81 protein-coding genes and 1 pseudogene are annotated in these 115,343 nt (G+C 73.2%); 47 read left to right on the top strand and 35 right to left on the bottom strand.

What is annotated here, in order from left to right:
* The first annotated feature begins 65 nt into the window (after positions 1–65).
* Positions 66–863 (top strand): glutamate racemase, encoded by a 798-nt coding sequence (locus AC07FT_RS28315; RefSeq protein WP_479178720.1) that lies wholly within the window; start codon positions 66–68, stop codon positions 861–863.
* Between the two features lie 75 nt (positions 864–938).
* On the top strand, positions 939–1,499 hold the full coding sequence (locus AC07FT_RS28310) for a hypothetical protein (protein ID WP_254747380.1): 561 nt from the start codon (positions 939–941) through the stop codon (positions 1,497–1,499).
* A gap of 66 nt (positions 1,500–1,565) precedes the next feature.
* Here AC07FT_RS28310 and AC07FT_RS28305 read toward each other — a convergent pair whose 3' ends face one another.
* Positions 1,566–2,663 carry an O-antigen ligase family protein gene (locus tag AC07FT_RS28305; RefSeq protein WP_479178719.1) on the bottom strand — a complete coding sequence of 366 codons (1,098 nt, stop codon included), beginning with the start codon at positions 2,661–2,663 and terminating at the stop codon, positions 1,566–1,568.
* Between the two features lie 138 nt (positions 2,664–2,801).
* Between AC07FT_RS28305 and AC07FT_RS28300 the strand changes: the two genes are divergently transcribed.
* The 3 genes from AC07FT_RS28300 to AC07FT_RS28290 all read left to right on the top strand — a co-directional run bounded on the left by AC07FT_RS28300 (position 2,802) and on the right by AC07FT_RS28290 (position 6,235).
* Positions 2,802–3,281 carry an NUDIX hydrolase gene (locus AC07FT_RS28300; RefSeq protein WP_479178717.1) on the top strand — a complete coding sequence of 160 codons (480 nt, stop codon included), beginning with the start codon at positions 2,802–2,804 and terminating at the stop codon, positions 3,279–3,281.
* A 105-nt stretch (positions 3,282–3,386) separates the two neighbouring features.
* Positions 3,387–4,184, top strand: a complete 798-nt coding sequence (locus AC07FT_RS28295) for a 3-hydroxybutyrate dehydrogenase (protein WP_479178716.1) — start codon at positions 3,387–3,389, stop codon at positions 4,182–4,184.
* 107 nt (positions 4,185–4,291) lie between these two features.
* Positions 4,292–6,235, top strand: a complete 1,944-nt coding sequence (locus AC07FT_RS28290) for a helix-turn-helix domain-containing protein (RefSeq protein ID WP_479178714.1) — start codon at positions 4,292–4,294, stop codon at positions 6,233–6,235.
* An 82-nt stretch (positions 6,236–6,317) separates the two neighbouring features.
* Here the strand turns inward: AC07FT_RS28290 and AC07FT_RS28285 are convergent, their stop codons facing one another.
* From AC07FT_RS28285 to dhaK, 8 genes are all read right to left on the bottom strand, one after another.
* A complete protein-coding gene (locus AC07FT_RS28285; RefSeq protein WP_479178713.1) occupies positions 6,318–7,733 on the bottom strand; it encodes an MFS transporter in 1,416 nt (471 codons plus the stop codon).
* 148 nt (positions 7,734–7,881) lie between these two features.
* Positions 7,882–8,565, bottom strand: a complete 684-nt coding sequence (locus AC07FT_RS28280; RefSeq protein WP_471204839.1) for a TetR/AcrR family transcriptional regulator — start codon at positions 8,563–8,565, stop codon at positions 7,882–7,884.
* Positions 8,566–8,727: 162 nt separating this feature from the next.
* Entirely contained in the window at positions 8,728–10,086 is a 1,359-nt protein-coding gene (locus AC07FT_RS28275) for a cytochrome P450 (RefSeq protein ID WP_479178711.1), read from the bottom strand.
* A gap of 26 nt (positions 10,087–10,112) precedes the next feature.
* Positions 10,113–11,036 carry a terpene synthase family protein gene (locus tag AC07FT_RS28270; RefSeq protein ID WP_479178709.1) on the bottom strand — a complete coding sequence of 308 codons (924 nt, stop codon included), beginning with the start codon at positions 11,034–11,036 and terminating at the stop codon, positions 10,113–10,115.
* Entirely contained in the window at positions 11,033–12,112 is a 1,080-nt protein-coding gene (locus tag AC07FT_RS28265; protein WP_479178708.1) for a polyprenyl synthetase family protein, read from the bottom strand. The genes AC07FT_RS28270 and AC07FT_RS28265 overlap by 4 nt, the downstream gene beginning before the upstream one ends.
* A gap of 512 nt (positions 12,113–12,624) precedes the next feature.
* A complete protein-coding gene (dhaM, locus tag AC07FT_RS28260; RefSeq protein ID WP_471204831.1) occupies positions 12,625–13,041 on the bottom strand; it encodes a dihydroxyacetone kinase phosphoryl donor subunit DhaM in 417 nt (138 codons plus the stop codon).
* Positions 13,038–13,670, bottom strand: coding sequence for a dihydroxyacetone kinase subunit DhaL (dhaL, locus tag AC07FT_RS28255; RefSeq protein ID WP_479178706.1), 633 nt, complete (start codon positions 13,668–13,670; stop codon positions 13,038–13,040). Before dhaL ends, dhaM begins: the two co-directional genes overlap by 4 nt.
* A 60-nt stretch (positions 13,671–13,730) precedes the next feature.
* Positions 13,731–14,723, bottom strand: coding sequence for a dihydroxyacetone kinase subunit DhaK (gene dhaK / locus AC07FT_RS28250; RefSeq protein WP_479178704.1), 993 nt, complete (start codon positions 14,721–14,723; stop codon positions 13,731–13,733).
* Positions 14,724–14,865: 142 nt separating this feature from the next.
* On the opposite strand from dhaK, the gene AC07FT_RS28245 reads away from it, so the two are divergent.
* On the top strand, positions 14,866–17,232 hold the full coding sequence (locus tag AC07FT_RS28245) for a pyridoxamine 5'-phosphate oxidase family protein (protein WP_479178702.1): 2,367 nt from the start codon (positions 14,866–14,868) through the stop codon (positions 17,230–17,232).
* 333 nt (positions 17,233–17,565) lie between these two features.
* Positions 17,566–18,744: an acyl-CoA dehydrogenase family protein gene (locus AC07FT_RS28240; RefSeq protein WP_479178700.1), complete on the top strand. Its 1,179-nt coding sequence runs from the start codon at positions 17,566–17,568 to the stop codon at positions 18,742–18,744.
* A 25-nt stretch (positions 18,745–18,769) separates the two neighbouring features.
* Here AC07FT_RS28240 and AC07FT_RS28235 read toward each other — a convergent pair whose 3' ends face one another.
* Positions 18,770–19,621 (bottom strand): LysR family transcriptional regulator, encoded by an 852-nt coding sequence (locus AC07FT_RS28235; RefSeq protein WP_479178698.1) that lies wholly within the window; start codon positions 19,619–19,621, stop codon positions 18,770–18,772.
* A gap of 95 nt (positions 19,622–19,716) precedes the next feature.
* On the opposite strand from AC07FT_RS28235, the gene AC07FT_RS28230 reads away from it, so the two are divergent.
* The 10 genes from AC07FT_RS28230 (at position 19,717) to aroQ (ending at position 32,153) form a co-directional block, all read left to right on the top strand.
* A complete protein-coding gene (locus AC07FT_RS28230; RefSeq protein ID WP_479178697.1) occupies positions 19,717–20,448 on the top strand; it encodes an SDR family oxidoreductase in 732 nt (243 codons plus the stop codon).
* A gap of 149 nt (positions 20,449–20,597) precedes the next feature.
* Complete coding sequence (locus AC07FT_RS28225) at positions 20,598–21,440, top strand: alpha/beta fold hydrolase (RefSeq protein WP_479178695.1); 843 nt, start codon at positions 20,598–20,600, stop codon at positions 21,438–21,440.
* Between the two features lie 9 nt (positions 21,441–21,449).
* Entirely contained in the window at positions 21,450–22,331 is an 882-nt protein-coding gene (locus tag AC07FT_RS28220; RefSeq protein ID WP_479178694.1) for an AraC family transcriptional regulator, read from the top strand.
* Between the two features lie 289 nt (positions 22,332–22,620).
* Positions 22,621–23,622 carry an oxygenase MpaB family protein gene (locus tag AC07FT_RS28215; RefSeq protein ID WP_479178693.1) on the top strand — a complete coding sequence of 334 codons (1,002 nt, stop codon included), beginning with the start codon at positions 22,621–22,623 and terminating at the stop codon, positions 23,620–23,622.
* Entirely contained in the window at positions 23,604–25,853 is a 2,250-nt protein-coding gene (locus AC07FT_RS28210; protein WP_479178692.1) for a serine/threonine-protein kinase, read from the top strand. Before AC07FT_RS28215 ends, AC07FT_RS28210 begins: the two co-directional genes overlap by 19 nt.
* A gap of 593 nt (positions 25,854–26,446) precedes the next feature.
* Positions 26,447–28,003, top strand: a complete 1,557-nt coding sequence (locus AC07FT_RS28205) for a phytoene desaturase family protein (protein ID WP_479178690.1) — start codon at positions 26,447–26,449, stop codon at positions 28,001–28,003.
* A 77-nt stretch (positions 28,004–28,080) separates the two neighbouring features.
* Complete coding sequence (locus AC07FT_RS28200) at positions 28,081–29,184, top strand: NAD(P)H-dependent flavin oxidoreductase (protein WP_479178688.1); 1,104 nt, start codon at positions 28,081–28,083, stop codon at positions 29,182–29,184.
* Positions 29,185–29,214: 30 nt separating this feature from the next.
* Positions 29,215–30,774, top strand: a complete 1,560-nt coding sequence (locus tag AC07FT_RS28195; protein ID WP_479178686.1) for an acyl-CoA synthetase — start codon at positions 29,215–29,217, stop codon at positions 30,772–30,774.
* Positions 30,775–30,805: 31 nt separating this feature from the next.
* Positions 30,806–31,495: an alpha/beta fold hydrolase gene (locus AC07FT_RS28190; protein ID WP_479178685.1), complete on the top strand. Its 690-nt coding sequence runs from the start codon at positions 30,806–30,808 to the stop codon at positions 31,493–31,495.
* Between the two features lie 145 nt (positions 31,496–31,640).
* Positions 31,641–32,153 (top strand): gamma subclass chorismate mutase AroQ, encoded by a 513-nt coding sequence (aroQ, locus tag AC07FT_RS28185; RefSeq protein ID WP_479178684.1) that lies wholly within the window; start codon positions 31,641–31,643, stop codon positions 32,151–32,153.
* Positions 32,154–32,290: 137 nt separating this feature from the next.
* On the opposite strand, the gene AC07FT_RS28180 is transcribed toward aroQ, so the two are convergent.
* Positions 32,291–33,913, bottom strand: coding sequence for an acyl-CoA synthetase (locus AC07FT_RS28180; protein ID WP_479178683.1), 1,623 nt, complete (start codon positions 33,911–33,913; stop codon positions 32,291–32,293).
* Positions 33,914–34,076: 163 nt separating this feature from the next.
* Between AC07FT_RS28180 and AC07FT_RS28175 the strand changes: the two genes are divergently transcribed.
* From AC07FT_RS28175 to AC07FT_RS28155, 5 genes are all read left to right on the top strand, one after another.
* Positions 34,077–34,883: a crotonase/enoyl-CoA hydratase family protein gene (locus AC07FT_RS28175; RefSeq protein ID WP_471204810.1), complete on the top strand. Its 807-nt coding sequence runs from the start codon at positions 34,077–34,079 to the stop codon at positions 34,881–34,883.
* Positions 34,884–34,970: 87 nt separating this feature from the next.
* Entirely contained in the window at positions 34,971–35,939 is a 969-nt protein-coding gene (locus tag AC07FT_RS28170; protein ID WP_479178682.1) for a Zn-ribbon domain-containing OB-fold protein, read from the top strand.
* Complete coding sequence (locus AC07FT_RS28165) at positions 35,940–37,001, top strand: thiolase domain-containing protein (protein ID WP_479178681.1); 1,062 nt, start codon at positions 35,940–35,942, stop codon at positions 36,999–37,001.
* Positions 36,998–38,164 (top strand): thiolase domain-containing protein, encoded by a 1,167-nt coding sequence (locus AC07FT_RS28160; RefSeq protein WP_479178680.1) that lies wholly within the window; start codon positions 36,998–37,000, stop codon positions 38,162–38,164. The genes AC07FT_RS28165 and AC07FT_RS28160 overlap by 4 nt, the downstream gene beginning before the upstream one ends.
* 82 nt (positions 38,165–38,246) lie before the next feature.
* Positions 38,247–38,492, top strand: coding sequence for a DUF397 domain-containing protein (locus tag AC07FT_RS28155; RefSeq protein WP_479178678.1), 246 nt, complete (start codon positions 38,247–38,249; stop codon positions 38,490–38,492).
* 99 nt (positions 38,493–38,591) lie between these two features.
* Here AC07FT_RS28155 and AC07FT_RS28150 read toward each other — a convergent pair whose 3' ends face one another.
* Positions 38,592–39,743, bottom strand: coding sequence for an isoafricanol synthase (locus AC07FT_RS28150; protein ID WP_479178676.1), 1,152 nt, complete (start codon positions 39,741–39,743; stop codon positions 38,592–38,594).
* A 251-nt stretch (positions 39,744–39,994) separates the two neighbouring features.
* Here AC07FT_RS28150 and AC07FT_RS28145 point away from each other — a divergent pair, with 251 nt between their 5' ends.
* Both AC07FT_RS28145 and AC07FT_RS28140 read left to right on the top strand, forming a co-directional pair.
* Positions 39,995–42,922 carry an ATP-binding protein gene (locus AC07FT_RS28145; RefSeq protein WP_479178675.1) on the top strand — a complete coding sequence of 976 codons (2,928 nt, stop codon included), beginning with the start codon at positions 39,995–39,997 and terminating at the stop codon, positions 42,920–42,922.
* 59 nt (positions 42,923–42,981) lie between these two features.
* Positions 42,982–43,482, top strand: a complete 501-nt coding sequence (locus AC07FT_RS28140) for a hypothetical protein (RefSeq protein WP_479178674.1) — start codon at positions 42,982–42,984, stop codon at positions 43,480–43,482.
* 63 nt (positions 43,483–43,545) lie between these two features.
* Here the strand turns inward: AC07FT_RS28140 and AC07FT_RS28135 are convergent, their stop codons facing one another.
* Positions 43,546–45,567, bottom strand: a complete 2,022-nt coding sequence (locus AC07FT_RS28135; protein WP_479178672.1) for an N-acetylmuramoyl-L-alanine amidase — start codon at positions 45,565–45,567, stop codon at positions 43,546–43,548.
* 151 nt (positions 45,568–45,718) lie between these two features.
* Positions 45,719–46,822, bottom strand: coding sequence for an aminoglycoside phosphotransferase family protein (locus AC07FT_RS28130; protein ID WP_471204791.1), 1,104 nt, complete (start codon positions 46,820–46,822; stop codon positions 45,719–45,721).
* Between the two features lie 245 nt (positions 46,823–47,067).
* On the opposite strand from AC07FT_RS28130, the gene AC07FT_RS28125 reads away from it, so the two are divergent.
* Positions 47,068–48,591: a DNA-binding protein NsdB gene (locus tag AC07FT_RS28125; protein WP_479178671.1), complete on the top strand. Its 1,524-nt coding sequence runs from the start codon at positions 47,068–47,070 to the stop codon at positions 48,589–48,591.
* 100 nt (positions 48,592–48,691) lie between these two features.
* On the opposite strand, the gene AC07FT_RS28120 is transcribed toward AC07FT_RS28125, so the two are convergent.
* Entirely contained in the window at positions 48,692–50,197 is a 1,506-nt protein-coding gene (locus AC07FT_RS28120) for a PP2C family protein-serine/threonine phosphatase (RefSeq protein WP_479178669.1), read from the bottom strand.
* A gap of 310 nt (positions 50,198–50,507) precedes the next feature.
* On the opposite strand from AC07FT_RS28120, the gene AC07FT_RS28115 reads away from it, so the two are divergent.
* From AC07FT_RS28115 to AC07FT_RS28095, 5 genes are all read left to right on the top strand, one after another.
* Positions 50,508–51,932 (top strand): HEAT repeat domain-containing protein, encoded by a 1,425-nt coding sequence (locus tag AC07FT_RS28115; protein ID WP_479178668.1) that lies wholly within the window; start codon positions 50,508–50,510, stop codon positions 51,930–51,932.
* 198 nt (positions 51,933–52,130) lie between these two features.
* Entirely contained in the window at positions 52,131–53,285 is a 1,155-nt protein-coding gene (locus AC07FT_RS28110; RefSeq protein WP_479178666.1) for a glycosyltransferase family 4 protein, read from the top strand.
* On the top strand, positions 53,282–54,565 hold the full coding sequence (locus AC07FT_RS28105; RefSeq protein WP_479178664.1) for a glycosyltransferase: 1,284 nt from the start codon (positions 53,282–53,284) through the stop codon (positions 54,563–54,565). The genes AC07FT_RS28110 and AC07FT_RS28105 overlap by 4 nt, the downstream gene beginning before the upstream one ends.
* Before the next feature lie 70 nt (positions 54,566–54,635).
* On the top strand, positions 54,636–58,250 hold the full coding sequence (locus tag AC07FT_RS28100) for a hydantoinase B/oxoprolinase family protein (protein WP_479178663.1): 3,615 nt from the start codon (positions 54,636–54,638) through the stop codon (positions 58,248–58,250).
* Between the two features lie 266 nt (positions 58,251–58,516).
* The gene (locus tag AC07FT_RS28095; protein WP_479178662.1) at positions 58,517–58,819 is read left to right on the top strand and encodes a WhiB family transcriptional regulator; all 303 of its coding nucleotides are present in this window, start codon (positions 58,517–58,519) and stop codon (positions 58,817–58,819) included.
* A 23-nt stretch (positions 58,820–58,842) separates the two neighbouring features.
* On the opposite strand, the gene AC07FT_RS28090 is transcribed toward AC07FT_RS28095, so the two are convergent.
* The 3 genes from AC07FT_RS28090 to AC07FT_RS28080 are packed head-to-tail and all read right to left on the bottom strand — an operon-like array spanning position 58,843 to position 61,237.
* Entirely contained in the window at positions 58,843–59,763 is a 921-nt protein-coding gene (locus tag AC07FT_RS28090; protein WP_479178661.1) for a 5-oxoprolinase subunit C family protein, read from the bottom strand.
* Positions 59,760–60,461 (bottom strand): 5-oxoprolinase subunit PxpB, encoded by a 702-nt coding sequence (pxpB, locus tag AC07FT_RS28085; RefSeq protein WP_479178660.1) that lies wholly within the window; start codon positions 60,459–60,461, stop codon positions 59,760–59,762. The genes AC07FT_RS28090 and pxpB overlap by 4 nt, the downstream gene beginning before the upstream one ends.
* The gene (locus tag AC07FT_RS28080; protein ID WP_479178658.1) at positions 60,458–61,237 is read right to left on the bottom strand and encodes a LamB/YcsF family protein; all 780 of its coding nucleotides are present in this window, start codon (positions 61,235–61,237) and stop codon (positions 60,458–60,460) included. Before AC07FT_RS28080 ends, pxpB begins: the two co-directional genes overlap by 4 nt.
* Positions 61,238–61,532: 295 nt before the next feature.
* On the opposite strand from AC07FT_RS28080, the gene AC07FT_RS28075 reads away from it, so the two are divergent.
* From AC07FT_RS28075 to AC07FT_RS28040, 8 genes are all read left to right on the top strand, one after another.
* Positions 61,533–62,204 (top strand): GntR family transcriptional regulator, encoded by a 672-nt coding sequence (locus AC07FT_RS28075; RefSeq protein ID WP_479178738.1) that lies wholly within the window; start codon positions 61,533–61,535, stop codon positions 62,202–62,204.
* 157 nt (positions 62,205–62,361) lie between these two features.
* The gene (locus AC07FT_RS28070; RefSeq protein ID WP_471204772.1) at positions 62,362–63,084 is read left to right on the top strand and encodes a DUF969 domain-containing protein; all 723 of its coding nucleotides are present in this window, start codon (positions 62,362–62,364) and stop codon (positions 63,082–63,084) included.
* On the top strand, positions 63,081–64,049 hold the full coding sequence (locus tag AC07FT_RS28065; protein WP_479178657.1) for a DUF979 domain-containing protein: 969 nt from the start codon (positions 63,081–63,083) through the stop codon (positions 64,047–64,049). Before AC07FT_RS28070 ends, AC07FT_RS28065 begins: the two co-directional genes overlap by 4 nt.
* A 23-nt stretch (positions 64,050–64,072) precedes the next feature.
* Positions 64,073–64,720: a pyroglutamyl-peptidase I gene (gene pcp / locus AC07FT_RS28060; protein ID WP_479178656.1), complete on the top strand. Its 648-nt coding sequence runs from the start codon at positions 64,073–64,075 to the stop codon at positions 64,718–64,720.
* The gene (locus AC07FT_RS28055; RefSeq protein ID WP_479178655.1) at positions 64,717–65,778 is read left to right on the top strand and encodes a DUF2891 domain-containing protein; all 1,062 of its coding nucleotides are present in this window, start codon (positions 64,717–64,719) and stop codon (positions 65,776–65,778) included. The genes pcp and AC07FT_RS28055 overlap by 4 nt, the downstream gene beginning before the upstream one ends.
* Positions 65,779–65,910: 132 nt before the next feature.
* The gene (locus AC07FT_RS28050) at positions 65,911–67,443 is read left to right on the top strand and encodes a hypothetical protein (RefSeq protein WP_479178654.1); all 1,533 of its coding nucleotides are present in this window, start codon (positions 65,911–65,913) and stop codon (positions 67,441–67,443) included.
* 73 nt (positions 67,444–67,516) lie between these two features.
* Positions 67,517–68,410, top strand: coding sequence for a hypothetical protein (locus AC07FT_RS28045; RefSeq protein ID WP_479178652.1), 894 nt, complete (start codon positions 67,517–67,519; stop codon positions 68,408–68,410).
* Positions 68,411–68,458: 48 nt separating this feature from the next.
* Entirely contained in the window at positions 68,459–74,116 is a 5,658-nt protein-coding gene (locus tag AC07FT_RS28040) for a hypothetical protein (protein ID WP_479178650.1), read from the top strand.
* On the opposite strand, the gene AC07FT_RS28035 is transcribed toward AC07FT_RS28040, so the two are convergent.
* From AC07FT_RS28035 to AC07FT_RS28000, 8 genes are all read right to left on the bottom strand, one after another.
* Positions 74,113–83,754: an Ig-like domain repeat protein gene (locus AC07FT_RS28035; RefSeq protein ID WP_479178649.1), complete on the bottom strand. Its 9,642-nt coding sequence runs from the start codon at positions 83,752–83,754 to the stop codon at positions 74,113–74,115. The two genes, AC07FT_RS28040 and AC07FT_RS28035, sit on opposite strands and share 4 nt — an antisense overlap.
* 350 nt (positions 83,755–84,104) lie before the next feature.
* A complete protein-coding gene (locus tag AC07FT_RS28030; protein WP_479178648.1) occupies positions 84,105–85,652 on the bottom strand; it encodes a GMC family oxidoreductase in 1,548 nt (515 codons plus the stop codon).
* Positions 85,653–85,675: 23 nt separating this feature from the next.
* Positions 85,676–87,220 (bottom strand): APC family permease, encoded by a 1,545-nt coding sequence (locus tag AC07FT_RS28025; RefSeq protein WP_471204751.1) that lies wholly within the window; start codon positions 87,218–87,220, stop codon positions 85,676–85,678.
* A gap of 16 nt (positions 87,221–87,236) precedes the next feature.
* Positions 87,237–88,703, bottom strand: coding sequence for an aldehyde dehydrogenase family protein (locus AC07FT_RS28020; RefSeq protein ID WP_479178646.1), 1,467 nt, complete (start codon positions 88,701–88,703; stop codon positions 87,237–87,239).
* Entirely contained in the window at positions 88,700–89,857 is a 1,158-nt protein-coding gene (locus AC07FT_RS28015; protein WP_479178644.1) for an aromatic ring-hydroxylating oxygenase subunit alpha, read from the bottom strand. The genes AC07FT_RS28020 and AC07FT_RS28015 overlap by 4 nt, the downstream gene beginning before the upstream one ends.
* Positions 89,858–89,933: 76 nt before the next feature.
* Positions 89,934–92,393, bottom strand: a complete 2,460-nt coding sequence (locus AC07FT_RS28010) for a GcvT family protein (protein ID WP_479178643.1) — start codon at positions 92,391–92,393, stop codon at positions 89,934–89,936.
* A complete protein-coding gene (locus tag AC07FT_RS28005) occupies positions 92,390–93,475 on the bottom strand; it encodes an S-(hydroxymethyl)mycothiol dehydrogenase (RefSeq protein ID WP_479178641.1) in 1,086 nt (361 codons plus the stop codon). Before AC07FT_RS28005 ends, AC07FT_RS28010 begins: the two co-directional genes overlap by 4 nt.
* Positions 93,476–93,801: 326 nt before the next feature.
* Positions 93,802–94,599, bottom strand: a complete 798-nt coding sequence (locus AC07FT_RS28000; RefSeq protein ID WP_471204741.1) for an IclR family transcriptional regulator — start codon at positions 94,597–94,599, stop codon at positions 93,802–93,804.
* 149 nt (positions 94,600–94,748) lie between these two features.
* Here AC07FT_RS28000 and AC07FT_RS27995 point away from each other — a divergent pair, with 149 nt between their 5' ends.
* Both AC07FT_RS27995 and AC07FT_RS27990 read left to right on the top strand, forming a co-directional pair.
* Positions 94,749–95,111 (top strand): bifunctional 3-phenylpropionate/cinnamic acid dioxygenase ferredoxin subunit, encoded by a 363-nt coding sequence (locus AC07FT_RS27995; protein WP_471204739.1) that lies wholly within the window; start codon positions 94,749–94,751, stop codon positions 95,109–95,111.
* The gene (locus AC07FT_RS27990) at positions 95,108–96,304 is read left to right on the top strand and encodes an NAD(P)/FAD-dependent oxidoreductase (protein ID WP_479178639.1); all 1,197 of its coding nucleotides are present in this window, start codon (positions 95,108–95,110) and stop codon (positions 96,302–96,304) included. Before AC07FT_RS27995 ends, AC07FT_RS27990 begins: the two co-directional genes overlap by 4 nt.
* Here the strand turns inward: AC07FT_RS27990 and AC07FT_RS27985 are convergent.
* Positions 96,252–96,683: a hypothetical protein gene (locus tag AC07FT_RS27985; protein WP_471204735.1), complete on the bottom strand. Its 432-nt coding sequence runs from the start codon at positions 96,681–96,683 to the stop codon at positions 96,252–96,254. The two genes, AC07FT_RS27990 and AC07FT_RS27985, sit on opposite strands and share 53 nt — an antisense overlap.
* 374 nt (positions 96,684–97,057) lie before the next feature.
* Between AC07FT_RS27985 and AC07FT_RS27980 the strand changes: the two genes are divergently transcribed.
* The 4 genes from AC07FT_RS27980 to AC07FT_RS27965 are packed head-to-tail and all read left to right on the top strand — an operon-like array spanning position 97,058 to position 101,233.
* On the top strand, positions 97,058–99,823 hold the full coding sequence (locus tag AC07FT_RS27980; RefSeq protein WP_479178637.1) for a nitrate- and nitrite sensing domain-containing protein: 2,766 nt from the start codon (positions 97,058–97,060) through the stop codon (positions 99,821–99,823).
* Positions 99,820–100,248, top strand: a complete 429-nt coding sequence (locus AC07FT_RS27975; RefSeq protein WP_254747528.1) for a roadblock/LC7 domain-containing protein — start codon at positions 99,820–99,822, stop codon at positions 100,246–100,248. The genes AC07FT_RS27980 and AC07FT_RS27975 overlap by 4 nt, the downstream gene beginning before the upstream one ends.
* A gap of 15 nt (positions 100,249–100,263) precedes the next feature.
* Positions 100,264–100,659 carry a DUF742 domain-containing protein gene (locus AC07FT_RS27970; RefSeq protein WP_254747530.1) on the top strand — a complete coding sequence of 132 codons (396 nt, stop codon included), beginning with the start codon at positions 100,264–100,266 and terminating at the stop codon, positions 100,657–100,659.
* On the top strand, positions 100,640–101,233 hold the full coding sequence (locus AC07FT_RS27965; RefSeq protein WP_471204731.1) for a GTP-binding protein: 594 nt from the start codon (positions 100,640–100,642) through the stop codon (positions 101,231–101,233). Before AC07FT_RS27970 ends, AC07FT_RS27965 begins: the two co-directional genes overlap by 20 nt.
* Positions 101,234–101,322: 89 nt before the next feature.
* Here the strand turns inward: AC07FT_RS27965 and glpK are convergent, their stop codons facing one another.
* From glpK to AC07FT_RS27935, 6 genes are all read right to left on the bottom strand, one after another.
* A complete protein-coding gene (gene glpK, locus AC07FT_RS27960; RefSeq protein ID WP_479178635.1) occupies positions 101,323–102,873 on the bottom strand; it encodes a glycerol kinase GlpK in 1,551 nt (516 codons plus the stop codon).
* Between the two features lie 14 nt (positions 102,874–102,887).
* Complete coding sequence (locus tag AC07FT_RS27955) at positions 102,888–103,658, bottom strand: MIP/aquaporin family protein (protein WP_471204727.1); 771 nt, start codon at positions 103,656–103,658, stop codon at positions 102,888–102,890.
* A 233-nt stretch (positions 103,659–103,891) separates the two neighbouring features.
* Positions 103,892–105,082 (bottom strand): lipid-transfer protein, encoded by a 1,191-nt coding sequence (locus tag AC07FT_RS27950; protein WP_479178633.1) that lies wholly within the window; start codon positions 105,080–105,082, stop codon positions 103,892–103,894.
* Positions 105,079–105,531 carry a Zn-ribbon domain-containing OB-fold protein gene (locus tag AC07FT_RS27945; RefSeq protein WP_479178632.1) on the bottom strand — a complete coding sequence of 151 codons (453 nt, stop codon included), beginning with the start codon at positions 105,529–105,531 and terminating at the stop codon, positions 105,079–105,081. Before AC07FT_RS27945 ends, AC07FT_RS27950 begins: the two co-directional genes overlap by 4 nt.
* 151 nt (positions 105,532–105,682) lie before the next feature.
* The gene (locus tag AC07FT_RS27940; RefSeq protein ID WP_479178630.1) at positions 105,683–106,486 is read right to left on the bottom strand and encodes a M15 family metallopeptidase; all 804 of its coding nucleotides are present in this window, start codon (positions 106,484–106,486) and stop codon (positions 105,683–105,685) included.
* Positions 106,487–106,662: 176 nt separating this feature from the next.
* Positions 106,663–109,107: a glycoside hydrolase family 31 protein gene (locus AC07FT_RS27935; protein WP_479178629.1), complete on the bottom strand. Its 2,445-nt coding sequence runs from the start codon at positions 109,105–109,107 to the stop codon at positions 106,663–106,665.
* A gap of 283 nt (positions 109,108–109,390) precedes the next feature.
* Here AC07FT_RS27935 and AC07FT_RS27930 point away from each other — a divergent pair, with 283 nt between their 5' ends.
* On the top strand, positions 109,391–111,409 hold the full coding sequence (locus AC07FT_RS27930) for an acetoacetate--CoA ligase (protein WP_479178628.1): 2,019 nt from the start codon (positions 109,391–109,393) through the stop codon (positions 111,407–111,409).
* A gap of 42 nt (positions 111,410–111,451) precedes the next feature.
* On the opposite strand, the gene AC07FT_RS27925 is transcribed toward AC07FT_RS27930, so the two are convergent.
* Entirely contained in the window at positions 111,452–112,771 is a 1,320-nt protein-coding gene (locus tag AC07FT_RS27925; protein WP_479178627.1) for an aminotransferase class I/II-fold pyridoxal phosphate-dependent enzyme, read from the bottom strand.
* Between the two features lie 57 nt (positions 112,772–112,828).
* Here AC07FT_RS27925 and AC07FT_RS27920 point away from each other — a divergent pair, with 57 nt between their 5' ends.
* Both AC07FT_RS27920 and AC07FT_RS27915 read left to right on the top strand, forming a co-directional pair.
* Positions 112,829–114,151 carry an MFS transporter gene (locus tag AC07FT_RS27920; protein ID WP_479178625.1) on the top strand — a complete coding sequence of 441 codons (1,323 nt, stop codon included), beginning with the start codon at positions 112,829–112,831 and terminating at the stop codon, positions 114,149–114,151.
* Positions 114,152–114,174: 23 nt separating this feature from the next.
* Entirely contained in the window at positions 114,175–115,128 is a 954-nt protein-coding gene (locus AC07FT_RS27915; protein ID WP_479178624.1) for a hypothetical protein, read from the top strand.
* A gap of 80 nt (positions 115,129–115,208) precedes the next feature.
* On the opposite strand, the pseudogene AC07FT_RS27910 reads toward AC07FT_RS27915, so the two are convergent.
* Positions 115,209–115,343: pseudogene (locus AC07FT_RS27910) on the bottom strand (putative PEP-binding protein); the annotation flags it as partial.

Below are 115,343 nucleotides of genomic sequence, written 5' to 3'. Positions count from 1 at the left end.
CCGCAGTCTGCCCCAAGCGGTGCCCGGACGGCGGGCCGACGGGACCGATCCATTAAAGTGACCGGGTGAAGATCGCGCTCATCGACTCCGGACTCGGCCTGTTGGCCACCGCCGCCGCGGTGCACCGTCTGCGGCCCGACGCGGATCTCGTTCTCTCCTCCGACCCCGACGGTATGCCGTGGGGGCCGCGCACTCCCGAGGACGTCACCGAGCACGCGCTGGCCTGCGCCCGCGCCGCCGCGGCCCACCGCCCCGACGTGCTGATCGTCGCCTGCAACACCGCCACCGTCCACGCCCTGCCCGCGCTCCGCGCCGAACTGGAGCCCGCGCTGCCGGTGATCGGCACGGTGCCCGCGATCAAGCCCGCGGCGGCCGGGGGCGGTCCGGTGGCCATCTGGGCCACCCCCGCGACCACCGGCAGTCCGTATCAGGACAACCTGATCCGGGAGTTCGCGGCCGGTGTCGAGGTGACACCGGTGGCCTGCCCGGGGCTCGCGGACGCCGTCCAGTACGCCGACGACACCGCCATCGACGAGGCGGTGGCCGTCGCCGCGGAGCGCACCCCGCGCGATGTGACGACCGTCGTCCTCGGCTGCACCCACTACGAGCTGGTCACCGACCGCATCCGGACCGCCGTGCAGCAGCCGGGCGCCCCCTCCCTCGTCCTCCTCGGCTCCGCCGGGGCCGTCGCCGCCCAGGCGCTGCGCAGGATCGGCGTGGATCCGCTGCCGACCGACCGGCCCGCCCCGGCACGCGGCGCGCTCACCGTACTGCTCAGCGGCCGCGAGGAGGAGCTCCCGCACGAGGCCCTGGCGTACCCCGAGGGCACGCTGCTGGCGCCCGTCGGGGCCGTGCGCGGCTGACCAAAAACCCGCTCTCACCAGCGGAAACGAGATGATCTGGTGCCGCGGTAGCGGAACGTGAGTACCCTGCCAACTATGAGGCACCACCACCAGCACGGGAAGCAGACCCCGTCCGGGGAGCCCCCCGCGGTCTGGACCGGGCGTGCGCACAACCGTGTGCAGTGGGTGCTGGCCGCCGCGGGTGCCGCGTGTCTGGCGCTCGGCGTCGACCTCGCCGTCGAGTCCCCCTGGGGCTCCGGTATCGCCCCGCTCCTGATGTCGGTCATCGGCTGTGTCGCCGCCGGCCTGCTGATGCTCTTCGGCACCCTCGCCTTCGTCCACGTGGCGGTCCGGATCGACGCCGAGACCCTGGAGATCCGCTGCGGTCACATGGGGCTGCCACGGCGCCGCATCCCGCTGAGCGATGTGGTCGACGTCGATGTCGCCTCCCGGGTCACCCCCTGCCAGTGGGGCGGCTGGGGCTACCGCTGGCGCCCCGAGAAGGGCACGGCGGTGGTGGTGCGGCGCGGTGAGGGGCTGGTGGTCCGCCTCGGGGACGGACGCGTCTTCACGGTCACGGTGGACGACGCGGAGGCCGCGGTGTGGGTGATCCGGCAGCGGCTGCGCACGATCGCCAAGCCCACCACCCAGGTCTGACCGCCCTGTTCATCCGCCCGGCCCGCCTCGGCCCCGCGCGCCCACCGCCCGGTCGGCGCCGTCGGGTCATGTCTCGGCCGCCCGTGGGGACGGCGCCGGGGCATCGTCGGAGCGGCTGGCCGTGGCCAGTCCGGCGAGCAGTCCCGCCCCCGCCGTGATCTGCGGAAAGCTCAGCGCGTTGCCCAGACACGCCTCGACGGCCAGGGCCGTCAGCATCGCTGCGGCGGTCAGCACGACCGGGGTGGACCGGGGTGAGCGCCACAGCGCGAAGAGCATCCAGCAGAAGGCCGCGCCCAGCAGGGCCACCCCCGGCACCCCCTCGCCCGCGGCCTGCTGCAGCGGGGCCGAATGCGGGGTGGTCCGCGGATCCGGGGCCTCCATCACGGTGGGGCTCAGCTCGGTGAAGCGGTCCGGACCCGCCCCGCGCACCGGGTTCTCCCCCGCGATCCGGGCGGCGTCCTGCCACAGCCGGACCCGGTGCTCGGTCAGCTGCGCCCGCAAGCCGGGCGGCAGTCCGCCCGGTACGGCGTTCGCCGCCACCGCCCAGCAGCCACCGACGGTGACCGCGGTGACCAGGGCCAGCGCCGCCAGGCCCAGCAGCCGCTGCCGCAGCCGGGCAGCGGTGAAGGAGCACACCAGGACGGCGCCGGCGGCGGTCGCGCCCGCCGTCTCCCCGCCCACCGCCGCCGTGACCGTGATCGTCACGGCCAGCAGCCACAGCGCGGACCGCAGCGGGACCGGCCGGGCCGCCCAGGCGGCACAGCATGCCGCCCCGGTGGCCAGCGTCCACTGCGCGGTGTTCACGCCCTCATGGCCGGGCAGTCCGTCCAGTGTGGTCAGGGCCAGGCCGAACCCCGCGAGCGCGGCGGCCGCGGTGGCGGCGACCGGCAACAGCGATCCGGCGATCCGGCCGCAGGCGTATCCGGCGGCCACCGCCAGCACCGCGAGCAGCACCCCTTCGGGGCGGGCCATCCGTCCCAGGGACGCGATGAGTGCCCACAGCGCGCAGCTCCCCAGGACCGTCGCGCCCGCGATGTCGGGTGTGATGCCGCGGGCCGGTCTCTCCTGGCCCTGCACGACCGGTCTCACCACTGATGACGCCATACCGTCGACCCCCCGTCGCATCGGCACCGCGACCGCGGCCGGAGACCGGGTACGGGCCATGACACCGGGAACGGTAGCGCTTGTGCTGAGGTATGTGTATATGGTGCGCAGAAACCATGCGTCAGTGGTGAAACGGACAGCGTTTGCGGGGGTATGACCGCCGGGGCGGCGCCCGGGCCCGCCCGATACCCTCGGCCCATGGCGATCCCCGACTTCATCCGTGACCTCCGGGCCACCGCGGGCCGGCAGCTGCTCTATCTGCCGGGTGTGAGCGCGGTGGTCTTCGACGACGAGGGCCGGGTGCTGCTGGGCCGCCGCGCGGACACCGGCCGTTGGGTGATCATCTGCGGGATCCCCGAGCCCGGTGAGCAGCCCGCCGAGGCCGTGGTGCGCGAGGTGGAGGAGGAGACCGCGGTGCGCTGTGTGCCCGAGCGGATCGTCCTCGTCCGCACCCTGGCACCGGTGACCTATCCCAACGGCGACCAGTGCCAGTTCGTGGACGTCTGCTTCCGCTGCCGGGCGGTGGGCGGTGAGGCGCGGGTGAACGACGACGAGTCGCTGGAGGTCGGCTGGTTCTCGCTCGACGCGCTGCCGCAGCTGGAGGACTTCTCGCTGACGCGGATCAAGCAGGCGCTGGGTGACGGACCCACCTGGTTCGAGCCGGTCGCGGGGGACTGACCCACGGGGTCGGCCCCGTCGCGGGGGACCGACCCACCACCCCGCGCCGAAGTGTGTGGTCCGGCCACATCGGTCCGGCCGCGGCCGCTGCCTAGTCTGCCGCTCATGAGCGCCGCCACCCCCTCGGGTCCCGTCCCCTCCGTCACCGATCTGACCGGCCGCACCGCCCTGGTCACCGGCGCCGCCGGGGGGATCGGCCGGGCGTGCGCGCTCCGGCTGGCCGCCGCGGGCGCCACCGTCCGCGCCGTCGATCTGGACGCCGAGGGGCTGGCCGGGCTGGTGGCCGGCGTCCCCGCCGGGCCCGGCACCGTCGAGGCGTGGGCCCTGGACCTCACCGGCCTCGACGCCGCCGAGCAGGCCGCCGCGGGCACCGACATCCTGGTCAACAACGCCGGACTCCAGCTCGTCCGCCCGCTGGAGGAGTTCCCGCCCGAGGTCTTCTCCCGGGTGCTCACGGTGATGCTGGAGGCGCCGTTCCGGCTGCTGCGGGGCGCGCTGCCGCATATGTACGCACAGGGCTGGGGCCGCGTCGTCAACATCTCCTCCGTGCACGGTCTGCGCGCCTCCCCGTACAAGGCGGCGTATGTGGCCGCCAAGCACGGGCTCGAGGGGCTGTCCAAGGTGGCCGCCCTGGAGGGCGCCGCCCACGGGGTGACCTCCAACTGCGTCAGCCCCGGATATGTGCGCACCCCACTGGTCGAGCGGCAGATCGCCGATCAGGCCGAGGCCCACGGGATCTCGCCCGAGCGTGTGGTCGGCGAGGTGATGCTCGCGGACACGGCGGTCAAACGGCTCGTCGAACCGGAGGAGGTCGCCGAGGCCGTCGCCTATCTGTGCGGTCCGCACGCCTCCTTCATCACCGGCGCCTCGCTCACCATGGACGGCGGATGGACCGCCCACTGAACGCAGGCCCATCCGGCGGGCGCCCGCTCCCGTCCCGGCCGCAGGACCGGCTGCCCGCACGTCCCGCGGCTGGCGCGGGCGCACCCGGCGGGAGTATCCCTGGGACCATGGCCGACGATCAGCCGGAGAACCCGTACCTGGAACTGCTGGCGCGCGGCGCGCCCGCCGAGGCGTACGAGCGCCCGGTGCTGCGCGCCCGCGCCGACGGGGCTCCGGCCGACCGGCTCGCCGCCCTGGAGCGCGCCAAGCTGCTGGCCCTGCGGGTCCGGGGTGAGCTGGAGGGACGGCGGCGGCGCGAGGCCGAGCTGTCCGCGCTCTTCGAGACCGCGCACGACCTCGCCGGACTGCGAGACCTGGACGCGGTGCTCCAGGCCATCGTCCAGCGCGCCCGCTCACTGCTGGGCACCGAGGTGGCCTATCTGACGCTGCACGACCCGACCGCCGGCGACACCTATATGCGGGTCACCGACGGTTCGGTCTCGGCCCGCTTCCAGCAGCTGCGGCTCGGCATGGGGGAGGGGCTCGGCGGACTGGTGGCCCAGACCGCCCGCCCCTATGTGACCGACAGCTACTTCGACGACCCCCGCTTCCAGCACACCCACACCATCGACGCGGGCGTCCAGGACGAGGGTCTCGTCGCCATCCTCGGGGTGCCGCTGCTGCTCGGCAGCGGGGTCATCGGGGTGCTCTTCGCCGCCGACCGCCGGGCCCGGGTCTTCGAACGCGAGCAGATCTCGCTGCTGGCCTCGTTCGCCGCCCACGCGGCCGTCGCCATCGACACGGCCAACCTGCTCGCCGAGACCCGTACGGCACTGGCCGAACTGGAGGCCGCCAACGAGATCATCCAGGACCGCAGCGGGGTCATCGAGCGCGCCTCCGATGTCCACGACCGGCTGACCGAACTGGTGCTGCGCGGCGGCGGGGTGCACGACGTCGCCGACGCGGTGGCCGAAGTGCTCAGCGGCTCGGTGGAGTTCGTCGAGGCCGACCGGGCGCCCGCGGCGGCCGTGGACCGCTCCCGGACCGACGGTCACGCGGTCCGGCACGGCGAGGACTGGATCGCCGCCGTCGCCGCGGGCGGTGAACTGCTCGGCGCGCTGGTGCTGCGCGGTCACCCCGGTCTCGACCCGGTGGACCAGCGCACCCTGGAACGCGCCGCGGTGGTCACCTCGTTGCTCCAGCTCGCCCGGCGCTCGGCGGGCGAGGCCGAACAGCGGGTGCGCGGCGAGCTGCTGGACGACCTCCTCGACGCCCCCGACCGCGCGCCACGGCTGCTGCGCGAGCGCGCCGCCCGGCTGCGGGCGGACCTGGACGTGCCCCATGTCGTCCTCGCCGCGGAACTGGACGCGCCCGTCACGGCCGGTGCGCCCGGCCCGGACGCCGGCTCCGGCGCGCCCGCCGAGGAGGCCGCCGACCGGCAGCGGCTGTGGTCCGCCGCCTCCCATCTGGCCGCCACCGGCCACGGCTTGGCCGCCGCCCGCGACGGCGGCACCGTACTGCTGCTGCCGCTGGCCGAGGGCCGCACCGCTGACGCACTGGCCCGGCGGACCGCGCGTCAGCTGGGCACCGCGCTGCACGCGCCGGTCACCGTCGGCGCCTCCGCGCCGGTCCCCGGACCCGCCGCCCACCCCGCCGAGGTCGCCTCCGCCTATGCCGAGGCCCGCCGCTGTCTGGCCGCGCTGCGGGTGCTCGGCCGGGCCGGGGAGGGCGCCGCCGCCGAGGACTTCGGCTTCCTGGGGCTGCTGCTGGGCGGCACCCGCGACGGCGCCCCGGACGGTGCCCGGGTGCGGGACTTCGTCCACCGCACCATCGGTGCGGTCCTCGACTACGACACCCGCCGCGGCACCGACCTGGTGCGCACCATGGACGCGTACTTCGCGAGCGGGATGAGCCCGGCCCGTACCAAGGACGAACTCCACGTCCACGTCAACACGGTCGCCCAGCGGCTGGAGCGGGTCGGGCGACTGCTGGGCCCGGACTGGCAGTCGCCGTCCCGCGCCCTGGAGATCCAGCTCGCGCTGCGGCTGCACCGGCTGGCCTCGGTCCGCTGAACGCCGCCGCCGACCGCGGCGCACCACCGCGTACGGACACGGGCCCCGGAGATGTCCGGGACCCGCGTCCATGGCCCGCTCGCTAGGACGCCGGGGCTGAGCGGGGTGCGCGCTCCGCCGCGTCCTGCGTCCCCGTGGCCCGCTCCCCGCCGGGCGTGCTCGGCTCGATCCGCGCCAGATCGCGGTCCCGTGTCTCCGCGGCCGTGCCCACCGCCACCAGCGTGATCAGCGCGGCGGCGATGACGTACAGGGCGATCGGGGTGGCGCTGTCGTAGTCGGCCAGCAGCGCGGTGGCGATCAGCGGGGCCGGGGCACCGGCCGCGACCGAGGAGAACTGCGCCCCGATCGACGCCCCCGAGTAGCGCATCCGGGTCGCGAACATCTCGGAGAAGAAGGCCGCCTGGGGCGCGTACATCGCGCCGTGGAAGACCAGCCCGACGGTCACCGCGAGCAGCAGTGCCCCGAAGTCCCGGGTGTCGATGAGGAGGAAGAACGGGAAGGCCCACGCCCCCACCCCCGCCGCCCCCAGCAGGTACACCGGACGCCGGCCGATCCGGTCCGACAGCGCGCCCCAGGCCGGGATCACCGCGAAGTGCACGGCGGAGGCGATCAGCACGGCGTTGAGCGCGGTCTGTTTGCCCAGGCCCACATGGTCGGAGGTGGCGTAGACGAGGACGAACGCGGTGATCACGTAGTAGCTGATGTTCTCGGCCATCCGGGCGCCCATGGCGATCAGCACATCCCGCCAGTGGTGGCGCACCACGTCGAACAGCGGGGTCTTCGCGGCCGCGGCCGGCTGCCGTCCCGCCTCCTCCTTACGAGCCTCGGCCTGGGCCAACGCCGCCCGGAACACCGGCGATTCATCGACAGAGAGACGAATCCACAAGCCGATCAGCACCAGGACACCCGACAGCAGGAACGGCACCCGCCAGCCCCAGGACTCGAACGCGGCGTCCGACAGCAGCGCGGTCAGTGCCGAGAGCACACCGGTGGCCAGCAACTGCCCGGCGGGCGCGCCGGTCTGCGGCCAGGACGCCCAGAACCCGCGCCGCCGCGCGTCCCCGTGCTCGGACACCAGCAGCACCGCACCGCCCCACTCCCCGCCGAGTGCGAATCCCTGCACCAGCCGCAGCGCGGTCAGCAGGACCGGCGCGGCCGAGCCGACCGTGGCGTGGGTCGGCAGCAGTCCGATGGCACAGGTGGCGCCGCCCATCAGCAGCAGACTGAGGACCAGCAGCTTCTTCCGCCCCAGCCGGTCCCCGTAGTGCCCGAACACCAGCGCGCCCACGGGGCGTGCGGCGAAGCCGACCGCGTAGGTCAGGAACGACAGCAGGGTGCCGACGAGCGGATCGGAGTCGGGGAAGAAGAGCTTGTTGAAGACGAGCGCGGCGGCCGACCCGTAGAGGAAGAAGTCGTACCACTCGATGGTGGTACCGATCAGGCTGGCGGCGACGATACGCCTCAGACGGGCGGGGGCTGGCGGGGCGGGCGCGGCCATGGACACCACTTCCGTAACGGTGGGCGGGGACGTTGATGTGTCGCCACACCGTAGGAAGGCGCAGGTCAGGGGCGTATGTGGTGGGACACCACAGTTCCGGGCCCCGGTGTGCGCCCGACGGCCATGACCGGGGCCCGTCGGCGGCCGTTCAGTGTTCGCCGCGCCCTTGGCGGGCGCGGCGGGGTCTGCCCAGGTGGCCGACCGCGATCCCGAACTGCTCCGGGGTGAGCGCCGGGGCCGGGAGCGGAGCCGCCGCCTCGGGACGCAGACCGTCGAGGAGCATGGCCAGATAACGACGCCAGGCCGAGGGCGCCGCGACCGCCGCGCCGGGAATCGTACGGCCCAGCATGACCGTGAGGAAGAGGAAGTCCTCGGCGGTGATGTCGTCCCGGACCGCTCCCTCCTTCTGGGCGCGCCGGAGCAGGACGTCGATGGTCTTGCGGTGTTCCGTCCGGAGGCTGTCGAGTGAGGGGACGCCCTGGATGGCGGTGGTCATCAGGTCGTTGGTGCCCCGGTCGGTGGTGAGCAGGGTGAAGATGCGGTCGAGGTACGCGGTGAGCCCGCCCCAGGCGTCCACGCTCTGCCGCGCCTCCAGTGAGGCCCGCAGGATGTCCTTGAGGGAATCGCCGAAGACGGCTTCGATGAGTTCGGCCCGTCCGGCGAACCGGCGGTAGAGGGTGGCGCTGCCGACTCCGGCGCGCCGGGCTATGTCGTCGAGCGGTGCGTCCACGCCCTGGTCGGCGTAGATCTCCCGGGCCGCTGCGATCAGCATCTCGCGGTTGCGTTGCGCATCCCTGCGCAACGGAGTCGCCTTGTTCACACGGTCGCCCATGAGCGGAAACCCTAACACTAAGCGGGGAATTCTCTCCGGTTCATGTTTGAAATCGCGAGAATGGGGAACAGCCCCCATTTCCCGTGGTCGGAGAGGGATCGGGAAGGAAGCCGGGCCACGGCGGGGTGCCGCCGCGGCCCGTGATGTGGTGTCAGCGGTCCGTCATCGCGGCTCCGGGACCATCGCGAGGGGGCCGGGGGTGAGGCTCATCTGCGGCCGGGGGCGGACCCGGGCGCCGGGCACGGGCCGCAGCCGCCAGCGGCCGGCCACGGTGGCCAGCGCGAGGACGGCCTCCGTCATACCGAAGACATCACCGAGGCACTTCCGGCTCCCGGCGCCGAAGGGCAGATAGGAGCCGCGCGTCATCTCCCCGGCCCGTTCCGGCAGCCAGCGGTCCGGGTCGAAGGTCTCCGGCCGGGGGAACGCCCTGGCGTCGCGGTGCAGTACATAGGGGCTGATCAGTATGTCGGACCCGGGCGGCAGCCACCGCCCGGCCAGCTCCGTGCCCTCGGTGGTGGTGCGGGTGATGATCCAGGCGGGCGGGAACAGCCGGAGCGCCTCGGTGAACACCCGCTGGGTGTGGACCAGCCGGGGCACATCGGCGAAGGCCGGGGTCCGTCCGCCCGCCACCGCGTCCACCTCGGCGTGCAGCGCGGCCTCGGCCGCCGGATCGCGGCCCAGCAGGAACCAGGTCCAGGTCAGCGCGGCGGCCGTGGTCTCGATCCCGGCCAGCAGCAGGGTCAGCACCTGGTCGTGGATCTCCCGCTCCGACAGCCGCTCCCCGGTCTCCTCGTCCCGGGCGGCGAACAGCGCGGAGAGCAGGTCGCCGCGGTCGCCGCCGGTGGCCCGGTAGTCGGCGATCAGACGGTCGATCCGCCGGTGGAGCCGGGTCAGGGCCGTCATGAAGGCGCGGTTGGCCGCGAGCGGCAGCCGGGCGACGAGCCCGGTGGGGTCGATCGCCCGGTGGTACGCGCCCCGGACCACGGTCCGCAGACAGTGCTGGACCTCGGCCACGGCATGCGGCGCCATATCGGTGGTGAACAGCGCGCGGGCGGTGATCCGGGTGGTGAGCGTCTGCATCTCCCGGCCGACGTCGACCGCCCGCCCCGCGCTCCACGATCCGGCCACCGCCGCGCACTCGTGCCGCGCCACCTCGGCGTACCCCTCGATCCGGGCGGGGTGGAACGCGGGCTGCACCAGCCGCCGCTGCCTCCGGTGGTCCGCGCGCCCGGCGGTGATCAGGCCGTTGCCGAGGATCTGCCGGGCCTTGTCCTTCACCGGGCCGCCGCTGTCGTAGACGCGGCCGTTGAGCAGCACCTGCTGGACCAGCTCCGGGTGGAGCGGGAGGTGGACGCGCCGGGGGCCGAGCCGGAGCTCCAGGAGATCGCCGTGGGCGGGCAGGGACGCCAGGAACGCCAGCGGCCGGCGGGCCAGTTGCGGGGCGTGGCCGACCAGCGGGAGCCCACCGGGGGCGGTGGCGATCCGCCAGTCGCGGGTGACCGTGTGCTGCGCGGTCCTCATACGGGGGAGTCCTTCCTGTGCGGGCCTCACCGGATGCGCGAGTTGACGTGGTTCACGGCCGCCCGGTAGCGCTCGCTGCCGATGGTCCAGATGAAGTTGCCGTACAGCAGGTCCAGCAGGATGTCCCGGCTGACCTCGTCGAACGCCTTGATGCACCGGATGTCCTCGGATATGTCGTCCAGCCGGTCCTGGAAGAACTCCTCGAAGGCGGACCGGTCGGAGACGTCGCACAGCCGGAAGCAGTTGGTGATCTGCCCCAGGGAGGCCTCACGGTCGAAGGAGTAGAAGTCATTGACGATCGCGAGTCCACGGGTGGTCATCCGGGCGGCAAGTCCCGTCTTGGCGTGCTCGGTGAACTCCCGGTGCCGGTAGACCGGATAGGACATCCTCATCCAGAAGTCGACGCCGACGTCCGTCACCCGGAAGCGGAAGTACTGCTCCGGGGAGGTGCCGCACAGCGCCGCCTTGAGCGGGGAGCCACGGAACATGTGGTCGCTGGTGACGAAGGCGCGGGCGGCCTCGTACGCGAACCAGGCGTCCTCCCCGCCGTAGTAGCGCTCGCAGATCGCGCGCAGCCGGGGCAGGAACAGCTCGAAGTCGTGCAGGGCCGGATCCATGTCGTCCCAGACGAACGTGACGCAGTTGAGGACGCAGACGGCCTTGAACGCCTCCATGTCCCGTAGGTGGCGCGCGCTCTGGGAGCAGCACACCACCTCCAGATAGGAGATCCAGCGCTCGTCCGAGACGGTCGCGCCCAAGGGGGCCACGGCGGCGTTGCACGCGGCGATGACCTCGCGCAGCTCGTCGAGGGCGAGCCTGCGGGGGACCGGCCGGTGGCCGATGGCCTGTGCGAACAGCTTGGTGAACCGGCGGGTGCACTCCTCCCGGTACGGGAGCAGACTGGGCGTGTCGAGCCCCGCGGACGCGGGCCCCAGGAGATCGGCGGTCATGAGGTCCTCACCGTGGCGAGCCGGGCCAGTCGCCGCAGCGCCGCGACCGCGTCCGGGGTGAACGGGGCGGTGTCCAGGGCGTGCAGCGCCCGTTGTCTGCGGTCGTCGATCATCTGCTCCACCGTCTCCCGGGCGCCGGTGGCGTCGAAGACCTCCCGGACGATGGCGGCCTGCTTCTCGTCCAGCAGGGGGTCGCCGAGCAACTCGCGCAGCTGGGCGTCCTGGACGCCGTCGGCGGCGCGCAGGGCCAGGGCGGTGAGGGTGGTGTTCTTGCCCGCGCGCAGATCGTCCAGCGGGGACTTACCGGTCGACTCCGCCGTTCCGTACACCCCGAGCAGATCGTCCCGGAGCTGGAACGCCTCGCCGAGCGGCAGGGCGTAGCGGCTGAGGGCGTCCAGGGCCGCGGGTCCGGCACCCGCGACGGCGGCGCCGATGTGCAGCGGGCGCTCCACGGTGTAGGTGGCGGTCTTGTAGCGGTTGACCGTGAGGGTGGCCTCGACGTCGTCGGTGAGCGCGCCGGTGGCCTGGAGGTCGAGGAACTGACCGAGCATCACCTCGGTGCGCATCGTGGACAGCGGAGGCAGGACGGCGGCCAGCTGCGCGGGGGTGAGGCCCGCGGTGTGCAGGAGCTCGTCCGACCACAGCAGGGCGAGATCGCCGAGCAGGACCGCGCCGTTGACCCCGGCCCGTTCGATCCGCTCCGGGGCCAGCCGGGCGGCGCCCAGCGCGGCCAGGGTGCGGTGCATCGTCGGACGGCCACGGCGGACCGGACTGTCGTCCATGACATCGTCGTGCAGGAGCGCGAAGGCGTGGAACAACTCCAGACCGGCGGCGACGCGTAACACCGGACCGGGGTCGCCGGTGCCGCCGACGGCCCGCCAGCCGGTGACGCACAGCAGCGGCCGAATGCGTTTTCCGCCCGACAGGAAATCCGCGAGCAGTCCGGAGAGCGTGGGCGGTCCGGGAGGCGCCGGACTACCGGACTTGGTGTCGAGAAAGTCGTCGAGAACGCGTTCCACCGCGGTGCGCACGGCATCGGTGTCCAAGAAGTCGGGGCTGAGCGTGGGTGTGGTCACGAGGCCAGGCTCCTCCACGTCTGCATAGGAAATGGGTTGGGTGCGGCAAGGAAAAGAAGACAGGTGTGAGCCCGGTAATCCACGAATGGCGGATGCCTGTCGGGCCGGTACCGGACACCGTTACGGACGCGCTGTTACCCGAGGCGTTCCGCTGGATGGCCGACCGACGGCCGGAATACCGAGCGCAGTTCATAGCCGCAGGTCAGGCGCACGATGCAACAGATGGGCCACCGCGGTCTCGACCGTGCGGTGCGCGGTGAAGGGGCCCACTGATATGCGCCCATATTTCCCCTTGAGTGCCGCCAAACTACCCACTCGGACGTGCGCATTCTAGTCACATCTTCGACAGAACCGGAAGAGTGTTCTTCCGGTAACAGTATGTCGGCGGCCAAAGCGGAGAGAAGTCTCCGGGTATGGGGAGTGTGAAAAGAGACCGGCACACAAAAAGTGTGCCGGTCTTTGCCGCCCCGCGGCCCTTTGCTGACGCATGGGTCAATAAGGGGCCCGTGGTCTCAGACCTTGCGGTAGTCGTACGCCTCCGAGGCCGCCTGTAGGACCGCGTCCACATCCGCCCCCGTGGAGGCGGTGACCACCGCGGCGACCGCGCCCTCGACCAGCGGCGCGTCCACCAGCCGGGCACCGTCGGGCAGTTCGTCGCCCTCGGCCAGCAGCGATTTCACGGTCAGCACCGCGCTGCCCAGATCGACCAGAACAGCGACGCCCGCGCCCTGGTCCACCGCGTGGGCCGCCTCGGTGATCAGTTCCGGGCTGGTGCCCAGTCCGCCGTCCGGGTTGCCCCCGGCGGCGCGTATCGGGGTGTCGGAGCCGCCCGCGAGCCCGGCCGCCATCTCCGCTATCGACGCGGCGACCGCCGCGCTGTGCGAGACCAGCACGATGCCGACCCGCTTCTCCTGGGTCTCCCCGCTCATCGGGCGGCCTCCGTGAGAGCCGCGACGATCAGCGCCGACGAGGCGGCGCCCGGGTCCTGGTGGCCGATGCTGCGCTCACCGAGATAGCTGGCCCGGCCCTTGCGCGCGAGCATCGGGGTGGTGGCCAGCGCGCCCTGCTCGGCGGCCTCGGCCGCCGCGGTGAACGAACCGCCACCGGCCAGCTCCTCCACCGCGGGGAGCAGCGCGTCCAGCATCGTCTTGTCGCCGGGTGCGGCACCGCCCAGCTGCGCCACCGCGTCCACCCCGGCCCGCAGGGCGTCCGTGAGCTGCTGGGGGGTGATCTCCTCGGCGTCACCGAGGGCCTTGCCCGCGCGGCGCAGCAGGGTGCCGTACAGCGGGCCGGAGGCACCGCCGACCTTGGAGATCAGCTGGCGTCCTGCCAGGACGAGGGCGGCCCCGGGGGAGCCTGGCCGCTCCTTGTCCAGTGCCTCGGCCACGGCGGCGAAACCGCGCTGCATATTGGTGCCGTGGTCGGCGTCGCCGATCGCGGAGTCCAGCTCGGTGAGCCGGGCGGCGTCACGGGTCACGGACGCGGCCGCGGCGGTGAGCCAGCGGTGGAAGAAAGGGGTGTCGAGCACGTGTTCGACGGCGGGTTCACTGCTGGACACAGACGCCTCCTCGGTCGATAGCGAACGGCGACAGCGTACGTACGGGGGTCGGCCGGTCCGTCAGCAGCCCCACCGCAGCCCGGCGGTCCGTACGGGCGCGTCCCACAGTCGCAGCAGTTCCTCGTCGACCTGGCAGAGCGTGACCGAAGCCCCCGCCATGTCGAGTGAGGTGACGTAGTTGCCGACGAGCGTACGTGCCACCGCCACCCGGCGCTCGCCGAGCACCCGGTGCACCTCGGCGGCGAAGCCGTACAGCTCCAGCTGCGGGGTTGCGCCCATTCCGTTGACCAGGACCAGGACCGGGTTCTCCGGGGGCAGGTCCTCCAGCACCACGTTCACCGCGTAGTCGGCGATCTCGCGGGAGGTCATCATGGCCCTGCGCTCACGGCCCGGTTCGCCGTGGATGCCCACGCCCAACTCCAGTTCCCCGGCCGGGAGGTCGAAGGTGGGGCCGCCCTTGGCGGGGGTGGAACAGGCGGTCAGCGCCACCCCGAAGCTGCGGGAGAGCTCGTTCACCCGGCGGGCGATGGCCTCCACCCGCTCCAGCGGCATGCCCTCCTCGGCGGCGGCGCCCGCGATCTTCTCCACGAACAGGGTGGCGCCGGTGCCGCGGCGGCCGGCTGTGTAGAGGCTGTCGGTCACCGCCACGTCATCGTTGACCAGTACCTTGGCCACCTGGACGCCCTCGTCCTCGGCCAGTTCGGCGGCCATGTCGAAGTTGAGGACGTCACCGGTGTAGTTCTTCACGATGAACAGCACGCCCTTGCCGCTGTCCACGGCGGCCGCGGCGCGCACCATCTGGTCGGGCACGGGTGAGGTGAAGACCTCCCCGGCACAGGCGGCGTCGAGCATGCCGCGCCCCACGAAACCGCCGTGCAGCGGTTCGTGTCCGGAACCGCCGCCGGACACCAGGGCCACCTTGTCGGCGACCGGGGCGTCCTTCCGGACGATCACGCGATTCTCGACGTCCACCGTCAGCTCGGGGTGGGAGGCGGCCATTCCGCGCAAGGCGTCGGAGACCACGGATTCGGCGACGTTGATGAGCATCTTCATGGGTGTGTCCGTCCTCCGCCGGGTGGGGGCTGTTCACCGCTCAAACAGCCTACGGATCCGGCGCTGACATGGCACCCCTTGGACATGGAGCCGAACGGCCTAATAGGCCGAAAAAGGTACATAGGCATCATATGGTGCGCGCATGGAGAATACTGCCGCATCGGCGACCGCTGTCGCGCGCCCACGCCCGCATCCGCCTGAGCTGCCGCGGCACCGGCGCCGGGTGCCCTGGCTGGGCCTGGTGGCCGCCGGGTATGCCGTGGTCCAGCTCGCCGTGGTCGTCCCGCACACCGGACACGCGCTGGGCTGGGACGAGTCCGTCTACGTCTCCCAGGTGGACCCGCGCAATCCGCCCGCGTTCTTCAGCGCCCCGCGCTCGCGCGGCATCAGCCTGCTGGTCGCCCCCGTCGTGGCCGCGACCTCCTCCGTTCCGGCGCTCCGGCTGCTCCTGACGGTGCTTTCCGCGCTCGCGCTCTACGCCTCCTTCCGGGTCTGGACCCGGCTGCTGCCCCGGACCACGGTCGCGCTGGCCGCGCTGCTGTTCTCCGGCCTGTGGATCACGGTGATCAGCGGGCCCGCGGTGATGCCGAACCTGTGGGTCGCGCTGGGCGCCGTGGCCGCCGTCGGGTGGTTCCTGCGGGTTCCGGCCGACCGCAACGCCCGCTGGTGGCTGGCCGCCGTCCTGGCGGGTGTCACCCTCGTCCGCACCCCCGACGGCGGCTGGCTCGGGCTGCCCCTGCTCATCGGCGCCGTCGCCGTCCGCGCCTGGCGGCCCGCACTGCCCGCCGTGGTCGGCGGACTGCTGCTCGGCGCGGCCCAGTGGATCGGCGAGGCGTACGACCGGTTCGGCGGTATCAGCCAGCGGCTGGACGTCTCCAGTGATGTCGAGGGCGGGATGGGGCTGCACTTCGCCGTCAGCGCCGCGCTCCGCAGCCTCAACGGGCCGCAGCTCTGCCGGCCCTGCGAAGTGCCGCTGCGCCACCCGGAGCTGACCGTCTGGTGGCTCGCGCTGCCGCTGCTCACCGCCGCGGCGGTGGTCGCGGCCCTGCGCGACCGCCAGCAGCGGCGCACCCGGATCCGGGTCGGCCTGGGGCGGCCCGACCCGCGCCGGACCCCGGGTCTGCCGACCACCGTGCTGCCCGTCGTCTGCGCGGCCGCGCTCTCCGTGCCCTATCTGCTGCTCATCGACTACTCCGCGCCGCGCTTCCTGATGCCCTCCTACGCGCTGCTCGCGCTGCCCATCGCCGGGCTGGTGTTCCGCGCGGTGCGCGCGGCGAAGTCACCCCGGCACATGGCCGTCGCGCTCGGGGTCGTCGTCGCCCTCCAGCTCATCAGTCAGTACGCGGTCCTCAGCCATGCCGCGGGCCAGTCCGACACGGTCACCGGGCGGTACCGCACGGCGGCCGACGCGCTCGCCCGGCTGGGGCTGCGGCCGCCCTGCCTGGTGATCGGTGACCGTGCGCTGCCCGTCGCGTACCACGCGGGCTGCTCCTCCGCGCAGACCAGCGGCAACAACAAGTCCACCACCCCCGCGGCGCTGCTGCGCCGGTCCGCCCATGAGCCCACCGCCGTGCTCACCAAGCGCAAGGGCGGGCATCCGCCGTCCTACGCCCGCGACTGGGTCGCGTATCCGCTGGCGGGCACCGAGTGGAACGCCCATCTGCCGGTCGAGCAGGCGCGGGAGCTGGAGGCGCGGAGATCCGGGCAGGGGACGTCCGGCAAGCCGGGGACCATGGGCGCCATGACGGCCGAACCCGCCGTGGGCTGGTCCCGGTTCGCGTCGGAGGAGCCCGGACTCGCCGGCGCCGTGCGGGACCGCTTCGGCCAGTACCGCCACCATGTGCTCGCCACCGTGCGCAAGGACGGCTCGCCGCGGCTGACCCCGCTCGACGTCACCTTCGGCGCCGGGGAGCTGTGGCTCGCGCTGACCCCCGCGTCGTACAAGGAGCTGGACCCGCGTCGTGATCCGCGGTTCTCGCTCCAGGCCAACCCCGGCCCGCGGGACGTGATGGCCGAGGGTGACGCGCGCGTCAGCGGCCGGGTGGTCGAGGTGACCGACCCCGAGGTGATCGACCGCTATGTCGAGGCGGTCCGGCCGTCACAGCCGTTCCACCTCTTCCGCGCCGAGGTGTCCGAGGTGGCTCACACCTCGGTGGAGGAGTCCGGCACGGTGCTGCGCACCTGGCGTCCGGGGCAGCCGGTGCGGACCGTACGCCCGGACGGTGACACCGCCCCGCCGCGGGGGGAGGTCCTGCCGGGTGACACCGCCTCGCCGGGGAGGGAGACTCAGCCGGGCGGCGAGGCCCCGCCGAGCGAGACCCCGACGGAGGAGACCGCGCCGGATGGGGCCATGCCGGAGGGGGCGCTGCCGGACGAGACCTCACCGGAGGGGAGTTCACCGGATGAGACCCCGCCGGCCGAGGTTCCGCCGGGCGGGTCCGGGGGCCGCACGCCGGTCGAACCCCCGCCCAGCGTCACCGTCGAACCGTCCGTCACGGGCCGGGACTGACCGCCCGCCACCGACACTTCACGGACGAGGTGAGATCGATCCGGCGTGCCACCACCCCTCGGGCGGACCGCTGGAGCGGGCGCCGGAGCTGAAGGCGACCGGGGTCAGCCCAGGCTGACCCCGGAGCTGGTGGCCCGCTTCCACCGTGGCGGACTGCGGTGACCACCGACCACCCGGCCCCGATCGACAGCTGGCCGACAGCGAACTGACGGATCGTCGGATACCTGTCGCACGGACCCTTCCGCATTGGTGGAACACGTTCTACCGTGCCCCTCGATCCCAGGACGCTCCCATCACCGCCGTCGCGGCACACGTGAGACTCCAGGAGGGGCCGTGGACCTCGAATTCACCCCTGAGCAGCGGCGGTTGCGCGCCGAACTGCGGACCTACTTCACCGAGCTGGTCCCCGACAACGCCTACGCCCGCTACGCGGATCCCGCCGGGCAGAAGCGGTTCTACCGCGAGACCATCCGGAGGCTGGGCGCCGACCGCTGGCTGGGCGTCGGCTGGCCCCAGGAGTACGGCGGACGCGGCCTCGGCCCCGTCGAGCAGTTCATCTTCTTCGACGAGGCCGCCCAGGCGGGCGTACCGCTGCCCCTCATGGCCCTCAACACCGTCGGGCCCACCCTGATGCGGTACGGCACCGAGGAGCAGAAGGCGTACTTCCTGCCGAAGATCCTCTCCGGCGAGATCGACTTCGCCATCGGCTACAGCGAACCCGACGCCGGGACCGACCTCGCCTCACTGAAGACCCGCGCGGTGCGCGAGGGCGACACCTACGTCGTCAACGGACAGAAGACCTGGACCACCAACGGCGACACCGCCGACTGGGTCTGGCTCGCCGTCCGCACCGACCTCGACGCCCGGCCCCACAAGGGCATCAGCATCCTGCTGGTGCCGACCCGCGACCCCGGCTACTCCTGCACCCCCATCACCACCCTGGCCTCGCACGACACCACGTCCAGCTACTACGAGGACATCCGGGTGCCGGTGAACCGCCGGGTCGGCGAGGAGAACGAGGGCTGGCGCATGATCACCACCCAGCTCAACTACGAACGCGTCACCCTCGCCGCGCACGGCACCATGGCCATCCGCGCCCTGCGCGGCGTCCGGCAGTGGGCCGCCGACACCAAACTCGCCGACGGCCGCCGGGTGATCGACCTCGGCTGGGTACGCGCCCGGCTGGCCCGCACCCACGCCCGGCTGGACGCCATGAAACTGCTCAACTGGCAGATGGTGGACGCCCTCCAGCGCGAGACCCTCACCCCGCAGGACGCCTCCGCCGTCAAGGTGTACGGCTCCGAGGCCCGCCGCGACGCCTACGCCTGGCTGATGGAGATCGTCGGCACGGCGGGCCCGCTCAAGGAGGGCTCGGCGGGCGCGGTGCTCCACGGCGAACTGGAACGCGGCTACCGCAGCAGCGTGGTCTTCACCTTCGGCGGCGGCAACAACGAGGTCCAGCGGGAGATCATCTCCTGGATCGGACTGGGGATGCCGCGGGTGCGGCGCTGAGCCGATGTGACCACGGGTCTGAGAACTACCGGAGACGTGTCGCAGTGCGGACAAGGTCGGCGACGGCTCTGGACCGACTGTGCGGTGGCCAGGCGATCACGGTGGTGACGTTCGGCGCGTCCACCACGGGCACGGCGGCGAGGTCACCGGGCAGTTGGGCTCGGCACGACTCCGGTGAGACCGCGCAAGCCCGGCCGAGCGCGACGAGCTGCAACAACTGCGCGAAGTCACGGACCCGCGGGCCGGGGCCGGGCGGGTAGGCGCCGTCCGGGCCAGGCCAACGTGGCAGCGGAAGGTCCGGCAGCCCGGTGATGTCGGCCATGTGCACATGGGTCCGGGCAGTGAGCGGATGCCCGGCCGGCAGGACCACGACCTGGCCCTCCGTGCTGAGCTCTTCGGTGTCGAACCCGGCCGTCGAGTCGAACGGCCGGTGCAGCAGCGCCACATCGGCCCGGCCCTCGCGCAGAAGTCGTTCCTGCTCGGCCGGGCCGCACAGGATGACGTCGACGGCGACCGCGCCGGGTTCGGCGGCGTACGCGTCGAGCAGTTCCGCCAGCAGTTCGCGGGACGCGCTGGCCTTCGTCACCAGGACCAGGCCGGGACGCCCGGTCGCGGAAAGGGCGGCGTGGCGGGTCCGGCGCTCAGCAGCGTCGACCGCGCCGAGGGCCGCCCGGCCCTCGGTCATCAGTACCGAACCGGCCTCGGTCAGCGTGACGGTGCGGCTGGTCCGGTCCAGCAGCGTTACCCCGAGCCGGCGTTCGAGCTGCTGGATCGCCCGTGACAGGGGCGGCTGCGCGATCCCGAGCCGCTGCGCGGCGCGCCCGAAGTGCAGCTCTTCAGCGACAGCGACGAAATAGCGCAGTTCCCGGGTTTCCACCCGGCCACGCTACCCCGGATCAATACCCGGACGGTATCGTTGCCCACCCTTTCGGTCTTGGCCCCCCGCCGGAGTCCGAGGGCAGCATGGTCCCCATGAGCGAACGAACGATTGCGCTGGTCACCGGCGCGAACAAGGGAATCGGCTACGAGATCGCCGCGGGCCTTGGAGCCCTCGGCTGGAGCGTCGGAGTCGGCGCCCGCGACGATCAGCGCCGAAAGGCCGCAGTGGAGAGCCTGCGCACGGCCGGCGTCGACGCGTTCGGCGTACCACTGGACGTGACCGACGACGCGAGCGTCATCGCCGCCGCACGGCTGATCGAGGAACAGGCCGGACGCCTCGACGTGCTCGTCAACAACGCCGGCATCGCCGGCCGCATGCCGCAGGAGCCCACCCGGGTCGATCCGGCCACCGTCCGGACGGTCGTGGAGACCAACGTGATCGGCGTCATCCGTGTCACCAACGCGATGATGCCGCTGCTGCGCCGCTCTGCTTCACCTCGGGTCGTGAACATGTCCAGCAGTGTCGGCTCCCTCACCCTGCAGTCAGGAACCACTGCTGAGCAGAGGACGGGGCCGGTGGCCGTGGCGTACGCGCCGTCGAAGACGTTCCTGAACGCCGTCACCCTGCAGTACGCCCGGGACCTGAGCGGCACGAACATCCTGATCAACGCCGGCTGCCCCGGCTACGTCGCGACCGACCTCAACGGCTTCCACGGTGTACGCACCCCCGAACAGGGCGCGGCGATCGCCATCAAACTCGCGACCCTGCCCGACGACGGCCCGACCGGCCGGTTCTTCGACGACGCGGGTGTAGTGCCCTGGTGATGCGCACAGCGGTCATCACCCGGTGAGAGGGGACAGCCGGCCTGGTGTGGCGCGCCGCCGGGGTGGGGCGGACGCGGGGCCGCACCCGCCGCCGGCCGTTCGCGACATTCGTACAAGACCGGCAGCCGCCGCCCCCGCACCATCGCCCTATGACCGACCACGACGCACAGCGAGCGCAGCCGATGCATGTGGACCGCGACGGACCGCGGGACGCGCCGCCACTGCTGCTCATCCACGGGTCCGGAGCCTCGGGCGCCTCCTGGGGGCCGGTGGTCCCCGCCCTCGCCGCCCGTCATCATGTCGTCCGGATCGACCTCCCCGGCTGCGGCCAGTCCCCGCCCGCCAGGTCCTACGACGTTGCGGCCCAGGCGGGCCGCGTGGCGGCGCTGCTCGACGAACTCGGGCTGCGCGCGGTCACCGTGGCCGGCCACTCCAGCGGTGGATACCTCGCCACCGCGCTCGCGGAGCAGCGCCACGACCTGGTGGGTTCACTGGCGATGATCAGCACCGGCCCGCGCCTCGACGCGCTCCTGCCACAGCCGGCCATCCTCCGCGCCCTGCTGGCACCGCCCTTCGGGCCGCTGCTGTGGCGGCGGCGTTCGGACGCGATGATCCGCAAGAGCATCGTTGCCATGCTCGCCGGCCCTGCGGCCATCCCGCCCGGCATGGTCGCCGACCTGCGGAGCACCACGTACCGCGCCTTCCGTGAAGTGCTGCGCGAGAACTCCGCGTACCTCGCCGAGCAGTCCGTGCCCGAGCGGCTCACCGCCCTCGGGCTCCCGGTGCTCGTGGTCTTCGGCGCTGCCGATCCCCGGTGGGATCCGGCGTCGGCGCGCCGGTACGACGTCGTGCCGGACGTGCGGGTCGAGATGCTGCCGGGCGTTGGTCACATGCCCATGCTGGAAGCGCCCGAGGCGGTGGGTCGGCTGCTTCTCGACTTCGTGTCCCCCTACTCCGGCTGCTCCGGAGCCGCGTCGGCAGGCCCGGCCTAGAGTGGTGCCGTGTCGTCGCGGTGCGTACCACCCGTGTGGTCGGGCGTCGAGATCGCGGTACCGGTGCCCTCGGACCGGCTGCCCGGCATCAGCATGGCCGGATTCCGCCAGCGTGTCGCCGCGCCCGTCGATATCGCGATGGTCGCGCATCCGTCCGTCACCCTGCTCATCGATCTGAGTGACGATCACGGCCTGGTCTGCGACGCCCAGGGGCGCCGCGGACGCGGCAGTGTCGTGATCGGGCTGGCCCCCGGGGAGCTACGGGCGTCCGGCCTGGTGGGCGAGTGCCTGCAGATCCGGCTGCAGCCGGGTGTGGCGGCCGTGGTGCTCGGCCCGTCGGCCGTGGCCGGCGGAAGCGTGGAGTCCTTGGCGGACGTCTGGGGCCGCGATGCCGTGCGCATCGAGGAGCGGCTGCGTACCGCCGGGTCGTGGGGCGAGCGGTTCGCGATGGTGGCGGACGTCGTCCGCCGGCGGACCGGGGACGGTCTGCGGGTCGATCCGGAGGTCGCCCACGTCTGGAGGCGGACGGTCGCCGACGGTGGCCGGGTGCGTATCGACGGTCTGGCGGACGAGGTCGGCTGGAGCCACAAGCGTCTGTGGGCGCGTTTCCGGGGGCAGCTCGGCATCACCCCCAAGCGGGCCGCCCAGCTGGTGCGGTTCGACCATGCGGCCCATCTGCTCGCGGCGGGTCTTCCTCCCGCCGGTGTCGCGGCCGAGAGCGGTTACGTCGACCAGCCCCATCTGCACCGCGACGTAAAGGCGTTCACGGGGCTTACGCCGACCGCCGTCGCCGCCGCGCCGTGGCTGGCGATCGACGACGTCGCGTGGCCGGACTCCTGGCGGGCAGGGAGGCCCGTGACCGGTGGCGTACTCGCTTCCGGCCAGCGCTGAGACGCCCGGCCCGGACCTTCCTGTGTTCCCGGCCGACACCCGCACGGGGCTCTTCGCCATGCCTGGTGCCCGAAAGCGCCACGGCCCCGCCGAGGTGAGGGCCGATCAGCCGTACCCCGGAGCCGACCGCGGGTTCCGTTCCGAGTGTCCAGGAAGCTGCGCCTGCCTCACCCGGAACGCTCTCGCGCAGCGCGCGATCCTCGCCCGCAGCACCATCGCCAAGGTCGAGCGGGGGCCCGGATCCGGCTCGCCGGGCCGGGGATAGCCTGGCCCGCAGGAGGTGGTGGTCATGGCGGCCCCGTTGTCCGGCTCCCACGGCGTCCACGGCACCGACGCGGGGCTGTACGGCCCGCGCTCCGTGACATGGCAGCTCCATGGTGATCCGGTGATGTGGATCGCGGGGGTGCGCGCCCTGTACCTCCAGGCGCTGCATCCGCTCGCGGTCCGCGGGGTCACCCAGAACTCCGACTTCCGCGAGGACGCCTGGGGGCGGCTGCTCCGTACCGCGCGGTTCGTCGCCACCACCACCTACGGCACCACCGAGGCCGCCGAGCGCGCCGGGGCCCGGGTCCGCGGTATCCACCGCAGGCTCTCCCTGACCGATCCCGCCACCGGTGCCCGGCTCGGTGTCGACGAGCCCGAACTGCTGCTGTGGGTGCACTGCGCCGCGATCGACTCCTATCTCCAGGTGACCCGGCGCTCCGGCTATCCGCTCACCGACGCCCAGGCGGACGCCTACGTCGCCGAGAACACCGAGGCGGCCCGGCTGGTCGGTCTCGATCCGGCGGCGGTTCCCGGCAGCACCGGGGAGTTGGCCGCCTACTTCCGCGCGGTGCGCCCCCGGCTCGCCGCCACGCCCGAGGCGCGCGAGGTGGACGCCTTTCTGCGCCGGCCTCCGGTTCACGCCCTGCTGGTCCCGGCGCGCGAGGCGATCTGGGGGCGCTTCGCGGCGCTGGCCTATGCCTCCCTGCCCTCGTACGCCCACGCCCTGTACGGCCGTTCCGCACCCGCTCCCGCCGTCGTCACCCGGCGGCTGAGGGTGGCCGGCAGGGCGCTGCGCTGCATTCCGCCCAGGGTGCGCTGGCAGCTCCCGCCCAAACACATCCTGCGCGCCATGGAGCGGCTCGGTCCCGGTACGCGCCCCTCGCCCTACAAACTCCGCAGAAACGCGGCCATACTGGACAGCGGGGACGGGCCGGCCGCGGCGAGAGGCGCGACCGGCATCCACGGGGGCGGTGGAAGGGAGCACCTTCCGCCGAAGGCAGGAGAAGAATGGCGGACACCAGGCTGATCAAGGGCCGGTACCGACTGCTCGACCTGATCGGGCGCGGGGGAATGGGCGAGGTGTGGCGGGCGCGGGACGAGGCGCTCGGCCGTCGCGTCGCCGTCAAGTGCCTCAAACCGCTGGGGCCGCGGCACGACGAGGCGATCGGCGATGTACTGCGGGAGCGGTTCCGGCGCGAGGCGCGGGTCGCCGCGGCGCTCCAGCACCGCGGGGTGACCGTGGTCCATGACTTCGGCGAGGACGAGGGCGTGCTCTTCCTCGTCATGGAACTGCTGGAGGGGCGCGACCTCGGTCAGCTGCTGGAGGACAACGACCACCGTCCGCTGCCGGTGCCGGACGTCCTGGACATCGCCGGCCAGGTCGCCGCCGCCCTCGCGTACACCCATCAACAGGGCATCGTGCACCGCGATCTGAAACCGGCCAACATCATGCGGCTCGCCGACGGCGGGGTGAAGCTCTGCGACTTCGGTATCGCCCGCCCCGGCCACGGCATCGGTCCCACGTCCCGGCTCACCGGCACCGGTGTGGCCATGGGGACCCCGCACTACATGTCGCCCGAGCAGATCGTGGGCGGTGCCGTCGACCACCGCAGCGATCTGTACTCACTGGGCTGTGTGCTGTACGAACTGGCCACCGGAGCACCGCCGTTCGACCTCGGGGACGCCTGGGCGATCCTGGTCGGCCACCGGGACACCGTGCCCGTCCCGCTCCGGCGCCACCGCCCCGAACTGCCCGACCGGTTCGAGCGGGTGGTGCTCGATCTGCTCGCCAAGGACCCGGAGTGCCGTCCGCGCGACGCCACCGACCTCGCCGAGCGGATCGCGGTGGCGCGGACCGTCCGGTTCCCGGTGGCCGGGGAGCGGGCCGTCCGGCTGCCGGGGCCCCGGCTTCCGGTCTGGGCCGAGCGGATGACCACCGGCTCCCCGGCGGGCGGCACGGCCGCGGGACGGTCCACCCCGCCGGACCCGCCCGCGGTGCTCACGGGCGCCTGGACCGGCCCCCGTTCCGTACTGTCGCCCGCTCCGCCGGCGGACCTCACGGCGGCTGCCCCGTCAGGGGCCGTGGCGGCGCATCCACCCGTGGCGCCGCTCCACACCCCGGCACCGGAGGCCGTCCTGCGGCTCGGTGAGCGTCACCAGGCCGGACTGCGCCTGGGGCGGCTCGGCCGCTGGCGGGAGGCGGCCCGGCTGCACCGCGCGGTGGCCACCGAGCGCGAACGGCTGCTCGGCCCCGACCACCCCGACACCCTCGCCAGCCGCTACGAGATCGCCTTCGCCCTGGGCCGTCTGGACCACCCCGGCCAGGCGCTGCGCGGGTACGCCGAGGTCGCGGCGGCCCGTGAACGGGTGCTGGGCCCCGGCCACCCCGATACGCTCGCCGCCCGCCAGGAGACCGCGTTCACCCTGGGCCGCCTCGGCCACCACACCGAGGCCCACCGGATCTACGCCGCCGTGCTCACCATCCGTCAGCGGACCATGGGCGCCGACCACCCCGACACCCTGCGCTGCCGCCACAACCTCGCGTTCAACCTGGGGCGTCTGGGCCGCCATCAGGACGCCTACCGGATGGCGTGCGAGGTGGCCTCCGCCCGGGCCCGGGTGCTGGGCGCCGAGCACCCCGACACCCTGGTCACCCGCTCGGAGGTGGCGTACGCCCTCGGGCGGCTCGACCGCTGGGAAGAGGCGCTGAGCGGCTACCGCGAGGTGGCCGACGCCCGGGCCCGGTCGCTCGGCCCGGACCACCCGGACACCTTCGCCGCCCGCTACGAGGTGGGCATCAGCCTCGGGCGGCTGCACCGCGCGGCGGAGGCGCTGACGGTCTACCGCGCCCTCGTCGCGGACCGCACCCGTGTCCAGGGCGCCGCGCATCCGGAGACCCTGCGCGCCCGGCACGGCCTCGGCGTCAACCTCGGCCGCCTCGGGCGCTGGACGGAGGCCCTCGCCGAGGCGCGTGAGGTGCGGGACCTGCGCGAGCGCACCCTCGGTCCGGACCATCCCGACACCCTGGTGAGCGAACGGGAGGTGGCCGTGGCGCTCGGCTGGCAGGGCCGCTGGTGGGACGCGCTGGCCGGATACCGGCGGGTCGCCCGGGTCCGCGCCCGGGTGCTGGGGCCCGACCACCCCGACACGGTGGCCGGCCGCGCCGATGAGTCCCACTGCCTGGAACAACTGGGCCGCCGTCCCGCGCCCATGGCCCCCCACCAGTCCACGACCACCGAACACCGCGCCTACGGCTGACGGATGGCCGGGCGCCCGCCGCGCGAGCGGACGGTCCCGCGCCGATGCCCGGGCCGCGAGCTGTTCCTCCGCGCTCCATCCGCGCGGTGGCGCATCGCGGGCGCGGGGTGGGTCCTCGCGGGCCCGGTGCGCATGGGCGCTCGCCCGCACCCCCCGCCTGCCGTCGGGCGGACGGGCCGCGCCCCGGCGTCCCGGGCGCGTTCGCGCGTCACGATGCGCAGCGGGCGGCCCGTGCGGGTCCGGCCCCGGGCCGCGCTTGCCGCACCCGGGCGGAGAGCCCCTGGACCTCAGCGTCCGTGCCCCGCCTGCCGCCGCTCCGGCGGGGCTCGTTGACGGTCCGTCGTCAGCGGCGGTCGTCACGACTGCGGGTCCGCGCCGGGACCCGCACCGGGACCCGTGCTTCCGCGTCCCGGACGCGCCCCGCGTCGTGCCCCCGCCTTCGCGTCGCGGCGCGCGTCGCACGGTCCGGGGGCCGGCTCCCGGACCGCGGCCGCCGTGCCGGCAACGGTGAGGCCCCGGACCTCTGTCTCCGCGCCGCCGCGCCCCGGCGGGGCGGCCTGGTCCCCGGCCGTGGCGCGTGTTAGGGAGAGGGCATGGCTCACCATGAGGCGTACGACGTCGTCATCGTCGGCGGCGGGCACAACGGGCTGGTCGCCGCCGCCTATCTCGCCCGCGCCGGACGCAGTGTGCTGGTGCTGGAACGCCTGGACCACACCGGGGGAGCGGCGGTGTCCACCCGGCCGTTCGCCGGGGTGGACGCGCGGCTGTCGCGCTACTCCTACCTGGTCAGCCTGTTGCCACGACGGATCGTGGACGACCTGGGGCTGCGCTTCGCGGTGCGCGGGCGCGCGGTGTCGTCGTACACCCCGGCCGTGCGGGACGGACGTCCGACCGGTCTGCTGGTGGACACCGCGGGCGGCGGGCGCACCCGGCAGGCGTTCGCGCGGCTGACCGGTTCCGACCGTGAGTTCACCGCGTGGCAGCGCTTCTACGGGATGACCCAGCGCGTCGCCGAACGGGTCTTCCCGACACTGACCGAACCGCTGCCGACCCAGGAGGCGCTCCGGTCCCGGATCGCCGACGACGCGGCGTGGGAGGCGCTGTTCGAGCGGCCGGTCGGGGAGGCGATCGAGGGCGCGTTCGAGGACGACCTGGTCCGTGGCGTGGTCCTCACCGACGCGCTGATCGGCACGTTCGCCCATGCCCACGATCCGTCGTTGCGTCAGAACCGCTGCTTCCTCTACCACGTGATCGGCGGCGGCACCGGCGACTGGGACGTACCGGTCGGCGGGATGGGCGCGCTCACCGACGCGCTCGCGGACGCGGCCCGTGCGGCGGGCGCCCGGATCGAGACCGGGCGCGAGGTGACCGCGATCGCCACCGACGGCAGCGCGGCGGAGGTGAGCCACACGGGCGACAGCGGCGAGGGAGTGGCCGCCGCCCGGTATGTGCTGGTGGGCGCCGCGCCACGGGAGCTGGCGCGGCTGCTGGGCGAGGACCCGCCCGCCCCGCCTGCCGAGGGAGCACAGCTCAAGGTGAACATGCTGCTGCGGCGGCTGCCCGCGCTGCGCGATCCGGACGCCGATCCGCGCGAGGCGTTCTCCGGGACGTTCCACATCGCCGAGGGGTACGGGGCGCTGGAGGACGCCTACCGGCAGGCCGCGGCGGGGGAGTTGCCGCACCGTCCGCCGTCGGAGATCTACTGCCACTCGCTCACCGATCCGTCGATCCTCGGCCCGGATCTGGCGGCCCGGGGCTATCAGACACTGACGCTGTTCGGACTGCACACCCCGGCACGGCTGTTCACCGAGGACCACGACGCGAGGCTCGCGGCGCTGCTGGAGGCCACGCTCGCGGAGCTCGACGGCCATCTCGCCGAGCCGCTGGCGGACTGTCTGGCCACCGACGCGGACGGAGTGCCGTGCATCGAGGCCAAGAGTCCGCTGGACCTGGACCGTGAACTCCGGCTGCCCGGCGGCAACATCTTCCACCGGGACCTGGCCTTCCCCTACGCCCAGGAGGGCACCGGCCGCTGGGGCGTGGAGACCGGCCACACCAATGTGCTGCTGTGCGGGGCGGGTGCGGTGCGCGGCGGCGGGGTGAGCGGGATCCCCGGGCACAACGCGGCCATGGCCGTGCTCGAGCGCTGACACCGGGATCCCAGCGATCTGACGTTCCGTCAGAAAAACTCTTCCCTCGTCCGGTCCGCTGCGGCATCCTGCCGCCCATGAGAACGGAGCTGAGCACACGGCTGGGCGTGGAACACGCCATCTTCGGCTTCACCCCGTTTCCCGCCGTCGCCGCGGCGATCACCCGGGCCGGTGGCTTCGGGGTGCTCGGCGCGGTGCGCTACGGCGAGGCCGGGGACCTGGCCCGCGATCTGGACTGGATGGAGCGGCACACCGACGGCCTGCCCTACGGCCTGGACGTGGTGATGCCCGCCCGCCAGGTGGCGGGGGTGACCGAGGCGGACATCGAGGAGATGATCCCCGAGGGGCACCGCCGCTTCGTGGCGGAGACGCTGGCCGGACACGGGGTGCCGGAGCTGCCCGAGGGCGAGGCGTCCGGCTGGCGGATCACCGGCTGGCTGGAGAAGGTGGCCCGCAGCCAGCTCGACGTGGCCTTCGACTACCCCGTCAGACTGCTGGCGAACGCGCTCGGTTCACCGCCCGCCGATGTCATCGACCGTGCCCACGGCCACGGCATCCTGGTGGCCGCGCTCGCCGGCAGCGCCCACCACGCCCGCCGTCACCAGGAGGCGGGGGTCGACATCGTCGTCGCGCAGGGCTACGAGGCGGGCGGCCACACCGGCGAGATCGCCACCATGGTGCTCACCCCCGAGGTGGTGCGGGCCGTGGATCCGCTGCCGGTGCTCGCGGCCGGCGGTATCGGCAGCGGTGAACAGGTCGCCGCCGGACTCGCGCTCGGCGCCCAGGGCGTCTGGCTGGGCTCGGTCTGGCTCACCACCGAGGAGGCCGGACTGCACTCGGCCGCCCTCACCCGGAAACTGCTGGCGGCCGGATCGGGGGACACCGTGCGCTCCCGCGCGCTCACCGGCAAACCCGCCCGCCAGCTGCGCACCGCGTGGACCGACGCCTGGGAGGACCCGGAGGGACCGGACCCGCTGCCCATGCCGCTCCAGGGGCTGCTGGTCGCCGAGGCCGTCTCCCGCATCCAGAAATACGAGGTGGAACCGCTGCTCGGCACCCCGGTCGGCCAGATCGTCGGCCGGATGGACACCACCCGCAGCGTCCGGGCCGTCGTCGACGACCTGACCCGAGGATTCGAGCGTGCCATCGACCGCATCAACCGCATCGCCGGACGGGCGTGACCGGACGGGCGTGAGGAGGGCGAAGGACCGATGAGCGATATTCCGCACGGCTTCTGGGCCCAGGCCGTACAGGAGCCGGACCGTACCGTCCTGGTGGCTCCCGACGGCGAGGAGTGGACCGCGGGCCGGTTGCACACCGCGTGCAACCGGCTGGTCGGCGGGTTGCGCGCGGCCGGGCTGCGGCGCGGTGACGCGTTCGCCGTCGTGCTGCCCAACGGGCCCGAGTTCCTCACCGCCGCGCTGGCCGCCACCCAGGCCGGGCTGTACCTCGTCCCCGTCAACCACCATCTGGTCGGCCCCGAGATCGCCTGGATCGTGGCCGACTCCGGCGCCAAGGTGCTGATCGCCCACGAGCGGTACGCGGACCGCGCCACCGCCGCCGCGGACCAGGCCGGGCTGCCCGCCGAACGCCGCCACGCCGTGGGGCACATCGAGGGCTTCCGCCCGTACGCCGCCCTGCTCAACGGTCAGTCGGGGGAGCCGCCCGCCGACCGTGAACTGGGCTGGGTGATGAACTACACCTCCGGCACCACCGGCCGCCCGCGCGGTATCCGCCGTCCGCTGACCGGAAAGCTCCCCGAGGAGAGCCACCTCGGCGGATTCCTCCGCTTCTTCGGCATCGTGCCGCGTGCCGAGGAACCCGACAACGTACACCTGGTGTGCTCACCGCTCTACCACACCGCGGTCCTCCAGTTCGCGGCCTCGTCCCTGCACATCGGCCACCCCCTGGTGGTCATGGACCGCTGGACACCCGAGGAGATGCTGCGGCTGATCGCCGCCCATCGCTGCACCCACACCCATATGGTCCCCACCCAGTTCCACCGGCTGCTGGCCCTGCCCGAACAGGTCCGCCGCTCCTACGACGTGTCCTCGATGCGCCACGCCATCCACGGCGCCGCGCCCTGCCCCGACCACATCAAGCGCGCGATGATCGACTGGTGGGGGCGGTGCGTGGAGGAGTACTACGCGGCGAGCGAGGGGGGCGGCGCCTTCGCCACCGCCGAGGACTGGCTCAAGAAGCCCGGCACCGTGGGCAGACCGTGGCCCATCAGCGAACTGGCCGTCTTCGACGACGACGGCGAGCGGCTCCCGGCCGGCGCGGTCGGCACCGTGTACATGAAGATGAGCACCGGTGGCTTCTCCTACCACCAGGACGCGGGGAAGACCCGCAGGAACCGCATCGGTGACTACTTCACCGTGGGCGACCTCGGCCTCCTCGACGAGGACGGCTACCTCTTCCTGCGCGACCGCAAGATCGACATGATCATCTCCGGCGGGGTCAACATCTACCCGGCCGAGATCGAGGCCGCGCTGCTCACCCATCCCGCCGTGGCCGACGCGGCCGTCTTCGGCGTGCCGCACGACGACTGGGGCGAGGAGGTCAAGGCGGTCGTCGAACCCGCCGAGGGGCACGCGCCGGTCCCCGCGCTCGCCGAGGACCTGCTCACCCACTGCGCCCAGCGGCTCGCGGGCTTCAAACGCCCCCGGTCCGTGGAGTTCATCGCCGAGATGCCGCGCGACCCCAACGGCAAGCTCTACAAGCGGCGGCTGCGGGAGCCGTACTGGGAAGGTCGTGAGCGACCCATGTAACCAGGGGTGGACCAGCCGTATCCTCTGCCCCATGCACACACTTGACAGCGTCGAGGTGGACGGGATCGAGCTGGCGTACCGGGTGTGGGGCGCGCCGGGCGCCCCGCCGGTCCTGCTGCTGCACGGTCTCGGCGAGGGCGGCGTCGACTGGCTCACCGTCGCGCCGCGGCTCGCCGAGGGCCGCCGGGTGTACGCGCTCGACCTGCGGGGCCACGGGACGAGCGACTGGCCGGGGGACTACGCGCTGGGGCCGGTGCGCGACGATGTCGCCGGATTCCTGGCCGCCCTCGGTCTGCCCTCCGTCACCGTGATCGGACATTCCTACGGCGGGGTGGTCGCCTACCTCCTCGCCCAGCGCCATCCGCACCTGGTGGAACGGCTGGTGCTGGAGGACGCCCCGCCCCTGCTGCCCCAGGACCCACCGCTCCCGGTGCCGCAGCGCCCCGCGGGGCGGCTGGTCTTCGACTGGGCCGTGAAGACCCAGTTCACCGAGGCCCGCAACGCCCCCGACCCGGCCTGGACGGAGGGGCTTTCGGCCATCACCGCCCCGACGCTGGTGATCGGCGGCGGACCGGCCAGCCACATCCCGCAGTCGCTGCTGGCCGATATGGCCGAGCGGATCCCCGACTGCCGTCTGGTCACCATCGAAGCGGGTCATCTGGTCCACCAGGAGCGTCCGGAGGAATTCCTGGCCGCCGTCGGCGCGTTCCTGGAGCCGTGACGATCCATCGGTGCGCCGCTGCCGGACGGCGGATCCCCGGCCCGTCGGTCCGGGTGCCGGAACGGCTCCCGACGGTGCGCCGTAACGGCTCCTGACGGTGTGCCGGGACCATGGCGTCGAGTCCCCGCATCGAGGAGGTCCTTCCGTGCGACCGTTCCCGCCCGCTCCGCGCCGCGCGCTCATCGCGGCCGTCACCACCACGCTGCTCGCCACGGGCGTCACGGGGGCCACCGGCGCCGGCGCGGCCCCGGCCGCCACCGCGCGGGACCGTACCGCCGCCGTACCGTCCCGGCTGGTGCCGCTGGTGGAGCGGTCCGCCGAGCGGCTGCTGACCGCGGACGAGGTGGCCGCCGCCAAATGGGGCACGGACAGCCCGGTGGACGACCCCGTGCGGGAGCGGCAGGTGCTGGACGACGTCGCCCGCCAGGCCACGGAGGTGGGCGGTGACCCGGCCGCGACGGTGCGGATCTTCCGCGACCAGATCGAGGCGAACAAGGTGGTGCAGCGCGCCCTCCTCCGCCGCTGGGACGCCGATCCCTCGCGGGCGCCCGCCGAACGCCCCGATCTCTCCCGGGTCCGGCGGGAGATCAACCGGATCAACGGTGAACTGGTGCGTGCCATCGCCGACTCGGCCGCCGCACGCACCGCCCCCTCGTGAGCGGGACGGCTGACCGCCGGGGCGCCGGCCACGGTCCGGGAGAAGCGGCTGGACGTCCTGCACACGGCCGCCCTGGCGCGGGCCCTGCCGTCGGTGTGCGGGGACGGGACGACCGCCACCCGCTGAGCGGGGACCCCTCAGCCGCCGGGCGGCGCAGCGGCGGCGGTCGCCCGCGCCCAGCGGTAGTCGGCCTTGCCGCTGGGGGAGCGCTGGATCCGGTCGGTGAAGACGACGGTGCGGGGGATCTTGTAGCCGGCGAGCCGGGCGCGGCAGTGCTCCCTGACCGCGTCCGCGGTCAGCGAGGTCACCCCTTCCCGGGGCTGGACGACGGCTGCCACGCGCTGGCCCCAGCGCTCGTCCGGAACCCCCGCCACCAGTGCGTCGTACACGTCCGGATGGGCCTTGAGGGCCTGTTCGACCTCCTCCGGATAGACCTTCTCACCACCGGTGTTGACACACTGGGAGCCACGGCCCAGGACCGTGACCACACCGTCCTCGTCGACCGTGGCCATGTCCCCGAGCAGCACCCAGCGTTCCCCGCGCACCGCGAAGAAGGTCTCGGCGGTCTTCTTGGGGTCGTTGTAGTAGCCGAGCGGGACATGGCCGCGCTGGGCGAGACGGCCGGGCACACCCGGCGCGGCGGGCTCCAGCGTCACCGGATCGACCACGGCGGTACGGGAGTTGACGCGCAGCCGGAAGCCCTTCTCGGGACCGGAGTCCTCGGTGGCCGTACCGTTGAAGCCGGACTCCGAGGAGCCGAAGTTGTTGAGCAGCGTCGCGTGCGGCACCAGTTCGGCGAACCGGGCGCGCACGGTGTCCGACAGGATCGCCCCCGAACTGCTGACGGCGAGCAGCGAGGAGCGGTCGAGGTCCCCGAGCGGGCCGCTCAGCGCGTCGATCAGCGGGCGCAGCATCGCGTCACCGACCAGCGAGACGCTGGTGACCCGCTCCTTCGCGATGGTCCTCAGCACCTCCTCGGGGGCGAACTTGCGGTGCAGGACCACCTTCTGCCCGAAGTGGAAGGCGATGAACGCGGTGAGGGTGGAGGTGCCGTGCATCAGCGGCGGGGTGGGGAAGAAGACCAGCCCCTCGCCGCCCGCCGCCACCCGCTCGGCCAGCTCCTCCGGACGGCTGACGGGTTCCCCGGTGGGCGCGCCACCGCCGAGCCCGGAGAAGAACAGGTCCTCCTGGCGCCACATCACCCCCTTGGGCAGTCCGGTGGTGCCGCCGGTGTAGATGATGAAGCGGTCGTCCGCGGAGCGCGGACCGAAGCCACGGGCCGCGGACCCGGTCATCTCGGCATCGGTGAACCGCACCGCCGACGCGGGACCCGGATGGCCGTCGTCGCCGACCCGCAGGAGGTGGCGCAGGGTCTCGGCGCGCGGTGCCGCGGCGGCCACCCGCTCGCCGAACTCGGCGTCGAAGACCAGGGCGGCCAGATCGGCGTCCCGGTAGAGATGGACCAACTCCTCTTCGGTGTAGCGGTAGTTGACGTTCACCGGTACGGCGCGGATCTTCAGACAGGCCAGTGTGGTCTGGAGGTACTCCACGCCGTTGTAGAGGTGGAGACCCACATGCTCACCGGGGCGTATCCCGCTGTCCCGCAGGTGATGGCCGATCCGGTTGGCCGCCTCGTCGAGGCCCGCGTAGGTCAGCCGCCGCTCCCGTCCGGTGCCGGGGTGGTCGAGGTGGACCAGGGCCTCGCGGTCGGGCACCGTATCGGCGACCGACTCGAACAGGTCGGCAAGGTTGTATTCCACGGGCTCCTCCTGACCTGGCATCGGGCGGGCTCGGCGCTCATTACAGACCCGCGGGGGAGAGGTGGGAAGGGCCACGGCCAAGAAATCTGACGAGACGTCAGCTAGCTCTTGAAGTCGCTCCCCGGCTCCTGCAACCTGTTGGCGTCGAGACGGGAGGACTGCCGTGACAAGCGGGACCGAACACCTCGTGGTGGAGCGTGTGGGCGCCACGCTCGTACTCACCCTCAACCGCCCCGAGGCCAGGAACGCCCTCTCGCTGCCGATGCTGGTCGGGCTGTACGACGGCTGGCTGGAGGCCGACGCGGACGACACCGTGCGCTCGGTGGTGCTCACCGGCGCGGGCGGTGTGTTCTGCGCCGGAATGGACCTCAAAGCGCTCGCGGGCGGCGGCCGGATGGCCGGCGACCACTACCGCGACCGTCTCAGGGACGACCCCGACCTCCACTGGAAGGCCATGCTGCGCCACCACCGGCCGCGCAAACCGGTGATCGCCGCCGTCGAGGGCCACTGTGTGGCGGGCGGCACCGAGATCCTCCAGGGCACCGACATCCGCGTCGCCGGACGCGGCGCCACCTTCGGCCTCTACGAGGTGCGCCGCGGACTCTTCCCCATCGGCGGCTCCACGGTGCGGCTGGCCCGGCAGGTGCCGCACACCCACGCCCTGGAGATGCTGCTCACCGGACGGCCCTACCCCGCCGAGGAGGCCGCGCGGATCGGGCTGATCGGCCATGTCGTCGAGGACGGCACGGCACGGGACAAGGCGCTGGAGATCGCCGGGCTGATCAACGCCAACGGTCCGCTGGCGGTCGAGGCGGTCAAGGCATCCGTCTACGAGACCGCCGGGATGACCGAGGCCGAGGGGCTGCGGTCCGAACTCGAACGCGGCTGGCCGGTCTTCGACACCGCCGACGCCAAGGAGGGCTCCCGCGCCTTCGCCGAGAAGCGGCCGCCGGTCTACCGGCGGGCCTGACCCACCGCCGGGCACACCCGCGCGGCGCCGCGCTCACCCCGCGCACCCGACCGGTCCGCACCCGCCGGACAGAAGGAGACCCCACCCATGCCCCCGGCTCCCTCCTCCTCCGAGGCCCTCCGGGCCCCCCTGGTCGTCGAGTTCCCCTTCACCCGCTCCCTCGGACCGGTCCAGAGCGCCTTCCTCACCGGGCTGCGCGAACGCACCGTGCTCGGGGTCCGCGCCACCGACGGCCGGGTGCTCGTCCCGCCCGTCGAGTACGACCCGGTCACCGCCGGGGAACTGCGCGACCTGGTCGAGGTCGCCCCCACCGGCACCGTCACCACCTGGGCCTGGAACCCCTCACCGAGCCGCGGCCAGCCTCTGGACACCCCCTTCGCCTGGGTGCTCGTCCGGCTCGACGGCGCCGACACCGCCCTGCTGCACGCCCTCGACGCATCCGGACCCGAGGCGGTGCGCACCGGGATGCGGGTGCGGGTCCGCTGGGCCGAGCGGCGCACCGGCGCCATCACCGACATCGCCTGCTTCACACCGGACGGGGACGCAGCCGGACCCCCGGCCGGACCCGCCCCGCACAGCGGTGAGTTCACCGATCCCGTACGCGGCATCGTGGCACCCGCGCGGCTGGACTACACCTACGCTCCCGGCCGCGCCCAGACCCGCTTCCTCGCCGCCCTCGCCGGACGCAGGACCGTCGGGGAGCGCTGCCCCTCCTGCCGGAAGGTGTACGTCCCGCCCCGGGGTGCCTGCCCCACCTGCGGGGTCGCCACCGCCGACCAGGTCGAGGTCGGCCCGCACGGCACCGTCACCACCTTCTGCATCGTGAACATCAAGGCCAAGAACCTGGACATCGAGGTGCCGTACGTCTACGCGCACATCGCCCTGGACGGCGCCGGGCTCGCCCTCCACGGCCGGATCGCGGGCATCCCCTACGACCAGGTGCGGATGGGGCTGCGGGTGGCGCCGGTGTGGACCGAGGACGGCCGTTACCCGGACCACTACCGGCCCACCGGCGAACCCGACGCCGACTACGACACCTACAAGGAGCTGTTGTAGATGCGCGAGGTTGCCATCGTCGCCTTCGCACAGAGCGACCACCGGCCCGACACCTCGGACGTCTCCGAGGTGGAGATGCTGATGCCCGTCCTGCGCCGGGTGCTGGACGGCGCCGGACTCACCACCGGGGAGATCGGCTTCACCTGCTCCGGCTCCTCCGACTACCTCGCGGGCCGCGCCTTCTCGTTCACCATGGCCCTGGACGGCGTGGGAGCCTGGCCGCCGATCTCCGAGTCCCATGTGGAGATGGACGGCGCCTGGGCGCTGTACGAGGCGTGGACCAAGCTGCTCACCGGCGAGGCCGACACCGCGCTGGTGTACTCCTACGGCAAGTCCTCGCCCGGTGATCTGCGCGAGGTGCTGACCCGTCAGCTCGACCCGTACTATCTGGCGCCCCTGTGGCCGGACTCGGTCTCGCTGGCCGCCCTCCAGGCCCAGGCGCTCATCGACGCGGGCGAGACCGATGAACGCGCGCTGGCCGGTGTCGCCCACCGCAGCCGTACCGCCGCCGGGGCCAACCCGCATGCCCAGCTCTCCGGTCCGGCCGCGCCCGGGCAGCTGCTGGACACCCCCTACCTGGTCCGTCCGCTGCGCCGCCACGACTGTCCGCCGATCGGTGACGGCGCGGCGGCCGTGGTGCTCGCCGCCGGGGACACCGCCCGCGGACTGTGCCCCCGCCCCGCCTGGATCCGCGGGATCGACCACCGGGTCGAACCGCACGCCCTGGGCGTACGCGACCTCACCCGCTCCCCGTCCACCCGGCTGGCCGCCGAGCGCGCGGGCGCCTTCGACGCGCCCGTGGACACCGCCGAACTGCACGCGCCGTTCACCTCGCAGGAGGTGCTCCTCCGCCGTGAGCTGCGGCTCGGCGCGGACGTCCGGGTCAATCCCTCCGGCGGCGCGCTCGCCGCCAATCCCATGATGGCCGCCGGGCTGATCCGGCTCGGGGAGGCCGCCGCCGCCATCCACCGCGGTGGCTCCGACCGGGCCCTGGCCCACGCCACCTCGGGCCCCTGCCTCCAGCAGAACCTGGTGGCGGTCCTGGAAGGAGAGCCGAGTTGAGCAAGGAGCCGGTGGCCGTCGTCGGAGTCGGCCAGACCCAGCACACCGCGGCCCGCCGGGACGTCTCACTCGCCGGACTGGTCCGCGAGGCGGCCCTGCGCGCCCTGGAGGACGCCGAGTTGACGTGGGCGGACATCGACGCCGTGGTCATCGGCAAGGCCCCGGACTTCTTCGAGGGCGTCATGATGCCGGAGCTGTACCTCGCCGACGCGCTCGGCGCGGTCGGCAAACCCCTGCTGCGCGTGCACACCGCGGGCTCGGTCGGCGGCTCCACCGCACTGGTGGCCGCCACCCAGGTGGCCGCCCGGATCCACCGGACCGTGCTCACCCTCGCCTTCGAGAAGCAGTCCGAGTCCAACGCGATGTGGGGCCTGTCCCTGCCGGTGCCGTTCCAGCAGCCGCTGCTGGCGGGGGCGGGCGGTTTCTTCGCACCCCATGTGCGGGCCTATATGCGGCGCACCGGCGCGCCCGCCGGGACCGGCGCTCTCGTGGCCTACAAGGACCGCCGCAACGCGCTGCGCAACCCCTACGCGCATCTGCACGAACACGGGCTCACCCTGGAGAAGGTGCGGTCCTCGCCCATGCTGTGGGACCCCATCCGCTACTCCGAGACCTGCCCGTCCTCCGACGGTGCCTGCGCCATGGTGCTCACCGACCGCGCCGGGGCCGCCCGTGCCCCGCGTCCCCCCGCCTGGATGCACGGCGGTGCCATGCGCAGCGAACCCACCCTCTTCGCGGGCAAGGACTGCGTCTCCCCGCGGGCCGGGCGGGACTGCGCGGCCGATGTCTACCGGCAGGCCGGGATCACCGATCCGCGCCGTCAGATCGACGCCGTCGAGATGTATGTGCCGTTCAGCTGGTACGAGCCGATGTGGCTGGAGAACCTGGGCTTCGCCGCCGAGGGCGAGGGCTGGAAGCTGGTGGAGTCCGGGGTCACCGAACTCGACGGCGAACTGCCGGTCAACCCCTCGGGCGGAGTGCTCTCCACCAACCCCATCGGGGCCTCCGGCATGATCCGGTTCGCCGAGGCCGCGCTCCAGGTGCGCGGTGAGGCCGGGGAACACCAGGTCGAGGGCGCCCGCACGGCACTGGGCCACGCCTACGGCGGAGGGTCCCAGTTCTTCGCCATGTGGGTGGTGGGGGACGCGCCGCCGACCGGGTGAGCGTACTTCTTTCGTGGCCTGTGCGGCACCGGCCGCGATCGCTAGGGTGGAGCGCGGACGACGATCCGGGAGGAGCCAGGCCGTGGCCGAGATCACCACCACCGAACACCCTCTCACCTCCGGCTGGGAGAAGCCCGACCTCGATCTGACGGGCGCCCAGTGGCGCTCCGGTAGTCAGGGGGTGGGCGATGTGGAGATCGCCTTCGTGGAGGGGTTCATCGCGATGCGCCACGGCCGGCGCCCCGAGGACCCGGCGCTGATCTTCACCCCGGCCGAGTGGCGCGCCTTCGTGGTGGGCGCCCGGGACGGGGAGTTCGACCTCACGTAGGTCCTGAGCACGAAACCGCCGGCCGGGCCGCCCGAGATGTCTCGGGCGGCCCGGCCGACGGCGTCGTGGCCCTTCCGTTTACGGCTCCGGTTGTGAGCGTCAGCCCGTTGTGCGCCCCGCGCGCACCAGGGCGTCCGACTCGGCCAGACCCGCCCAGGGCCGTTGACGACCCCGGCTCACCGCTTCGATGCCCCGCTCGTCGTAGCGGGCCGTCCGCAGGGACCACCCCAGATTGCCGCTGATGACATTCCGCATGCCGTCCACATAGGACTCCACATCACGGCGTACCGCCGCTGCCACCCCGGCCCGGGAGAGCATCCTGGGCAGCCGGGCCGCGGTCTTCTCGAACCAGCGGTAGCGGGCGTTGGCGAGGCCCGCGATATGGCGCACCGCGTCCTCCAGATCGCCACCGGCGCGCTCACGCCGCACGATGACGCTGTTGTGGACGTCCCCGGCCGCCAGCTCCTTGTCCAGGGAGGCGATGTCGTTGGTGAAGACCACCACGTCATCGGTGGCCTCCCGCATCCTGGCGAGCGGATGGCCGCCGTGCAGCGCGTCGGGCAGGGTGAAACCGCCGAAGGGCTCGTTGAGGTCCAGGCAGGGCTGCACACCGATGGAGTGGCGGCGCAGCGCGAGCACCGCGTCCACCGAGCGCGGCATCCCGGCACCGGATCCGGTGCGCTCCAGGGCCTCGCGGTGGTACGAGTGCAGATACTCCAGCCAGTGGTGGCGGAATCGCGCCCGCCACACCGGTGAGCGGCCGGAGTTGATCCGGCGCCACAGATCGCGGAAGCTGGCCAGCAGCGGCCCCTCCGGCCCGTCGTACCGGTGGCCCGTTCCGTCCCCGCCCCCGGACGCCTCCCGCGCGTCCGGGCCGCGCGACGGCTCCTCGGTGATCCGGACGATGTCCGCCACCAGCCGGGCCACCACCTCGGGTCGGTGGCCCAGTTCACCGTCGAACTGGTCGTCGAAGACGAAGTACCAGCCGACCAGGTCATTGCCCAGATCGAGATCGGCGCCCCGGGCTCCGGGGTAGAACAGCCCCGTCAGCACGTCGAACCGCAGCGCGTCGTACTCGGCGACGGCCTCGCCGCCCTCGAAGACGCCGAACCGCGACAACCACTGGACGGTGTGCAGTCTGGCGGCCTCCGCATCGGGGCTGAGGCCGGCGGAGGCCGGAAAGTCGAACAGGGCCGCCCGCCGTAACAGCGCCGACTGCCGGGCGTGAGACCGCGAAGCACGTGTGGTCATGATGCGAAACCGCCCCCCTCCATGAAGTGGATCACCCGCGCCGCACATATCACAGGGCATCACGGCGCTGGGGCAACCCGATGAATCCGGCCATCCTCGCGTGCGGAACGTGCCATCGATAGAGGACGAGTTGAAATGGTGCGTGCCCGTGGCAATGCCATGGGGAAAACGCGGGCGCGGAGGCTACGGAGCGTGCAAGACACGCTACGCTCGGCGTTACCTGCCGGAGGGGAAGTAACGTGGCGGAGGACATGAGCCGAGAGAACCAGGCGCGCCTGACACTGCTGGAACGGGAGCTGGAACTCGGCGCGGTGGACGGGGCGTTGACGGACCTGTGCGGTACGCGTGCCGGTGAGCGCTCCGGGACCACGCGCACCGGCGGGGTGATCGCCTTCGCCGGACCGGGAGGTGTCGGCAAGACGGCGGTGCTCGCCGAGATGCGGCGCCGGGCGGCGGCCCGCGGCTGCACCGTGCTGTCCGCGCGCGGTGGCGAACACGAACAGGGCGCCGCCTTCCACGTGGTGCGCCAGCTCTTCCAGCCCGTGCTCGCCGCCACCGGCGAGGAGGAACACCGCAGGATCCTGGGCGGCTGGTACGACATCGTGGCGCCCGCGGTCGGCCTGGTGGTCTCCGAGGGCGGTGGAGCGCCCGATCCCCAGGGAGTCCGCGACGGTCTGGACTGGCTGGTGACCCGCTACGCGGTGGAACACGCCCCGGTCGTGATGATCCTGGACGACGTCCACTGGGCCGACCCCGAATCCCTGGACTGGCTCACCCGGTTCGCGCCCCGCGCCGTGGACCTGCCGCTGCTGCTCGCCGTCGGCTACCGCCCGGAGGACCTGTCCGCCGACGCCGCCGGGGTCCGCGGCCTCACCGAACGCCAGGGCTCACGGCCCCATGTGCTGGTGCCCCTCACCCCGAGCGGGGTCGGCCGGGTCGTCCGCGATGTGCTCGGCGAGGAGGCCGACGACTCGTTCTGCCGCGAGTGCTGGGCGATGACCGGCGGCAATCCCTTCGAGGTCGTCGAGCTCACCGCCAAGATCCGTGACCGGGAGCTCAAACCGCAGTCCGAGAACCTGCCCGCCCTGCGCGAACTGGTCTCCTCGGCCAAGGACAGCGGACTCAACGACCGGCTGACCCGGCTCGGCACCGCCGCCGTACGGCTCGCCTGGGCCGTCGCCGTCCTCGGTATCGAGGCCACCCCGGCCCTCTCCGCCAGCGTCGCCGGGCTCAGCGAGACCGAGGCCACCGATGTGGTCGGCCGGCTCGTCGACGCCCGGATCCTCGCCCCGCCGCGCGGCGGACCGGGCAAGCAGCCGCTGGAGTACCTCCACCCGCTCATCGCCACCGCCATCTACCAGGCGATCCCCGGTGCGCTGCGGGTGGCCATGCACGGACAGGCCGCCACTGTCGTGCTCGGCGCCGGACTGGGACCCACCGCGGCCGGCCGCCATCTGGTGGAGATGCACCCCGAGGGCGATCCGTGGGTGGTGCGCCATCTGCGGGCCGCGGCCCGGGAGTATCTGCGCGCCGGGGCGCCCGACGCCGGGCGGCGCTGTCTGGCCAGGGCGCTGCGGGAGCCGCCCGCCCTCGAGGAGCGGGCCGCGGTCCTCTACGAGCTCGGCTGCTCCGCCCAGCTCACCGAGCCCGCCGTCACCATCAACCACCTGCGTGCCGCACTGGACGAACCGGCGCTCGACACCGAGTTGCGCGAGGCCATCACCTACCGGCTGGCCCAGGCGTACGGCCACAGCGGCCGTATGGAGGAGGCCGCGGAGATCGTCGCCGCGGAGGCCGGACGGGCCACCAGCGCCCGCACCCGGCTGCGGATGCAGGCCGAACAGTTCATGTGGAACATGTTCCGTGCCGATGAGAAGGAGTCGCCCGCCCGCTCCCGCAGACTCGCCCGGCTGGCCGACCACCTCACCGGCCGCGGAATGGCCGAGCGCTATCTGCTGGGACTGCGCGCCTGGGACGCCATGACCCGCGGCGAGCCCGCCACCACCGCCCTCCACTACGCGGAGGAGTCCCTCGGTGACGGTCTGAGCTGGACCGATGACGACTGGGGCTTCGAGGTCCCGATCCTGGTCGCGCTGATCTTCCTCCACTGCGACCAGCCCGGCCGCGCCGAGGACCTGTTCAACAAGGGCATCGCGGAGTGTGAGCGCAAGGGCTGGCGCGGCTCCCACCTGGCGTTCGGGATCACCCTCCTCGGCTACGCGCGCTACCGCCGCGGCGCGCTGAACGAGGCGGAGGAGCTGGCCCGCGAGGGCATGCGGATCGCCGATCTCGTCGGCTCCTCGACACCCGCCCACTGGACCGCCGTGGGCACCCTCATCGAAACCCTGATCTGCCGCGGCCGGGTCCGGGAGGCGCAGGAGTTCGCCGCCGGACACGGCGGGGAGATCCTGCCGCAGGCCGTGCTCTGCCCGGATGTGCCCGCGGTCCGCGGCGAGCTGCTGCTCGCCGCCAATATGCACCGCGAGGCCCGCCACCAGCTCACCGAGGTCGGCCGCCGGATGGACGGGCGCGGGATGCGCAACCCCGCCTGGTGCCCCTGGCAGCTGCACCTCTCCCAGTCCCTCGCGCTCAGCGAACCGCGGCAGGCGGCCGAGGTCGCCGATGACGCGGTGCGCCGCGCCCGTCAGTTCGGCACCCACTCCGCCATCGGACGCGCCCTGCACACCGCGGCCGCCGTGGCCCACGGATCCGAGCGGATCAAGCTGCTGGCGGAGGCCGTCGGCCACCTCGAGCGCTCGCCCTCCGCCTACGACCTGGCCGTGGCGCTGGTCGACCACGGCGCTGCGCTGCGCCGCATCGGACTGCCCCAGGAAGCGGGCGACCGGCTCTACCGCGGTCTCGAGGGCGCGGTCCAGTGCGGGGCGGAGGCGCTGGCCACCCGGGCCCGCGACGAGCTGTCCGCGGCGGGCCTGCGCCCCATGCAGCTGCGCGTCGACCACACCAGCCCCCTCACCTCCCAGGAGCAGGCCGTGGCCGAGCGGGCCGCCCAGGGCTGGACGGATGAGCGGATCTGCACGGAGACCGGACTGAGCGACCGCGATGTGGCCCGGCTGCTCTCCGGCGTCTACCGCAAGGTGGGCACCGACCGGACGGGTCTGTCCAAGCTCCTGGGCCCGGCCGCCACGGCCCGTCCACCGGTGCAGCGGCCCGACCACTGACGCCCCCGCCCGGCGTTCCCCGACAGGGGGAACGCCGCGCGGGCACGTACCATATCCGCATGTCCTTCCTCCGCCGCCGCAGCGCCGCCACGCCCACCGGGCCGGACTTCGATGTCCTCGCCATGGATCCCGGGGACTGGCCCGGCGATCTCGGCGCGGGGCTGCTGCCCGCACCGGACGGCAGCTGTCAGGGGGTCTTCCTCCGCTACGACCTGTTCGGGGGACGCGGTCCGGCGATGATCATCGGCAATCTGCCCGAGGGCTCCCCGGCCCGCGAGGTCGCCGATGACCAGGTGCCCTTCGAGGTGACCCAGCTGCTCGCCGCCCTCGGGAACGAGGAGCCGGTGCATGTGGTGGACGTCGAGGACAGCCCGGTGATGCACGAGGACAACCTGCTCATCGTGCGCCGGATCAAGGTCTCCGAGGGCCGGATCTCCTGCGCCCAGTTCGACCGCGACGACGGTGTGCTGGTCACCATCGCCAGCTGGGACCGGCCCATCACCGACGATCTCTACCGGCTGCTCAAGCCGCTCCCCGCGGAGATGTTCCAGCAGCGCTGAGCACCGCGCCCCGCCCGTCGGCGCGGAACGGGGCGCCGGCCGCCGCCTGACGCCCCGTCGGCCTCACTTCCCGGAACGGCGGACCGATACGTCGGCGGCGCGGACGAACGCCACCCGGTGCCCGAACTGGATCTGGTAGTAGACCTCCTTGCCGCGCACCACCTTGTGGCCCGCCGGATCGAAGGTGGTCGCCCAGAGGTACTCGCCCGGTGTCCTCAGCCCCAGCGGATACGACTGCCCGGCGAGCAGTTTGTACGGCAGCGGGGAGACCGCCTGGACCGGCACCCCCTCCGGATACGCCTCCGGCTCCGGGTACGCCCGGCCGTACACCGGAACCTCCGTGGCGCCCGCCCTGGGCGTGACCACCAGCCCCTTGGCGTGCACCGCGGTGGGCCGCCGCCCGGGGTTGTGGAACCACGCCCGCTGCCCCAGGTACCAGATGGCCGTCCAGTCGCCCTCGCGCCCGGCCACCGCGAACTGCTGCCCGGTGGTGGCGCGGGCGCCGGTGTCATTGACGCCCGTCGTGGAGTCCGCGCCGTCCGGACGCAGCCCGATGTCCTTGACCAGCGGTGCGTCCTCGCCGGGTGCGGTGTGCAGCCGCACCGCGGAGGAGCCGTGCGGAGCGCACGGCTGCCCCGGCTTGTCGCAGTCGGTGTACACCGGCTGGTGGGTGTCGTAGTCCGGGCGGATGGTCACCAGGCCGCCCGAGGCGCCCGCGGTGCGCCGGAAGGGCGCGCCGAGCAGGGTGAAGTAGTGCGCCCAGTCCCAGTAGGGCCCCGGGTCGGTGTGCATACCCCTGATGGTCGCGGTGGTGGTGCCCGGAACGGTGTCGTGGCCCAGGATGTGCTGCCGGTCCAGCGGGATGTCGAACCGCCGTGCCAGATAGCGCACCAGCCGGGCCGAGGCGCGGTACATCGCCTCCGTGTACCAGGCGTCGGGCGCGGTGAGGAAGCCCTCGTGCTCCAGCCCGATGGACTTGGCGTTGACGTACCAGTTGCCCGCGTGCCAGGCCACGTCCTTGAGCGGCACATGCTGGGCGATATGGCCGTCGGCGGAGCGCAGGGTGTACTGCCAGGAGACGTAGGTGGGGTCCTGGACCAGCTTGATGGTGGTGTCCCAGGGGCCCTCGGTGTCATGGATGACGATGTAGTCGATCCGCTGGGACTCGGGGCGGTTGCCCAGGTCGTGGTTGCCGTAGTCGTTGTCGCCGAACTGCTCGTAGGGTGCCGGGATCCACTCGCAGGACACGTTCTCGGGGGCCTCGACATGCGGATCGCGCGCGGGCGACGGCAGCCCGAGCGTACGCAACTGCCGCCGGTCGGGGGCGACATCGGGCCGCGCCGTGAGCACCACCCGCTCCCCGTCGCCGGTCGTGCGCGCCGCACCGGCGCGGATCACCTCGTACACGTCGTCGGCGAACACGGCCGCGGCGGCTTCGTTGTCCGCGCCCGGGTACGCCGCCACCGCCGCGTACCAGTCGGCCGGGTCCTCGCTCGGCGCAAGCCCCAGCCGCTTCTGCTCGGCGGCCAGCAGGGCCGCGCCACCGCGCACATTGGTGGTGGCGTCGGCGCGCAGCTCTGCCGCGGACAGCCCGGTCAGCTTGGCCGCGCGGCTCAACGTCCGCAATCGAGCCGGGAATTGGCGCGGCTCGGGCACCGTGGCCCGAGGGACCCGCAGCGGCCGGGCCAGGTCACCGCGCGCGTCCTCGGTGCCCTCGCTGTGGTGCGGCGCGCGGGACAGCGCGGTGTGCGCGTCGGTGAGGTGCATCGGGCCGTAGCCACCGGTGACACTGGGCGCGCCGCCATGGCCGTCCCAGCGCGACTGGAGGTACGCGACGCCCAGCAGCACACTCAGGGGAACGCCGTGCTCGTCGGCCGCCGCCGCGAAAGCGTGCTGAAGGCCGGAGCCGCCGTCCGGGCCGTCCGGCCGCTGCTGATCGGCACGGGCGGCCGGAGTCGCGGAGACGAGGGGGAGCAGAAAGGCGGCGGACGCCGCGGCACCCGCGGCGCGCACGGTGGTCCTCCGGCTGGGGCCGGACGCCGGTCTGTTCGAGTCGTGGGCGCTGTCCTGTGCGGATCCTGGCATGGCAGCCTCCTCAAGGCGGGCCGAGCACGAGCCGGGCCACTCAGAGGTATCCGCTGCCGGGTCATCCGTCAATCAGATGCGCCCAGACGGGTGTTCGCACGTCAGCCGCCTGCGGCGCGTCACCGGTCCAGACCGGTGACGCGCCCTGCGGTCATCGTGTACCGACCGCGGCCCGCACCGCCCTGCGGGCCAGCGCACAGTCGTCGTGCAGCCGACGCAGCAGCAGCCGCTGCTCCTCTCCCGCCGGGATCGCGCCCGGTACCACCGGGGCCGGGTCGTGCATGGTGCGCTGCACGGCGGTCTCGTACCGGCGGATCTCCCGGGTCAGCACCAGCATCAGGTTCACCAGGAAGGAGTCACGCGCCGCCGGACCGGCCGCCTGCGCCAGCTGGCTGATCTGCCGTCGGGCCGCCGGGGCGTCGCCCAGCACCGTCCACAGCGTGGCCAGGTCATAGCCCGGCAGGTACCAGCCCGCGTGGTCCCAGTCGAGCAGCACCGCGCCCGAGGGGGACAGCAGGACGTTGTTCAACAGGGCGTCACCGTGGCAGAACTGCCCGGGAGCCTGGCGTCCGGGGGCGTGCGAGAGACCCAGCAGCAGCTTCTGCAGATCACCCATGTCCCGGTCGGTCAGCAGTCCCAGATCGTGATAGCGCGACAGCCGGGCCGCGTAGTCGAGCGGGGCGTCGAACAGATCGGCCGGCGGCCGCCATTGGTTGATCCGGCAGATGGCGCTCAGCGCGGCCCGGATGTCGGCGCGCTGCGGCGGCTCGGTGGGGTGGCGCTGGGAGGCGGCGATACGGCCGGGCATCCGCTCGATGACCAGCGCGCAGTTGTCCGGGTCCGCCGCGATCAGCCGGGGCACCCGTACGGGCGGCCGCTGACGCACGAACGCCCGGTACATCGCTATCTCCCTGCGGAACCGCTCGGCCCACGCCGGGGAATGGTCCAGGAGGCACTTGGCGACCGCGGTGGAGCGGCCGGTGGTGCCCACCAGGAGCACGCTCCGTCCGCTGCGCCGCAGCACCTGCACCGGATTGAACTCCGGACAGATGCGATGGACCGAGGCGATCGCGGTGCGCAGCTGCGCACCCTGGGGTCCGGACACGTCGAGTCTCCCGCGGGGCGGCACAGGGCCGAGAGCAGCGGTCCGCCGGGCGCGGCCGCTGTGGGAGGGATCGAGGTACGGCCCGGTGCCGGGCAGCTGCCGCCGGTACGGCCGGGGCGGGGCGGACACGGAGGACGGCGCTGCGTACATGGGCGAGACAGATCCCTTCGTGTGCCGACGAATGCGTACGCTCCCGGCCCCGTGACGGGGCCGCACCCTGGGGAATGCGGTCGATTCCGCTCGAGCCGCCACCGGGCCGGGTAACGCGCTTCTACATCACACCCGCGCGCGGGTGGCACACCATCTGGCGGACCCTGGCGAACCCTGGCGAATAGTCGCACGGCCCGTGACGGGGCCGTTACTGTCGAGCCAGCCGAGGAACCTGGGGGCTTGACGTGACGAGGGAACCCAACACCCGTCTTGCGGACCTGTTCGGCCTCGCCGGCTGGTCCAAGGGAGAGCTCGCGAGGCTCGTGAACCGGCGGGCGGCGGCCATGGGCCATCCGCAGCTGGCGACCGACACCTCGCGGGTGCGGCGTTGGATCGACACCGGCGAGACGCCGCGCGATCCCGTGCCCAAGGTGCTGGCCGCCCTGTTCACCGAGCGTCTCGGTCGTGTCGTGACCATCGAGGACCTCGGGTTCGGAAGAGGTGGGCGCGCGGGAAAGGGACAGTCCGCCGATGGACTGTGCTGGCCCCCCGAGTCCACGGCCGCGGTCCTCACCGAATTCACGGGAATGGACCTTATGTTCAACCGACGCGGCTTGGTGGGTGCGGGCGCCGCGCTCGCCGCGGGAACCGCCATCACCGGTGCCATGAGCGACTGGCTGCTCTCCGACCCGACCCTCGCCTCCGACGCCCCCCGTACCGACCACCCCCTGTCCGCCGAACCGGCGGGCTTCGACCGCTACGAGGCCGCCCCCGTCGGCTCCCAGGAGATCGACGCGCTGGAGACCTCGGTGGAGGTCTTCCGCGCCTGGGACGCGGCCCGCGGCGGCGGGCTCCAGCGCAAGGCCGTGGTGGGCCAGCTCAACGAGGTGGGCGGGATGCTCGCCTATCACCACCACCCCGAGCACCTCCAGCGCAGACTGTGGGGGGTGGCGGCCAACCTCGCGGTGCTGGCCGGCTGGATGTCCCACGACGTGGGGCTCGAGCCCACCGCGCAGAAGTACTTCGTGATGGCCGCGCACGCGGCCCGGGAGGGCGGTGACCGCCCCCGCGCCAGTGAGGCGCTGTCCCGCGCCGCGCGTCAGATGGTGCACATCGGCCGCCCGCAGGACGCCCTGGAGCTGATGCGGCTGGCCAAGTCCGGCGCGGGCGACGAGGCGCTGCCGCGCACCCGCGCCATGTTCTGCACCATCGAGGCGTGGGCGCAGGCGTCGATGGGCCACGGCCAGGCGGTGCGGCGCACGCTGGGCGAGGCGGAGGAGCTGTTCGTCTCCGAGCGGGACCGCGGACCGTCACCGAGCTGGATGCAGCTGTTCAACGAGGCGGATATGCACGGGATGCAGGGGCTGATCTACCGCACCCTCGCCGAGCACGACCCCTCGGTGGCGTCCCTGTCGCAGCGCCACGCCAAGGAGGCGCTGCGGATGCGGGAGGGCGGCCGTCAGCGGTCACAGATCTTCGACCACATCTCCATCGCCTCGGCCTGCTTCATCGGTGACGACCCGGCGCAGGGCGACCGTCATGCGCGCAAGGCGCTGGACACCATCGAGCAGAACTCCTCGCACCGCACCTGGGACCGGCTGCGCGAGATGTACGGGCTCACCGCCGCGTATGCCTCCTCCCGGCCCATCCGGGAGCTGAGGGAGGAGATCCAGCAGGCCATGCCCAAGGGCGTCGCCACCAAGGGAGCGAAGGGGGCGGGTCCTGGAGTGAAAGGGGCGGGCGGCACGGCCAGGAGCGCGGCGGTCTAGCGGCCGCCGCGGTACCGGCGCCGGCCCAGCTGCCGGTCGCCAGGTCGTGTCCGCAAGGTCCCGCCGGGCCCGCGACGCCTGGCACGCACGCGGACACGCCCTAGCGGCCGACCCGGGCGATCAGCACACAGGCGTCGCCCTCGCGGCGCTCATCACCGAACGCCTCGACCACCGTCCGTACGCAGTCCTGTGCGCCGCGGGCGGCGGTGAACCTCGGTGCGAGGGCGAGCAGCCGCTCGGTGGCGGCCCCGGCATCCGGGGTGAGCCCTCCGGTGTGCATCAGCAGCAGGTCCCCGGGCTCCAGCCGTTCTTCGGCCTGGGTGTACGCGGCGCCGGTGGTGGCGCCGAGCAGCACCCCTCCCGGCGGTGTCAGCGCGCGTCCCGTCCCGCCGCGGAACAGCAGGGGGGCGGGGTGGGCGGCCTGTGCCCACAGCAGGGTGCGGGTGCGCGGGTCGTACCGGCCGCAGACGGCGCTGCCCAGCGCGGGCTGCGAGGAGACCCCGAGCAGCTGGTTGAGCCGGTCCATCAGCGGTCCCGGGTCGATTCCGGCGACCGCCATCCCGCGGACGGCACCGAGCAGCATGGCCATCCCCGAGGTCGCGGTGACCCCGTGGCCGGTGAGGTCGCCGACGCTGAGCAGGGTCTGCCCGTCGGGGAGTTCGAGCGCGTCGTACCAGTCGCCGCCGATCCGCGCGCTGGTCTCGGAGGGGAGGTAGTGGGCGGCCAGGTCGAGGCCGGAGTCCCGGGCCGGGCCGCCCGGGGCGCCGCGGTCCGGCAGCCGCAGTGAACCGCGCCAGGGCGGCAGTACGGCCTCCTGGAGTTCGACGGCCAGCCGGTGCTCGGCGCGGGCGGCGTACCGCTGGCGCTGGAAGGAGTCCTGCGTCTCGTGCACCGCCCGCTGGCTGCGGCGCAGCTCGCTGACGTCCCGGAGCACGGCCCACATGGACGCGGTGCTGCCGTCGGCGTGGAACACCGGCTCACCCGCCAGGTGGAGGGTGCGGACCGCGCCGTCCGTGCGCACCACCCGGAACTCGCCCTCGACCGGCTTCCCGTCCACCAGGCAGTCGGTGACCATGCCGGTCAGCACCGGCTGGTCCTCGGGGCGGACCCAGGAGGGCAGCTCGTCCAGGCTGAGCCCGCCGTCCCGCGGGTCGCGGCCGAAGATCCGGCACAGCTCGTCGGACCAGACCACCTCGTCGGTGAGCAGGTTCCACTCGGCGCTGCCGACCCGGCTGAGCAGCGAATCGCGCGGGGCCCCGGTGACCGGCTCGGTGACGTCGTCCGCGGCCTTGGCGCCGCCGTCCCCGGTGCGGGGCTCGGGCACGGCCCGCCCGGTGGTCCCTTCCGACCGGTCCACGGGCAGCCCCTCGCGCAGCTGGCCCAGGTGCTGGCCGAGGTCGTCCAGATGGTGGACGGCGAGATCGCACAGCGCGCGCTGCCAGCGGAGCTGCGAATCGTTCCGCCCGTCCAGACCGGCCGTCGTCGTATCGCGGCGGACGGCGTCGACCCTGCCGCGGAGCCGCTCGGTCTGCGAGATGAGGGCGTCGACCGTGCCGCGGCGGGGCGGCTGGACGGCGGGCTGGTCCGCGGAGCGGGGGGACGGCATGACGTTCTCCGATACGGGCGCGGCGCGGCCGGTTTCATGGGGCTGGACCGGTTACGACTGTTGCACAGGCTGCGACATCCCGTAACCGGTTTGGCAATACCCGATCCGGTGGTGCTTCTGGCATATGCCAGCGGCTTTCCCGGGACATTTCGCCCGTACCCGCCGGAGGAATTGGTTCCGGTAGGCTGCGGCGCTCGGGAATCCCTACAGTCCGGGCGCCCCGCAGGCATACCGCACCCGGACACCGGCAAGAATGCCGGACGACGGAAATCCCGTTGCCAGCGAACCTCCCGCACCGGATGCTGACCTCATGTTCGATCCAGACATAGCGCCCAGCGGCACCCTGCTCGGCCTCCTTCAGCGAGGCCGCGGCGACGGGACCCTGCACGCCCTCGCGGCGCCGCGGGCCGAGGCGCTCGCGGCACTGCACCACTGCGTGCTGCGCGACCCCCGCCGTGACTGGCAGGTCGAGAACCGCTCCCTCTACTACGCCCGGCTCTGTCTCGACCTCGACGCGGACCTGGACACGATCGAACAGCACCTCTTCCACCCCGACGACCTGCTCGACACCGATGAGCAGCGCACCGGGCTGGCCCTGGCCGTCCTCGGCCACCTCGCCTCCTACGACCGGCTCGACGCCCTGCGGCTGCTGCGCCGCTACGCCGCGGCCGGGTCCAACTGGGCATGGGCCCTGGACGAGCTGGCCCTGCGGGACGACGACACCGGGCTGCGCGCCCTCGCCCCCGCGATCCTCGCCCGCTTCCCGGAGACCCCCGACGGCGACACCGAGCTGGCCGTCGCCGTGCGCGGCGCCTACGAACCCCGGCCGTGGCGGCTGTGGGCCGACGACCCGCGCCATGGACCGCGGGTGCGCGCCGCGCAGGAGCAGGGTGCCTTCGACCGCTGGCAGCGGCAGCTGCGGCCCACCGGGCCGCGCCCCGGCTGGAGCGTCCAGGACGTCCTGCGCTGGGCCCAGCAGGAGCACGACCTGCGGCCGAGCGCCCGCACCCCGGACGCCGCGGCCCGCTGCCTCATCGCCGTCGCCGGTCCCGAGGACCGGCCCGAGCTGCTCACCGCCGCCGCCTCCGCCCCGGACGCGGCCCGCGCCGCCGCCCTGCGGCACCTCGCGGAGACCGGTGACCCCGAGGTGCTGGACCTGATCGAACGCGCCGTGACCGAACCGGACGCCACCGAACTGGTCTCCCAGGCGGCCCTCTCCGCCTTTGAGCGGATGCGCAGCATCACCGCGCTGGACCGGGCCCGGATCTGGGCCCACCGCCCCGACCCCCTCGGCGACGCGGCCGCCGTGATGCTCGCCTGCCGCGGCGGCCAGTACGACGCCCCGCTCGTCCTCACCGCCCTGCGCCGCACCGTGCGCGGTGACGGCCCCGATGCCCAGGCGCTGTGGACCCTGGTCGACGGCGCCGGACGTCTCGCGATCACCTGCGCCGCACCCGTGCTGCGCCACATCTACCGCGAAACGGCCTCCTCCCACCTCCGCGGCCGCGCCGCCCGCGCGCTCGCCGCCACCGATCCGTCCTTCGCGGCCGGCTTCGCCGTCGAGTGTCTGTGGGACTGCGAGGAGACCACCCGCGAGGTCGCCGCCCACCACGCGGCCACCGCCGACGCCCGGGTGGTGGAGCAGCTCCGCCGGCTGGCCGCCGATCCCGCCGAGGAGGCGGACGTCCAGACCGCGGTCCGCAGCCGCATCGGTCCCGACGCGGCGGGCGTCTGATCCACCGGGCGCCCTGATCCACCGGGCGCCGCTCTGAATCCACCGGGGTGCCCAAGGCGATGTCCCGCCCCGGCCGGTGCGCACCCACGGTGACCGGACCGGTGCTCCGGGACGCCGAGGGCCAACGCTCATGGGACGTTCCACGGCGCGCAACGTGCCCGATGCCGGGGCCACCTCTCGTGCGCCGAGAACACCGGTATGCGTGTCGCCCTCGTGACTGAATCCTTCCCGCCCGACATCAACGGTGTCGCCCACTGCGCGCTCCAGACGGCCGACCACCTCCACCGGCGCGGCCACGAACCGCTGGTCATCGCCCCCGCCGCACCGCCCGGCGGCCCGTCCGCCACCGGGAGCGAACCACCGGCGGAGGCGGAGCCCGAGCGCCCCTACCCCGTGGTCCGCGTCCCGTCACTTCCGCTGCCCGGCTATCCCCAGGTGCGCGTCGCGCTCCCCAGCCGCCGCCTCGCCGCCGCGATCACCGCGCACGGCAGCGACCTCGTCCACCTCGCCAGTCCCTTCGTCCTGGGGGCACGCGGGATGACGGCCGCGCTGCGGCTGCGGATACCGGCCGTCGCCGTCTACCAGACCGATCTGGGCGGCTACGCCCGTACCTACCTCGGGGCCGGGGAGAACGCGGCCTGGCGGCGGATCCGCGCCGTGCACACCGCGGCCGACCGGACCCTCGCCCCGTCCACCGCCGCCGCCCGCGACCTCGAGGAGCACGGGGTGCCGCGGGTCCGGCTGTGGCCGCGCGGGGTGGACACCGAGCGGTTCCGCCCCTCCCGCCGTGACCCCGGGCTGCGCCGTGAGCTCGCGCCCGGAGGTGAGCTGATCGTCGGCTACGTCGGCCGTCTCGCCCCCGAGAAGAACGTCGAACTCCTGGCCCCGCTGTGCGCCGTACCCGGCGTCCGGGTCGTCGTGGTGGGCGACGGGCCCAGCGAACCCGCGCTGCGGGCCGCGCTGCCCGGCGCCCGGTTCCTCGGCCGTCGCACCGGGGACGAACTGGCCCGCCTCTTCGCCTCGCTGGACGTCTTCGCGCACACCGGACCGCAGGAGACCTTCTGCCAGACCGTGCAGGAGGCACAGGCCAGCGGGGTCGCGGTGGTCGCGCCCGCCGCGGGAGGGCCGCTGGACCTCGTCGCCCACGGCCGGACCGGGCTGCTGGTGCCGCCCGGGGACGCCGGGGCGGTGCGGGACGCCGCCGCGCTGCTCGGGGCCGACGTGGGCTTGCGCGCGTCGCTCGGGCGCGCCGCGCGGGACGCGGTCGCGGGCCGCACCTGGGGCGTCGTCGTCGACCAACTGGTCGACCACTACGCCGAGGTGCTGATGGACCGTACGGCGGTGGCGGCATGACCGACGACCGCATGGACCAGCCGGTCCCGGTGCGCGCCCCGCTGCGCATCGTCCGGCTCGCCAACTTCGTCACCCCCTCCTCCGGCGGCCTGCGCACCGCCCTGCGGGAGCTCGGCGCGGGCTACCTGGCCGCCGGTCATGAGCCCGTGCTGGTGGTGCCGGGGGAGCGCGCCCGCGACGAGCACACCCGCCAGGGGCGGGTGATCACCCTGCCCGGGCCGTGCGTCCCCGGTACCGGTGGCTATCGCGTCCTCACCGACCGGCGGCGGCTCAGCGCCCTGCTGGAGTCGCTCGCCCCCGACCGGCTGGAGGTCTCCGACCGCACCACCCTGCGCTGGACGGGGGAGTGGGCGCGGCGCGCCCGCGTTCCCGCCGTGATGGTCTCCCATGAGAGCGCGGACGCGGTGCTGCGCACCTGGGGCGCCCCCGGGCGGTTCGCCGAGGCGGCGGCCGACCGGCTCAACCGGCGGACCGCGCGGGCGTACGCGCGGATCGTCTGCACCACGGAATGGGCGGCGCGCGAGTTCATCCGCATCGGCGCGCGAAACGTCGTACGCGCCCCCTTGGGTGTGGACCTCGACCACTTCCACCCCGCCCGCCATGATCCACGGCTGCGCGACCGGCACCGCGGCGGGGCCGCGGTGCTGCTCCTGCTGGCGTCGCGGCTCTCACCGGAGAAGCGGCCGGGCCGCGCCCTGGACGCCCTCGCCGAACTCCGGCGGCGCGGCGTACCCGCGGCGCTCGTCGTCGCGGGCGACGGCCCGCTGCGCGGACGGCTGGAGGCCCGCGCCAGGGCGGAGGGACTGCCGGTGTCCTTCCTCGGTCATGTAGCGGACCGGGCAGGGCTCGCCGCACTCCAGGCGAGCGCGGACGCCGTCCTGGCGCCGGGACCGGCGGAGACCTTCGGCCTGGCCGCGCTGGAGGCGCTGGCGTGCGGTTCGCCCGTCGTGGTGAGCGAACTCTCCGCCCTCCCGGCCATCGTCGGGGCGGCGGGCGCGGCGGCCGCCGACACCGGACCGGCGTTCGCGGACGCGGTGGAACGGATCCTGGACCGCCCGGAGCCGCTGCGCCGGGCGATGGCCCGGGCCCGTGCGGAGGCGTACGGCTGGCCCGGCGCGGTCGCCGCGTTCCTGGCCGCCCATGACGCCTCGCCGGGCACCTGCGCGCCGCGGCACGGGACGGCCGCGGACACCGCGCACGACGGTCCCCGGGGTCCGCTGCACGGTTCCGCACCCCACCGCCCCGCCCGCGTCCACCGGGCCGTGGACGGTGCGCGGTGAACGCGGTCCGCGCCGCACCGGTACCCGGCGAACCCGGGCCCACCCGGCCCCGGCCTGCGACAATGGCAGGGTGACCGGTCGCTGGGAGTTCTGGATCGACCGTGGCGGGACCTTCACGGACGTCGTCGGCAAACGCCCCGACGGCCGCCTCGTCACCCGCAAGCTCCTGTCCCACCACCCCGAGCGTCACCAGGACGCCGCCGTCGCCGGGATCCGGCAGACCCTCGGACTCGCGCCCGGGGAGCCGGTCCCGGCCGACCGGATCGCCGTCGTGAAGATGGGGACCACCGTCGCCACCAACGCGCTGCTGGAGCGCACGGGGGAGCCGACCGTCCTCGTGGTCACCGAGGGGTTCCGGGACGCGCTGCGGATCGCGTACCAGAACCGGCCGCGGCTCTTCGACCGCCGGATCGTGTTGCCCGAGGCGCTGTACGACCGGGTGATCGAGGTCCCCGAACGGGTGGACGCCCATGGCGGGGTCGTCACACCGCTCGACCTCGGCGCGGCCACCGGGGCGCTGCGCGCCGCGTACCGCGACGGGTTCCGAGCCGCCGCCGTCGTGCTGACACATGGCTACCGCCACACCGCGCACGAACGGGCCCTCGCCACCACCGCCCGGGAGCTGGGCTTCACCCAGATCAGCTGTTCCCATGAGGTCAGCCCGCTGATGAAGCTGGTGTCCCGGGGCGACACCACCGTGGTGGACGCGTATCTCTCCCCGATCCTGCGCCGCTATGTCGAGGACGTGGCCCGCGAACTGCGCGGTGTCCGGCTGATGTTCATGCAGTCCAGCGGCGGGCTGCGGGAGGCCGCGCACTTCCGCGGCAAGGACGCGGTGCTCTCCGGACCCGCGGGCGGTGTGGTGGGGATGGCGCGGTCGTCGCGGGAGGCCGGGCACGACCGGGTCATCGGCTTCGACATGGGTGGCACCTCGACCGATGTGTCGCACTACGCGGGTGAGTTCGAGCGCGTCTTCGGCACCGAGGTGGCCGGGGTGCGGATGCGGGCGCCCATGATGAACATCCACACCGTGGCCGCGGGCGGCGGTTCGGTGCTGCACTTCGACGGACGGCGCTACCGGGTGGGCCCGGACTCGGCCGGTGCCGTCCCCGGCCCCGCCTGCTACCGCCGTGGCGGCCCGCTGACCGTGACCGACGCCAATGTGATGCTGGGCCGGGTGCAGCCGGACCACTTCCCCGCGGTGTTCGGTCCGCACGCCGACCGGCCGCTGGACGCGGACACCGTCCGCGAGCGGTTCACCCGGCTCGCCGAGGAGATCGCCGAGGCCACCGGCGACGCCCGCGGCCCGGAGGACGTGGCCGCGGGCTTCCTGGACATCGCGGTCCTCAACATGGCCAACGCGGTCAAGAAGATCTCCGTACAGCGCGGCCATGACGTCACCCGCTACGCGCTCACCAGCTTCGGCGGCGCGGGCGGCCAGCACGCGTGCGCGGTGGCCGACGCACTCGGTATCGGCACGGTGATCGTGCCGCCGCTGGCCGGTGTGCTCTCCGCGTACGGGATCGGGGTGGCCGACGCCACCGCCATGCGGGAACAGGCGGTCGAGGCCGAGTTGTCGGAGGAGTCGCTGCCCCGGGTGCGCGAGCTGTGCGCGCGGCTGGCGCGGCGGACCCGCGCCGAACTGCTCGACGACGGTGTCCCGGAGGACACCGTGACCACCGAGGCGCGGGTCCATCTGCGCTACGCGGGCACCGACTCCACCCTCCCGGTCCCCCTGGACACCGTCCCCGCGATGACGGAGGGGTTCGTCCGGGCCCACCGCGCCCGCTACGCCTTCACCATGGACAAGCCACTGGTGGCCGAGGCGGTGTCGGTGGAGGCGGTCGGCGCGGCCGGGCCCGCCGGCGGCCACGCGACGGCACCGCCGCCCCGGGAGGGCGCGGCGGAGCCCGTCGCCACCGTGCGGATGTACACCGGGGGGAGCCGGCGCGAGACGGCGCTGTACGCACGGGCCGGGATGCGCCCCGGGGACCGGGTCGGCGGCCCCGCGGTCATCGCCGAGGACGACGCCACCACCGTGGTCGACCCCGGCTGGCAGGCGGCCGTGGGCGACCACGGCCATCTGCTGCTCACCCGGGTCCGGCCGCGGCCGCGCACGGCGGCGGTGGGCACCGAGGTGGACCCGGTGCTGCTGGAGGTGTTCAACAGCCTCTTCATGGCCATCGCCGAACAGATGGGGTCGCGCCTGGAGAACACCGCCCACTCCGTCAACATCAAGGAGCGGCTGGACTTCTCCTGCGCGCTGTTCGACGCGACGGGCAATCTGATCGCCAACGCCCCCCACATCCCGGTCCACCTGGGCTCCATGGGCGAGTCCATCAAGGAGGTGCTGCGGCGCAACGGGGACACGATGCGGCCGGGCGATGTGTACGCCATCAACGACCCGTACCACGGCGGCACCCATCTGCCGGACGTCACCGTGGTCACCCCGGTCTTCGACGACGCGGGCACCGCTCCGCTCTTCCTCGTCGCCTCACGCGGCCACCACGCCGAGATCGGCGGGATCACCCCCGGCTCCATGCCCGCGTTCAGCCGCGTCATCGAGGAGGAGGGCGTCCTCTTCGACAACTGGCTGCTGGTGCGCGACGGGGCGCTGCGCGAGGCGGAGACCCGTGAGCTGCTGACCGCGGGGCCCTACCCGTCCCGTGCCCCGGACGCCAACCTCGCCGATCTGCGCGCCCAGATCGCCGCCAACGAGAAGGGCATCCAGGAACTGCGGCGGATGATCGGCCAGTTCGGCCTGGATGTGGTGCACGCCTACATGGGCCACGTCCAGGACAACGCGGAGGAGTCGGTGCGCCGGGTCGTCTCCGCCCTCGGCGACGGCGCGTACCGCTACGAGACCGACGGCGGCGCCGTCATCCAGGTCGGCGTGACCGTGGACCGCGCGGCCCGGGGCGCCGTCCTGGACTTCACCGGCACCTCACCGCAGCGGCCGGGCAACGACAACGCGCCCAGTTCGGTGGTGATGGCCGCGGTGCTCTACGTCTTCCGCACCCTGGTGGCCGAGGACATCCCGCTCAACAGCGGCTGTCTGAAACCCCTGGACGTGCGGATCCCACCGGGCTGCATGCTGGCGCCGGTCCATCCGGCCGCCACCGTGGCGGGCAACGTGGAGACCTCCCAGGCGGTCACCGGGGCCCTCTACGCGGCCCTGGGCACCCAGGCCGAGGGCTCGGGCACGATGAACAACGTGACCTTCGGGAACGACCGGGTGCAGTACTACGAGACCGTGGCCAGCGGCTCCGGCGCGGGCGACGGCTTCGACGGCGCGGACGCGGTGCAGACCCATATGACCAATTCCCGGCTGACCGATCCCGAAGTGCTGGAGTGGCGGTATCCGGTGCGCGTGGAGAGCTTCGGGATCCGCGCCGGCAGCGGGGGCCGCGGCCGGTGGCACGGTGGCCACGGGGTCACCCGCCGTCTGCGCTTCCTGGAGCCGATGACCGTCGCGCTGCTCACCGGCCACCGCCGGGTGCCCCCGTACGGAATGGCGGGCGGGGAGCCGGGCGGGCTCGGCGCCAACCTGGTCGAGCGGGCCGACGGCACCGTCGAACCCCTCGGCGGCCGCGACACGGCGGAGGTCGGCCCGGGTGATGTCCTGGTGGTCCACACCCCGGGCGGCGGCGGTTACGGTCCCCCGGAGAATCACGCGGCGGAGTGAACGCCCGAAGAACCGCTCGAAGAACTCCGTGACGGGGGGTTGCGGGAGCGGGCACCGTGAGTAGGTTGATTCCCCCGTTGTGATGTATGGCGCGTTCAAGACCGTTTGCGGTGGCGGCCGTCGGTAACCCGATACATAGCGAACCCGCCCGGGATGCGCTCCGCATGACACGGGCGCCCACCCCGCGGACGTAGGCACGGCGAGGTCGAGCGCGGGTCGCCATAACGGACTTCACGCATACGACGCATTCTCGGAAAGGGGCAGCCATGGCCTGGTGGCAGAACGCCGCATGTACGCACGAGGACCCCGAACTCTTCTTCCCGGTGGGCATCGCGGGCCCCGCCGCGCAGCAGCAGGAGGCCCGCGCCAAGCAGGTCTGCGAGGGCTGCCCGGTGGCCCAGGCGTGTCTGGAGTACGCGCTCGAGGCCGGGATGACCCACGGAGTGTGGGGCGGCACCGGCGAGGAGGAGCGCCGGGCGCTGCGCCGCCGGGGACAGCGCCGTGGCAGGAAGAACGCCGACCAGGAGCGGGCCGTGGCGCACGCCGGGGGGCGCCGTGCCGCCCACTGAGCGGCCGCCTGGGACCGGCCCCGCTACCCCCGCCGTGCCCGCTCCGGAGACGGTGCCGGAGCCGTCCGCCCCCAGAAGACCCGTCCCAGCGGGGTGAACCGCACCCCGGTGCCCGGTACGGCCTGTGCCGCGGCGGCCAGCCACCGCTCCGGGACGACGCCCACGACCGGATAGCCGCCGGTCGTCGGATGGTCGGCCAGGAAGAGCACCGGACGGCCGTCGGGCGGCACCTGGATGGCGCCGAGCGCCATGCCCTCACTGGGCAGTTCACCCTCCCGCGCCCGTTCCAGGGCGGGGCCCTCGGTCCGCAGCCCGATCCGGTTGCTGGCGGCCGACACCCGGAAGCCACCGGTGGCCAGGGTGCGCAGCCCCGCCGCGGTGAACCAGTCGTCGCGCGGTCCGAGCACCACCGGGAGCACCAGCTCCCGTGGCACACCCCGGTGCGGGACCACGTCCACCGCGGGCGGCGCGCCTGCGGCGGTCCCGAGCGCGAGCACCGCGCCGTCCGCGAGCGGGGCCGGACCGAGCCCGGAGAGCACATCGGTGGCGCGGCTGCCGAGCACCGGGTCCGCCGCGACCCCGCCGTCGAACGCCAGATAGCTGCGTACGCCGTGGGTGGCGGCCCCGAGCTCCAGCAGCGCACCGGCCGGTACGCGCACGGGCGCGCCCCACGCGGCGGGGCGGCCGTCGACCGAGACGGCGCAGGGCGCGCCGGTGACGGCCACGGTCGCGGCGCGGCGTGGCCGCACCGCGCAGCCGGTCAGGGTGGTCTCCAGGGTGGCGGCGTCGTCCGCGTTCCCCACCAGGCGGTTGGCGAGCCGGTGCGCGGGCTGGTCCAGGGCGCCGGAGCGGGGTACGCCGAGATGGGCATGGCCGGTCCGGCCCAGGTCCTGGACGGTGGTCAGGGCTCCCGCCCGTTCGACCGAGAAGGCGCTGTCGGTCATGTCCGGCTCCCTTCCCGGGCGGTCGGCTCCCCGGCCGTCGCCCCTTCCGCGGCGCTCGTGCCGCTGTCGAGGGGGAGGACGTCAACGGGTACGAAACGGACGCGGGTGCCGGGGGTGAGCAGCGCCGCCGGTTCCCGCGTGGCGTCCCACAGCACGGTGTCGGTGGTGCCGATGAGCTGCCAGCCGCCGGGGGACGAGCGCGGATAGACGCCGGTGTAGGGGCCCGCGAGCGCTACCGAGCCCACCGGGACCCTGGTCCTCGGGGTGGCGCGGCGCGGTACCGCGAACCGCTCGGGGAGTCCGGTGAGATAGCCGAAGCCGGGCGCGAATCCGCAGAAGGCGACACGGAACTCGGTGCCGCTGTGGACGCGCACCGCCTCCTCGGGGGTGACCCCCCAGAGGTCGGCGACCTCGGCGAGGTCGGGGCCGTCGTAGCGCACCGGGACCTCGACGGTGGCGCCGTCACCGCGGGCGAGCGGCGCGATGTCCCAGCCGGGCAGTTCGGCGGCGAGTCCGCCGGGGTCCGCCAGGCCGTCGAGCAGCACGGTGCGGGCGGCGGGCACGATCTCGCGCACCGCGGGCAGCCGTCCGTCGGCCGCCCGGCGCAGCAGCTCGGCGTGGAGCGCCTCGGCCTCGTCGCCGCTGCCGAGTTCGACGAGCAGTCCGTGATCGCCGACGGGCAGGCTCCGGAGGGTCACGCGAACGCCGCCACGCGCACGCCCGCGGCCGTGAGCTCGCCGCGCACCCGGCGGGCGAGCTCGGCGGCGCCGGGGGTGTCGCCGTGGAGGCACAGGGAGCGCGCCGCCACCTCGATCCGCTGGCCGTCGAGCGAGGTGACCGACTGGTCCCGGGCGAACCCCAGGGCGCGTTTGACCACCGCGTCCGGGTCGGAGACCACGGCACCGGGCTCGGTCCGCGGCACCAGGGTGCCCGCCGCGGTGTAGGAGCGGTCGGCGAAGGCTTCGGCGACCACCGGCAGTCCGGCCGCGCGGGCCGCCTCGTGGAGCCGCGACCCGGGCAGACCCATGACGGGCAGCGGACCGCCCGCCGCGAGCGTGATGCCGTCGACGACGGCGGCGGCCTGGTCCGCGTCGTGCACACAGCGGTTGTACAGCGCGCCGTGCGGTTTGACGTAGGACACCCGTGATCCGGCCGCGCGGGCGAAGATCTCCAACGCGCCGATCTGGTAGGCGATCTCATCGGCCAGTTCACGCGCCGGGACGTCCATGGCCCGCCGCCCGAAGCCCGCCAGGTCCCGGTAGGAGACCTGGGCCCCGATGCGGACCCCGCGCTCGGCGGCCAGCTCGCACACCCGGCGCATGGTCGACGGATCGCCCGCGTGGAAACCGCATGCGACGTTGGCGCTGCTGACGATGGACAGCAGGGCGTCGTCATCGGTGAGCTGCCAGCGGCCGAAGCCCTCGCCGAGGTCGGCGTTGAGGTCGATCGACGGGTTCGCCAAGGGTGCGGTCATAACCGTCCGTTCGGGCGTGTACGGGGGCGTGGAGGGCGTACGGGGGAAGGGACGTACGCGAGGGCGATGCGGTTGAGCGCCAAGGTAGGCGATCGTTGAACGATCCGACAAGAGTGTTGTTGTCCCGCTCTCGTTTCTGGGCTTGACTTCTCGCGATACGGAACACGTGAAGCCGCGAAAAGGAGAAAAAGTGGCGAATGGGGAGAACGGGTCCAACGGTGTGAAAGGTGCGGAGCATCGGCTCGCCCAGGCGTCGGAGGTCTCGGAGGGCTCCGCGGTCCCCGGGGTTCCGGGGCTGGAGGCCGACCGGGCGCTGCTGGGCCGCACCAGCACCGCGGAGCGGGTCGCGGACATCCTCCGCGACCGTATCGCCGAGGGCTTCTTCCCGCCCGGGACCCGGCTCTCCGAGGACAGCGTCAAGGGCGCCCTGGGTGTCTCCCGCAACACCCTGCGCGAGGCGTTCCGCCTGCTCACCCATGAACGGCTGCTGGTCCACGAGCTCAACCGCGGGGTGTTCGTCCGGGTGGTCACCGTCGACGACCTCAATGACCTCTACCGCCTGCGCAGGCTGGTCGAATGCGCCACGCTGCGCGGCCTGGGGGAGCCGCCGTACCCGCTGGGCGCGGTCGAGGCGGCGGTGGCGGCGGGCGAGCGCGCGGTGCACGAGCGGTCCTGGCAGGACCTGTCCACCGCCAACATCCGCTTCCACCAGGCGATCGTCTCCCTCGCGGGGAGCCCGCGCGCCGACGAGCTGATGCGCGCGGTCCTGGCCGAGCTGCGGCTGGTCTTCCATGTGATGGCCGACCCCCGCCGCTTCCACGCCCCGTACCTGGTCCGCAACCGGCAGATCCTCGAGGTGCTCCAGACCGGGGACGCGGTCGAGGCCGAGCGGCTCCTCGCCTCCTATCTGGACGACTCCCAGCGGCAGTTGGTGGAGGCGTACGCGCAGAAAGTGGCCCGCGCCTAGCCGTTTCGCCGCAGTAAACGATCAGGGTCTTCGAGAACAAGTCGGTTTCAGGCTCTTGTCGGATCGTTGAACGAACATCTAGCCTCCGGTGCGTTCTCCTCATGCCGCCGCACCACGGCTCGGCGCCATGAGGTCCTGCGCGCGGAAGGCGGGACGCATGATCGTTCTCCTTGGCGTTCTCGTGGTGATCCTCGGGTTCGCCACACGACGCAATCCCCTGCTGGTGGTCGGGGTCGCCGGTATCGCCACCGGGCTGCTGGGCAAGCTGTCGCCCCAGGAGGTCCTCGCGGCCTTCGGCAACGGCTTCGCCTCCAGCCGCTCGGTGACGATCTTCGTCATCACCCTCCCGGTCATCGGCCTCCTGGAGCGCCACGGGCTCCAGGAGCAGGCCCGGACCCTCATCGGCAGGCTGGGCAAGCTCACCACCGGCCGGTTCCTCGCGCTCTACCTGGCCCTGCGCCAGCTGACCGCGGCCTTCGGCCTCACCAGCATCGGCGGCCCGGCCCAGAGTGTGCGCCCCATGGTCGCGCCCATGGCCGAAGGGGCCGCCGAACGGCGCCACGGCCCGCTCCCGGACACGGTGCGGGAGCGGATCCGCTCCTACTCCGCCAGCTCCGACACGGTGGGGCTGTTCTTCGGCGAGGACTGCTTCCTCGCCATCGGCTCGATCCTGCTGATCACCGGCTTCGTCAACTCCACCTACCACACCCACCTGGAACCGCTGCAGCTCGCGCTGTGGGCCATCCCCACCGCCGTCTGTGCCTTCCTCATCCACGGCTTCCGGCTGCTGCGCCTGGACCGCACGCTGGAGCACGAGATCGCCGCCTCGGGCGGAACGTCCGCTGCCGAGCGCAGCCGCACCGCGGAGGAGGCCAAGTGATCAAGGCCGAGTGGTTCTTCTGGCTCGTCGGCGCCGTCTTCCTCGCCATGGCCGCGCAGATGCTCTTCGACCGCAGCAACCCCAAGCGCCACGGTTCCGCGGCCTTCTGGGGACTGCTGGGCGCCTGCTTCTTCTACAGCTCCTGGGTGACCGAGAAGAAGGCCCCCGCCGAGCCGCTGGGCATCGCCGTCCTCGCCATGGTCGCTCTGAGCGGGTTCAACCTCACGGGCCGCGGGGTCCCGCGCACCACCACCACCGAACAGCGGGTCGCCTCCGCCGCGCGGCTCGGCAACCGGCTGTTCATCCCCGCGCTCACCATCCCGCTGGTCGCCGTGGTCTGCGCCTCGGCCGTCAAACACTGGCACATCGGCGGCACCCCGGTGCTCGAGACCGGCAGTGAGACCATCCTCGGCCTCGGCTTCGGCGCGATCGCGGGCCTGCTGGTCGCGATGGTCGTGGTCCGCGAGCCCAGGCCGTCGGTATCGCTGCACGCCGGGCGGTCGCTGCTGGAGTCCATGGGCTGGGCGCTGCTGCTGCCCCAACTGCTCGCCGTCCTGGGTTCCATCTTCCAGGTGGCCGGGGTCGGCGACCAGGTCGGCAAGATCACCGAACAGCTGCTGCCGGACGGCCAGAAGTACGTCGCCGTGGCCGTCTACTGCATCGGCATGGCCCTGTTCACCATCATCATGGGCAACGCCTTCGCCGCCTTCCCGGTGATGACGGCCGCCATCGGCTGGCCCGTGCTCATCGAGCAGATGCACGGCGACGCCCCCGTGGTGCTCGCCGTCGGCATGCTCGCGGGCTTCTGCGGAACGCTGGTGACCCCCATGGCCGCCAACTTCAACCTGGTCCCCGCCGCGCTGCTGGAGCTCAAGGACCAGTACGGGCCGATCAAGGCGCAGATCCCCACCGCCGGGGCGCTGCTGGTCTGCAACATCGCCATCATCTCGCTCTTCGCCTTCTGAGGCCCCGAAGCAGGGAGTCCGTCATGACCCGGGTGCTGCTCACCGGTTTCGAACCCTTCGGGGGCGAGGGGACCAATCCGTCGTGGGAGGCGGCCGCCCTCGTCGCGGCCGACCCGCCGCCCGGTTGCGACGTCACGGCCGTCCGGCTGAGCTGTGTCTTCGGCACCGCGCTCGAGGAGCTGGGCGCGGCCGTGGCGGCGGCCGACCCCGATCTCGTGGTGTGCGTGGGACAGGCGGGCGGCCGCGCCCAGGTCACCGTCGAACGCGTCGCGATCAACGTCGACGACGCCCGCATACCCGACAACGCGGGGCGGCAGCCGGTCGACGAACCGGTGGTGGCGGACGGCCCGGCCGCGTATTTCGCGCCACTGCCGGTCAAGGCGTGTGTCGCCGCCGTCCGCGCGGCCGGGATCCCGGCCGCCGTGTCCCAGACCGCGGGCACCTTCGTGTGCAACCACGTCTTCTACGGGCTCGCGCATCTGATCGCCACCCGGCGTCCGGCGACCCGCGGCGGCTTCGTCCACCTCCCGTACGCCCCCGCACAGGTCGTGGACCGCGACCAGCCGTCGCTGCCCGTCGCCACGGCGGCCGAGGCGCTGCGCGCGATCGTCACCGCGGCCGCGCGCACCACCGGGGCGGATCTGCGCATCACCGGAGGAGCCACCCATTGAGTGCGGAAGACCCCACAGCGGATAGTGCTATATCGGATGAATTCCGGCAGTGCGCACCGCGGTTCGCCACCGTCGCGCTCGCCAACGTCACCCGGGCCTACCCCAACGCCCCCGCTCATCTGCTGCGCGGCCCCGAGGACCTGGTGTCGCCGCGCACCCATCACCCCGCCTTCTACGGCTCCTACGACTGGCACTCCGCGGTCCATATGCACTGGCTGCTGGTCCGGCTGCTGCGCCGCTGCCCCGACCGGGTGCCCGGCGTCGCGATCACCGAGGTGCTGGACCGCCACCTCACCCACGGCGCGCTCACCGCGGAGGCCGGTTATCTGCGCGTCAACCCCTCCTTCGAGCGCCCGTACGGCTGGGCCTGGCTGCTGGCGCTGACGGCCGAATGCCGTGCGCTGGGCGGTACCGCGGGCGGCCGCTGGGCGGCTGCCCTGGAACCCGCGGCCGAAGCGGTCGAGGAACTGCTGCGCGGGTGGCTGGTCCGGGCCACCTATCCGGTCCGCCACGGCACCCACACCAACAGCGCCTTCGCCCTCGGCCTCGTCCTGGACAGCGCGTCCCCCGCGGGCCGCCCCGCGCTGACCGGACCCGTCGCCGGGGCGGTGCTCGACTGGTTCGCCGACGACCACGACGCGCCCGTCCACTGGGAACCCTCCGGCCAGGACTTCCTGTCGCCGGCGCTCACCGAGGCGGAGGCGGTGTGCCGGGTGCTGCCGCGCGAGGAGTTCGGGCCCTGGCTGACGCGCTTCCTGCCCGGACTCGAACGCCCGGCCGTCACGCTCCTCGCCCCACCCGTCGTCTCCGACCCCGGCGACCCGCAGATCGGTCATCTCATCGGGCTCTCCCTCAGCCGGGCCGCCGGTCTGCGCAGGCTGTCGGCCGCCCTGCCGCCCGGTGACGCACGGGTGCCGCTGCTGACGGCCGCCGCGGAGAACCACCTCGCCGCGGGGCTGGCGCGCACCGCCTCCGGCGACTTCACCGGTGACCACTGGCTCGCCACCTTCGCGGCGCTCGCCATGGACGGACCACCCGGGCACGGGGCCGTAGACTGACGGGCCGGTGCGGCACGGGAGCCGCGCCGGGACGCCTGCGCGTACCCCGGTACCCATCGGCGATCTCCGTGTCATAGCGGGATCTCCGTGCCGTTTCGTCCGTTGTCGGTGCGACGGCCTACTCTGTGCGACGTGACATCTCCACCCCCCGGGGCGGCTGCGCCCCAGCTCAACGGCCATGCCGGGCCCGCCCGCCCGGCCCCGGGCCCGGCCGCCGACGAGGGCCTGGCCCGGCGGCTGCGCGCGCTCGCGTGCACCGCGCCGCTGCACGACCTCGACACGCGCAAGGCCAACCTGGCGGGGGAGTACGGGGTGTACGCGATGGCCGAGGTCGCCCTCGCCGCCATCGACCTGGTCACGCTCAACATGGACTTCGACACCGGGGCCGACCACGACCAGATAGTGGCCAGGCTGCTGCCCCGCGTCGCCGCCCAGGCCCCCGGGCGCTCCGCCGCCGAGCACGAGCGCGTCGCCCGCTGGGTGCTGGAGAACCTCATCAATGTCGGCAGTGTGGACCGCGGCTTCCGCGCGGTCTACGGCACGTTCGGGGCCGATGGCGCCTATGTCCGGCGTGACTACGACTTCAAACTGATCGAGGAGGTACCGGGCCCCGGCGGCACCGTCTATCTGCGCACCACCGACGAAGCCGTCAACGTCCTGGTCGGCGCCCTCGACACGGACGTCACCAGCGCCCAGATCGCCGCCGAGGTCAAACTGGAAGTGCTGATCAGCCGCGGCCGTCTCGCCGACGCCCAACTCGCCGCCGAGCAGGCCCGCTACCGCACCGTCCAGTACTCCGAGACCCTGCGCCGGACCCTCGACGCCACCCGGCGCAACGTCCGGGCGGTCGACTGGCTGAGCACCGTCCCCGAGATGATCACCGAGGCGCTCGACCACGTCGCCGACCGCTACCGCCACGAGAACGCGATCCTCACCAACATCCGCAAGGCGCGCGACGAGGCCGAGGGCGCCGAGCACAAGCGGCGCGCCGCCGAGCTGGTCGACATCGTCAAGGACTGCATCCGGCGGCACACCCAGCTTCAGTCCCGGCTGCTGGAGGCCGGGCCGCTGTTCCGCGCCGAGCAGGACCGCCAGGCGTTCGCCGCCCCCGCCGCGCGCTCCGGACTCGACCTGTACGGACAGCTGCTGGCCCCGCTGCTGCCGCTCCCCGTCGAGCGCGCGGGCCGGGTCACCGACGCCTTCTTCGCCCGCGGCACGGGCCTGCGCACCCCGACCTCGGTGCGGATGGGCGACCTGGCGGAGATGCTGCTCACCCCGCCCGCCGAGCGGGAGCACCTGGGCGCGGAGATGCCCGAGCCCGATCTGATCGCCACCCCTGACGACAGCCGGTTCAGCGAGGAACAGCTCGCCATGGCCATGGAGCTGCTGGAGCTCCCCGCGGACGCCCCCCGCCGTCTCTCGGGCCTGCTCGCCGACGCCCGCCGCCGGGACGCCGACCTGCCGTACCTCATCGCCCTGCTGGCCGTGCACGCCGCGAGCCCCCCGGTCGGCACCGCCTACCGCCAGGGCGAACAGCGTCTCCTCTTCGCCGTCGACGACGGCACCGAACTCGACGACCCGGAGTTCGGCGGCGCCGACCTCATCGTGGGCACCGCCCTGCTGGACGCCGCCGGAATGGCCGCGGACCGGGCGGAGGTGGCGTGATGCCGCGCGCCGCCCGACCGGCCACCGGCCCCTTCGTCAACCGTGAGTACGCCCCGCGCAAGGAGCTTCACCCGTGACCGAGTACGACGCCCTCGACGAGGCGGCGCAGCCGGAGCCCGCACCGGCCTCCGGTGGCGCGCCGGGCGGGGTCACCCCCGCCGACGCGGCCGACGCCGCGCGGCTGGTGGCCTTCGGGCTCCAGCCCAAGCTGCTGCCCGCGCGTGACGTCGAGTACGCCGAACTGCTCCGCCGCCACCGTGACGAACCGGCCTTCGCCCGGCTCACCGACGCCGTCGCGGCCGGGCTCGGCCTGATCGTGCTGGAGGTGTCCACCCGCGCGGGGATGGCGGTCACCGCCGCCGAGGACTCGGTCTTCGCCGTCCGCATGGGCGACTATGCCCGCCGCGCGAGCACCGACTCCGCCGACCGCTTCCTGCACGGCCTCGCCCATCTCGCCGTCGCGGCCCTCGCCTTCCCCCGTCCCGAGGACCTCGCCGACGACGGCTACATCGGCCGGGTCACCGTCAACGGGGTGGACGCCTTCGTCCGCCAGGCGTGCCGCCGCCTCGAGGAGCGGGCCGAGGAACAGGGCGACAACACCGACCCGGCCACCGACGCCCCCGGTCTCGAGGCCGCCTGGCGGGTGTACGCGCGGCGCAGCGCCACCGGCGCCACCAAGGACGCCCGCAGACTGGCCGGTTCGACCACCGGCATCATCGGCAAGGCCGTCGCCTTCCTCGTCGACTCCGGCTTCCTCCAGCGCACCGGGGACGACGCGGGGGGCGCGTACCGCACCACCCCCCGCTACCAGCTCCAGGTGCGCGACATGGCGGCCGGTGCCGCCATGACCGAACTGCTGGAGCTGGGCATCGTTCCCGTCGGCGACGGCAGCGCCACCCTGCTGCCGCCCGACGACACCGACGACCTCGACCTCGTCGCCGACGCCGGTCTGCCGTTCCACTCCTGACGTTTCCGACACCACCCGCCCCCTGACCCCAACGAGAGTCCTGCCGCCATGTACGAGCTGTCCCGGGTCCGCCTCTACTCCATCGGGCCGGCCGGTGCGCGTTACGCCGACACCGTGCTGGACCTGCGCGGAGTCGGCGAGCCGGTGCCCAGCCCCGCGCCCACCCAGGCGGAGTTCTTCGAGGACGAACCGGTCGGCCCGCCGCGGCGCCCGGCGCCCGCGGGCGTGCTCTTCCTGGAGAACGGCGGCGGCAAGTCCGTCCTGCTGAAGCTGATCTTCTCGGTGATGCTGCCGGGCCACCGCAACACCCTCGGCGGCGCCAGCTCCGGTGTGCTGCGCAAGTTCCTGCTCGCCGACGACTGCGGCCATGTCGCCCTGGAGTGGCAGCACACCGTCACCGGCGAGACCGTCGTGGTCGGCAAGGTCAGCGAGTGGCGCGGCCGCCAGGTCTCCAACGACCCGCGCAAGTTCGCCGAGGCGTGGTACTCCTTCCGCCCCGGCCCCGGGCTCAGCCTGGACTCGCTCCCCGTCGCCGAGTCCGCCGCGGTGCGGCCCGCCGCCGAGGGCGCCTCCACCGCCCGCGGCCGCCGTCGCACCATGAAGGGGTTCCGCGACGCGCTCACGGAGGCGGGCAAGGCGTATCCGCACCTCGATGTGGTCTGGGTGGAGATCCACGAGCGCTGGAACGAACACCTCGGCGACCTCGGCCTGGACCCCGAACTCTTCCGCTACCAGCGGGAGATGAACGCCGACGAGGGCGAGGCGGCCGGACTCTTCGCCGTCAAGAACGACTCCGACTTCACCGATCTGCTGCTCCGTGCCGTCACCGACACCCGTGACACCGACGGACTCGCCGACCTCGTCCACGGTTTCGCGCACAAGCTGGGCCGCCGCGCCGAGCTCACCGCCGAACGGGACTTCACCGCCGGATCGCTGGACCTGCTGTCGCGGATCGCCGAGGCGGCCGGCCGCCGGGAGCAGGCGCGCGGTGTGCACGCGGGCGCCGAGCGCCGCACCCGTACGCTCGCCCGGCGGCTCTCCGCGCGCGGCGCCGAGGAGCGCGGCCGCGCCGCCGAACTGGCCCAGCAGGTGGCCTCCGCCGCGCACGCGGTCACCGGGGCCGAGACGGCGCGAGGCCGCAGCGGCCTCGTCGCCGCCGAACTCGCCTACCGTCACGCCTCGCTGGCGCTCGCCGCCGCCGAGAAGGGCGCCGCCGCGCAGCGCCGTGAGCTGAACGACGCCCGCACCCTGCACTCCGCCTGGCAGGCCGCCGAGACCGTACTGCGCCACCGCGCCGCCGCCGACCGCTCCGCGCGCGTCGCCGCCGCCATCCGCGAGGCCGAGCGGGACGCCGCGCCCGCCCTCGCCGCCCGCGCCAAGGCCGCCGCCGATCTGGTCCGCGCGCTGCACGCGGCGGCCGGGGACGGCGAACGGGTGGCCAACGAGGAGGAGGAGCGCTCCGCCGCCCTCCAGGAGACCGGCGAGTCCGCCCACCGGGACGCGACCGCCGCCGCCACCGCCGCCCAGCGCGCCCGCAGCGAGGCCGAGCACCTGCGGCAGCGGCTCACCGAGGTCGAGCAGGAGACCGCCGAGGCCGTGCGCGCCGGATGGCTCGACGACTCGGCCCCGGACGCCGACCCGGCCCGCGCGGCGCTCGCCGCGAGCGACGCGGAGAAGACCGCGGCCGCCGCCTGGGACTCCGCCCGGGAGACGGCCCGCCGCACCGCCGACCAGGCCGCCACGGCCGCCGGCGACCAGGCCCGCACCGAACTGGCCGCCGCGCGCGCGGCGGACGCGGCCCGGGCCGCGGAGTCCGCGTACGAGGGGGAGCGGCGTACGGCCGGGGCGCTCGGCGCCGAACCGCGCCTGGTCGAACTGCTGGGGCTGCCCCAGCCGTCGGCCGCCGTCCCCGCCCCCCGTGGCACCCGAGGCCCGTCGGCGGCCCGTTCGGACGGACGGACGTCCGTGACGGTGCGCCTCACGGACCCCGGCGCGGGCGGTCGTCCGCTGCCCGCCGACCCGGGCCGGTCCGGGTGGATCACGGTCCCGGTCGACGACGATCCCGACGCGGACGACATGCTGGGCCTCGACCGGCTCCCCGCGGCCTTCCGCGCCGACACCCCCGCCTGCCCGTCGGGGCTCCAGCCCGATCCGGCGGACGACCACGCCTACGCGGACGACGCGGACGACGAACCGACGGCCCGTACCCGGAACCGGGACGAACAGCCCGCCGCCGACCACGAAGGTCCGGAGAGCGGCGACCACCTGGTGCCGGTGGACTCGCCCGCTCCGGGCCTCGCCCCGGCCGGAGGAAGCACTCCGGACGGCGTCCCGTCGGGCGCCCCCGGGGATCCCCGGGACAGCGGCCCCGACGCTGACGCCGGGGCGGCGCACCGGTTCGGCGGCGATCCCGTGGTGCCGGAGGAGCCCTGGGCTCCGGGCCGTGCCGCGGCGAAGGCGCGGGACGTCGGCGGCGAGCGCGCCCCGGCGGCCGGAAGCCCCGAAGACGACGGTCCGCTGGGCGCGGATGCCGGATCCGCCGACGAAGGCGGCGGCCGCACCCTGGCCGCGGACTCCCTTCCTCCCGGGCGGGTGACCGTCCGGATCGGGGACGGCGAGGGCGACCGGCGTCGCCGCCGTGCGGTGGCCGCCGATTCGCGGCCCACGGGACGGGTGTCGGCCGATGCCGGGGACGGGCCCGGACAGGACGTGCCCGGTTCCGTGCCGCCGCCCGCGCCGCCCCGCCCCGATGCCGATGCCGATGCCGATGCCACGGAGGGTCCCGGCACCGCGCACAGCCCCGAGACCTCCGCCGACGACCCCGACTGCTGGGACCCCGAGCTGGGGGACGACAGCGAGGCCGCCGTGCGGCCACGGCATGAGCGGACAGCCCCCGCACCGCCGCTGCGCCCCGAAGGTCCGCTCACCGCCGAGGAGTTGGACCGGAACGCCGAGGCGCTGCGCGACATGCTCGATGAGAGCGTCGCCTCCGCCGAGCGGCAGCTCTTCGAGCTGCGGACGGCCGCCGCCGACGACGCGCGGATCCTCGGCGCGCTCGGCGACGGCGGGCTGCTGCCGCCCAGCCCGGATGTGCTGGCCGCCGTCGAATTCCTCGGTGAGCACGGCATTCCGGCGCTCCCGGGCTGGCGTTACCTCGCCCAGGCGGTCGACCCCGTCGACCACGCCGCCGTGCTCGCGGCCCGCCCCGAACTCGTGGACGGGGTGGTGATCACCGACCCCGACACCCACGCCCGCGCCCGCGAGGTGCTGGGACAGGCGTCGCTGCTGCCGCGGTCCGCCGTGGCCGTGGGCACCGCCGCCGCGCTGCTGGCGCCCACCCCCGCCCCGGGGGAGCGGGACAGCGGGGTGTTCCTGGTCCCGCCGAACCCGGCGATGCACGACGAGCGCGCCGCCGACGACGAGCGGCGTGAGCTGCGCGCCCGCGCCACCGCCCGCGACGAGGAGATCCGGGCCCTCGCGGCCCGGCTGGCGGGGGACCGTGCCCTCTCGGCACGGCTCGCCTCCTGGCGCACCGGCTGCCCGCAAGGGCGCCTCGCCGAACTGGCGGTCGCCGCCGAGGAGGCGCGGGAGAGCGCCGACACCGCGCAGCGGGAGCTGGTGGAGACGCGGACGGCTCGCGCCGAGGCCGACGAGGCCGCCACCGAGGCGGCCCGGGTCCGTGACGAGCGGCAGGAGGCGGCCCAGCGCGCCCGCCGCGTGGCGGACGCACTGGCCGGTCTGGCGTACCGGCTGCGGCAGCGTGCCGCCTGGCAGACCCGGCTGCGCGAACTGGCCGACGAGGCGGCCGAGTCGGAGGAGCGGGCCGACGCTCTGGTGGACCGGGCCCGTGCGGCCGACGAGGACCGGCGCGCGGCCCAGCGCGCCGCCGACGACGCGCGCCGCACCGCCCGGGCCCTGCGCGTCGAGCGGGCCGAGATCGCGGGCGCGCCCGATGACCTCGGGGAGGACACCGAGCTGCCCACCGCCTCGCTGCCCGCGCTCCGCGAGGCGTACCGCGCGGCGTCCCAGGTGTACGAGAAGGTCGGTGTGGGCGCCGACCTCCGCGCCGAACAGGCCCGTGCGGAAAGCGACGAGAGCGCCGCCCTCGCCACCCTCGACCGGCTCACCAACAAGGTCCGCACCCGCGCCGCCCAGCTCCTGGAGGGCACCGACGGCGCCGACGGACCCTCCCGGCAGGCCGCCGCGGCCCGCGCGGAATCGCTGGTCCAGATGCTGGAGACACGCGCCTCGGCGGCGAGCGAGCAGCTGGGACGGCTGCGCGGCGAGGCCGAGCGGCTGGCGCCCGCCGACGACGGCGACGCCCACACCGAGCTTCCCGAGGAGATGGTCCCGGCCGACGCCGAACGGGCCAAGGACCTGTTGCGCACCGCCACCACCGAACTGGCCGCCCGCACCGACGCGCTGGACACCGCCCGTACCGTCCACGCCGATCTGCTGCGCTCCCACCGCGCCGCGGAGGACGCGGCGGGCGGGTTCGACGAGACCGCCGCGCTCCTGAGGGACCTGCTGCGCGACGGGCCGGGCACGGGCGAGGAGGAGACGGAAGCTCCCGAGCCGTACACCGGGGACCTCGCCGAGGCCCGCCAGGCCGCGGCCGAGGCCCGCCGCTCGCTGCGCGGCTGCGCCGCCGACCTCTCCCAGGCCGAATCGGCGGTCCGGGAGGCGAGCGACGTCCTCGTCCGGCACGCCAACTCCACCCGCTACGAGCAGGTCCGCACCCCGGCCCGGCAGCAGATCCGGGAGCTGCCCGCGGCGGCCCTGCCCGAGCACGCTGCGGCCTGGGCCGAGGCGTTCGCACCCCGGCTGCGCGTCCTCACCGACGAGCTGGAGCAGTTGGAGCGCAACCGCGGCAGCATCGTGGACCGGCTGCGCGGGTTGGTGGAGTCCTGCCTGGCCACGCTGCGTTCGGCCCAGCGGCTCTCCCGGCTCCCGGAGGGCCTCGGTGAGTGGTCGGGCCAGGAGTTTCTGCGGATCCGCTTCGACGATCCCGACCAGGCGACGCTGACGGAGCGGCTGGGTGAGGTCATCGACGAGGCCACCCGCTCCGCCGTGAAGAAGAACTCCGACCTGCGCCGGGACGGTATGTCCCTGTTGCTGCGCGGGGTGCAGGCCGCACTCCAGCCGCGCGGGGTGGCGGTGGAGATCCTCAAGCCGGACGCGGTGCTGCGGGCCGAGCGGGTGCCGGTCGGGCAGATGGGTGATGTGTTCTCCGGCGGCCAGCTGCTGACCGCCGCCATCGCCCTGTACTGCACCATGGCCGCGCTGCGCAGCAACGACCGCGGCCGGGACAGGCACCGCCACGCGGGCACGCTCTTCCTCGACAACCCCATCGGCCGGGCCAACGCCACCTATCTGCTGGAGCTCCAGCGGGCGGTCGCCGACGCTCTCGGCGTCCAGCTGCTGTACACCACGGGGCTGTTCGACACCACGGCGCTGGCCGAGTTCCCGCTGGTGATCCGGTTGCGCAATGACGCGGATCTGCGGGCGGGGCTGAAGTACATCAGCGTCGAGGAGCATCTGCGCCCGGGCCTGCCCCAGAGCGATCCGGAGGGTGAGCAGGTGCACGGCCAGATCACCGCCACCCGGATGTACAAGCGGCCCGCCGAGACCCCGGCGCACACGGAGACCCCGGCGCCCGGGGCCGCCGAGGTCTCCGACACCGCTCAGGAGCGGACCGCGGGCTAGTTGTTCACCACCAGCGAGGCACTTCCCGCCGAGGCCGCCTGGTTGACCGAGCCGTTGTAGTTGGCGGTGACGGTGTACGTCCCCTTGGGGAGCGGGTTGAACACCGCGGAGGCCACACCGTTGACCAGGGTCGCGGTCTGCGGGGTCCGCCCCGGGATGGCCAGGGTGACGGTTCCGGTGGGTGTGCCCGTACCGGGGAGGACGGTGGCCACCGTGGCGGTGAGGGTCACCGGGTCGTTGACCCTCGCCGGGTTGGGTGTGGCGACCACGGCCGTGGTGGTGGACGCCTTGTTGACGGTCTGGGTGTCGGTGCCGGTGGAGGTGTTGAAGCTGTCGTTGCCGTTGTAGGTGGCGGTGACCGTGAACGGACTGCCGGTCGTGGTGGTGTAGGCGCGGGTGGCGGTGGCGACCCCGGACGAGACCGGCGTGGTGACGGAGGCGCTGCCGTCACCGAAGCTGAAGGTGACTGTCCCGGTCGGCGAGCCGGAAGCGGAGGACACGGTCGCCTGTACGGTCACCGTCTGTCCGGCCACCGACGGATCGGGGATCGTGGTCACCGTGGTGGTGGTCGCGGTCTTGCTGACCGCCTGGGTGTCGGTGCCCGTGGATGTCGTGAAGTTGGTGTCGCCGTTGTAGGTGGCGGTGATGGGGAAGGGACTTCCGGTCCGGGTGGAGTAGGTGTGGGTGACACTGGCGACCCCGCCGGCGAGTGTCGCCGTGGCGTTGCCGGTGCCGTCGCCGAAGCTGAAGGTGACCGTGCCGGTGGGCGTCCCCGCGCCGGGGGCGATGGCCGCCACGGTGGCGGTGATGGTCACCGACTGCCCGGCCGTCGACGGATCCGGTGTGGAGACCACGTTCGTGCTGGTGGACGCCTTGTTGACGGTCTGGCTGTCGGTGCCGCTCGAGGTGTTGAAGGTGTCACTGCCGTTGTAGGAGGCGGTGACGGTGTACGGGCTTCCGGAGGTTCCGCTGAAGACGTGGGTGACCGTCGCGACCCCGGCGGACAGCGTCGCCGTGGTACTGCCCGTGCCGTCGCCGAAGTTGAAGGTGACCGTGCCGCCCGGCGTGCCGTTGCCGGGCGCCAGCGGGGTGACGGTCGCGGAGAAGGCCACCGACTGGCCCGCCGCCGAGGGATCCGGGCTGGAGACCACCGCGGTGGCGGTGTCCGCCTTGTTGACGGTCTGGCTGTCGGTGCCGCTGGACGCCGTGAAGTTGGCGTCCGCGTTGTAGGTCGCGGTGATGGGGAAGGGGCTTCCCGTCCTGGTGGTGTAGACGTGGCCGACGGTCGCCGCTCCGCCCACCAGGGTGGCGGTGGCGCCCGGGGTGCCGTCGCCGAAGCTGAAGGTGACGGTGCCGGTGGGGGTTCCGGTGCCGGGGGCGACGGAGGCGACGGTGGCGGTGATGGTGGTGGACTGTCCGGTGACGGTGGGGTCGGGGCTGGAGGCCACGGCGGTGGTGGTGGCTGCCCGGTTGACCGTCTGGGTGTCGGTCCCGCTGGAGGCGTTGAAGTCGTTGTCCCCGTTGTAGGTGGCCGTGAGGGTGTAGGGGCTGCCGGACGTCCCCGCGTAGGCGTGGCTGACCGTCGCTACTCCGCCCACCAGGGTGGCGGTGGCGCCCGGGGTGCCGTCGCCGAAGCTGAAGGTGACGGTGCCGGTGGGGGTTCCGGTGCCGGGGGCGACGGAGGCGACGGTGGCGGTGATGGTGGTGGACTGTCCGGTGACGGTGGGGTCGGGGCTGGAGGCCACGGCGGTGGTGGTGGCTGCCCGGTTGACCGTCTGGGTGTCGGTCCCGCTGGAGCCGGTGAAATTGGTGTCGCCGTTGTAGGTGCCGGTGATGGTGTACGGGCTGCCGGTGGTCCCCGTGTACACGTGGGAGACCACGGCCTGGCCGTTGTTCACCGGTGCGGTGGCGCCCGGGGTGCCGTCGCCGAAGCTGAAGGTGACGGTGCCGGTGGGGGTTCCGGCGCCGGGGGCGACGGACGCGACGGTGGCGGTGATGGTGGTGGACTGTCCGGCCACGGTGGGATCGGGGGAGGAGACCACCGCGGTGCTCGTCGCGGCCGGGGCGACGGTCTGGGTGTCGGTGCCGCTGGACGCGGTGAAGCTGGAGTCCCCGTTGTAGGTACCGGTGACCGTGACCGGGCCGCCCGCCGTCGTGTACGTGTGGGTGATCCGGGCCACGCCACCCAAGACCGTCGCCATCTCGGTGGGGCTGCCGTCGCCGAAGTCGAAGGTCACGACACCGGTGGGTACGCCCGCGCCCGGGGCGACCGGTGCCACGGTCGCGGTGAGGGTCACCGGCTGGCCGGTCACCGACGGATTCGGTGCGGAGGTCAGCGTGGTGGTCGTGGCCGCCGCGTCCACCGTGTGCGCGTCCGCCCCCGTGGAGCTGCTGAAGTCGCCGTCACCGCTGTAGTGGGCGGTCACCGCGTACGGGCTGCCCGTCGCGCTGGTGTAGGAGTGGGCGACCGTCGCCACCCCGGCGATGAGCGGCGCGGTGATGACCGCGGTCCCGTCGCCGAAGTCGAAGGAGACCGTACCGGTGGGCACTCCGCTGCCCGGCGGGGTCGGGGCCACGGTCGCGGTGAAGACGACCGACTGCCCGGTCACCGAGGGGTCGGGGGAGGAGACCACCGTGGTGGAGGTGGTGGCGGCGCCGGGCGAGACCGTGTGGGTGTCGGTCGCGGTGGCCGGGGCGAAGTCGGCGTCCCCGCTGTAGTTCGCGGTGGCCGTGTAGGGACTGCCGGAGGCGTCCGCGTAGGTGTGGGTGATGGTGGCGACTCCGGCGGAGACCGCGGCCGTGACCGGTTCACCGCCGTCGCCGAAATCGAAGGTGACGGTGCCGGTCGGTGTGCCCGCGCCCGGGGCGTCCACCGACACCCTGGCGGTGAAGGTGACTTCCTGCCCGGCCACGGACGGGTCGGGCGAGGACACCAGCATCAGGGCGGTGGTCGCCTGGTTGACCGTGTGGCCGTCGGTCCCGCTGGAGACGGTGAAGTCGGGGTCCCCGTTGTAGTCGGCGGTGACGGTGTACGGGCTGCCCGCGGTGCCGGCCCAGACGTGGCTGACGGACGCCTGGCCCGCGGCGAGCGGTACCGCCACGGAGGGGGTGCCGTCGCCGAAGGTGAAGGTGACGGTGCCGGTGGGGGTTCCGGCCCCGGGTGCGACCGGCGCGACGGTGGCCGTCACGGTCACCGGTTCACCCGACACCGAGGGATCGGGTGAGGTGGTCACCGCGGTGGTGGTCGCGGCCGGGGCGACGGTCTGGGTGTCGGTGCCGCTGGACGCGGTGAACCCGGTGTCCCCGCCGTAGACGGCCGTGATGGCGTACGGGCTCCCGGAGGTGGTGGTCCAGACGTGGCCGATACTGGCGCTGCCGTCCACCACGTCCACGGCCACGGAGGGGGTGCCGTCGCCGAAGCTGAAGGTGACGGTGCCGGTGGGGGTTCCGGCGCCGGGTGCGACCGCCGACACGGTGGCGGTCACGGTCACCGGCTCACCCGTCACGGACGGATCCGGTGTGGAGCTGACCACCGTGGTGGACTGCGCCGGGAGGACGGTCTGCGTGACGGTGCCCACCGAGCCGGTGAAGTCGGCGCTCCCGCCGTAGGTCACGGTGACGGAGTACGGGCTGCCCGTCGCGCTGGTGTAGGAGTGCTGGGTGGTCGCCTCGCCCCCGGCCACGGGGACGGCGACGGGCGCGCTGCCATCCCCGAAGTCGAAGGTCACCGTGCCGGTGGGGGATCCGTCACCCGGTGCGTCCGGTGCCACCCGCGCGATGAACGTGACCTCCTGGCCCGCCACCGACGGATCCGGCAGGGTGAGCACGGAGGTGGTGGTCGTGGACGGCGCCACCGTCTGGGTGTCGGTGCCGCTGGAGGCGGTGAAGTCGGCGTCGCCGTCGTAGGTGGCGGTCACGGTGTACGGGCTGCCCGCCGTCCCCGCCCAGGCGTGGTCGACCGTGGCGACGCCGCCGGTGATGTCCGCGGTGACGGGTTCGCCGCCGTCACCGAAGTCGAAGGTGACGGTGCCGGTGGGGGTTCCGGCCCCGGGGGTGACCACCGCGACGGTGGCGGTGACGGTCACCGGCTGGCCCGGTACCGAGGGGTCGGGTGCGGTGGTCACGGCGGTGCTGGTGGCCGCCTGGTTCACGATCTGGATCGCGGCTCCGCCGGAGGCCGTGAAGTCGGCGTCCCCGCTGTAGGAAGCCGTGACGGCGTACGGGCTCCCGAGCGTGTCGGTCCAGTTGTGGGAGGCGGTGGCCACCCCGGCGGTGACCGGGACGGTGACGGACGGGCTGCCGTCGCCGAAGTCGAAGGTGACGGTACCGGTCGGGGTGCCGGCACCGGGTGCGACCGCCGAGACCGTCGCGACCACGGTCACCGCCTCGCCGGCCACCGAGGGCGTGGGTGCCAGGCTCACCGCCGTGGCCGAGGAGGACTGGTTCACGGTCTGGCTGAAGGTGTCGGCCGAGCCCGTGTAGTCGATGTCGCCGCTGTAGGTGACGGTCACCGTGTACGGGCTGCCCGCCGCGCCGGTGAAGGTGTGGTCGACGGTGGCCACCCCGGCGACCACCGGGACCGCGGCCGGGAGGCTGCCGTCCCCGAAGTCGAAGGTCACCGTGCCGGTCGGTGAACCGCCGCCCGGCCCCGCAGGGGCCACCGAGGCGCTGAAGGTGACCGGTTGCCCCACCACGGACGGCTGGGGTGCGGCGGTCACCGTGGTGGTGGTGGCGTCCTGGGTCACGGTCTGGGTGGCCATGGCCACCGAGGTGCCGAAGTCACCGTTGCCGTTGTACACGGCGGTGATGGTGTACGGACTGCCCAGGCTGGTGGTGTAGACGTGGCTGAGGGTGAGGGCCCCGCCGACCAGTGGCGCGGTGACGGGCGTCGTGCTGTCGCCGAAGTCGACGGTGACGGTGCCGGTCGGGGTTCCGGCGCCCGGGGGCGTGGTGGCGACCGTGGTGGTGACGGTCACCGGCTCGCCCACCACGGTGGGCCCCTGACCGATGATCACCGTGCTGCTGGTGGAGCTCTGCTGGACGGCGTGGGTGGTGGTGGCCGTGGACGCGGCGTAGCCGGTGGAGCCGTTGTAGGTCGCGGTGATGGTGTAAGGGCTGCCCGCGGTGGTGGCGTACTGATGGGTGACCGTGGCCAGACCGCCGACGGTGTCGACGGTGACGGTCGGGGTGCCGTCGCCGAAGTCGACGGTGACCGTGCCGGTCGGGGTGCCGGTGCCCGGGGGAACCGGAGCCACGGCCGCGGTGACGGTCACCGGCTCGCCGACCACGGTCGGATTCGGCGAGGAGAAGAGGCCGGTGAGAGTGGCCGCCTGATCGACCGTCTGCACCTCGGTGTCCGTGGAGGCGCTGAAGGCGGCGTCGCCGCTGTAGGTCGCGGTGACGGTGTACGGACTGCCCGAGGGACCGGCGTACGCGTGTACCGCGGTGGCGACTCCGTCGGTCACCGCCACCAGGAGCGGGCCCGAACCGTCACCGAAGTCGATGGTGACGGTGCCGGTCGGGGTCCCGGTGCCCATCACGGCCGGTGCCACAGTCGCGGTGAAGGTGACCGGTTCTCCGGTCACCGACGGGTTCGGGGCGGTGGTCAGGGTCGTGGTGGAGGCGGCCGGGTTCACCGTCTGGGTGTCGACGCCGGCCGAGCCCGCGAAGTCGCCGTCCCCGCCGTAGGAGGCGGTGACCGTGTAGGGGCTGCCCGCGGTGGAGCCGTAGACGTGGGTGACCGTGGCGACTCCGGCGGTCAGCGGCGCGGTGGCCGGTGCGCTGCCGTCACCGAAGTCGAAGGTCACCGTGCCGGTGGCGGTGCCCGAGGCGGGCGGCAGCACCGCCACGGTCGCGGTGAAGGTGACCGTCTGGCCGACGAGGGACGGGTCCGGGGAGGAGACGACCGTGGTCGAGGTGCTCGACACATCCGCTTCCACGCGCTGCGCGACCGTTCCGGCGGAGGCGGCGAAGTCGCCGTCCCCGCCGTAGGAGGCGGTGACGGTGTAGGGGCTGCCCGCGGTGGAGGCGTAGGCGTGCGTGGTGGTGGCGATTCCGCCCGAGACCGGCACGGTGACCGGGGAGGAGCCGTCACCGAAGTCGAAGACGACCGTGCCGCCGGGGGCTCCGGCGCCCGGTGGTACCGGTGTCACCCGGGCGATCAGCGTCACGGTCTGGCCCACCGCGGCGGGATTCGCGGACGAGGTCACCGTGGTGGTGGTGTCGGCGGGTTCGACGATGTGGGAGGTGGTGTCCTCGGACGGGGAGAAGTTGGTGTCGCCCTCGTACGTGCCCGTGATGGTGTACGGGCTGCCGCTCGCGCTGGTGTAGGCGTGGTTGACGGTCGCCGTGCCGGCCACGAGTTCGGCGGTGACCACGGGGGTGCCGTCGCCGAAGTCGAAGGTGACCCGGCCGGTGGGAAGTCCGGCCCCGGGCGCGTTCGGGGCCACCGTGACCGTGATCGTCTCACCGGTCACCGACGGATCCGGGGCGGCGGTGACCGTGGTCGTGGTCGCGGCCGGTTCGACGCTGTGCAACGCGCTGCCCGTGGAGACCAGGAAGTTGTCGTCCCCGCTGTAGGCGACGGTGACCGGATACGGGTTCTGCGACGCGTTGGCGTACGCGTGGGTGACGATGGCGGTGCCGCCGGACAGCGCCACCGTCTCGGGCGCCGTCCCGTCGCCGAAGTCGAAGGTGACGGTGCCGGTGGGCGTTCCGGCCCCCGGTGGCACCACGGCCACGGTGGCGCCGAAGGTGACCGTCTGGCCGGTCACCGAGGGCTCCGGGGCGGCGGTCACCACCGTCGTGGACACCGCCTGGGTCACCACCTGGGTGTCCGACGCCGCCGAGGGGTTGAAGTTGGCGTCGCCGCTGTAGGTCGCGGTCACCGTGTACGGGCTGTCCGCCACCTCCGGGCCGGGGCGGGTGACGGTCGCGGTGCCGCCCTCGACGGGGACGGTGACCGGCGGGGCGCCGTCGCTGAAGGTGAAGGTCACCTGTCCGGTCGGGGAGACGGCCGTCGGTGTCCCGGGGGTGATCTTCGCGACGAACGTCGTCTCCTGTCCCACCACGGAGGGGTTGGGCGAGGAGGCCACCGACAGTGTGGTGTCCGCGGGCTCCACGGTCTGCGGGTCGGTGCCCACGGAGGTGCCGAAGTCGGTGTCCCCGTTGTAGGTGGCGGTGACGGTGTAGGGGGTCTCGGCGGCGGCGCTGAAGGCGTGGGTGGCTTCCGCGACACCGCCCACCACCGCGGTGACGATCGGGGTGCCGTCGCCGAAGTCGAAGGTGACGGTGCCGGTGGGTGTTCCGGCCCCGGGCGCCAGGGCCGCGACCGTCGCGGTGAAGGTCACCGGTTCACCCACGGCGGAGGGGTCGGGCGCGGAGGTCAGGGAGGTGGTGGTGCCGGAGGGCTGCACGGTCTGGGCGCCGGTGCCCAGGGACGCGGTGAAGTCGGCGTCACCGCTGTAGGTGGCGGTGATGGCGTACGGGCTGCCCGCGGTGCCGGTGTAGGCGTGGCTGACCGCGGCGGTGCCACCCGCCAGCGCCACGGTCTCGGGCGTCGTCCCGTCGCCGAAGTCGAAGGTGACGGTGCCGGTGGGCGTTCCGGCTCCGGGCGGTACGGCGGCGACCGTGGCGGTGACGGTCACCGGCTCGCCCGAGACCGAGGGGCTGGGCGTCGTGTCCACGGTGGTCGCCGAGGCGGACTGCCCCACCGTCGCACCGGCCGTGCCCTGGGCGGCGGCGAAGTCGGCGTCGCCGCTGTAGGCGGCGGTGATGGTGTACGGGCTGCCCGCCGTGCCGGTGAAGGTGTGGGTGGCCTCGGCGCTGCCCCCGGTGAGGGTGACCACGACCGGCGGTGAGCCGTCGCCGAAGTCGAAGGTGACCGTGCCGGTCGGGGTGCCCGCGCCGGGCGGCAGCGAGCTGACCGTGGCGGTGACGGTCACCGGCTGCCCGGTCACCGACGGGGTGGGCGAGACCCCGACCGCCACGCTCGTCGTCGCCTGCTCCACCGTCTGGGTGTCGGTGCCGGTGGAGGCCGTGAAGTTGGTGTCGCCGCCGTAGACCGCGGTGACCGCGTACGGACTGCCCCCGGTGCTCGTGTAGACGTGGTCCACGGTCGCGGCGCCGCCGGACAGCGGCAGTTCGACCGCCGGGGTGCCGTCGCCGAAGTCGAAGCTCACCGTGCCGGTCGGGGTTCCCGCCCCCGGCGCCACCGGGGCGACCCGCGCCGTGAAGGTGACCGGCTGCCCGGTCTGGGAGGGGTCGGGGGCGCCGGTCAGCGTGGTGGTGGTCGAGGCCGCCGTCACGACCTGGGTGTCCGTACCGGTGGAGCCGAAGAACAGCACCTCGCCGTTGTAGGTGGCCGTGATGGTGTACGGCGTCTCCGAGGGGGCGTCGTAGGCGTGGCCGACCGTGGCCGTGCCGCCGGTGAGCGCCGTGGTGACCGGGTCGGTGCCGTCGCCGAAGTCGAAGGTGACCGTACCGGTGGGGGTGCCCGTGGTGGGCGGGACACCCGTGACCGTGGCGGTGAAGGTCACCGGTTCGCCGACGAGCGAGGGGTCGGGCGCGGAGGTGACGGCCGTCTCCGTCGGCGCCATGTAGCCGAAGGCACCGGTGAGGGTCGCGGTGCCGCCGGGGGTGAGCACGGTGATGTCGGCGGACCCGGGCGTCCCCGGCGGGGTCACCACCACGACCAGGGTGTCGGAGAACGCCCGGAAGGAGACCGCGGGGACACCGCCGATGAACACGCCGCTGACGCGGGAGAGCCCGGTGCCGGTCAGCAGGATGGTGCTGCCGCCCGCGATCGGCCCGGTGGAGGGGCTGACCCCGGTGACGTCGGGGGTCGGCGCGTAGGTGTAGGTCAGCCGGTTGCTCACCCCGCCGACACCGGTGACCCAGACCGGAACGGTGCCGGGACCGGTCGCGGGCGGGGCGGTCACCAGCAGGTTCTGGTCGGTGACGACGGCGGGGAACGCCAGGGAGTCACCGAAGTACACCAGCTGAGCGGTGCTCAGGTTGACCCCGGTGAGCTCGACGACGTTGCCGCCGCCGAGCGGTCCGGCGTCGGGCACGATGGTCTTCAGCCGGGGCCAGGGGATGTAGTAGAAGGTCCCGATGACGGCGCTGCCGCCGGGGGTGGTGACCGTGACCGGCACCGCCCCGGTGCCCCAGGGGCTCACCGCCACGATCGTCTCGTCGTCCAGGACGGAGTAACTGGCCGCGCGGTGCGGGCCGAAGAAGACGTCGGTGGTGAAGCTGAAGTGGTGTCCGATGATGGTCACCAGCGTTCCGCCGCTGTACGGACCCTGGTCCGGGAAGATCCCGGAGAGCGCCTCCAGGAGGATGCCCGGCAGTTCCCCGTCCGCCCCGAACCGGGTGGGCGCGAGCAGCCGCCCGTCGCCCGCGCGGGGCTGTGGGAGGGAGCCGAGGAGGGCGGTGGTGTCCAGCGTCCCGGGTACCCCGCCCGGATCGGCCGCGGTGCAGACCACCAGCCGGTCGGGGGCCGACCGCGCCACGATCGGGATCGGTGCCCGGAGGGTGTGGACGATCCTGTGGGAATCCGGGTCGACGACGGCGAGGCAATCCCCGCCGCCATCGGTGACGATGACGAGCCCGCACGGGCGATACGGCGTCAGCATGACGGCTCCAGACCAGCTCGCGGGGCCCGCCGCGCCGAAGCGGCGCCCGCATGCGCGCGCCGCCTTGGCCGGTCCCTGCACGTCCTTCGCGGAGGGGGCAGGGCGCGACAGCATCACGGGGATGCTTCCGTCTCCGGGCAGGCGCCTTCCGCTCCTCCGGAAAGGATGGGCGGCCCACCGGAATCGGACGGATTCAGTAACCCATTCCGGTGATGAGGAAGGCAACACTCCGGACAGGGGCTCACCCGAACGGACGAGTCGGGCATCCCAGGACGCCCCCTTCCGGAGCATCCGGAAGGGGGCGGAAAGGGGCGCGAGCGGGGGCCTGTTGAAGCGCCCCGGGGCCGCCGCTAGCTGTCCTGCTTGATCATGTCGGCGCACTTCTCGCCGATCATCATCGTGGTGATGCACGGGTTGACGGCGACCAGGTGCGGCATCACCGAACCGTCACACACCCGCAGTCCGCTCACCCCCTTCACCCTCAAGCGGGGGTCGAGCGGGGCCGAGACATCGTCGGGCGCGCCCATCTTCACGGTGCACGCGGGGTGGTAGACGGTGTTGTGGGTGTCGCGGATGTAGCCGAACAGCTCCTCGTCGGTGGTCACCCCCGGCCCCGGGGCCAGTTCGGCGCCCGCCCAGGCGGCCAGTGCGGGCCGCGCCGCGATCTCCCGCGCCAGCCGCAGTCCGTACGTCATCACGCGGATGTCGTGTTCATGGGTGAAGTAGCGGGGGTCGACGCGGGGTTTGTCGCGGAAGTCGCGGGTGCGCAGCCGGACGGTGCCGGTGGAGCGGGCGCGGGTGACGTTGGGGGTGAGGCAGAAGGCGTTCTCGGAGGTGGGGTAGCCGTGCCGGTAGGTGTTCATGTCGAAGGGCACCGAGCCGTAGTGGAACATCAGGTCCGGCCGGTCCAGACCGGGTTCGGTGCCCGCGAAGATGCCGATCTCCCACCACTGGGTGGAGCTGGTGACCATGGGCTGCTCGGCCTCCCACATGATCACCCCCTCCGGATGGTCCTGGAGGTTCTCGCCCACACCCGGCGCGTCCACGACCACCTCGATACCGCTCTCGCGCAGATGGTCCGCCGGGCCGATACCGGAGAGCATCAGCAGCTTCGGGGAGTCGATGGCACCGCAGGAGACGATCACCTCCCGCCGGGCCCGCGCCCGCAGGGTGTGGATCAGATCGGGGGAGAGGTAGTCGACCCCGGTGCAGCGCCGGTCCGCGTCCAGCACCAGCCGTTTCGCCTGCACCCCGGTGCGGATCTCCAGATTGGGCCGCTTCCCCATGATCGGGTGGAGATAGGCGACGGAGGAGGACTGACGGGTGTTGTCCTCATCGGAGTTGATCTGGAACCAGTGCGCACCGCGGACCACGGTGGTGCCGGTGTTGAACGGGGTGGTGGGGATGCCCGCCTCGGCGCACGCCTCCAGCAGCGCGGCCCCGCACGGGTCCTTGGGCGGCACGGTGCGGATGGTGACCGGACCGCCGCGCCCGTGGTGGTCGCCGGGCGCGTCATTGGTCTCCAGCCGGCGGTACAGGGGGAACGTCTCGGCGGCGTTCCAGCCCGTACAGCCGCCCGCCGCCCATTCGTCCAGATCCTCGGCCGGGGCCCAGAAGGCGATACAGGAGTTGTGCGAGGAACAGCCGCCCAGCACCTTGGCGCGGGCGTGCCGCATAAAGCTGTTGCCGCGCTCCTGCGGCTCCACCGGATAGTCCCAGTCGTAGCCGGACTCCAGCAGCCCCATCCAGCGGTCCAGCCGCAGTACGTTGTCGTCGCCGACGTCGGAGGGGCCCGCCTCCAGCAGACACACCGTGACCGAAGGGTCCTCGCTCAGCCGCGCCGCGACCACATTGCCGGCCGTACCGCCGCCGACCACCACATAGTCGAACTCGTCCATGGCTTCTCCTCCTTCGGTTCCGTTCAGTCGCTGACGGCGGGGACGGGGGTGCCGGACGGCTCGGTGCCGGCCACGGCCGCGTGCTCGGCCAGTACGCCGGTGCGGTGGCGCTGGACGAACCAGTAATAGGCGAAGCCGCCGAGCGCGACGGTGCCCACGAAGAGGAACGCGCCCCAGCGCAGATACCAGTGGTGCGGCGGGGCCGCGTTGTAGACCGCGTCCCGCGGCCAGGCGAGGTTGAGCATCATCCCCGCACCCCACAGCACCGCGAGCAGATTGACCGGCAGCCCGAACCGGCCGAGGGAGAACCGCCCCTCGCCCGCCGGGGTCCACCGCCCGCGCAGCCGCGCCACCAGCATCGGCAGCGTCACCAGCAGATAGGCGAGGTAGATCATGATGATGCCGATGCTGGTCACCACCGAGAAGATCTGCGGCTGGCGGATGTTGACGGCCAGTACGGCGAGCGCCAGCACCCCGACGATCACCGCGGGCAGTACCGGGGTCTTGAAGCGCGGGCTGACCCGCGCCATCAGCGAGGCCGCGGGCAGGTTGTTGTCCCGTGCCATCGCGAACGCCAGCCGTACGGCGGCGGTGTGCACGGCCAGCGCGCACACGGTCACCGCGATCAGCACGCACCACAGCATCGCCTTGCCGACCGTCGGGCCCAGTACGTCGAGCACGATGTACTGCAGTCCGTCGGTGGACAGCCCCTCGCCGGTCAGACTGCCCACGCTCATCAGCCCCAGCAGCAGGATCAGCCCGCCCAGCACGAAGGAGGCGATGAGCGCGCGCAGGATCGCGCGGGGCGCGTTGCGCGAGGGGTCCAGGGACTCCTCACCGAGCGAGGCCGCGGTGTCGAAGCCGTACATCACGTACGCGGAGGCCAGCGAGGCGGTGAGGAAGGCGCCCAGATAGCCGAGGCCCTGGCCGGAGCCGGTGTGCGCGGTCTCGGTGACCACCTCCGGACCGCGCACCACATGGACGGCGAAGAGCACGATCAGCACCACGGTGGCGATGAGTTCGAGGAAGACGCCCGCGGTGTTGATCCGGGCCATCAGCTTGACCCCGAAGGCGTTGACCAGGGTGGTGAAGAGGATGAGCACGGTGGCCAGCAGCACCGCGTTGGCGGCCGTGTCGTACTGGCCGCTCCCGTCCCCGACGAACTGGAAGGACGAGGAGATCTGCGGCAGCGTCAGCTGGTACGCCAGGGCCACCGCGGCCAGCGAGACGATCGAGGCGACCAGCATCATCCATCCGGCCAGCCAGCCCACATGGGCGTTGCCCAGCCGTTTGGACCAGTTGTAGACCGAGCCCGCGACCGGATAGCGGGCGGCCAGCTCGGCGAAGCACAGCGCCACCATGAGCTGTCCGCCGAAGACCATCGGCCAGGACCACCAGTAGGCGGGTCCGCCCTGGCCGTAGCCGAAGTAGAAGAGCTGGAAGGTGCCGGTGAGGATGGAGATGTAGCTGATCCCGGCGGCGAAGGTGTGGAAGTTGCCGAGCGTTCTCTTCAGTTCGGGGCGGTAGCCGAACTCCGCGAGTTCGGCGTCATCCTGGGATGGGGGCATGTGCGGACTCCAGAATTCAGGCGAACCAGCCCTGGGGGCGGGGACGGGTGTTGCGCCAGATGTGCTTGGTCTCGCGGTACTCCGCGAGACCGCTGGGCCCCAGCTCCCGCCCGGTCCCGGACTGTTTGAACCCGCCCCACTCCGCCTGCGGCAGATAGGGGTGGTAGTCGTTGATCCATACGGTGCCCAGCCGCAGCCGGGACGCGACCCGCTGGGCCCGCCCCTCGTCACCGGACCACACCGCCCCCGCGAGTCCGTAGATGGTGTCGTTGGCCAGCCGGACCGCCTCGTCCTCGGAGGCGAAACGTTCCACCGTGAGCACCGGGCCGAAGGATTCGTCGGCCAGTACCGACATCCCGCTGTGGCATCGGTCCAGTACGGTCGGCAGGTAGTAGTAGCCGTCCGCCAGGGCCGGGTCCTGGGGCCGGGCGCCGCCGCAGCGCAGCCGCGCCCCCTCCGCGATCCCCGCCGCCACATACGCCTCGACCTTGGCCCGGTGCGCAGCCGAGATCAGCGGACCGGTCTGGGCCCGCTCGTCGAACGGACCCCCCAGCCGGATGGCCCCGGCGCGGCGCACCACCTCCTCGACGAAGGCGTCGTGCAGCGAGTCCTCCACCAGCAGCCGGGCACCGGCCGAACAGACCTGTCCGGAGTGCAGGAAGACCGCGGTGAGCGCGTAGTCCACGGCCGTCTCGAAGTCCGCGTCGGCGAAGACCACATTGGGGTTCTTGCCGCCCAGCTCCAGTGAGGTCCGTTTGACGGTGCCCGAGGCCGCCGCCATGATCCGCCGCCCGGTCCGCAGTCCCCCGGTGAAGGACACCAGGTCCACATCGGGGTTGTCGGTCAGCGGCGCCCCGGCCTCGGCCCCCGGGCCCAGCACCAGATTGGCCACCCCGTCCGGCAGTCCCGCCTCCGCCAGCAGCCGCATCAGGGCGATGGCGGTGCTCGGCGTCAGCTCACTGGGCTTGAGGACGAAGGTGTTGCCCGCGGCCAGCGCGGGCGCCACCTTCCACGAGGTCTGCAGCAGCGGGTAGTTCCACGGGGTGATCAGGGCGCAGACCCCGACCGGTTCATGGACCACCCGGCTGACCGCGTCCGCCAGACCGGTGTCCACCTCCCGGTCCACCTCGGTGCGGACCAGGGTGCCGAAGTAGCGGAAGCAGGCCGCGACATCGTCGATGTCGAGTTCGCTTTCCACCAGCCGTTTGCCGGTGTCGAGGGACTCGGCGCGGGCGAGCCCGGCCCGGTCCCGCTCCAGCAGGTCCGCCACGCGCAGCAGCAGATCGCCCCGGACGGCCGCCGGGGTGCGGGGCCACGGCCCCTGGTCGAACGCCTGCCGGGCCGCGGCCACGGCCTCGGCCGCGTCCTTGCCGCCGCCCTCGTCGACGACCGCCACCAGCGAGCCGTCGGCCGGGCAGCGGATCTCCCGGGTGCGCTGGTCGATCGCCCCGGTCCACTGGCCACCGATGAAGAGATCACTCACGGGCATTCCTCCGCTTCCGGGGTGGGGACGTGCTCGGTCACCCACTGGTGGAAGGCGCCGATGTGGTGCTCGCTCGGGACGAGCACCCCGCCGCGCCGGTACGCCCGTGAGTGCATCGCGGGCTGGGTGCGCTCACAGGCGTCGAAGTCCTGGGTGTTGACGCGGTGGAACAGTTCGACCGACTTCGACAGGTCCCGGTCGGAGGCCACGACGTCCGGGGCGTAGAGCCAGTCGCACTCCACCAGCGTGCGATCGGCGGCGAGCGGGAACATCCGGTGGACGATCACATGGTCGGGCACCAGGTTGATGAAGACCTGCGGCCGCACCGTGATCGCGTAGTAGCGGCGGTCCTGCTCCTCGGCGATCCCGGTGATCCGGTCGAACCCCGCGCTGCCGTCCACCGTGAAGCCCTCGGCCTCCTGGGCGAACTCCGCGCCGTGGCCCACGAAGTACTGGGCGGCCAGACCGTCGGCGAACTCCGGGAGCACCTCGGTCAGCTCCGGATGGATCGTGGCGCAGTGGTAGCACTCCATGAAGTTCTCGACGATCAGTTTCCAGTTGGCCCGGATGTCATAGCTGATCCGGCGCCCCAGGGCGAGCCCCGCCACGTCGTACCGCTCCACGGCCTCGGCGTCGCCCAGCCGTTCGGCGACCGACCCGATCACCGTCTCCTCGAAGGACGGTGGCTCATCGGCCAGGCACACCCAGGCGTAGCCGAGCCATTCGCGCAGCCTCACCGGGATCAGCCCGCGTTCGACCCGGTCGATATCGGGCATCTTCTGGAGGTTGGGAGCGGCGGTGAGCCTGCCGTCCAGATCGTAGGTCCAGGCGTGGTACGGGCACTGGAGCGAGCGCCGGACCGTACCGGACTCCTCGGTGCACAGCCGGGCGCCGCGGTGGCGGCAGATGTTGAGGAACGCGCGCAGCTCACCGCGGCGGTTGCGGGTGATCAGCACGCTTTCCCGGCCGACCTGCACCGTGCGGAACGCTCCGGGGCGGTCCAGGTCGGCGCCGCGCACGGCGCAGTACCACAGGGCCTCGAACAGGTGCTCCTGCTCCTGGCGGAAGACACCGGGAGAGGTGTACCAGTGGCCGGGAAGCGTGGTGATCAGACTGGGGGATGTGGCGGCGGGGGATTCGGGGGCCACGGTCATGGGGTTCTCCTCAGGCGGGCGCGGCGGTTCGGCCGGCGGGTTCGAAGAGCCGAAAGGGGATACGGACGCCGGGAGGTCAGCGGCGGATCCGCGTCATCCGCGGATCGAAGAGGGGCTCCTCGGCGACGGTCGCCGGGACCTTCTCGCCGAAGTACTCGATGTGCACGGCGGTGCCGGGCACCGCGGCCGCGGCGGGCAGCCAGGCGTACGCCACCGTGCGGCCGACGGTGTAGCCGTAGGCGGCGCTGGTCACGTAGCCCGCGGGCACACCGTCGACGAGCACCGGCTCGCTGCCCATCACCAGGGCGGCCGGGTCATCCAGGGTGAGACAGGCCAGCCTGCGCCGCGCGGTCTCCGCCGAGCGGCCCTCGAGCGCGGCCCGCCCGATGAAGTCGCCCTTGTCCATCCGGACCGCGAAGCCGACCCCGGCCTCGTACGGGTCGTGCTCGGTGGTCATGTCATGGCCCCAGGCGCGGTACCCCTTCTCCAGCCGGAGGCTGTTGAAGGCCGAGCGTCCCGCGGCGATCACACCGTGCCGCGCTCCCGCCTCCCACAGGGTGTCCCACAGCCGTAGGCCCATATCGGCGGTGGTGTACAGCTCCCAGCCCAGTTCACCGACGTAGCTCAGCCGCATCGCGGTGACCGGTACATGGCCGAGGTGGGTCCGCCGGGCCTTGAAGTAGCCGAACGCGCCGTGCGAGAAGTCATCGCGGGTGAGCGGCTGGACCAGGTCCCGGGCGAGCGGGCCCCACACCCCGATGCAGCAGGTGCCGGGGGTGATGTCGGCGATGTGGACGTCGTCCGGTGCGCGGCGCAGCAGCCAGTCCAGGTCGAGACCGCTGTTGGCGCCCACCTGGAAGCGGTTCTCCGCCAGCCGGGCCACGGTCAGATCGCTGCGCACCCCACCGGCCTCGTCCAGCAGCAGGGTGTAGGTGACCGAACCGGGCTTCTTCGCCAGCTGGTTGGTGGTCATCCGCTGGAGGAAGGCGAGCGCGCCGCGCCCGCTGACCTCCAGCCGCTTCAGCGGCGTCATGTCGTACAGCGCGACCCGCTCCCGGGTGGCCCGGGCCTCGGCGGCGGCGATCGGCGACCAGTAGCGGGCCGACCAGGCGTCGCGCTCGGGCAGTTCGATGCCGTCGGCGAGCGGGGCGTTGGCCTCGTACCAGTGCGGCCGCTCCCAGCCGCCGCCCTCCAGGAAGTACGCGCCCAGCTCCCGCTGGCGGACATGGAACGGGCTGACCCGCAGCGGGCGGGGCCGCTCCATGGGCTGGAGCGGGTGGATGACGTCGTAGACCTCGGTGAAGTTCTGCGCGCCGCGCTCGGCCACATAGGCGGGGGAGCGCTGGGCGTCCTCGAAGCGGTAGAGATCGCAGCCGTGGACATCGGTGGTGGTCCGCCCGTCGGTCATCCACTCGGCGACGGCCTTGGCGACGCCCGCGGAGTGGGTCACCCACACCGCCTCCGCCAGCCAGAAGCCGCGCACCTCACGGGATTCGCCGATGACCGGCATCCCGTCGGGAGTGAAGGAGAAGACGCCGTTGAACCCCTCCTCGACCCGGCTGGCGCCGAGCGCCGGGAGCAGTCCGACGCTGTCCTCCCAGCTGGGCGCGAAGTCCTCGGCGGTGAACGGCAGCGAGGAGGGCATCACGGGGGCGTCGTCGTAGGCGGGTACCCCGGCCGCGTCGACCGGCATCGGCCGGTGCGCGTAGGAACCGATGCCGATGCGGTCGGTGTGCTCGCGGTAGTACAGATCACGGTCCTGGAACCGCAGGATCGGCCGGTTCGCCTCGGTGCGCGGGTCGTTCAGGCCCGCCAGCTCCGGCAGCGGCGCGGTCCTGGCGTACTGGTGGGCCAGCGGCAGCAGCGGAACCGGCACCCCGGCCATCTCGCCGATCAGCGGCCCCCAGAACCCGGCGGCGGAGACCACGATGTCGGCGTCGAAGCGGCCCCGGTCGGTGAGGACACCGGTGACCCGGCCGTCCTCCTGCTCGATCCCGGTCACGGTGTGCCGGTCCAGGAAGCGGGCACCGCGCCCGGTGGCCCGCTCCACCTGGGCGCGGGAGGCGAGCAGGGCGCGGGCGAGCCCGTCGTCCGGGGTGTGCAGACCGCCGAGGATCCGCTCCCGGTCCAGCAGGGGCCACAGCTCCGCGCAGCGCTCGGGGGAGAGCAGTTCGGCCCGCACTCCCCAGGAGGCGGCGAGTCCGGCCTTGCGGTGCAGATCGGCCCAGCGCTCCTCGCTGGTGGCGATCTCCAGTCCGCCCACCGGGTTGAAGCAGGGCAGTCCGTCCACCTCGAGGGCGGAGAACTTCGCGACGGTGTAGGCGGCGAAGTCGGTGAGGGTCTTGGAGGGGCTGGTCTGGAAGACCAGTCCGGGCGCGTGCGAGGTGGAGCCGCCGGGCGCCAGCAGCGGCCCCTGCTCCAGCACCGTGACCTCGCTCCAGCCACGGGCGGTCAGTTCGTCGGCCAGCGAGCAGCCGACGATACCGGCGCCGATGACGATGACGCGCTGCTGCCTGTCGGTCGTCCGCCCGTTCACAGGACCACCACCGACCGCAGCACCTCGCCGCGCTGCATCTTGGCGAACGCCGACTCCACCGCGTCCAGGGCGATGGTCTCGGTGATGAACGCCTCCAGGTCCAGTTTGCGGCTGAGGTGGAGGTCGACCAGGACGGGGAAGTCCCGGCTGGGCAGACAGTCGCCGTACCAGGAGGACTTCAGGGCGCCGCCGCGGGAGAACAGGTCGATCAGCGGCAGGTCGATCCGCATCTCCGGGTCCGGTACGCCGACCTGCACCAGCACCCCGGCGTGGTCGCGCATATAGAAGCCCTGGCGGTAGGTCTCGGGGCGGCCCACCGCGTCGATGACCACATCGGCGCCGAAGCCGCCGGTCAGCTCGCGCACCGCCTCGACCGGGTCGGTGCCGCGGGAGTTGACGGTGTCGGTGGCGCCGAAGCGGGTGGCCGCGTCCAGCTTCTTGTCGTCGATGTCGACGGCGATCACCCGGCGGGCCCCGGCCAGCGAGGCACCGGTGATGGCCGCGTTGCCGACCCCGCCGCAGCCGATGACGGCCACCGTGTCCCCGTTGGAGACCTGGCCGGTGTGGACGGCCGCGCCGTAACCGGCCATCACCCCGCAGCCGATCAGGCCCGCCGCCTCGGGACGCGCGGACGGGTCGATCTTCACCGCCTGGCCCGCCGCGACCAGGGTCTTCTCGGCGAACGCCCCGATGCCCAGGGCCGGGCTGAGCGGGGTGCCGTCCGCGAGGGTCATCGGCTGGGCGGCGTTGCGGCTGTCGAAGCAGTACCACGGGCGGCCCCGGCGGCAGGAGCGGCAGCCGCCGCAGGGTGCGCGCCAGGCCAGGACGACGTAGTCGCCGGGGGCGAGCCCGGTGACGCCCGGCCCCACGGCCTCCACGGTCCCCGCCGCCTCGTGCCCGAGCAGATACGGGAACTCGTCACCGATCGCGCCCTCCCGGTAGTGCAGATCGGTGTGGCACACCCCGCACGCCTGGACGGCCACCAGCACCTCGCCGGGGCCGGGATCGGGCACGATGATCGGCACCACCTCCACGGGGGCGCCCTTCTTGACCGCGACGGCGGCGCGGGCTTCTTGCGGCATGGCTCACTCCTCTGTTCTCCTGCGCTCGCAGGGACCGGTGCGTGGGGAGCTGGCATGGCGGACTCGAGACGCGGTAACGGCGGCCGGTTCAACGGTCGCTGGTTACCCTCGAGTTGCGTATGGCGCGGCGTGTTGCGCGATGGGAGACATCCTGAAAGTCGCTCCCCCGCGCGGTCAAGAGGTACGCGTAAACCACCTGTAACGGCGTGTTGGCATCGCATGTCGGCCCTGCGTACGGGCGTTTCCGCGGTGCGGAGGGCATACCGACGACGAGGGGGCCGGACGGATCCGGCCCCCTCGTGGCGGTGGTGGTGGCGGTGCGGCGGTCAGCCGGGGAAGCCCATCCTCCGGGACAGCTCCTCCGCCGTCTTCACGGCGTATTCGGCGAGGTCGGGGAGGCGGCTCTGGGCCATCCGGTAGGCCGGTCCCGAGACGCCGATGGCCCCGATGACCGCCCCGTCGTGGCCGCGCACCGGCGCTGCCACCGCGTTCAGCCCGATCTCCAGCTCCTCGCAGGAGTAGGCGAAGCCGCGCTCCGCGGCCGTCTCCAGCTGCTGCCGCAGCTCGGCGGAGGTGGTGAGGGTGTGCTCGGTGAACCGCGGCAGCTTCCGTGTCACCAGCCGCTCCCGCCGCTCGCCGGTCAGATGGGCGAGCAGCACCTTGCCGCTCGCGGTGGCGTGCAGCGCGGTGCGGCGGCCCAGCCAGTTGAAGGCGGTGACCGCGGCGGCGCCGCGCGCCTGCATGATGTTGACCGCCGCGTCGCCGTCCAGTACGGCGATATTGGCCGTCTCACCGGTCTCGTCGGCCAGCGCCCGGCACACCGGGGCGCCCTCCTGCGAGATGTCCAGGCGGATGGCGGCGGCGCCGGCGAGTCTGAGCACCCCCGCGCCCAGGTAGTACTTCCCCCGTTCCCGCTCCTGGCCGACCAGCCCGCGGTTCTCCAGGACGCCGAGCAGCCGGAAGGCGGTCGACTTGTGCACCCCCAGCTCGTCGGCGATCTCGGTCACTCCGGCCTCGCCCAGTTTGGCGAGGATCTCCAGGACGCTGACCGCCCTGTCCACCGATTGCACTGCCCCGGCGGTCCCCCGCTTCTCCTCGGCCCGGTCCTCGGTCGTCTTCGTCATGGTTCTGATCTCACCATCCGGCGGCTTCGCGTGGGGCCCCTCGACGGGGAACTCTTGACGGCTGCCTTCCCGATCTGGATTCTGTTGCGCATCGCGCTTTCCGATGCGCCATTCAGAACGCATGATACCGATCAACGTGAGGGGGGCCAATGATTCCCGTCTGCCGTATCGAGGACCTGCCGGAGGGCGAGTCGGTGCGTATCGAGGCCGGCGAGACCGGCGGGCCGATCGCCGTGTTCCACTCCGAGGGCGCGTTCTACGCCATCGACGACACCTGCAGTCACCAGGACGCCTCCCTCTCGGAAGGCTGGCTGGAAGGCTGCTATGTCGAATGCCCGCTGCACGCGGCCCTGTTCGACCTGCGCTCCGGCATGCCCACCTGCCTGCCCGCCCGCAAGCCCGTACGGACCCACGCTGTCACGGTCGTCGACGGAATGCTGTATGTCCACCCCGCGGTGCACGGTGTTCCCGCCGAGCCGGTCCACGCGGTCCAGGAAGAAGCCGTCGCATGAGGACGGTCACCGTCGTCGGGGCCTCGCTCGCCGGACTGCACGCGGCGCGGGGCCTGCGCTCCCACGGTTTCGACGGGCGGCTGGTGATCGTCGGGGAGGAGCGCCACCGCCCCTATGACCGCCCGCCGCTGTCCAAGGAATTCCTCACCCGTCCCGGAGATCCGGACGGCGACCCCGCCCCGCTCGCCCTGACCGATCCCGAGGACGAGGCCGAGCTGGACGCCGAGTGGCTGCTCGGCATCCGGGCCGAGGCACTGGACCCCGCCGCGGGGGAGGTCCGGCTCGCCGGCGGGCGCACCGTCCGCACCGACGGCGTGGTCATCGCCACCGGCGCCGCGCCCCGCACCCTGCACGCCACCGCCCTCCCCGGGGTGCACACCCTGCGCACCCTCGACGACGCCGCCCGGCTCCGCGCCGAACTGCGCGCGGGCGCCGCCCGGGCGGTGGTGATCGGCGCCGGGTTCATCGGTGCCGAGGTCGCCTCCTCCTGCGCCGCCCTGGGACTCGACGTCACCGTGGTCGAGGCGGCGCCGCTGCCGCTGGTGCCCCAGCTCGGCACGGAGCTGGCCGGGGTCTGCGCCGCGCTGCACCGCGCCGGCGGGGTGACCCTGCTGTGCGGCACTCAGGTGGCGACCCTGCGCGGCACCGACCGGGTCACCGGTGTGGAACTCGCCGACGGCCGGGTGCTCCCCGCGGACGTGGTGGTCGTCGGCATCGGCGTGCGCCCCGTCACCGGCTGGCTGGAGGGCTCCGGGCTCGGCCTCGAGGACGGGGTGCTGTGCGACGAGGGCTGTGTCACCGCGCTGCCCAATGTGGTGGCCGTCGGCGATGTGGCCCGGCTCGCCCGGCCCGGCACCGGACGCACCGTCCGCGCCGAACACTGGACCAGCGGGATGGAACAGGGTGGGGTGGCCGCCCGCAATCTGCTCGCCGGATCCACCGTCGAGCCGTTCACCGCGCTGCCCTACTTCTGGTCCGACCAGTACGGCGCCCGGATCCAGTACGCCGGGCGGCGCGACCCCGGTGACACCGTCCGGATCGACGAGGGTGACCCCGCCGACCCCGGTGCCGGACTGCTGGCGGTCTACGAACGGGACGGCAGCCCCACCGCCGTGCTCGGTATCAACCGGCCGCGGCCGTTCATGCGGCTGCGCCGCGAGCTCGCCCGCGCTCCGCAGCCGGCCGGGCGGTGATCCGCTGCGCCGTGCGCGCCTCCCGGCGCCGGCGGCGCAGCTCCCGCGCCGTGCTGCTGGGCCGGGACACCACCCCGTAGCGCTGGTTCCAGACCTGGCGGGTCACCCAGACGTCCAGCACGCCCCAGGTCGCCACCACCGTGCTCGCCACCGTGGCGAGCACGGCGGGGAAGGCGAACCACGAACCGGCGAAGGTGCACAGCACCGCCACCATCGCCTGCACCAGCGTCACCGCCACGATGATCACCGCCCGCACCGCCGCCGTGCGGACCGGGTCGGGCAGCCGCCTGCGGCGGGCCGGCTCCTCGGTCCACAGCGGCCGGGCGGCCCGCACCGGGATGTCGCGATCCTTGTCCATGGCGTCGTGTACGGCGTCCATGACGCTCCACCCCTTCCCACGGCTGCCCCGGCCCGCCTGCCCAGATAGCGGTACTTGGGACGTATGCCCCCTTGATGTCCCCCGTAACGTCACGAACGGCGGACGACGGAAGTTCCCCGCCCCGGAGGGTGGGGAGAGGAAAACCGGCCAACACTCCCCGCTTACGACCACTCGAAGAGCGGCAGGTGGGTGCCACGAACCGGGGGGTAAGTCGGACAATGGCCCGACAACTCCCGATCATGAAGGGTGGGTTGATCACTGCATCAACCGGACAGCCCTTCGAGATGGCCGACATGCAGTAGTAGGCTCGCGCCCGCTCGTTGTCGGAACATCGAACACCGCCCCCGTGCAAGGGGGTTGACGTTGGGGAGGCCATGCGCTTTCGCGGGAAGTCCATCCGCCGGAAGATCGTGGCGCTGTTGCTGGTGCCGCTTGTCTCACTGACGGCAATCTGGGCCTTCGCTACAGTGATCACTGGTCGGGAAGCGATGCAGCTGCTGGACGCATCGGACATCATCGACAAGGCGGGCCAGCCGGCGGAGGAAGCGGTGCACGCCGTCCAGAAGGAACGGCGGCAGACCCTCATCCTGCTCGCGGATCCCCGCCAGTCGGACGCGCTGCCCGTGCTGCATACACAGCAGCGCAAGACCGATGAGGTCATCGGCACCCTGCGGGAGGCCGCCGCGGACGGCGACGTACGCGACCTCATGAACGGCGACTCCCGGGACCAGCTCGGCGCGATCCTCAAGGCGGCCGACGGCCTCGACAGTCTGCGCCGGAAGGTCGAGGACAACGGCATCACCCGGACCGCAGCGTATGAGTACTACAACAAACTCGTCGACCTCTGCTACACGTTCCGCAGTTCGCTGCATGCCGTGCCCGATACCGACCTGGACAAGCAGGGCCGGGCACTGGTCGCGATGATCCGCGCCCGGGAGGCGCTCTCCCGCGAGGACGCCCTCTACGTCTCGGGGCTCACGGCGCGCAAGATGACGCTGGCCGACCTCCAGGCGATGTCCGACCTCATCGCCGAGCGCACCCTGCTCTACGAGACCAATCTGCCGATCCTGCCCGCCTCGGAGCAGAAGATCTTCGCCGACTACCGGCGCACCAACTCCGCCCCCGCCGCGCTGCGGATCGCCGAGGGCAAGATCCTGTCCACGATGGATCCCAAGGTGGCCATCAAGGCTCTGGACCAGGAGCACTGGGAGGCCGCCGCGGGGCCGGTGCTCAACGACTACGACCGGCTCGGCGACGAGGCCACCGACCGGCTCCAGGACCGGATCGACCCGGTCGCCAACAGCGTGATGCTCAAGGCGGGCGCGGCCGGCATCCTCGGTCTGCTGGCCCTGGTCATCTCGGTCTTCGTCTCGTTCCGGATCGGCCGCGCGCTGGTCCGCGACCTCTCCGGGCTCCGCAAGGACGCCCAGGAGGTCGCCAGCGTCCGGCTGCCCAGCGTGATGCGCCGCCTCGGCGCGGGGGAGAAGGTGGACGTCGAGACCGAGGCGCCCCGGCTCGACTACGGCCCCGATGAGATGGGCCAGGTCGGCCAGGCCGTCAACACCCTCCAGCGGGCCGCCGTCGAGGCCGCCGTCAAACAGGCGGAGCTCCGCCAGGGCGTCTCCGAGGTCTTCGTCAACCTCGCCCGCCGCAGCCAGGTGCTGCTGCACCGTCAGCTCACGCTGCTCGACACCATGGAGCGGCGCACCGAGGACACCGACGAACTCGCCGACCTGTTCCGGCTGGACCATATGACCACCCGTATGCGGCGGCACGCCGAGGGCCTGGTCATCCTCTCCGGCGCCGCGCCCTCGCGGCAGTGGCGCAAGCCGATCCAGCTGATGGACGTGGTGCGCGCCGCCGTCGCCGAGGTCGAGGACTACGAGCGGATCGAGGTCCGCCGGATGCCCCGGCTGGCCGTCAACGGCCCGGCTGTCGGCGACCTCACCCACCTCATCGCCGAACTGCTGGAGAACGCGACCGTGTTCTCCCCGCCGCACACCGCCGTCCAGGTGCACGGTGAGCGGGTGGCCAAGGGCTTCACCCTGGAGATCCACGACCGTGGCCTCGGGATGACTCCCGACGCGCTCATGGAGGCCAACCTCCGGCTCGCCGAGACCCCCGAGTTCGAGCTGTCCGACACCGACCGGCTCGGTCTGTTCGTGGTCAGCCGGCTCGCCCAGCGCCAGGGCGTCCGCGTCTCGCTCCAGCCCTCGCCGTACGGCGGCACCACGGCCGTCGTCCTCATCCCCGGCACCCTGCTCAACGACGATGACGCCGGGGACGACGACGCCGACCGCGGCCGCGGGCAGAGCTACGACCGGCTCGGCCCGCAGAGCAGGCTCCAGGCGGTCCAGGAACGGACCGCCCCGTTCGAGGACCCCTCGGCGGCCGTGGCCTTCCCGTCCGGTCCGACCCGGACCCTGCCGCCGATCAATGGACCGGTCGAGCTCGAACCACCGGTCTCCCCGCACCCGGTCCAGGAGCCCGAGGAGGACGAGGAACTCGGCGGGATCTTCCGGGCCCGTGGGCTGCCCGGCCAGCGCCCCGTCCCCGAGGCCGAGCGGCACCAGCCCGCTCCGCAGCCACTGCCCGGCAACGGCCCCGCCCCGCTGCCCCGCCGCGTCCCGCCGGTACTGGTCTCCGACCACGGCCGCCCGGTCGAGGGCAATGCCTCCAGCGGGGGCCGGCACGCCCGCCCGCACAGCGTCGACCAGCCCTCCCGGGCCGAACGGCCGGACCCGGCCCAGGGACCGGCCCCGGTGGCGCGGGGACAGGCACCGGGCCAGGGCCAGGGATACGGCTCGGGGCACACACCGGGACCGGGCCAGGACCGTGGCCCGTCCTGGGCGGCGGACCGGACGCCCGAACGTCCGGTGCCATCGCAGCGTTCGGCCTCCGGACTGCCCCGGCGCGTCCGGCAGGCCAGCCTGGCCCCGCAGCTGAGGAACGACCCCACGCAAGCGAACGAGGCGGACAGGTACCCTGCGGACACCGATCCCGAACGGGAGGCCGAGCAGGCGCGGGCCACCATGGCCTCGCTCCAGCGGGGTTGGCAGCGCGGTCGGCGGCAGACGGGCAGCGGTCCCGGGGCGCCGGACACAGCACCAGGAACGACACATGAGGGGGACGGTCGATGACCGCATCGAACGCCGCAGCACGGAACGCCTCGGCACGGACGTCGGGCGAACTCAACTGGCTGCTTGACGAACTGGTCGGACGGGTGGGCAGCATCCGCAAGGCGCTGGTCCTGTCCGGGGACGGTCTGCCCACCGGCGGCTCCCGGGATCTGTCCCGGGAGGACGGTGAGCACCTGGCCGCCGTGGCGTCCGGGTTCCACAGCCTCGCCAAGGGCGTCGGCCGCCACTTCGACGTCGGCCGGGTGCGGCAGACCATCATCGAACTCGACGACGCCTTCCTGTTCGTCACCGCGGCGGGCGACGGCAGTTGCCTGGCGGTGCTCGCCGACGCCGACTCCGATGTCGGACAGGTGGCCTACGAGATGACGCTGCTGGTGAAGCGGGTGGGCGCACATCTGGGCTCCGCTCCGCGCGCCGGCGGGTGACGGAGGCCGGGGGACATGACCCGAGGCGGGGAACAGACCGGCCGTTGGTTCGACGACGCTGCCGGACCGGTGGTCCGGCCCTACGCGATGACACGGGGGCGCACCCGCAGCGCCGCGGAGGGAAAGCTCGATCTGATCGCGGTCGTCGTCGCCGACGCTGTGCACCAACGGACCGTCACTGACCAGACGTTGTCCCCGGAGCACATCGACATCGTCGAGATGAGCCGCGGTACCCCACAGTCCGTCGCCGAGCTGGCGGCCGAACTCGACCTGCCGGTCGGGGTGGTCCGTGTACTCATCGGTGACCTGCTCCACGCGGCACTCGTCCGAGTGTCCCGGCCAGTACCTCCGGCGGAACTGCCGGACGAGAGGATTCTGCGCGAGGTGATCAATGGTCTACGGGCACTCTGACCTAGGCCGCTCTCCCATCGTCGAACCGGTCACGCTCAAGATACTTGTGGCGGGCGGCTTCGGCGCCGGTAAGACGACCCTGGTGGGCGCGGTCAGCGAGATCAAACCGCTGCGCACCGAGGAGCTCCTCACCGAGGCGGGCCGGCCGGTCGACGACATCGCGGGGGTGGAGGGCAAGAAGACCACCACCGTCGCGATGGACTTCGGGCGCATCACGCTCCGCGAGGACCTCGTCCTCTACCTCTTCGGCACCCCCGGACAGGACCGTTTCTGGTTCCTGTGGGACGAACTCGCCACCGGTGCGCTGGGCGCGGTGGTGCTGGCCGACACCCGGCGGCTCGAGGACTGCTTCGCCGCCATCGACTACTTCGAACGGCGCGGTATCGCCTTCACGGTGGCCGTCAACTGCTTCGAGGGCGCGGACCGCTACCCCGAGGAGTCGGTGCGCGACGCGCTCGACCTCGACCCCGGCACCCCGGTCATCCTGTGCGACGCCCGTGAGCGCGAGTCCGTCAAGAACGTCCTGATCTCGGTGGTCGAGCACGCGATGCTGGCCTCGGCGACCCGGCGCTAGCGCCCCGTCCCGGGCCCGGCGCGACCACGGCCCGTACCCCGCCGTCCGGGGTACGGGCCGTCGCCCATGCCGGTGGTGTCCGGCAGGCGCTACGCCTCGGCGTCCGCCGCCCGGCCCTGGTCACCCCGGTCGTCCTTGTGCCAGCCGAAGCTGCGCTCCACCGCCATGCGCCAGTTGCCGTACTCGCGCTCCCGCTCCGCCGCCTCCATCCGCGGCGTCCATTCGGTGTCGCGCTGCCAGTGGGTCCGCAGCTCGTCGAGGTCCTGCCACACCCCGGTGGCCAGCCCGGCCGCGTACGCCGCGCCCAGACAGGTGGTCTCGGAGACCACCGGACGGATCACCGGGACACCGAGCACATCGGCCTGGTGCTGCATCAGCAGCCCGTTGGCGGTCATCCCGCCGTCGACCTTGAGCGTGGTGATCCGCACCCCGGAGTCCTGGTACATCGCGTCGACCACCTCACGCGTCTGCCAGCTGGTGGCCTCCAGTACGGCCCGGGCCAGATGCGCCTTGGTGACGTACCGGGTCAGACCGGTGACCACGCCCCGCGCGTCGGAGCGCCAGTACGGGGCGAACAGCCCGGAGAACGCCGGGACGATGTACGCCCCACCGTTGTCGGACACGCTCGCGGCCAGCGGTTCGATCTCGTCCGCGGAACGGATGATGCCCAGCTGGTCCCGGAACCACTGCACCAGCGCCCCGGTGATGGCGATCGAGCCCTCCAGACAGTAGACGGGCCGCTCACCGCCGAGCCGGTAGCCCATCGTGGTCAGCAGTCCGCTCTTGGAGGGCACCGGACGGTCGCCGGTGTTCAGCAGCAGGAAACTCCCGGTGCCATAGGTGTTCTTGGCCTCGCCCACGCCGTAGCAGGTCTGGCCGAACACCGCGGCCTGCTGGTCACCGAGGGCAGAGGCCACCGGCACTCCGGCGAGCTGGCCCACCGCCGTGCCGTACACCTCGGCAGAGGAGCGGATCTCCGGCAGCATCGCCTCGGGGATGTTCATGGCGGACAGGATCGAGCCGTCCCACTGAAGGGTTTCCAGGTCCATCAGCAGGGTGCGTCCGGCGTTGGTGACATCGGTGACGTGCACCCCGCCGTCGGTGCCGCCGGTGAGGTTCCAGATCAGCCAGGAGTCGATGGTGCCGAAGGCGATCTCACCGAGTTCGGCGCGGCGGCGCAGCCCGGGGACGTTGTCCAGCAGCCAGGCGGCCTTCGGCCCGGAGAAGTAACTGGCCAGCGGCAGCCCGGTGGTGTCCCGGAAGCGGTCCTGGCCGTGTTCGCCGCCGAGCTCGTCGCAGAGCGCGGCGGTACGGGTGTCCTGCCAGACGATCGCGTTGTGCACCGGTTTGCCGGTGGACCGGTCCCACAGCACCGTCGTCTCGCGCTGGTTGGTGATGCCCAGCGCGGTCAGCTGGTCCGCGCGCAGCCCGGCTTTGGCGAGTGCACCCGCCACCACCGCCTGCACCTTGGCCCAGATCTCGGTGGCGTCATGCTCCACCCAGCCCGGCTTGGGGAAGATCTGGCGGTGTTCACGCTGGTCGACGGCGACGATCCGGCCGCCGTGGTCGAAGATGATGCAGCGGCTGGAGGTGGTGCCCTGGTCGATCGCGGCCACAAAGGTGTCCGAGCGGTTCGGCATGGCGTCTCCTTCGGTCAGAAGGCTGCGTTGAAGACGAGGCCCGCGAGCACGGCCCCGATCAGCGGACCCACCACCGGGATCCAGGCGTAGGACCAGTCCGAGGTGCCCTTGTTGGGGATGGGCAGCACGGCGTGTGCCAGGCGCGGGCCGAGATCGCGCGCCGGGTTGATGGCATAGCCGGTCGGCCCGCCCAGGGACAGCCCGATCCCGACCACCAGGAAGGAGACGAGCAGGATGGAGATACCGGAGCCGTAGATCGCGGTGCCGTCGCCGTCCGTGCCGGCCACCGGGCCGATGCCGATCCCGTCGACCCTGCCGAAGGCCAGCAGCGGCAGCACCAGGGCGGCGGTGGCGATGATCTCGGTGACCAGGTTGGCCACCGGATTGCGGAGTTCCGGGATGGTGGCGAAGACCCCCAGCGTGGGCTGGGCGTTCCGCTCCTCGGCGTTGGCGGCGAACTGGGCGTAGTACAGCAGCCAGGCGAGCACCGCGCCGATGGCGGCGCCGACCAGCTGGCCGAGGATGTAGAGCGGCACCTTGTCCCAGTCGCCGGTGTCGACGGCGACGCCCACGGTCACGGCCGGGTTGAGATGGGCGCCGGAGAGCGGCGCCGCGGTGTAGGCCCCGGCCAGGACGCCGAAGCCCCAGCCGAAGGCGATGACGATCCACCCGGAGGCTTTCGCCTTGGAGTGGTTCAGGGTGACGGCGGCACAGACGCCCGCTCCGAAAAGGATCAGTATCGCGGTGCCGATGACCTCACCGGTGAAGATGTCCCCATTGCTCATGGCGGCTCCTAGGACCTCGCCCGGGACGCGGTGCCCCGGTCCTCCGTGCTGGGTCGTTTCGAGCGTGCGGATGCATCGGAATCGCCCATGGGGGGTGAGCGTGGTGGAGCCTGCGCGCGGCGATGCCGACGGACACCGCAGAAGTGTTACCCCGAGGTCATGTGGCGTCAAGGTGATGAACGGCAACGGTGTCCGTCACGGCCGGGCCCCGGACGGCGGTGCCCCGCACTCGCTCAGCACACCGCGATCACCGAGGAACCGTGTCCGAACAGCCCCTGGTTGGCGGTGATCCCGGTGTGCGCACCCGCCACCTGACGGTCGCCCGCGGCACCGCGCAACTGCCAGGTGAGTTCACAGACCTGGGCGATGGCCTGGGCCGGGACCGCCTCCCCGAAGGAGGCCAGTCCGCCGCTGGGATTGACCGGGATCCGCCCGCCCAGTGCGGTGGCCCCCTCGCGCAGCAGCTTCGCGCCCTCCCCGGCGGCGCACAGCCCCAAGTCCTCGTACCACTCCAGCTCCAGCGCCGTGGACAGGTCGTACACCTCGGCCAGTGACAGGTCCTCCGGTCCGAGCCCGGCCTCCTCGTAGGCCGCCCGCGCGATGGAGGGACGAAACGGATCGGGACCCGGACCGGCCCCGGGGGCGGAGTCGGTGGCGATGTCCGGCAGATCCAGCCCGGTCCGCGGATGGCGCGGCGAGACCGAGGACACCGCGCGGATCCGCACCGGCCGCCGGATCCCCCGCCGCCGTGCCACCTCCATGCTGCCGAGCACCAGCGCCGCGCCCCCGTCGGAGGTGGCGCAGATGTCCAGCAGCCGCAGTGGATCGGCCACCACGGCGGACGCGGCCACCTCCTCGGCGGTCACCGGGGAGCGGTAGCGGGCACGGGCGTTGAGGGCCCCGGCCGCCGCGTTCTTCACCTTGACCCGGGCGAAGTCCTCGGGGGTGTCGCCGTACAGGGCCATCCGGCGGCGTGCCCACAGCGCGAAGTAGGCGGGGTTGGTGGCACCCAGCACCCGGAAGCGCAGCCAGTCCGGATCGTCGGGGCGCTCACCGCCCGCGGGTGCGAAGAAGCCCTTGGGCGCCGCGTCCGCGCCCACCACCAGCACGGTGTCCGCCATACCCGACAGGATCTGGGCGCGGGCGGTGTCGATCGCCCGCGCACCGGTGGCGCAGGCCGCGTACACACTGGTGACCTTGGCGCCCTGCCAGCCCAGCGCACGGGCGAAGGTGGCCCCCGCCACCTGGCCGGGATAGCCACAGCGCACCGTGTTCGCCCCGACCACGGACCGGATCGCGGACCACTCCAGACCGGCGTCGGCGAGGGCGGCACGGGCGGCCGCCGTCCCGTACTCGGTGAAGTCGCGGCCCCATTTGCCCCACGGGTGCATTCCGGCACCCAGCACCGCCACGTCGCCGGTCATGACGCCTCCCCGGGAACGGGCCGCCAGTGCCAGGTGGTCAGGGTCCGCCCGTCCTCCTCGGCCAGCACCCCGGGCACCACCTCGACCTCCATGCCCACGGCCAGATCGGCCACGGTCACCCCGGGCGCGCCCTGGCCGAGCACCACCATCCCCTCCGCCGCGAGCTCCACGGCGATCAGGGTGCGGGGCCGCCAGGGGAGGCCGGGGTCCGAGGGGTACGGGGCGGGCGGCCGGTACCGCCCGTCGGTGTACGACCAGACGCGGCCGCGCGGGGACAGCGGCACCTCCTCCAGTGCGGTACCCGCACAGCCGGGGGCACGGCACGAGGCGTTCTCGCGCGGGAAGTACACGGTGCGGCAGCGGCGGCAGCGGGTGCCCAGCAGCCGGAACGCGGTGGAGTCGTCCGGGGTGAACCACCCCGGCACGACCGGTGTTCGGGTACGGGACACGGCCCCTCCCGGCAGACGGTCCGGTGGATGGCGGAAAACAGAACTGACGGTACGTCAGAAGTCTGCCACGGGAACCGCGCCCCGTCACCGGCACCCGTCACCGGCTCCCTGCCGCCGACTCCCTGTCGTCGGCCGGAAGGGGCCGATGACCTCAGTGACCGGTCAGCGACCGGCGCGCCACGGGGAAGTCGAAGTAGGTGTCGGGGAACAGCTCCGGCTTGTAGGTGTAGTGCCACCATTCCTCGGCCAGGTTGACGAAGCCGAGCCCCTCCATGGTGTCCTTCAGCAGCATCCGGTTGGCCCGCTGCACCCCGGTGATCCGCGGATCCAGGGTGTGCGAGAGTGTGTCGAAGCAGTCGTAACCGGTGCCCATGTCGACCGAGTTGTCCGGGAACCGCTCCTTCTTCGGTCCGTAGCAGGACGTCAGTTCCTCACCGGGCTCATACGGCCGGGTGGGCTTCGCGGGCAGCCGCACGATCGTCAGATCCAGGGTGCTGCCCCGGCTGTGCCCGGACTTCTCGGCGATATAGCCGTCCTCGAACAGCCGGGTCTTGTCCACCCGCGGATAGAACTCGTCCTTCATCCGCTGGTCATCGAGGTCCTTCGCCCACGACACGAAGGTGTCCACCGCCCGCTGCGGGCGGTAGCAGTCGTACACCTTCAGCGTGTACCCGCGCTTCAGCAGCCGCGTCTGCGCGCGGTGGAGCGCCTTGGCCGCAGGACGGGTCAGGATGCACATCGGACGGCGGTATCCGTCGACCGGATCACCGGTGAAGTTGTGCTCGGTGATGTACCGGATCTCCTGGAGGATCGTGGGGTCCACATCGCTCAGCGCCACGAACTCCTCGGGCGCCTTGGGGTCGGGTCCGGCCTGCGCGGGGCCGGAGGAGGCCACGGCCATCAGGGCGGCGAGGGGCAGGGCGAGGGCGCGCAGCACGGCAGCACATTTCAGCATGGCCATCCTCTATCAGTGGTCCGGGCCGCGGACAACCCCCGGCTGTGGCCGAGCGGCCTCGCTGACGTCCGGCGCGGTTCGGGTGCGCCCCCGAAGGGGCGCGGGGACCTGCGCGACCGGCCACGGCGCTGCCGCGGGACGTATGACGGCACTTCGCGCCACGCCGCCCGGAGCGCTCAGCGGCGGCCCCGCACCCGCACCGGATGGTCCACCGCGGCCCCGTCCTCCCGCTCCACCCGCACCTCACCCGCGCGCAGCCGGGTGGTGAACCGCACCACCTCGGTCCGCTCCCAGCCGTCGCCCCGGTCCTCGACCAGCACCCCGACACCGCCCTTGCGCCCCGGGACCGGGGCCCACACCTCCAGCTCCACCCCGCCGTCCGCCCCGGTCACCGGGACCACCGACCCCGCCCGCGCCAGCACCGGGATCCGCGACAACGGGGCGTCCAGCACCACCTGTCCCGGCCCCTCGTACGGCACCCCGGTCACCGTGTCGTACCAGCGGCCGCGCGGCAGCCGGACCGTACGCCGCTCGACCCCCTCCTCCAGCACCGGTGCCACCAGCAGCGCGTCCCCCAGCAGGAAGGCGTCGTCGCAGTCGCGCAGCGCCCGGTCCTTGGGGCTGCGCCACCACACCGGCCGCACATAGGGCGCGCCGGTGCGCGCCGCGAGCTGGGCGAGAGTGATGAAGTACGGCTGCAGCCGCTGCCGTTCACGCAGTGCCGCCGCCGCGAACTCCAGCACCCGCGGTCCGAACTCCCAGGGCTCCCGCCGCCCCGCCGTCAGGGCCGAGTGGGTGCGGAAGAGCGGCAGATACGCCCCCAGCTGGAACCAGCGCAGATACAGCTCCGGCGACGGGGAGCCGGTGAACCCACCGATGTCCGGTCCCGAGTACGGCACGCCCGACAGGCCGAGCCCCAGCACCAGCGCCAGTGAGGCCCGCAGCCCCGGCCAGCCGGTGGCCACGTCCCCGGACCAGCTGCCGCCGTACCGCTGCAGGCCCGCCCAGCCCGCCCGCGAGAAGAGGAACGGCCGCTCCCGCGGGCGCAGTTCGCGCAGCCCCTCGTACCCCGCGCGCGCCATCGCCAGCCCGTAGACGTTGTGCGCCTCACGGTGGTCGCCACCGCGGCCCTCCAGCGCGTGGCGGGCCGAACGGGGCAGTGTCGTCCCGCCGAAGGCGCCGAACGCCGCCGGTTCGTTCATGTCGTGCCACACCCCGGAGAACCCCTGGGCCAGCCGTTCCGCGTAGAGCGCGCCCCACCATTTGCGCGCCCGCGGATCGGTGAAGTCCGGGAACACCGACTCACCCGGCCACACCTCACCGCGCACCTCCAGGCCCCGGGCGTCGCGGACGAACACATCGGCCGCGGAACCGCTGTCGTACACCGCGTCACCCGGCTCCGCCTTGACCGCGGGGTCCACGATCGACACCAGCCGGACGCCCTCGGTCCGCAGCTCGGCGGCGAGAGCGGGCAGATCGGGGAAGCGCCCGCTGTCCACCGTGAACACCCGGTGCCCGGCGAAGTGGTCGATGTCCAGGTGCAGCGCGGACAGCGGCAGCCCGCGTTCCCGGTAGCCCGCCACCACCCGGCGCACCTCCTCCGCGTCGCCGAAGCCCCAGTGGGCGTGGTGGTGGCCGAGCGCCCACGCGGGCGGGACGGCCGGCGAGCCGGTGAGCGCCGCCCAGCCGTGCAGCACCCGCGCCGGAGTGCCCACGATCACCCAGTAGCGCAGCGGACCGCCCGCCATCCGCAGCCGGCAGCGGCCGGGCCGGTCATGGCCGGAACCCTCGCCCTCCTCACCTTCCCGCAAGGTGAGGGCACCGTCCCAGGAGTTGTCGTGGAACACCAGGTGCGTACCGGCGTCCGCGACCACCAGCTGGACCGGCGCGGTGAGGGAGAGCGGATCGTCGCCCGGCCGGAAAGCGCCCCCCGGATCGGTGTTCCACAGCCGGTACCGGCCGTCCCGCAGCCGCGGCCCCGACGACCGTCCGCCGAGCCCGAAGACCCGCGCGTCCGCCGCCACCTCGGACCGCTGCTGCCAGCGGGCGCCCTCGCCGGCCGGCCCCCGGGGACGGCCTTCCGGGTCGCGCCCCACCGCCTCGGGCACCCTCCCGCCGCCCTCCGGCCCGGACGCCGCGGCGGCCGGTTCCCACCAGCGCGGCGGCAGATCACGGCGGAGCGGCACCCCGCCCGGGGTCCGCACCTCCACCGCGCCCGTCCGGGAGACCGCCACCGTGACCCGTTCGGACACCACCCGCCAGCCGCCGACCGTGTCCGGCTCCAGCACCGCCCGGTCGTCCACCTCCGGACAGCCGTGGGCCAGCGCGTACGACGGCTCCGGCTCCGCCCCGTCCCAGCCGCAGAACACCGCGCCGCCCGCCGTCACCCGCACCCGCAGCGACGACCGCGCGAACCGCACCACCCCGCCGCCCGGCTCCGGATCCGCGCCGATCACCGGACCGGGTACCCGGGCCAGCTCCGGCCCCCGGCGCGGCAGGCCCACCGCGTCCGAACGCCGCCGCTGCCACGCCGCCCGCAGCGACCGCAGCCCCCGCGCCGTACCGACCGCCTTCACCGACCGCACCAGCTTCCCCGACCGCACCGGGTCACGCGCATCCATACTGCTCACCCTGCCATTGACGGAGCCGGTGGCCACCACAGTTCAACTGCCGTTCACCCGTGGTCCGGCCACACCCCCCGGCCGCCGGATATGGAGTGGCGCCCCTGGTGCGGGGGTCGATCACATGGCATCGTCCTGCACGGAGACCGACGAAGCCGACCCAGACCACACAGAGCGCACACACCACATCCACGAACCAGATCAGACCAGACGACGCCGACGCGGATCGACGCGGACGACATGGGCGGCGTGGCCCATGCCGACAGCCCGGGAGCCGACACATATGAACACCCCAGCCCACTCCGAACACCTGCCGCGGCCCCTGTGGCAGCCCGGAGCGGACCGGATCACCCGGTCCCAGCTGACCCGCTTCCACACCTGGGCCGCCGAGCGGCACGGCGCGCCCGCGGCCACCCCGGACGACCCCACCGCGAGCTACGCCGCGCTGCACCGCTGGTCCGTGTCGGAGCTGGAGACCTTCTGGGCGGCCGTCGCCGAGTGGTTCGAGGTCCGGTTCAGCACCCCGTACGAGTCGGTGCTCGCGGACTCCGCCATGCCCGGGGCCCGCTGGTTCCCCGGCGCCACCCTCAACTACGCCGAGCACGCGCTGCGCGCGGGGGAGGACCCGGCCCGCGCCGAGGCCCCCGCCCTCCTCCACGTCGACGAGACGCAGGAGGTCACCCCGATGACCTGGGCCGAGCTGCGCGGCCAGGTCGGCGCCGTCGCCGCCGAGCTGCGCCGCCTGGGCGTCCGCCCCGGTGACCGGGTCAGCGGCTATGTCTCCAACATCCCGCAAGCCACCGTGGCGCTCCTGGCGACCGCCGCCGTCGGCGCCGTGTGGACCTCCTGCGCCCCCGACTTCGGCGCCCGCAGCGTCCTGGACCGCTTCCAGCAGGTCGAGCCGGTGGTCCTGTTCACCGTCGACGGCTACCGCTACGGCGGCAAGACGCACGACCGCGCCGAGACCGTCGCCGAGCTGCGCCGCGAGCTGCCCACCCTGCGCGCGGTCGTGCACATCCCGCTGCTGGGCACCCAGGCCCCGGAGGGCGCGCTCGACTGGGACACGGTGGTCGCCGAACCGGCCGAGCCGGTCTTCGAGCAACTGCCCTTCGACCATCCGCTGTGGGTGCTCTACTCCTCGGGCACCACCGGCCTGCCCAAGGCGATCGTGCAGTCCCAGGGCGGCATCCTGCTGGAGCACCTCAAGCAGCTCGGCCTGCACTGCGACCTCGGACCCGACGACCGCTTCTTCTGGTTCACCTCCACCGGCTGGATGATGTGGAACTTCCTGGTGTCCGGTCTGCTGGTGGGCACCACCGTGGTCCTCTACGACGGCAGTCCCGGCTTCCCGGACACCGCCGCCCAGTGGCGGGTCGTCGAGCGCACCGGCACCACCCTCTACGGCACCTCCGCCGCCTATGTGATGGCCTGCCGCAAGGCCGGGGTCCACCCGGGCCGCGACTTCGACCTCTCCCGGGTGCAGTGCGTGGCCACCACCGGATCCCCGCTGCCGCCCGACGGTTTCCGCTGGATCCACGACGAGGTGGCGGAGGACATGTGGATCGCCTCGGTCAGCGGCGGCACCGATGTGTGCAGCTGTTTCGCCGGGGCCGTGCCCACCCTCCCGGTCCACATCGGCGAACTCCAGGCGCCGGGTCTTGGCACCGACCTCCAGGCGTGGGACGCACAGGGCAAGCCGGTGGTCGACGAGGTCGGCGAGCTGATCGTCACCCAGCCCATGCCGTCCATGCCGGTGCGCTTCTGGAACGACCCCGACGGCAGCCGCTACCGCGACAGCTACTTCGAGATGTTCCCCGGAGCCTGGCGCCACGGTGACTGGATCACGCTCACCGACCGCGGCACCGTCGTCATCCACGGCCGTTCGGACTCCACGCTCAACCGGCAGGGCGTCCGGATGGGATCGGCCGACATCTACGAGGCGGTCGAGCGGCTGCCCGAGATCCGTGAGTCGCTGGTGATCGGCGTCGAACAGCCCGACGGCGGCTACTGGATGCCGCTCTTCGTCCACCTCGCGCCGGGTGCGTCGCTGGACGACGGGCTGCGCGACCGCGTCAAGCGGACGATCCGCGAGAACCTCTCGCCGCGCCATGTGCCCGACGAGATCATCGAAGTGCCGGGGGTGCCGCACACCCTCACCGGCAAGCGCATCGAGGTCCCGGTCAAACGACTCCTCCAGGGCACCTCGATGGACAAGGCGGTGAACCCGGGCTCGGTGGACAACGTGGAACTGCTGCACTTCTACGAGCGGCTGGCCCAGGAGAGGAAGGCGCAGTCCGGCTGACCGCCAGGGCGGCGGGCCGGGCAGGGGTGACGTACGGCGGGCCTATCCGCCGTACGTCGCCTGCGACTCGCCCAGCACCGCCGCCAGGTCGGCCGCCAGCGGCTCCGCCTCACCGGGAGCGAGGGCGGCCGTCGTGATCCGCACCCCCGGCGCGGACGCCAGCCGGAACCGCGCCCCGGCCGCCACCCACCAGCCGTGCGTCCGCAGCCCGTTGACCACCGCCGCCTCGTCCCGCACCGGCACCCACACATTCATCCCGCTCGCGCCGTGCGCGGAGATCCCCCGCGCCGACAACTCGGTGAGCAGCGACGCCCGCCGCTCGGCGTAGGCGGTACGCGCCGCCCCGACCAGCTTCCGTGTCCCCGGATCGGTCATCAGCCGGGTCACCGTCTCCTGAAGGACGTGGCTGACCCAGCCCGACGTCAGCAGCAGCCGTCCGTCGTGGCGGGCCAGCGTCGTCCGGTCGCAGGCGAGCGCCCCCCACCGCAGATCCGTGCCCAGGTGTTTGGAGACCGTACGCACCTGGGCCCACCGCGCCGGACCCCCGGTCGTCAGACTGTGCAGCGGCACCCCGGCGATGTCCGCGGCGTGGTCGTCCTCGATGACCAGGACGTCGGGTGCGTCCTCCAGCACCTCCAGCAGCGCCGCGCGCCGCCCCTCGGAGAACCAGCCGCCATATGGATTCTGTGAGCGCGGGCTGTACACCACGGCGCGCACACCGGCCCGGAGCGCCGCCCGGAGCGCATCGGGGCGGATTCCCTCGTCGTCCACCGCGACCGGTACGGAGCGCAGTCCCAGTGCCGGGACCAGATCCAGCAGATGGTGGTAGCCGGGGTCCTCCATGGCCACCGCGTCACCGGGCTTGAGCTCGACGGACAGCAGCCGTGCGATGCAGTCCAGCGCGCCCTGCGCGAAGGTGATGTGCCCGCTCGGCACGCCATCGCGCTCGAACCAGGCGCGGGTGAGCTCCTCCAGACCGGACAGCCGGGGCCGGGCGCGGTGCGAGCGGACACCGGGGGAGAGCCGGGCGGACGGCAGCTCGGCGGGCAGGAAGGCCGGATCGGGATGACCGCCCGCCAGATCGCGTACCCCCGCGGGCACCGGCGGCGGACGGCGCGAGGCGACCGCGGGAGCCTCGGCGATCACGGTGCCGCCCCGGCCGTGCGTCATCACGATCCCGCGGCGGCGCAGCTCCTTGTAGGTCGTGGCGACCGTGCCGGGGCTCACGCCCAGCCGCTCGGCCAGGCGGCGCACCGGGGGCAGCGCGGCGCCGGGGACCAACGCCCCGTCCACGACTCCCTGTTCGATCGACGAGGCAATCCCCTTGGCCGTGGTGCCAGTGATCTCGTATTGTATCGCCACAGACATTATTCTGTACCAATACAAAGAGCGTGTCAACTCGTGTTCAGGGGGAACCAGGTGAGCAGGCCATGGAGGCGCACCGCACACGGCGAGCGCGTTCCGCTCGGCAAACGCATCCCCGGTGGCCAGGACGGCCGCCGGATGCTCGTCGTCAGCTTCGTCGACCGGGTCGGCTCCGGACTGTGGGGAGCCACCGCCGCCCTCTACTTCACCTACGCCGCCGGGCTCAGCACCGCCGAGATCGGCCTGCTGCTCGGCGTGTCCGGCGCCGTCGGCATCGCGGGCCCGCCCCTCGGCGGCGCACTCGCCGACCGCGTTCCGCTGCGCCCCCTCCTGATCGTCGTCCAACTGGTGCGCGCCGTGGCCTCACTGGCCCTGCTCAGCACCACCGATCTGCGGCTGCTGCTCGCCATCGCCTCGCTGGGCAGCCTCGGCGACCGCGCCTCCTCCGTCCTCACCAAGCTCTACGCGACCCGGGTCGCGGGCGCCGACCGTGCCCGCTACCAGGCCATCAACCGCACCGCCGCCAACACCGGCTGGGCCGTCGGCGGACTGATCGCGGCCGCCGCGCTGACCAGCGGCTCCCTCACGGTCTACCGCTGGCTCCTGATCGGCGACGCCGTCTCCTTCGTCGCCTCCGCCCTGATCACCCTGGGCTGCGCCGAACCGCCCTCGGCCACCCGCGTCGTGGCCATCTCCGACCCCCGCGACGGAAAGCCCGACGAAGGGTCCCGGGAGACCGCGCCCCGCACCCCTCCTCCCAACCCCTGGCGCGACCGCGGCTATCTGACCTTCACCGCCACCGAGGCCGTGCTCTTCCTCGACGACTCCGTCTTCAAGATCGGCCTGCCGCTGTGGGCCGCGACCGCCACCGACGCACCGCACGAACTGGTGCCCCTGCTGCTCGTCCTCAACAACGTCCTCGTGGTGCTCTTCCAGGTACCCATGGCCCGGTTCGGCGCCACCCCGCATACCGCGCGCGCCACCCTCTGGCCGCTGGCGGGCGCCTTCCTCCTCGGCGGCGCCGCGCTGGCCGCCTCCACCGTCGGCGCGACCTGGCTCGCGGTCGCCGCGCTGGTACTGGCCGCCACCGCCTTCACCGTCGCGGAGATGCTGCACGCCACGATCTCCTGGGAACTGTCCGTCGCCCTCGCCCCGCCCCGTGCCCAGGGTTCCTATCTCGGCGTACACGGTCTGGCCCAGGCCGTACAGCGCAGCGTCGGACCCCTCGCGGTGACCGCGGCCATCGCCGCCGGACCGCTCGGCTGGCTCGGCTTCGGCGCCGGGCTGGCCGCCATGTGCGGCGCCCAGCGGCACCTGGTCCGGGACCGCGGCGACGGGGCGTTGTCAGTGGCCCCGGTTACGGTGAGTGAGCATTGACCAACGGGCGCTGAGGGGGAGTCATGGCGCACACCAGGCACGGCGGCAGGAAGCGGAGCGGACGCGGCAGGCCGCGGACCGGTCCCGGCACAGGACGGGGGAGGACGGGGCGGCTCACCGCGCGGCGCGCCCTGCGCAGAGAAGTGCCCAGTACCGTGGCGCTGCTGGCGGACGAACGGGACTTCACGGCCATGCGGCGCTATGTGTCGTTCACCTTCGATGACCACGCCCGCTATCTGCGGGAGATGGAAGGGCTGCTGCGGGCGCTCGCCGCCCGGGGCGTCCACACGGCGATCGCCCTCTTCGACCCGGACGGTTACGAGGAGTTCTGCGCGGAGGCGGGGCTCGACCCCGACAGCCCCGCCAGCCGCACCCGCTACACGGCCGAGACCGCCGCCGCGGGTGGCACCCTCACCTATGACGGACAGCCGATCGACCGTCTGGTGCCGCGGCTGATCGGAGCGGCCGAGGAGCGGGCCACGCTGGAGTACGCCTCGGCCCTGCTCTCCCGCGCGGGCGCCCGCGACGACCTCGTCCGCGCGGCGTCCGCGCGCGCGGCCGCAGCGCTGCGGGCCGTGCTCGGAGCGGCCGGGCCGGGGACCCACCATCTGGTGTGCAGCGTCCCGGCGGGCGGCACCTCGCTGGTCGCGGTGGTGCACGCCGAGACACGGGGAGAGCATCCGGTGCGGGCGGCCGAGCCCGGCGCCCAGCTCTTCCGCACCGTGCTGGCCTGCGGTATCGCCACCCGGAGCCCGGGCGGCATCGTGCTGCGCACCTCGGCCCCGGGGCAGCGGGACCGGGTCCGCGGCTGGGCCCTGCACGACGGCTGGCTCCGGCCCCTCAGCGAAGCGGAGGTGTTCACCGCCTACTGCACGGACGCGGAGACCGGCGAGCCCATCCCGCCGGAGCACGGTGTCGAGTACCGGGCGGGCATCCCGCTCACCCGCCCCGAGGACATCCGGCCCGCCGGGGACTGAGCACGGCACAGGGCCCGTTCCTCCGCGGTGATCGCGGTGGAACGGGCCCTGGGGACACCCGGCCTCGGGAGCCTTCCGGCTCACTCGCCGGAGAGTACGGCCTGTGCTGCTCGGCGGGCGTCTTCGGCGGTGTCGGCTGCTCGTGCTGCTGCGGCGGCTCGTTCGCATTGGGCGAGGGTGTGTTTGGCAAGGGTGGTGCGGACGTAGGGGATGGC

This window comes from Streptomyces sp. NPDC045899 (assembly GCF_056431485.1).
The sequence above is the reverse complement of the archived record's forward strand: the minus strand, read 5'-3'. Positions and strand labels throughout refer to the sequence as shown.

What these genes read in the sequence shown, in the direction of transcription:
- AC07FT_RS28230 (WP_479178697.1), top strand. Translation starts at nt 19,717, where the DNA reads ATGAGCGAACGAACGATTGCGCTGGTCACCGGCGCGAACAAGGGAATC.
- AC07FT_RS28215 (WP_479178693.1), top strand. Translation starts at nt 22,621, where the DNA reads ATGGCGGCCCCGTTGTCCGGCTCCCACGGCGTCCACGGCACCGACGCG.
- AC07FT_RS28040 (WP_479178650.1), top strand. Translation starts at nt 68,459, where the DNA reads ATGTACGAGCTGTCCCGGGTCCGCCTCTACTCCATCGGGCCGGCCGGT.
- AC07FT_RS28110 (WP_479178666.1), top strand. Translation starts at nt 52,131, where the DNA reads ATGCGTGTCGCCCTCGTGACTGAATCCTTCCCGCCCGACATCAACGGT.
- AC07FT_RS27980 (WP_479178637.1), top strand. Translation starts at nt 97,058, where the DNA reads ATGCGCTTTCGCGGGAAGTCCATCCGCCGGAAGATCGTGGCGCTGTTG.
- AC07FT_RS27990 (WP_479178639.1), top strand. Translation starts at nt 95,108, where the DNA reads ATGAGGACGGTCACCGTCGTCGGGGCCTCGCTCGCCGGACTGCACGCG.
- AC07FT_RS28190 (WP_479178685.1), top strand. Translation starts at nt 30,806, where the DNA reads ATGCACACACTTGACAGCGTCGAGGTGGACGGGATCGAGCTGGCGTAC.
- AC07FT_RS28070 (WP_471204772.1), top strand. Translation starts at nt 62,362, where the DNA reads ATGATCGTTCTCCTTGGCGTTCTCGTGGTGATCCTCGGGTTCGCCACA.
- AC07FT_RS28080 (WP_479178658.1), bottom strand. Translation starts at nt 61,237, where the DNA reads ATGACCGCACCCTTGGCGAACCCGTCGATCGACCTCAACGCCGACCTC.
- AC07FT_RS28015 (WP_479178644.1), bottom strand. Translation starts at nt 89,857, where the DNA reads ATGACCGTGGCCCCCGAATCCCCCGCCGCCACATCCCCCAGTCTGATC.
- AC07FT_RS28225 (WP_479178695.1), top strand. Translation starts at nt 20,598, where the DNA reads ATGACCGACCACGACGCACAGCGAGCGCAGCCGATGCATGTGGACCGC.
- AC07FT_RS28275 (WP_479178711.1), bottom strand. Translation starts at nt 10,086, where the DNA reads ATGAGGACCGCGCAGCACACGGTCACCCGCGACTGGCGGATCGCCACC.
- AC07FT_RS28025 (WP_471204751.1), bottom strand. Translation starts at nt 87,220, where the DNA reads ATGCCCCCATCCCAGGATGACGCCGAACTCGCGGAGTTCGGCTACCGC.
- AC07FT_RS27950 (WP_479178633.1), bottom strand. Translation starts at nt 105,082, where the DNA reads ATGACCGGCGACGTGGCGGTGCTGGGTGCCGGAATGCACCCGTGGGGC.
- AC07FT_RS28090 (WP_479178661.1), bottom strand. Translation starts at nt 59,763, where the DNA reads ATGACCGACAGCGCCTTCTCGGTCGAACGGGCGGGAGCCCTGACCACC.
- AC07FT_RS27930 (WP_479178628.1), top strand. Translation starts at nt 109,391, where the DNA reads ATGAACACCCCAGCCCACTCCGAACACCTGCCGCGGCCCCTGTGGCAG.
- AC07FT_RS28310 (WP_254747380.1), top strand. Translation starts at nt 939, where the DNA reads ATGAGGCACCACCACCAGCACGGGAAGCAGACCCCGTCCGGGGAGCCC.
- AC07FT_RS28300 (WP_479178717.1), top strand. Translation starts at nt 2,802, where the DNA reads ATGGCGATCCCCGACTTCATCCGTGACCTCCGGGCCACCGCGGGCCGG.
- AC07FT_RS28195 (WP_479178686.1), top strand. Translation starts at nt 29,215, where the DNA reads ATGAGCGATATTCCGCACGGCTTCTGGGCCCAGGCCGTACAGGAGCCG.
- AC07FT_RS28095 (WP_479178662.1), top strand. Translation starts at nt 58,517, where the DNA reads ATGGCCTGGTGGCAGAACGCCGCATGTACGCACGAGGACCCCGAACTC.
- AC07FT_RS28270 (WP_479178709.1), bottom strand. Translation starts at nt 11,036, where the DNA reads ATGACCGCCGATCTCCTGGGGCCCGCGTCCGCGGGGCTCGACACGCCC.
- AC07FT_RS28245 (WP_479178702.1), top strand. Translation starts at nt 14,866, where the DNA reads ATGGAGAATACTGCCGCATCGGCGACCGCTGTCGCGCGCCCACGCCCG.
- AC07FT_RS28135 (WP_479178672.1), bottom strand. Translation starts at nt 45,567, where the DNA reads ATGCCAGGATCCGCACAGGACAGCGCCCACGACTCGAACAGACCGGCG.
- AC07FT_RS27940 (WP_479178630.1), bottom strand. Translation starts at nt 106,486, where the DNA reads ATGCTGAAATGTGCTGCCGTGCTGCGCGCCCTCGCCCTGCCCCTCGCC.
- AC07FT_RS27975 (WP_254747528.1), top strand. Translation starts at nt 99,820, where the DNA reads ATGACCGCATCGAACGCCGCAGCACGGAACGCCTCGGCACGGACGTCG.
- AC07FT_RS27955 (WP_471204727.1), bottom strand. Translation starts at nt 103,658, where the DNA reads ATGAGCAATGGGGACATCTTCACCGGTGAGGTCATCGGCACCGCGATA.
- AC07FT_RS27935 (WP_479178629.1), bottom strand. Translation starts at nt 109,107, where the DNA reads ATGGATGCGCGTGACCCGGTGCGGTCGGGGAAGCTGGTGCGGTCGGTG.
- pcp (WP_479178656.1), top strand. Translation starts at nt 64,073, where the DNA reads ATGACCCGGGTGCTGCTCACCGGTTTCGAACCCTTCGGGGGCGAGGGG.
- AC07FT_RS28200 (WP_479178688.1), top strand. Translation starts at nt 28,081, where the DNA reads ATGAGAACGGAGCTGAGCACACGGCTGGGCGTGGAACACGCCATCTTC.
- AC07FT_RS28035 (WP_479178649.1), bottom strand. Translation starts at nt 83,754, where the DNA reads ATGCTGACGCCGTATCGCCCGTGCGGGCTCGTCATCGTCACCGATGGC.
- AC07FT_RS28140 (WP_479178674.1), top strand. Translation starts at nt 42,982, where the DNA reads ATGTCCTTCCTCCGCCGCCGCAGCGCCGCCACGCCCACCGGGCCGGAC.
- AC07FT_RS28170 (WP_479178682.1), top strand. Translation starts at nt 34,971, where the DNA reads ATGCCCCCGGCTCCCTCCTCCTCCGAGGCCCTCCGGGCCCCCCTGGTC.
- AC07FT_RS28165 (WP_479178681.1), top strand. Translation starts at nt 35,940, where the DNA reads ATGCGCGAGGTTGCCATCGTCGCCTTCGCACAGAGCGACCACCGGCCC.
- AC07FT_RS28000 (WP_471204741.1), bottom strand. Translation starts at nt 94,599, where the DNA reads ATGACGAAGACGACCGAGGACCGGGCCGAGGAGAAGCGGGGGACCGCC.
- AC07FT_RS27965 (WP_471204731.1), top strand. Translation starts at nt 100,640, where the DNA reads ATGGTCTACGGGCACTCTGACCTAGGCCGCTCTCCCATCGTCGAACCG.
- AC07FT_RS28105 (WP_479178664.1), top strand. Translation starts at nt 53,282, where the DNA reads ATGACCGACGACCGCATGGACCAGCCGGTCCCGGTGCGCGCCCCGCTG.
- AC07FT_RS28285 (WP_479178713.1), bottom strand. Translation starts at nt 7,733, where the DNA reads ATGGCCGCGCCCGCCCCGCCAGCCCCCGCCCGTCTGAGGCGTATCGTC.
- AC07FT_RS28305 (WP_479178719.1), bottom strand. Translation starts at nt 2,663, where the DNA reads ATGGCCCGTACCCGGTCTCCGGCCGCGGTCGCGGTGCCGATGCGACGG.
- AC07FT_RS27970 (WP_254747530.1), top strand. Translation starts at nt 100,264, where the DNA reads ATGACCCGAGGCGGGGAACAGACCGGCCGTTGGTTCGACGACGCTGCC.
- AC07FT_RS27985 (WP_471204735.1), bottom strand. Translation starts at nt 96,683, where the DNA reads ATGGACGCCGTACACGACGCCATGGACAAGGATCGCGACATCCCGGTG.
- dhaK (WP_479178704.1), bottom strand. Translation starts at nt 14,723, where the DNA reads ATGAAGATGCTCATCAACGTCGCCGAATCCGTGGTCTCCGACGCCTTG.
- AC07FT_RS28120 (WP_479178669.1), bottom strand. Translation starts at nt 50,197, where the DNA reads ATGCCGTCCCCCCGCTCCGCGGACCAGCCCGCCGTCCAGCCGCCCCGC.
- AC07FT_RS28030 (WP_479178648.1), bottom strand. Translation starts at nt 85,652, where the DNA reads ATGGACGAGTTCGACTATGTGGTGGTCGGCGGCGGTACGGCCGGCAAT.
- AC07FT_RS28210 (WP_479178692.1), top strand. Translation starts at nt 23,604, where the DNA reads ATGGCGGACACCAGGCTGATCAAGGGCCGGTACCGACTGCTCGACCTG.
- AC07FT_RS28130 (WP_471204791.1), bottom strand. Translation starts at nt 46,822, where the DNA reads ATGTACGCAGCGCCGTCCTCCGTGTCCGCCCCGCCCCGGCCGTACCGG.
- AC07FT_RS28205 (WP_479178690.1), top strand. Translation starts at nt 26,447, where the DNA reads ATGGCTCACCATGAGGCGTACGACGTCGTCATCGTCGGCGGCGGGCAC.
- dhaM (WP_471204831.1), bottom strand. Translation starts at nt 13,041, where the DNA reads ATGAGCGGGGAGACCCAGGAGAAGCGGGTCGGCATCGTGCTGGTCTCG.
- AC07FT_RS28005 (WP_479178641.1), bottom strand. Translation starts at nt 93,475, where the DNA reads ATGCCGCAAGAAGCCCGCGCCGCCGTCGCGGTCAAGAAGGGCGCCCCC.
- AC07FT_RS28150 (WP_479178676.1), bottom strand. Translation starts at nt 39,743, where the DNA reads ATGACCACACGTGCTTCGCGGTCTCACGCCCGGCAGTCGGCGCTGTTA.
- AC07FT_RS28115 (WP_479178668.1), top strand. Translation starts at nt 50,508, where the DNA reads ATGTTCGATCCAGACATAGCGCCCAGCGGCACCCTGCTCGGCCTCCTT.
- AC07FT_RS27995 (WP_471204739.1), top strand. Translation starts at nt 94,749, where the DNA reads ATGATTCCCGTCTGCCGTATCGAGGACCTGCCGGAGGGCGAGTCGGTG.
- AC07FT_RS28290 (WP_479178714.1), top strand. Translation starts at nt 4,292, where the DNA reads ATGGCCGACGATCAGCCGGAGAACCCGTACCTGGAACTGCTGGCGCGC.
- AC07FT_RS28280 (WP_471204839.1), bottom strand. Translation starts at nt 8,565, where the DNA reads ATGGGCGACCGTGTGAACAAGGCGACTCCGTTGCGCAGGGATGCGCAA.
- AC07FT_RS28145 (WP_479178675.1), top strand. Translation starts at nt 39,995, where the DNA reads ATGAGCCGAGAGAACCAGGCGCGCCTGACACTGCTGGAACGGGAGCTG.
- AC07FT_RS27915 (WP_479178624.1), top strand. Translation starts at nt 114,175, where the DNA reads ATGGCGCACACCAGGCACGGCGGCAGGAAGCGGAGCGGACGCGGCAGG.
- AC07FT_RS28295 (WP_479178716.1), top strand. Translation starts at nt 3,387, where the DNA reads ATGAGCGCCGCCACCCCCTCGGGTCCCGTCCCCTCCGTCACCGATCTG.
- glpK (WP_479178635.1), bottom strand. Translation starts at nt 102,873, where the DNA reads ATGCCGAACCGCTCGGACACCTTTGTGGCCGCGATCGACCAGGGCACC.